This window comes from Mesorhizobium sp. CO1-1-7 (assembly GCF_020164885.1).
Classification (GTDB): Bacteria; Pseudomonadota; Alphaproteobacteria; order Rhizobiales; family Rhizobiaceae; genus Mesorhizobium; species Mesorhizobium australicum.
On record NZ_JAIUHA010000012.1, the window covers coordinates 54,940 to 166,161 of the forward strand.

116 protein-coding genes, 1 tRNA gene and 1 pseudogene (2 of these 118 cut by a window edge) are annotated in these 111,222 nt (G+C 64.2%); 71 read left to right on the forward strand and 47 right to left on the reverse strand.

The annotated features are described in order from the left end of the window. Positions 1-610: the 5' portion of a Gfo/Idh/MocA family protein gene (locus tag LB516_RS24655; protein WP_224720513.1), read on the reverse strand. The gene continues 500 nt to the left of window position 1, outside the view; only the first 610 of its 1,110 coding nucleotides appear in the window; it begins with the start codon at positions 608-610; its stop codon lies off the left edge, out of view. A gap of 152 nt (positions 611-762) precedes the next feature. Between LB516_RS24655 and LB516_RS24660 the strand changes: the two genes are divergently transcribed. The 11 genes from LB516_RS24660 to LB516_RS24710 all read left to right on the forward strand — a co-directional run bounded on the left by LB516_RS24660 (position 763) and on the right by LB516_RS24710 (position 11,617). Then, positions 763-1,608 carry a MurR/RpiR family transcriptional regulator gene (locus tag LB516_RS24660; protein WP_015314557.1) on the forward strand — a complete coding sequence of 282 codons (846 nt, stop codon included), beginning with the start codon at positions 763-765 and terminating at the stop codon, positions 1,606-1,608. Between the two features lie 158 nt (positions 1,609-1,766). Further along, entirely contained in the window at positions 1,767-3,701 is a 1,935-nt protein-coding gene (locus tag LB516_RS24665; protein WP_224720514.1) for a bifunctional 5-dehydro-2-deoxygluconokinase/5-dehydro-2-deoxyphosphogluconate aldolase, read from the forward strand. A 38-nt stretch (positions 3,702-3,739) separates the two neighbouring features. Next, positions 3,740-5,590 carry a 3D-(3,5/4)-trihydroxycyclohexane-1,2-dione acylhydrolase (decyclizing) gene (iolD, locus tag LB516_RS24670; protein WP_224720515.1) on the forward strand — a complete coding sequence of 617 codons (1,851 nt, stop codon included), beginning with the start codon at positions 3,740-3,742 and terminating at the stop codon, positions 5,588-5,590. A gap of 105 nt (positions 5,591-5,695) precedes the next feature. Then, positions 5,696-6,613 (forward strand): myo-inosose-2 dehydratase, encoded by a 918-nt coding sequence (gene iolE, locus LB516_RS24675; protein WP_224720516.1) that lies wholly within the window; start codon positions 5,696-5,698, stop codon positions 6,611-6,613. 40 nt (positions 6,614-6,653) lie between these two features. Next, the gene (locus LB516_RS24680; RefSeq protein ID WP_015314553.1) at positions 6,654-6,866 is read left to right on the forward strand and encodes a DUF3329 domain-containing protein; all 213 of its coding nucleotides are present in this window, start codon (positions 6,654-6,656) and stop codon (positions 6,864-6,866) included. 176 nt (positions 6,867-7,042) lie between these two features. Further along, a complete protein-coding gene (iolB, locus tag LB516_RS24685; RefSeq protein ID WP_140711811.1) occupies positions 7,043-7,855 on the forward strand; it encodes a 5-deoxy-glucuronate isomerase in 813 nt (270 codons plus the stop codon). A 152-nt stretch (positions 7,856-8,007) separates the two neighbouring features. Next, the gene (locus LB516_RS24690; RefSeq protein WP_224720517.1) at positions 8,008-8,715 is read left to right on the forward strand and encodes a DUF1045 domain-containing protein; all 708 of its coding nucleotides are present in this window, start codon (positions 8,008-8,010) and stop codon (positions 8,713-8,715) included. Between the two features lie 36 nt (positions 8,716-8,751). Further along, a complete protein-coding gene (locus tag LB516_RS24695) occupies positions 8,752-9,891 on the forward strand; it encodes an alpha-D-ribose 1-methylphosphonate 5-triphosphate diphosphatase (RefSeq protein WP_224720518.1) in 1,140 nt (379 codons plus the stop codon). Then, the gene (gene phnN / locus LB516_RS24700; protein ID WP_224720519.1) at positions 9,888-10,517 is read left to right on the forward strand and encodes a phosphonate metabolism protein/1,5-bisphosphokinase (PRPP-forming) PhnN; all 630 of its coding nucleotides are present in this window, start codon (positions 9,888-9,890) and stop codon (positions 10,515-10,517) included. Before LB516_RS24695 ends, phnN begins: the two co-directional genes overlap by 4 nt. Before the next feature lie 132 nt (positions 10,518-10,649). After that, complete coding sequence (locus LB516_RS24705) at positions 10,650-11,405, forward strand: COG4280 domain-containing protein (RefSeq protein WP_224720520.1); 756 nt, start codon at positions 10,650-10,652, stop codon at positions 11,403-11,405. After that, entirely contained in the window at positions 11,402-11,617 is a 216-nt protein-coding gene (locus tag LB516_RS24710) for a hypothetical protein (RefSeq protein WP_140615349.1), read from the forward strand. The genes LB516_RS24705 and LB516_RS24710 overlap by 4 nt, the downstream gene beginning before the upstream one ends. A gap of 101 nt (positions 11,618-11,718) precedes the next feature. Here LB516_RS24710 and LB516_RS24715 read toward each other — a convergent pair whose 3' ends face one another. The 3 genes from LB516_RS24715 to LB516_RS24725 all read right to left on the reverse strand — a co-directional run bounded on the left by LB516_RS24715 (position 11,719) and on the right by LB516_RS24725 (position 15,354). Then, positions 11,719-12,714: an ABC transporter permease gene (locus LB516_RS24715; RefSeq protein WP_224720521.1), complete on the reverse strand. Its 996-nt coding sequence runs from the start codon at positions 12,712-12,714 to the stop codon at positions 11,719-11,721. Between the two features lie 12 nt (positions 12,715-12,726). Continuing rightward, positions 12,727-14,271: a sugar ABC transporter ATP-binding protein gene (locus LB516_RS24720; RefSeq protein WP_015314545.1), complete on the reverse strand. Its 1,545-nt coding sequence runs from the start codon at positions 14,269-14,271 to the stop codon at positions 12,727-12,729. Between the two features lie 120 nt (positions 14,272-14,391). Continuing rightward, entirely contained in the window at positions 14,392-15,354 is a 963-nt protein-coding gene (locus tag LB516_RS24725; RefSeq protein WP_015314544.1) for a sugar-binding protein, read from the reverse strand. A 615-nt stretch (positions 15,355-15,969) separates the two neighbouring features. On the opposite strand from LB516_RS24725, the gene LB516_RS24730 reads away from it, so the two are divergent. Both LB516_RS24730 and LB516_RS24735 read left to right on the forward strand, forming a co-directional pair. Beyond that, positions 15,970-17,094, forward strand: a complete 1,125-nt coding sequence (locus LB516_RS24730) for a LacI family DNA-binding transcriptional regulator (protein ID WP_181172844.1) — start codon at positions 15,970-15,972, stop codon at positions 17,092-17,094. A 112-nt stretch (positions 17,095-17,206) separates the two neighbouring features. Further along, positions 17,207-18,007 (forward strand): class I SAM-dependent methyltransferase, encoded by an 801-nt coding sequence (locus LB516_RS24735; protein WP_015314542.1) that lies wholly within the window; start codon positions 17,207-17,209, stop codon positions 18,005-18,007. Between the two features lie 33 nt (positions 18,008-18,040). Here LB516_RS24735 and LB516_RS24740 read toward each other — a convergent pair whose 3' ends face one another. The 6 genes from LB516_RS24740 to LB516_RS24765 form a co-directional block, all read right to left on the reverse strand. Then, the gene (locus LB516_RS24740; protein WP_015314541.1) at positions 18,041-18,526 is read right to left on the reverse strand and encodes an SRPBCC family protein; all 486 of its coding nucleotides are present in this window, start codon (positions 18,524-18,526) and stop codon (positions 18,041-18,043) included. Between the two features lie 2 nt (positions 18,527-18,528). After that, on the reverse strand, positions 18,529-18,840 hold the full coding sequence (locus tag LB516_RS24745) for an ArsR/SmtB family transcription factor (RefSeq protein ID WP_015314540.1): 312 nt from the start codon (positions 18,838-18,840) through the stop codon (positions 18,529-18,531). A gap of 160 nt (positions 18,841-19,000) precedes the next feature. Then, on the reverse strand, positions 19,001-19,762 hold the full coding sequence (locus tag LB516_RS24750) for an SDR family oxidoreductase (RefSeq protein ID WP_224720522.1): 762 nt from the start codon (positions 19,760-19,762) through the stop codon (positions 19,001-19,003). A 91-nt stretch (positions 19,763-19,853) separates the two neighbouring features. Next, positions 19,854-19,930: transfer RNA gene (locus LB516_RS24755), tRNA-Arg, on the reverse strand. A gap of 229 nt (positions 19,931-20,159) precedes the next feature. Next, the gene (locus LB516_RS24760; RefSeq protein WP_224720523.1) at positions 20,160-21,083 is read right to left on the reverse strand and encodes a DUF1003 domain-containing protein; all 924 of its coding nucleotides are present in this window, start codon (positions 21,081-21,083) and stop codon (positions 20,160-20,162) included. 254 nt (positions 21,084-21,337) lie between these two features. Beyond that, entirely contained in the window at positions 21,338-22,231 is an 894-nt protein-coding gene (locus tag LB516_RS24765) for a D-alanyl-D-alanine carboxypeptidase family protein (RefSeq protein ID WP_041163258.1), read from the reverse strand. Between the two features lie 257 nt (positions 22,232-22,488). On the opposite strand from LB516_RS24765, the gene LB516_RS24770 reads away from it, so the two are divergent. The 4 genes from LB516_RS24770 (at position 22,489) to LB516_RS24785 (ending at position 26,712) form a co-directional block, all read left to right on the forward strand. Beyond that, the gene (locus LB516_RS24770) at positions 22,489-24,300 is read left to right on the forward strand and encodes a methyl-accepting chemotaxis protein (protein ID WP_224720524.1); all 1,812 of its coding nucleotides are present in this window, start codon (positions 22,489-22,491) and stop codon (positions 24,298-24,300) included. Between the two features lie 116 nt (positions 24,301-24,416). Beyond that, positions 24,417-25,514 (forward strand): hypothetical protein, encoded by a 1,098-nt coding sequence (locus LB516_RS24775; protein ID WP_224720525.1) that lies wholly within the window; start codon positions 24,417-24,419, stop codon positions 25,512-25,514. A gap of 138 nt (positions 25,515-25,652) precedes the next feature. Then, a complete protein-coding gene (locus tag LB516_RS24780; protein ID WP_015314516.1) occupies positions 25,653-26,273 on the forward strand; it encodes a nucleoside triphosphate hydrolase in 621 nt (206 codons plus the stop codon). An 85-nt stretch (positions 26,274-26,358) separates the two neighbouring features. Further along, entirely contained in the window at positions 26,359-26,712 is a 354-nt protein-coding gene (locus LB516_RS24785) for a hypothetical protein (protein ID WP_224525186.1), read from the forward strand. A gap of 26 nt (positions 26,713-26,738) precedes the next feature. Here LB516_RS24785 and LB516_RS24790 read toward each other — a convergent pair whose 3' ends face one another. The 3 genes from LB516_RS24790 to LB516_RS24800 form a co-directional block, all read right to left on the reverse strand. Further along, positions 26,739-27,443: a glutathione S-transferase family protein gene (locus LB516_RS24790; protein ID WP_140615337.1), complete on the reverse strand. Its 705-nt coding sequence runs from the start codon at positions 27,441-27,443 to the stop codon at positions 26,739-26,741. A 200-nt stretch (positions 27,444-27,643) separates the two neighbouring features. After that, complete coding sequence (locus LB516_RS24795) at positions 27,644-28,852, reverse strand: beta-ketoacyl-[acyl-carrier-protein] synthase family protein (protein ID WP_015314513.1); 1,209 nt, start codon at positions 28,850-28,852, stop codon at positions 27,644-27,646. A gap of 4 nt (positions 28,853-28,856) precedes the next feature. After that, complete coding sequence (locus LB516_RS24800; protein WP_140711797.1) at positions 28,857-29,111, reverse strand: acyl carrier protein; 255 nt, start codon at positions 29,109-29,111, stop codon at positions 28,857-28,859. 202 nt (positions 29,112-29,313) lie between these two features. Between LB516_RS24800 and LB516_RS24805 the strand changes: the two genes are divergently transcribed. The 5 genes from LB516_RS24805 to LB516_RS24825 are packed head-to-tail and all read left to right on the forward strand — an operon-like array spanning position 29,314 to position 31,677. After that, entirely contained in the window at positions 29,314-30,156 is an 843-nt protein-coding gene (locus LB516_RS24805) for an urease accessory protein UreD (RefSeq protein ID WP_140711795.1), read from the forward strand. Between the two features lie 28 nt (positions 30,157-30,184). After that, complete coding sequence (locus LB516_RS24810; protein ID WP_015314510.1) at positions 30,185-30,487, forward strand: urease subunit gamma; 303 nt, start codon at positions 30,185-30,187, stop codon at positions 30,485-30,487. Positions 30,488-30,497: 10 nt separating this feature from the next. Continuing rightward, the gene (locus LB516_RS24815; RefSeq protein WP_224525190.1) at positions 30,498-30,752 is read left to right on the forward strand and encodes a DUF1272 domain-containing protein; all 255 of its coding nucleotides are present in this window, start codon (positions 30,498-30,500) and stop codon (positions 30,750-30,752) included. A gap of 25 nt (positions 30,753-30,777) precedes the next feature. Continuing rightward, on the forward strand, positions 30,778-31,365 hold the full coding sequence (locus LB516_RS24820; RefSeq protein WP_224720526.1) for a HupE/UreJ family protein: 588 nt from the start codon (positions 30,778-30,780) through the stop codon (positions 31,363-31,365). A 6-nt stretch (positions 31,366-31,371) separates the two neighbouring features. Then, positions 31,372-31,677, forward strand: coding sequence for an urease subunit beta (locus LB516_RS24825; RefSeq protein WP_015314507.1), 306 nt, complete (start codon positions 31,372-31,374; stop codon positions 31,675-31,677). A 53-nt stretch (positions 31,678-31,730) separates the two neighbouring features. Here the strand turns inward: LB516_RS24825 and LB516_RS24830 are convergent, their stop codons facing one another. Beyond that, positions 31,731-32,237: a hypothetical protein gene (locus LB516_RS24830; protein ID WP_140660195.1), complete on the reverse strand. Its 507-nt coding sequence runs from the start codon at positions 32,235-32,237 to the stop codon at positions 31,731-31,733. 114 nt (positions 32,238-32,351) lie between these two features. Beyond that, positions 32,352-32,729 (reverse strand): hypothetical protein, encoded by a 378-nt coding sequence (locus tag LB516_RS24835; protein ID WP_140615327.1) that lies wholly within the window; start codon positions 32,727-32,729, stop codon positions 32,352-32,354. A gap of 167 nt (positions 32,730-32,896) precedes the next feature. Here LB516_RS24835 and ureC point away from each other — a divergent pair, with 167 nt between their 5' ends. From ureC to LB516_RS24880, 9 genes are all read left to right on the forward strand, one after another. After that, the gene (gene ureC / locus LB516_RS24840) at positions 32,897-34,609 is read left to right on the forward strand and encodes an urease subunit alpha (RefSeq protein ID WP_041163593.1); all 1,713 of its coding nucleotides are present in this window, start codon (positions 32,897-32,899) and stop codon (positions 34,607-34,609) included. A 159-nt stretch (positions 34,610-34,768) separates the two neighbouring features. Further along, entirely contained in the window at positions 34,769-35,257 is a 489-nt protein-coding gene (locus LB516_RS24845; RefSeq protein WP_140660193.1) for a DUF29 domain-containing protein, read from the forward strand. A gap of 55 nt (positions 35,258-35,312) precedes the next feature. Next, a complete protein-coding gene (locus tag LB516_RS24850; protein WP_140660192.1) occupies positions 35,313-35,906 on the forward strand; it encodes a hypothetical protein in 594 nt (197 codons plus the stop codon). Positions 35,907-35,951: 45 nt separating this feature from the next. Beyond that, positions 35,952-36,587: a glutathione S-transferase family protein gene (locus LB516_RS24855; RefSeq protein WP_140615321.1), complete on the forward strand. Its 636-nt coding sequence runs from the start codon at positions 35,952-35,954 to the stop codon at positions 36,585-36,587. 70 nt (positions 36,588-36,657) lie between these two features. Next, positions 36,658-37,239 carry an urease accessory protein UreE gene (ureE, locus tag LB516_RS24860; protein WP_224720527.1) on the forward strand — a complete coding sequence of 194 codons (582 nt, stop codon included), beginning with the start codon at positions 36,658-36,660 and terminating at the stop codon, positions 37,237-37,239. After that, entirely contained in the window at positions 37,232-37,903 is a 672-nt protein-coding gene (locus LB516_RS24865; protein ID WP_224720569.1) for an urease accessory protein UreF, read from the forward strand. The genes ureE and LB516_RS24865 overlap by 8 nt, the downstream gene beginning before the upstream one ends. Next, entirely contained in the window at positions 37,900-38,340 is a 441-nt protein-coding gene (locus LB516_RS24870) for a DUF3995 domain-containing protein (protein ID WP_224720528.1), read from the forward strand. Before LB516_RS24865 ends, LB516_RS24870 begins: the two co-directional genes overlap by 4 nt. Next, complete coding sequence (ureG, locus tag LB516_RS24875; RefSeq protein ID WP_224720529.1) at positions 38,337-38,978, forward strand: urease accessory protein UreG; 642 nt, start codon at positions 38,337-38,339, stop codon at positions 38,976-38,978. The genes LB516_RS24870 and ureG overlap by 4 nt, the downstream gene beginning before the upstream one ends. Before the next feature lie 80 nt (positions 38,979-39,058). Beyond that, positions 39,059-39,826 carry a class II aldolase and adducin N-terminal domain-containing protein gene (locus LB516_RS24880; protein ID WP_224720530.1) on the forward strand — a complete coding sequence of 256 codons (768 nt, stop codon included), beginning with the start codon at positions 39,059-39,061 and terminating at the stop codon, positions 39,824-39,826. 3 nt (positions 39,827-39,829) lie between these two features. Here LB516_RS24880 and LB516_RS24885 read toward each other — a convergent pair whose 3' ends face one another. After that, on the reverse strand, positions 39,830-40,462 hold the full coding sequence (locus tag LB516_RS24885) for an HAD family hydrolase (RefSeq protein ID WP_224720531.1): 633 nt from the start codon (positions 40,460-40,462) through the stop codon (positions 39,830-39,832). Between the two features lie 242 nt (positions 40,463-40,704). Here LB516_RS24885 and LB516_RS24890 point away from each other — a divergent pair, with 242 nt between their 5' ends. Further along, a complete protein-coding gene (locus LB516_RS24890) occupies positions 40,705-41,664 on the forward strand; it encodes a sugar-binding transcriptional regulator (RefSeq protein WP_140615310.1) in 960 nt (319 codons plus the stop codon). A 25-nt stretch (positions 41,665-41,689) separates the two neighbouring features. Here the strand turns inward: LB516_RS24890 and LB516_RS24895 are convergent, their stop codons facing one another. Then, on the reverse strand, positions 41,690-41,875 hold the full coding sequence (locus LB516_RS24895; RefSeq protein WP_224720570.1) for a hypothetical protein: 186 nt from the start codon (positions 41,873-41,875) through the stop codon (positions 41,690-41,692). Positions 41,876-41,985: 110 nt separating this feature from the next. Between LB516_RS24895 and gcvA (LB516_RS24900) the strand changes: the two genes are divergently transcribed. From gcvA (LB516_RS24900) to LB516_RS24940, 9 genes are all read left to right on the forward strand, one after another. Continuing rightward, positions 41,986-42,891, forward strand: coding sequence for a transcriptional regulator GcvA (gene gcvA / locus LB516_RS24900; RefSeq protein ID WP_015314492.1), 906 nt, complete (start codon positions 41,986-41,988; stop codon positions 42,889-42,891). A gap of 236 nt (positions 42,892-43,127) precedes the next feature. After that, positions 43,128-44,438 (forward strand): ABC transporter substrate-binding protein, encoded by a 1,311-nt coding sequence (locus LB516_RS24905; protein WP_015314491.1) that lies wholly within the window; start codon positions 43,128-43,130, stop codon positions 44,436-44,438. A 124-nt stretch (positions 44,439-44,562) separates the two neighbouring features. Continuing rightward, positions 44,563-45,435 (forward strand): carbohydrate ABC transporter permease, encoded by an 873-nt coding sequence (locus tag LB516_RS24910; RefSeq protein ID WP_015314490.1) that lies wholly within the window; start codon positions 44,563-44,565, stop codon positions 45,433-45,435. 11 nt (positions 45,436-45,446) lie between these two features. Further along, positions 45,447-46,271 (forward strand): carbohydrate ABC transporter permease, encoded by an 825-nt coding sequence (locus LB516_RS24915; RefSeq protein ID WP_015314489.1) that lies wholly within the window; start codon positions 45,447-45,449, stop codon positions 46,269-46,271. 50 nt (positions 46,272-46,321) lie between these two features. Continuing rightward, entirely contained in the window at positions 46,322-47,326 is a 1,005-nt protein-coding gene (locus tag LB516_RS24920; protein WP_015314488.1) for an ABC transporter ATP-binding protein, read from the forward strand. Positions 47,327-47,378: 52 nt separating this feature from the next. Further along, positions 47,379-48,149, forward strand: a complete 771-nt coding sequence (locus LB516_RS24925) for an L-iditol 2-dehydrogenase (protein ID WP_140660188.1) — start codon at positions 47,379-47,381, stop codon at positions 48,147-48,149. A 164-nt stretch (positions 48,150-48,313) separates the two neighbouring features. Continuing rightward, complete coding sequence (locus LB516_RS24930) at positions 48,314-49,792, forward strand: mannitol dehydrogenase family protein (protein ID WP_224720532.1); 1,479 nt, start codon at positions 48,314-48,316, stop codon at positions 49,790-49,792. Between the two features lie 15 nt (positions 49,793-49,807). Further along, on the forward strand, positions 49,808-50,491 hold the full coding sequence (locus LB516_RS24935) for an HAD family hydrolase (protein ID WP_141905986.1): 684 nt from the start codon (positions 49,808-49,810) through the stop codon (positions 50,489-50,491). Next, complete coding sequence (locus LB516_RS24940) at positions 50,488-52,074, forward strand: FGGY-family carbohydrate kinase (protein WP_224720533.1); 1,587 nt, start codon at positions 50,488-50,490, stop codon at positions 52,072-52,074. The genes LB516_RS24935 and LB516_RS24940 overlap by 4 nt, the downstream gene beginning before the upstream one ends. Before the next feature lie 11 nt (positions 52,075-52,085). Here LB516_RS24940 and LB516_RS24945 read toward each other — a convergent pair whose 3' ends face one another. From LB516_RS24945 to LB516_RS24970, 6 genes are all read right to left on the reverse strand, one after another. Further along, positions 52,086-53,165, reverse strand: a complete 1,080-nt coding sequence (locus LB516_RS24945) for an ABC transporter ATP-binding protein (protein WP_224720534.1) — start codon at positions 53,163-53,165, stop codon at positions 52,086-52,088. Between the two features lie 2 nt (positions 53,166-53,167). Next, positions 53,168-54,214 (reverse strand): NAD(P)-dependent alcohol dehydrogenase, encoded by a 1,047-nt coding sequence (locus tag LB516_RS24950; RefSeq protein WP_140719270.1) that lies wholly within the window; start codon positions 54,212-54,214, stop codon positions 53,168-53,170. A gap of 15 nt (positions 54,215-54,229) precedes the next feature. After that, positions 54,230-55,042 (reverse strand): carbohydrate ABC transporter permease, encoded by an 813-nt coding sequence (locus LB516_RS24955; RefSeq protein ID WP_224720535.1) that lies wholly within the window; start codon positions 55,040-55,042, stop codon positions 54,230-54,232. Continuing rightward, entirely contained in the window at positions 55,039-55,905 is an 867-nt protein-coding gene (locus tag LB516_RS24960) for a carbohydrate ABC transporter permease (protein ID WP_224720536.1), read from the reverse strand. Before LB516_RS24960 ends, LB516_RS24955 begins: the two co-directional genes overlap by 4 nt. Before the next feature lie 118 nt (positions 55,906-56,023). Beyond that, positions 56,024-57,295: an ABC transporter substrate-binding protein gene (locus LB516_RS24965; protein WP_140719264.1), complete on the reverse strand. Its 1,272-nt coding sequence runs from the start codon at positions 57,293-57,295 to the stop codon at positions 56,024-56,026. Between the two features lie 242 nt (positions 57,296-57,537). Next, the gene (locus LB516_RS24970; protein ID WP_224641939.1) at positions 57,538-58,455 is read right to left on the reverse strand and encodes an AraC family transcriptional regulator; all 918 of its coding nucleotides are present in this window, start codon (positions 58,453-58,455) and stop codon (positions 57,538-57,540) included. Between the two features lie 242 nt (positions 58,456-58,697). Between LB516_RS24970 and LB516_RS24975 the strand changes: the two genes are divergently transcribed. Together LB516_RS24975 and LB516_RS24980 are read left to right on the forward strand one after the other, a co-directional pair. After that, positions 58,698-60,101, forward strand: coding sequence for an MATE family efflux transporter (locus LB516_RS24975; protein WP_224720537.1), 1,404 nt, complete (start codon positions 58,698-58,700; stop codon positions 60,099-60,101). A gap of 174 nt (positions 60,102-60,275) precedes the next feature. Then, positions 60,276-61,193, forward strand: a complete 918-nt coding sequence (locus LB516_RS24980; protein ID WP_015314476.1) for an NADP-dependent oxidoreductase — start codon at positions 60,276-60,278, stop codon at positions 61,191-61,193. 148 nt (positions 61,194-61,341) lie between these two features. Here the strand turns inward: LB516_RS24980 and LB516_RS24985 are convergent, their stop codons facing one another. The 4 genes from LB516_RS24985 to speB form a co-directional block, all read right to left on the reverse strand. Next, positions 61,342-61,989 (reverse strand): amino acid ABC transporter permease, encoded by a 648-nt coding sequence (locus LB516_RS24985; protein ID WP_140615286.1) that lies wholly within the window; start codon positions 61,987-61,989, stop codon positions 61,342-61,344. Further along, positions 61,986-62,642, reverse strand: coding sequence for an amino acid ABC transporter permease (locus LB516_RS24990; protein ID WP_015314474.1), 657 nt, complete (start codon positions 62,640-62,642; stop codon positions 61,986-61,988). The genes LB516_RS24985 and LB516_RS24990 overlap by 4 nt, the downstream gene beginning before the upstream one ends. Before the next feature lie 6 nt (positions 62,643-62,648). After that, complete coding sequence (locus LB516_RS24995) at positions 62,649-63,446, reverse strand: transporter substrate-binding domain-containing protein (RefSeq protein ID WP_015314473.1); 798 nt, start codon at positions 63,444-63,446, stop codon at positions 62,649-62,651. 74 nt (positions 63,447-63,520) lie between these two features. Next, a complete protein-coding gene (speB, locus tag LB516_RS25000) occupies positions 63,521-64,582 on the reverse strand; it encodes an agmatinase (RefSeq protein WP_140711757.1) in 1,062 nt (353 codons plus the stop codon). Between the two features lie 210 nt (positions 64,583-64,792). Between speB and gcvA (LB516_RS25005) the strand changes: the two genes are divergently transcribed. The 8 genes from gcvA (LB516_RS25005) (at position 64,793) to LB516_RS25040 (ending at position 73,597) form a co-directional block, all read left to right on the forward strand. Beyond that, positions 64,793-65,764 (forward strand): transcriptional regulator GcvA, encoded by a 972-nt coding sequence (gene gcvA, locus LB516_RS25005; RefSeq protein WP_224720538.1) that lies wholly within the window; start codon positions 64,793-64,795, stop codon positions 65,762-65,764. Positions 65,765-65,882: 118 nt separating this feature from the next. Next, positions 65,883-67,187 (forward strand): nicotinate phosphoribosyltransferase, encoded by a 1,305-nt coding sequence (pncB, locus tag LB516_RS25010; protein ID WP_224720539.1) that lies wholly within the window; start codon positions 65,883-65,885, stop codon positions 67,185-67,187. Between the two features lie 77 nt (positions 67,188-67,264). Beyond that, entirely contained in the window at positions 67,265-68,635 is a 1,371-nt protein-coding gene (locus tag LB516_RS25015; protein ID WP_224720540.1) for a hypothetical protein, read from the forward strand. A gap of 158 nt (positions 68,636-68,793) precedes the next feature. After that, positions 68,794-70,098 carry an ABC transporter substrate-binding protein gene (locus tag LB516_RS25020; RefSeq protein ID WP_224720541.1) on the forward strand — a complete coding sequence of 435 codons (1,305 nt, stop codon included), beginning with the start codon at positions 68,794-68,796 and terminating at the stop codon, positions 70,096-70,098. Positions 70,099-70,315: 217 nt separating this feature from the next. Further along, the gene (locus LB516_RS25025) at positions 70,316-71,197 is read left to right on the forward strand and encodes a branched-chain amino acid ABC transporter permease (protein WP_224720542.1); all 882 of its coding nucleotides are present in this window, start codon (positions 70,316-70,318) and stop codon (positions 71,195-71,197) included. Next, complete coding sequence (locus tag LB516_RS25030) at positions 71,194-72,156, forward strand: branched-chain amino acid ABC transporter permease (protein WP_140711747.1); 963 nt, start codon at positions 71,194-71,196, stop codon at positions 72,154-72,156. Before LB516_RS25025 ends, LB516_RS25030 begins: the two co-directional genes overlap by 4 nt. Then, complete coding sequence (locus LB516_RS25035) at positions 72,153-72,878, forward strand: ABC transporter ATP-binding protein (protein ID WP_140711745.1); 726 nt, start codon at positions 72,153-72,155, stop codon at positions 72,876-72,878. Before LB516_RS25030 ends, LB516_RS25035 begins: the two co-directional genes overlap by 4 nt. Further along, complete coding sequence (locus LB516_RS25040; RefSeq protein ID WP_224720543.1) at positions 72,875-73,597, forward strand: ABC transporter ATP-binding protein; 723 nt, start codon at positions 72,875-72,877, stop codon at positions 73,595-73,597. The genes LB516_RS25035 and LB516_RS25040 overlap by 4 nt, the downstream gene beginning before the upstream one ends. Here the strand turns inward: LB516_RS25040 and LB516_RS25045 are convergent, their stop codons facing one another. Beyond that, the gene (locus LB516_RS25045) at positions 73,598-74,980 is read right to left on the reverse strand and encodes a sodium:proton antiporter (protein ID WP_041163592.1); all 1,383 of its coding nucleotides are present in this window, start codon (positions 74,978-74,980) and stop codon (positions 73,598-73,600) included. Between the two features lie 66 nt (positions 74,981-75,046). Next, positions 75,047-75,658 (reverse strand): bifunctional nicotinamidase/pyrazinamidase, encoded by a 612-nt coding sequence (gene pncA, locus LB516_RS25050; protein WP_224720544.1) that lies wholly within the window; start codon positions 75,656-75,658, stop codon positions 75,047-75,049. Positions 75,659-76,003: 345 nt separating this feature from the next. On the opposite strand from pncA, the gene LB516_RS25055 reads away from it, so the two are divergent. From LB516_RS25055 to LB516_RS25080, 6 genes are read left to right on the forward strand one after another with little or no spacing between them, the layout of a single operon-like run. Continuing rightward, positions 76,004-76,858, forward strand: coding sequence for an FAD binding domain-containing protein (locus LB516_RS25055; RefSeq protein ID WP_224720545.1), 855 nt, complete (start codon positions 76,004-76,006; stop codon positions 76,856-76,858). Then, positions 76,855-79,608: a molybdopterin-dependent oxidoreductase gene (locus LB516_RS25060; protein ID WP_224720546.1), complete on the forward strand. Its 2,754-nt coding sequence runs from the start codon at positions 76,855-76,857 to the stop codon at positions 79,606-79,608. The genes LB516_RS25055 and LB516_RS25060 overlap by 4 nt, the downstream gene beginning before the upstream one ends. Then, a complete protein-coding gene (locus LB516_RS25065) occupies positions 79,605-81,146 on the forward strand; it encodes a 6-hydroxynicotinate reductase (protein WP_224720547.1) in 1,542 nt (513 codons plus the stop codon). The genes LB516_RS25060 and LB516_RS25065 overlap by 4 nt, the downstream gene beginning before the upstream one ends. Beyond that, on the forward strand, positions 81,146-82,030 hold the full coding sequence (locus LB516_RS25070; RefSeq protein WP_015314458.1) for a UPF0280 family protein: 885 nt from the start codon (positions 81,146-81,148) through the stop codon (positions 82,028-82,030). Before LB516_RS25065 ends, LB516_RS25070 begins: the two co-directional genes overlap by 1 nt. Beyond that, the gene (locus LB516_RS25075; protein ID WP_224720548.1) at positions 82,023-82,607 is read left to right on the forward strand and encodes an amino acid synthesis family protein; all 585 of its coding nucleotides are present in this window, start codon (positions 82,023-82,025) and stop codon (positions 82,605-82,607) included. The genes LB516_RS25070 and LB516_RS25075 overlap by 8 nt, the downstream gene beginning before the upstream one ends. After that, positions 82,604-83,065 carry a MarR family winged helix-turn-helix transcriptional regulator gene (locus tag LB516_RS25080; RefSeq protein ID WP_140660160.1) on the forward strand — a complete coding sequence of 154 codons (462 nt, stop codon included), beginning with the start codon at positions 82,604-82,606 and terminating at the stop codon, positions 83,063-83,065. Before LB516_RS25075 ends, LB516_RS25080 begins: the two co-directional genes overlap by 4 nt. 116 nt (positions 83,066-83,181) lie before the next feature. On the opposite strand, the gene LB516_RS25085 is transcribed toward LB516_RS25080, so the two are convergent. From LB516_RS25085 to LB516_RS25095, 3 genes are read right to left on the reverse strand one after another with little or no spacing between them, the layout of a single operon-like run. Continuing rightward, positions 83,182-84,150 carry a substrate-binding domain-containing protein gene (locus LB516_RS25085; RefSeq protein WP_015314453.1) on the reverse strand — a complete coding sequence of 323 codons (969 nt, stop codon included), beginning with the start codon at positions 84,148-84,150 and terminating at the stop codon, positions 83,182-83,184. Further along, a complete protein-coding gene (locus tag LB516_RS25090; RefSeq protein ID WP_140660159.1) occupies positions 84,147-85,460 on the reverse strand; it encodes an ABC transporter permease in 1,314 nt (437 codons plus the stop codon). Before LB516_RS25090 ends, LB516_RS25085 begins: the two co-directional genes overlap by 4 nt. Beyond that, entirely contained in the window at positions 85,457-87,043 is a 1,587-nt protein-coding gene (locus LB516_RS25095) for a sugar ABC transporter ATP-binding protein (protein WP_224720549.1), read from the reverse strand. Before LB516_RS25095 ends, LB516_RS25090 begins: the two co-directional genes overlap by 4 nt. 221 nt (positions 87,044-87,264) lie before the next feature. On the opposite strand from LB516_RS25095, the gene LB516_RS25100 reads away from it, so the two are divergent. After that, positions 87,265-88,284: a LacI family DNA-binding transcriptional regulator gene (locus LB516_RS25100; protein WP_224720550.1), complete on the forward strand. Its 1,020-nt coding sequence runs from the start codon at positions 87,265-87,267 to the stop codon at positions 88,282-88,284. A gap of 47 nt (positions 88,285-88,331) precedes the next feature. Here LB516_RS25100 and LB516_RS25105 read toward each other — a convergent pair whose 3' ends face one another. The 5 genes from LB516_RS25105 to LB516_RS25130 all read right to left on the reverse strand — a co-directional run bounded on the left by LB516_RS25105 (position 88,332) and on the right by LB516_RS25130 (position 93,729). Continuing rightward, complete coding sequence (locus tag LB516_RS25105; protein ID WP_224720551.1) at positions 88,332-89,126, reverse strand: inositol monophosphatase family protein; 795 nt, start codon at positions 89,124-89,126, stop codon at positions 88,332-88,334. 76 nt (positions 89,127-89,202) lie between these two features. Next, on the reverse strand, positions 89,203-90,204 hold the full coding sequence (locus LB516_RS25110; protein ID WP_224720552.1) for an LLM class flavin-dependent oxidoreductase: 1,002 nt from the start codon (positions 90,202-90,204) through the stop codon (positions 89,203-89,205). After that, on the reverse strand, positions 90,201-91,034 hold the full coding sequence (locus tag LB516_RS25115; RefSeq protein ID WP_224720553.1) for an arylamine N-acetyltransferase family protein: 834 nt from the start codon (positions 91,032-91,034) through the stop codon (positions 90,201-90,203). Before LB516_RS25115 ends, LB516_RS25110 begins: the two co-directional genes overlap by 4 nt. A gap of 70 nt (positions 91,035-91,104) precedes the next feature. After that, entirely contained in the window at positions 91,105-92,274 is a 1,170-nt protein-coding gene (locus LB516_RS25120; protein ID WP_015314446.1) for an AI-2E family transporter, read from the reverse strand. Between the two features lie 393 nt (positions 92,275-92,667). Then, positions 92,668-93,729: an LLM class flavin-dependent oxidoreductase gene (locus LB516_RS25130; RefSeq protein WP_015314445.1), complete on the reverse strand. Its 1,062-nt coding sequence runs from the start codon at positions 93,727-93,729 to the stop codon at positions 92,668-92,670. Between the two features lie 335 nt (positions 93,730-94,064). Between LB516_RS25130 and LB516_RS25135 the strand changes: the two genes are divergently transcribed. Beyond that, positions 94,065-94,493, forward strand: a complete 429-nt coding sequence (locus tag LB516_RS25135) for a DUF6481 family protein (RefSeq protein ID WP_015314444.1) — start codon at positions 94,065-94,067, stop codon at positions 94,491-94,493. A gap of 158 nt (positions 94,494-94,651) precedes the next feature. Here the strand turns inward: LB516_RS25135 and sugE are convergent, their stop codons facing one another. Further along, positions 94,652-94,966, reverse strand: coding sequence for a quaternary ammonium compound efflux SMR transporter SugE (gene sugE, locus LB516_RS25140; RefSeq protein ID WP_015314443.1), 315 nt, complete (start codon positions 94,964-94,966; stop codon positions 94,652-94,654). A 198-nt stretch (positions 94,967-95,164) separates the two neighbouring features. Next, positions 95,165-95,290, reverse strand: coding sequence for a hypothetical protein (locus tag LB516_RS28965; RefSeq protein ID WP_015314442.1), 126 nt, complete (start codon positions 95,288-95,290; stop codon positions 95,165-95,167). 210 nt (positions 95,291-95,500) lie between these two features. On the opposite strand from LB516_RS28965, the pseudogene LB516_RS25145 reads away from it, so the two are divergent. The 3 genes and pseudogenes from LB516_RS25145 to LB516_RS25155 all read left to right on the forward strand — a co-directional run bounded on the left by LB516_RS25145 (position 95,501) and on the right by LB516_RS25155 (position 97,914). Then, positions 95,501-96,310: pseudogene (locus LB516_RS25145) on the forward strand (transglutaminase-like domain-containing protein). A 118-nt stretch (positions 96,311-96,428) separates the two neighbouring features. After that, complete coding sequence (locus LB516_RS25150) at positions 96,429-97,382, forward strand: cation diffusion facilitator family transporter (RefSeq protein WP_224584126.1); 954 nt, start codon at positions 96,429-96,431, stop codon at positions 97,380-97,382. Between the two features lie 127 nt (positions 97,383-97,509). Next, a complete protein-coding gene (locus LB516_RS25155; RefSeq protein ID WP_224720554.1) occupies positions 97,510-97,914 on the forward strand; it encodes a GFA family protein in 405 nt (134 codons plus the stop codon). A 3-nt stretch (positions 97,915-97,917) separates the two neighbouring features. On the opposite strand, the gene LB516_RS25160 is transcribed toward LB516_RS25155, so the two are convergent. After that, positions 97,918-99,174, reverse strand: a complete 1,257-nt coding sequence (locus LB516_RS25160; RefSeq protein WP_140789946.1) for a DNA recombination protein RmuC — start codon at positions 99,172-99,174, stop codon at positions 97,918-97,920. A gap of 103 nt (positions 99,175-99,277) precedes the next feature. On the opposite strand from LB516_RS25160, the gene def reads away from it, so the two are divergent. The 4 genes from def to truA are packed head-to-tail and all read left to right on the forward strand — an operon-like array spanning position 99,278 to position 102,045. Then, complete coding sequence (gene def / locus LB516_RS25165) at positions 99,278-99,808, forward strand: peptide deformylase (protein ID WP_015314437.1); 531 nt, start codon at positions 99,278-99,280, stop codon at positions 99,806-99,808. 4 nt (positions 99,809-99,812) lie between these two features. Next, positions 99,813-100,766, forward strand: coding sequence for a methionyl-tRNA formyltransferase (fmt, locus tag LB516_RS25170; RefSeq protein ID WP_224720555.1), 954 nt, complete (start codon positions 99,813-99,815; stop codon positions 100,764-100,766). Beyond that, positions 100,763-101,269 carry a GNAT family N-acetyltransferase gene (locus LB516_RS25175; protein WP_015314435.1) on the forward strand — a complete coding sequence of 169 codons (507 nt, stop codon included), beginning with the start codon at positions 100,763-100,765 and terminating at the stop codon, positions 101,267-101,269. The genes fmt and LB516_RS25175 overlap by 4 nt, the downstream gene beginning before the upstream one ends. 23 nt (positions 101,270-101,292) lie before the next feature. Further along, positions 101,293-102,045, forward strand: a complete 753-nt coding sequence (gene truA / locus LB516_RS25180) for a tRNA pseudouridine(38-40) synthase TruA (protein ID WP_224720556.1) — start codon at positions 101,293-101,295, stop codon at positions 102,043-102,045. Positions 102,046-102,077: 32 nt separating this feature from the next. On the opposite strand, the gene LB516_RS25185 is transcribed toward truA, so the two are convergent. Further along, complete coding sequence (locus tag LB516_RS25185) at positions 102,078-102,710, reverse strand: transporter (RefSeq protein ID WP_140615228.1); 633 nt, start codon at positions 102,708-102,710, stop codon at positions 102,078-102,080. Positions 102,711-102,715: 5 nt separating this feature from the next. Continuing rightward, positions 102,716-103,909: a succinyl-diaminopimelate desuccinylase gene (gene dapE / locus LB516_RS25190; protein ID WP_015314432.1), complete on the reverse strand. Its 1,194-nt coding sequence runs from the start codon at positions 103,907-103,909 to the stop codon at positions 102,716-102,718. A 125-nt stretch (positions 103,910-104,034) separates the two neighbouring features. Between dapE and LB516_RS25195 the strand changes: the two genes are divergently transcribed. Then, complete coding sequence (locus LB516_RS25195) at positions 104,035-105,078, forward strand: 2-dehydropantoate 2-reductase (protein WP_015314431.1); 1,044 nt, start codon at positions 104,035-104,037, stop codon at positions 105,076-105,078. Here the strand turns inward: LB516_RS25195 and LB516_RS25200 are convergent. The 4 genes from LB516_RS25200 to dapD all read right to left on the reverse strand — a co-directional run bounded on the left by LB516_RS25200 (position 104,978) and on the right by dapD (position 107,487). Continuing rightward, positions 104,978-105,754 (reverse strand): hypothetical protein, encoded by a 777-nt coding sequence (locus tag LB516_RS25200; RefSeq protein ID WP_140711705.1) that lies wholly within the window; start codon positions 105,752-105,754, stop codon positions 104,978-104,980. The two genes, LB516_RS25195 and LB516_RS25200, sit on opposite strands and share 101 nt — an antisense overlap. Positions 105,755-105,822: 68 nt before the next feature. Continuing rightward, positions 105,823-106,206, reverse strand: coding sequence for a DUF805 domain-containing protein (locus tag LB516_RS25205; RefSeq protein ID WP_027143826.1), 384 nt, complete (start codon positions 106,204-106,206; stop codon positions 105,823-105,825). Next, on the reverse strand, positions 106,199-106,561 hold the full coding sequence (locus tag LB516_RS25210) for a DUF805 domain-containing protein (protein WP_224720557.1): 363 nt from the start codon (positions 106,559-106,561) through the stop codon (positions 106,199-106,201). Before LB516_RS25210 ends, LB516_RS25205 begins: the two co-directional genes overlap by 8 nt. Before the next feature lie 71 nt (positions 106,562-106,632). Then, positions 106,633-107,487, reverse strand: coding sequence for a 2,3,4,5-tetrahydropyridine-2,6-dicarboxylate N-succinyltransferase (dapD, locus tag LB516_RS25215; protein ID WP_015314427.1), 855 nt, complete (start codon positions 107,485-107,487; stop codon positions 106,633-106,635). Positions 107,488-107,629: 142 nt separating this feature from the next. Here dapD and LB516_RS25220 point away from each other — a divergent pair, with 142 nt between their 5' ends. Next, positions 107,630-108,478, forward strand: coding sequence for an LOG family protein (locus LB516_RS25220; protein WP_015314426.1), 849 nt, complete (start codon positions 107,630-107,632; stop codon positions 108,476-108,478). Positions 108,479-108,586: 108 nt separating this feature from the next. On the opposite strand, the gene LB516_RS25225 is transcribed toward LB516_RS25220, so the two are convergent. Next, a complete protein-coding gene (locus LB516_RS25225; RefSeq protein WP_224720558.1) occupies positions 108,587-109,291 on the reverse strand; it encodes a pyrimidine 5'-nucleotidase in 705 nt (234 codons plus the stop codon). Positions 109,292-109,454: 163 nt separating this feature from the next. Between LB516_RS25225 and LB516_RS25230 the strand changes: the two genes are divergently transcribed. The 3 genes from LB516_RS25230 to LB516_RS25240 all read left to right on the forward strand — a co-directional run. Then, a complete protein-coding gene (locus LB516_RS25230) occupies positions 109,455-110,216 on the forward strand; it encodes a GGDEF domain-containing protein (RefSeq protein WP_015314424.1) in 762 nt (253 codons plus the stop codon). A gap of 183 nt (positions 110,217-110,399) precedes the next feature. After that, positions 110,400-110,585: a hypothetical protein gene (locus tag LB516_RS25235; RefSeq protein WP_140789929.1), complete on the forward strand. Its 186-nt coding sequence runs from the start codon at positions 110,400-110,402 to the stop codon at positions 110,583-110,585. Beyond that, positions 110,582-111,222 carry the 5' end (the start) of a GMC oxidoreductase gene (locus tag LB516_RS25240; protein ID WP_224597957.1) on the forward strand. The gene runs 799 nt beyond the window's last position, so the window shows 641 of its 1,440 coding nt (coding positions 1-641); the start codon lies at positions 110,582-110,584; the stop codon falls past the right edge of the window. The genes LB516_RS25235 and LB516_RS25240 overlap by 4 nt, the downstream gene beginning before the upstream one ends.

Here is a 111,222-nt window from a genome sequence, read left to right on the forward strand (position 1 = left end):
CGCGGCCGACGCGGCCGAACAGCGCCGAGACCAGCGACAGCGGATGCACGGCGAAATCGTCGAGCGCGCCATAGCCGGAAGTCGCCTCGTGCTTCCAGAAGAACAGCGCCTCGGGATCGGCCATGAAGTCCTCGTCCATCTCGATGCGCAGATGGTTGACCTCGCCGATGATCTTCTCGTCGAGCAGCGCGCCGATGTGGCGGATGGCCGGGCTCTGGATGTAGTTGTAGCCAAGCGCGGCGACCTTGCCTGATTTCTCCGCCGCGGCCGCCATCGCCTCGGCTTCGGCAAAGCTCGGCGCCATCGGTTTTTCGCACCACAGATGCTTGCCGGCTTCGAGGACAGCGATGGCCATTTCCGGATGGAACTGGTTCGGCGTTGTCAGCGACACGATATCGACCTCCGGGTCGTTGACGACGGCGCGCCAGTCGCTGGTGGCCTTGGCGAAGCCGAACTCGCTTGCCTTGCGCATGGCGAGATCCTCATTGACCTCGCCCAGATGGACGAGCCGTGGCTTGGCCGCATCGGGGAAGACGGCCCCGACGGCGCTCCACGCGATGGCGTGGCATTTGCCCATGAAACCCGTGCCGATAAGACCGACGCCAACCATTTTTCGTTCCTCCGCTGCCATAAAAGCTGAGTGGATGAATTAGTCCATTTTTTCCAGGAATGGAATGTCTGCCTCATTTTTTATGGCGTTCTTGCGCAGGCTCGCTATGATGGGGCAGAGAGGGTGTCCAGACAGGCTTGGGCAGAGGGACGATGGACGAACAGGTACCTCGCGACTTCGAGACGCTGCGTGCCACGATTCTGGACCGGCGCGAGAGCCTGCCCAAGCGCATCGCCCAGATCGCCGCCTACGCGCTCGACAATCCCGACGACATCGCCTTTGGCACTGCCGCCAGCATCGCCGCTTCGGCCGGCGTGCAGCCCTCGACCCTGATCCGTTTTGCCCAGCAACTCGGCTTCGACGGTTTTACCAGCCTGCAGCAGGTGTTCCGGGAACGTCTGCGCGAGCGCAACTCTTCCTATGACGAGCGGCTGCAGGCGCTGCGCGCCAAGGCCGAGGGCGGCGCCGGCCATCGGGCAATCTTCGACGGCTTCATCGCCGCCGCCAGCACCTCGCTCAACGACATTTCCCGCACGCTGGACGATGCGCATCTGGAAGACGCGATTTCGCTGCTGGCGAAGGCGCAGACCATCTATGTCTTGGCCAAGCGACGCTCCTATCCAGTGGCTTCCTACATCGCCTATGCGCTCGGCAAGCTGAAGATCCGCAACCAGTTGATCGAATCGGCCGCCGGCCTGAATGCCGAGATGGTCGGCTTCGCCACACCGGCGGACGCCGTCATCGCGATCAGCTTCTCGCCCTACGCGCCGGCCACGATCGAGGAGGCGCGCGCCATTTCCGAGCAGGGCGTGCCGATCGTCGCCATCACCGACAGCTCGTTCTCGCCGCTCGCCCAGTTCGCCAGGGTCTGGTTCGAGGTTGCCGAGGCGGATTTCGCCGGCTTCCGTTCGCTGTCGGCGACAATGGCGCTGGCCATGGCGCTGACCGTCGGCGTCGGCGAGAAGCGGCGCGACGCGAGCCGTAAGCGCAAGGCTTGATCAGGCGTCCCATCAAGGCGATTTTAGCCTAGGGAATGCTCATTCCATATTGACTATGGATTGGAATTATTATTTCATATTGGCGGCGCCACGCAGCCGCTCGCGCGTGTTACCCAAAACAATGTTGTCCATGACGACAAGACCGACGGGAGGTTCCAATGAGCGAAGCCGTGGACGCAAGACAGGCGCCGCTCGATGTCATCACCATCGGCCGCGCGTCCGTCGACCTCTATGGCCAGCAGATCGGCTCGCGGCTGGAGGACATCACCTCCTTCGCCAAGTCTGTCGGCGGCTGCCCGGCCAATATTTCGGTCGGTACGGCAAGGCTCGGGCTGCGCTCGGCTCTGCTGACGCGCGTCGGCGACGAGCAGATGGGCCGCTTCATCCGCGAGCAGCTGAAACGCGAAGGCGTCAACACCGACGGTCTGAAGACCGACAAGGAGCGGTTGACCGCTCTGGTTCTGCTTTCGGTCGAGAGCGAAGGCGTTTCGCCGATGATTTTCTACCGATCCGACTGTGCCGACATGGCGCTGGCCGAGGAGGATATCGACGAAGCGTTTATTGCCTCGGCCCGTTCGATCGTCGTCACCGGCACGCATTTTTCCCGCCCCAACAGCGATGCCGCCCAGCGCAAGGCGATCCGCATCATGAAGGCCAGGGGTGGCAAGGTCGTGTTCGATATCGACTATCGCCCGAATTTGTGGGGCCTTGCCGGCCACGCCGAAGGCTTTGAGCGCTATGTCAAATCCGACCGCGTCTCGGCCCAGTTGAAGACGGTGCTGCCCGATTGCGACCTCATCGTCGGCACCGAGGAAGAGATCATGATCGCGTCCGGCGCCGACGACTGCCTGAGCGCGCTGAAGACGATCCGCTCCCTGTCCTCGGCCACCATCGTCCTGAAGCGCGGCGCCATGGGCTGCATCGTCTATGACGGACCGATCAGCGACGATCTCGAGGACGGCGTCGTCGGCAAGGGTTTCCCGATCGAGATCTACAATGTGCTCGGCGCCGGTGACGCCTTCATGTCCGGTCTGCTGCGCGGCTGGCTCGGCGGTGAAAGCCTTGCCACGGCGGCGACCTGGGCCAATGCCTGCGGCGCCTTCGCCGTGTCGCGGCTGCTCTGCGCGCCGGAATACCCGACCTTCGAGGAGCTGCGGTTCTTCCTCGAGAACGGCAGCAAGCATCGCGCGCTGCGCAAGGACACGGCGATCAATCACATCCATTGGGCGACGACACGCCGGCGCGACATCCCCTCGCTGATGGCGCTCGCCTGCGACCACCGTGTGCAGCTCGAGGATGTGGCGGCCAAGACCGGCGCCGATCCGGCGCGCATCCGCGATTTCAAGGTGCTGGCGGTCAAGGCAGCGGCCAAGGTCGCCGCCGGCCGCGACGGCTATGGCATGCTGATTGACGAGAAACATGGCCGCGAGGCGATGTTCGAATTCGCTCGCCACCCCTTCGCCTGGCTTGGACGCCCGGTGGAACTGCCGGGCTCGCGGCCGCTGCGCTTCGAATTCTCGCAGGACATCGGCTCGCAGCTTACCGAATGGCCCGTCGATCATTGCATCAAGTGCCTGTGCTTTTATCATCCCGACGATCCGGCGGAACTGAAGGAAGAACAACAGCAGAAGCTGCGCGCGCTGTTCGAGGCCGCGCGCAAAGTTGGCCGCGAACTTCTCATCGAGATCATCGCCGGCAAGCACGGCAAGCTCGACGACACGACGATCCCGCGCGCGCTGGAGGAACTCTATGCGCTCGGCATCAAGCCGGACTGGTGGAAGCTCGAACCGCAGGCGTCGAGCGGCGCCTGGGCCAAGATCGAGGCGGTGATCCTGAAGCACGATCCCTGGTGCCGGGGCATTGTGCTGCTTGGCCTGGAGGCGCCGCAGGACGAGTTGGAGGCCGCTTTTGCCGCCACGGCCAACGCGCCCATCGTCAAGGGCTTTGCCGTCGGGCGCACCATCTTCGTCCACGCAGCCGAACAATGGCTGGCCGGCAGGATGTCGGATGACGAGGCTGTCGCCGACATGGCGTCGCGCTTCGAACAGTTGACCGAAGCGTGGCTTGCCGCGCGCGGCCGCAAGGCGGCATAACAATACGCAACGGCGTAGGGACTGCGGAGGAAAACACCATGAGCCAGACAATCCGCCTGACGATGGCGCAGGCGCTGACCCGCTTCCTGTCCCGCCAGATGACCGAGATCGACGGGAAAAAAACGCCGATCTTCGGCGGCGTCTGGGCGATCTTCGGCCACGGCAATGTCGCCGGGATCGGCGAGGCGCTCTACCAGGTGCGCGACGAATTGCCGACCTTCCGCGCCCACAACGAGCAGGCGATGGCGCATGCGGCGATCGCCTATGGCAAGGCCAATTTCCGCCGCCGCTTCATGGCCGCGACCTCTTCGATCGGTCCCGGCGCGCTGAACATGGTGACGGCGGCGGCCCTTGCCCACGTAAACAGGTTGCCCGTCCTGTTTTTGCCAGGCGACGTCTTTGCCAATCGCATTCCTGATCCCGTGCTGCAGCAGGCCGAGGATTTTTCCGACGGCACGGCGACGGTCAACGACTGCTTCCGCCCGGTGTCGCGCTATTTCGACCGCATCACCCGGCCGGAGCAGATCATCCCGGCGCTGAGCCGCGCCATGCAGGTGCTGACCGATCCGGCCGAATGCGGCCCGGTGACTTTGTCGCTTTGCCAGGACGTGCAGGCCGACGCCTATGACTATCCCGAGAGTTTCTTTGCCGAGCGGATCTGGCGCCAGCGCCGGCCGCGTCCGGACCGTGACGAACTGGCGGCGGCCGTGGCGGCGCTCAAGGGAGCCAGGAAGCCGCTGATCATCGCCGGCGGCGGCGTGCTCTACTCCCAGGCTTCCGACGAACTGGCCAAGTTCGCCCAAGCCGCCGGCATTCCGGTCTGCGAAACGCAAGGCGGCAAGTCCTCGCTGCCGGACGATCACCAGCTCAACATGGCGGCGGTCGGTGTTACCGGCACCTCTGCTGCCAACCGGCTGGCGGAAGAGGCCGACGTCGTGCTCGCCATCGGCACGCGGCTGCAGGATTTCACCACCGGCTCGTGGGCGCTGTTCAAGAATTCCGGCAAGACCATCATCGGGCTCAACGTGCAGCCCTTCGATGCCGGCAAGCACCGGGCGCTGCCGCTGGTCGCGGATGCCTGGGAAGGGCTGGCCGAGTTGGGAACCGCGCTGCAAGGCTGGAAAGCGCCTGCCGCCTGGACCGACAATGCGGCCGCCGGCAAGAAGGCCTGGCAGGCCGACGCGGCCAAGGTGACGGCATCGACCAACGCTGCTTTCCCCTCGGATGCGCAGGTGATTGGCGCCGTTCAGCGCGCCATGGGCTCAGGCGTGACGCTGCTGCATGCGGCAGGCGGCCTTCCCGGCGAACTGCACAAGCTCTGGCAGGCCGGCGCGCCCGGCTCCTACCACGCCGAATATGGCTTCTCGACCATGGGTTACGAGATCGCCGGCGGGCTCGGCACCAAGATGGCCAAGCCCGACGAGGAGGTCGTCGTCATGATCGGCGACGGCTCCTACTTGATGCTCAACTCCGAGATCGCCACCTCGGTGATGCTCGGCCTGAAGCTGACCGTGGTGCTGCTCGACAATAGGGGTTTTGGCTGCATCAACCGGCTGCAGATGGCGACCGGCGGCGCCAACTTCAACAATCTCTTGCAGGACTCGCGCCATGAAATCCTGCCTGACATCGACTTTGCCGCGCATGCGGCGAGCATGGGTGCGATATCAGAGAAAGTGCCGTCGGTTGCCGAGCTGGAAAACGCGCTGCAAAAAGCCAAGAAGAACGACCGCACCACCGTGCTGGTCATCGACACCGATCCGCTGGTTTCGACCGATGCCGGTGGCCATTGGTGGGACGTGGCGGTGCCCGAGGTTTCGGCGCGGCCTCAGGTGAACGCCGCGCGCAAGGCCTATGACGAGAAGCGGCGGATGCAGAGCGTCGGCGATTGACGCCAGCTCCCTTCTCCCCGTCACGATACGGGGAGAAGGTGCCGGCAGGCGGATGAGGGGCGGCGCTAGCGCCAAAAATTGAACTGTCTAATCCGGAGTGACGACTTGAAAGCCAAATTGGGCATGTCCCCCATCGCGTGGTGGAACGACGATCTTGCCGAACTGAGCGATGACGTGTCGCTGGAGGAATGTCTGCGCCAGTCGCGCTCTGCCGGCTTCACCGGCATGGAGATGGGCCGGCGCTTTCCCAACGACCCCGCCATCATGCTGCCGATCCTGAAGGCCGCCGACGTGACGCTGTGCGGCGGCTGGTTTTCCGGCACGCTGGTCGATGAGGAGATGGCTGCCAACAAGGACCGCATCCAGCCGATGATCGACCTGTTCAAGGCAGTCGACGCGCCCTGCATCGTCTATGGCGAGGTCGGCCGCTCGATCCAGGGCGACCGTTCCAAGCCGCTCGCCACCAAGCCGAAGCTCACTGGCGACGAGATGAAGGCCTACGCGCGGCGCCTGACCGAATTCGGCGAATGGTGCGCCGAGCAAGGCATGCCGCTGTCCTATCACCATCACATGGCGGCTGTGGTCGAGACCGAGCCGGAGCTCGATGCCTTCATGCGCCATTCCGGCGAAGGCATCCCACTGCTGCTCGATGCCGGACACCTCACCTTTGCCGGCGGCGACGTGCTGCGCGCCATCGACAACCACCACAAGCGCATCAGCCACGTCCATGTGAAGGACGTGCGCATGGGCGTGATCGAGAAGCTCGACCGTACGAAGCAGTCCTTCCTCGATGCCGTGGCGCTCGGCGCCTTCACCGTGCCGGGCGACGGTTCGCTCGATTTCGGCGCCATCGTGCAGCGCTTCGCCGACCACGGCTATGAAGGCTGGTTCGTGGTCGAGGCCGAGCAGGACCCGAAGAAGAACCCGCCGCTGAAGATGGCGCAGGTTGGCCACAAGGAGCTGATGCGGGTGATGACATCAGCCGGTTACACGGTGGAGACGCAAGGGTTTCCGAATGCCTGATCGGGTTCTCGCCAAGCCGGGCTTGCTGTAGGCTGGCCAGATGAAAGATTCCGAGCACCCCTTCTTCCGGCCATTGTGGCGGCGTGTCGCCGTCGTCGCGGTCTGCCTCATCTGGTCGGTCATCGAGTTCGCCACCGGCACGCCGTTCTGGGGCGTCATCGCGCTCGGCTTTGCCGGCTACGGCGCCTGGCAATTTTTTTATCTTTATAAGCCGGCCGACGAGACGAAGCCTCCGGCCGATCCGAAGGAATAGGCGGTCCATGGCGCGAGCAGTTTTGTGGATTGGATACTGCGAGCGTAACGGATCGCACACGTCGGCGATTGGCCGAAACGCCCCTCGCTTCGTCATCCTAGGGTCTTCGCGACGGAGCTTCGCTCCTGCTCCGCCCCAGGATGACGAAGTTGGAAGGCTAGGATAGGAGAGACAAAATGTCGAAACTGCTCGTCAAGGCCGACAAGGGCCATGGCCGCGTCGCCCATGTGACGCCGAAAAGCGCCGGCTGGACCTATGTCGGTTTCGACCTGCATCGGCTGAAGCCGGGCGAAAGCGCCTCGGGAAAGACGGACGACCGCGAAGTCTGCCTGGTGTTCGTGACCGGCAAGGGTACCGCGAAAGCCGGCGGCAAGGATCTCGGCCTGCTCGGCGAGCGCATGTCGCCCTTCGATGGCAAGCCGTGGTCGGTCTACGTGCCGCAGGGATCGGACTGGTCGGTAACGGCCGATACCGAGCTGGAACTTGGCGTCTGCTCGGCGCCTGGTCTTGGCGGTGGCCTGCCGGTCCGGGTGATCGGACCGGACGATCTCGGCCAGGAGGTGCGCGGCAAGGGCACCAATACGCGCTACGTCACCAACATCCTGCCGGAAGGCCAGCCGGCCGACTCGTTGCTGGTCGTCGAGGTCATCACGCCCGGCGGTCACACGTCGAGCTACCCGCCGCACAAGCATGACCAGGACAATCTGCCTGCCGAATCCTATCTGGAGGAAACCTACTACCATCGCCTCAACCCGCCGCAGGGCTTTGCCTTCCAGCGCGTCTACACCGATGCCGACAAAAGCGGACATCGTGCGCTGGACGAAGCCATGGCGATCGAGGACGGCGATGTGGTGCTGGTGCCCAAGGGCTATCACCCCTGTGCCGCCTGCCACGGCTATGACCTCTATTATCTCAATGTGATGGCCGGACCGAAGCGGACCTGGAAATTCCACAATGCGCCCGAGCACGAATGGTTGATGAAGGCCTGACCGTCTCGCGTTTCCGGCCGAACTTATTGGTCCAGCTGGGAAAAATCGTCGGCTAAGGACCCTAGGGGTCGATTTGCCTTCTAAAACCCGTCAAAGCTTCGTCAATCCGTCATGGAAATCACCTATGGCAACGGTTCTGACGAGGACTTCCCATGCGTTATGCCATTTATTTCACTCCCCGGCAGGACGAGCCGCTGGCGCGCATCGCCGCCGACTGGCTGGGCCGCGATCCGTTCGGTGCCGCGACCAGGCCGGTTGAGGCCGTTGCCGATCTGTCGGCGGCGGAAGTGGCCTTCCACACCGCCTCGGCACGCCGCTACGGCTTTCACGCGACGCTGAAGGCGCCCTTCCACCTGGCTGCCACGGAGACCGAGACCTCGCTGCGCGCGGCGCTGGATCATTTTGCCGAGGTTACGCCTGTCGTCACGATCCCGCGCCTGGTCGTCAGCCAGATCGACAGCTTCTTCGCGCTGGTGCCGGAAGGGCCGCTGCCGCCGCTCAACCGCTTCGCCGACAATGTGGTACGCGATTTCGACCGGTTTCGCGCACCGCTGTCAGAGGCCGAGATCGAGCGGCGCAGCCCGGATTCGCTGAAGCCGGCCGAGTTTCGCAATCTCTGCCAATGGGGCTATCCCTATGTCTTCGAGACCTTCCGCTTCCACATGACCCTGTCCGGCCGGGCCGGCCCACAGGAAAGCCCTCGCCTGCGCGCGGCGATCGACAGCCTGTTCGCCGATGTGTTGCGCCAGCCCGTGCTCGTGGATGCGCTGACATTGTTCGTCGAACCCGAACCCGGTGCGCCGTTCATGGTGCTTTCCCGGCACGCGCTCGGACGCCGCCCGGCCCGAAGAATCGCCTGAACGAAACCCGACTGCAAGAACCAAGGACTACCCGCAATGACCGCCGAAACTGTTCTTTCCAACGCCCGCATCGTTCTTGCCGACGAGATCGTCGAAGGCTCACTGGTGCTGCGCGATGGCTTGATCGCCGGCATCGATGGCGATGCTGCCCGGACCGGCGAGGACATGGGCGGCGACTTTATCATTCCAGGGCTGGTCGAACTCCACACCGACCATCTCGAGGGCCATTATGCGCCGCGGCCGAAAGTGCGCTGGAACCCGATCGCCGCGGTGCTCGCCCATGACGCGCAGGTGGCGACCGCCGGCATCACGACCGTGCTCGATGCCTTGCGCGTCGGCATGGACGAGGACGCCGACCTGACATTGGACGACATTCGCAAGCTGGCCGATGCGATCGAGGACAGCGTCGCGCGGGATCGTCTGCGGGCCGATCACTTCCTGCATCTTCGCTGCGAGGTTTCAGCGCCGGATTGCCTCGACGCATTCGCCAATTTCGACGGTGATGAACGGGTCAAGCTGGCGTCGCTGATGGACCACGCGCCGGGCCAGCGCCAGTTCGTCAACCTTGAAACCTATGCCTACTACTACCAGCGCAAGCTGAAACTCTCGGATCGCGATTTCCAGAAATTCTGCGAGAAGCGGATGGACGAATCGGCACGCAACTCCGGGCCGAACCGCGTCTTCATCGCCGCCGCCTGCCAGGAGCGCGGCATCGTGCTCGCGAGCCATGACGATGCGACGTCCGCTCATGTCGACGAGGCCATCGAGCAGGGCGTGCGGGTCGCCGAGTTCCCGACCACCGAGGAAGCGGCGCGGGCCTCGAAGGCCGCCGGGCTCGGCGTGCTGATGGGCGCGCCCAATGTCATGCGCGGCGCCTCGCATTCGGGCAATGTCTCGGCACGCACCTTGGCCAGCGATGGCCTGCTCGACATCCTGTCGTCCGACTACATTCCCTTCAGCCTGATCCAGTCGGCCTTCTTCCTGGGCGACATGGTGGAAGGCATTTCGCTGCCGCAGGCCGTCGCCATGGTTTCCAAGAACCCGGCGCAGGCAGTCGGCCTCGACGACCGCGGCGTCATCGAGCAGGGTCGTCGCGCCGATCTGGTGCGCGTGCGCGTCGACGATCATGTTCCGGTCGTGCGCACCGTCTGGCGGCAGGGGCGCCGGGTGGCATGATGGTGTCGGCCTCGATCGAGCGCGAACTGTCCGCCGAAACCTTTCCGATCCGTCACGGCGTCTTTGTCGCTGTCGTGGGCCCCAGCGGTGCCGGCAAGGACACGGTGATCGGCTATGCCAAGGCGCTCTTTGCCGACGAGACGCAGTTGGAGTTCGTGCGCCGCGTCATCACCAGGCCGAGCGATGCGGCGAGCGAAGACCACGATACGCTGGCCGACGCCGCCTTCGCCGAGGCCGATGCCGACGGCGCTTTCGCCGTCTCCTGGGAAGCGCATGGCCTGCGCTATGGCCTGCCTGCCGATGTCGACTGGTCTGTTGCCAATGGACATGTCGCCGTCGCCAACGTGTCGCGCGCGATCATCCCCACCTTGCGCGAGCGCTATGCCAATCTGGCGATCGTCGAGATCACCGCTTCGCCCGAGGTGCTGGCCGAGCGGCTGGCCATGCGCGGTCGCGAGTCGCGCGGCGAGGTGCTGGCGCGGCTGGCGCGCAGCGCCAATATGAGCTTGTCCGGCCCTGGTGTCACGTCGATCGACAACAGCGGTCCGCGCGAAGTGGCCGGCGAGCGTTTCGCCGAAGTGCTGCGCAAGGCCATGGCGTTTTCCGACATGTCGGGCCTGATCTGATCCGGACTTGTTTCACCCGCCTGCTTGCGCTGTCGCTGGAAATGCTCCGGGCTGCTGGCCGCATAGGGTGATTCTGGATTACGCTCCGGGAATTCGCCCCAGGAATCAGGGGCGAGCCAGACAGGAAGCTTCATGCAGACACTGACACCCATTCTCTCGACAGTCACGGCGGCATTTCTCGCCTCCCTGGTCGAGGTCGTCGAAGCTTTCACCATCGTGCTCGCGGTGGGGGTGACACGCAGCTGGCGCCCGGCATTGACCGGCGCCGCGCTGGCGCTGGCGATGCTGGCGGCCCTGGTGCTGGCCTTCGGCCCGCTGCTGGCGCTGGTCCCGATCACCACCCTGCAGTTCGTCGTCGGGGTGCTGCTCATCCTGTTCGGCATGCGCTGGCTGCGAAAAGCCATCCTGCGCAGCGTCGGCGTCATTGCCCTGCATGACGAGGGAGCGGCCTTCGCCAAGGAAACCGCGGCCCTGCACCGGCAGGCCGCCGACCGGCGCGCCGACTACCTCGCCGGGCTGGCCTCGTTCAAGGCGGTGCTGCTCGAGGGTGTCGAGGTGGTGTTCATCGTCATTGCCGTCGGCGCCGCGCATGGGCAGACATTTTACGCCAGCATGGGTGCGCTGGCGGCTTTTATCCTGGTGATGCTTGTCGGCCTGGCCGTCCACCGGCCGCTGGCGCGCGTGCCCGAGAATGCGCTCAAATTCGTGGTCGGGCTGATGCTGACCAGCTTTGGCATCTTCTGGACCGGCGAAGGCATCGGCGCCCATTGGCCGGGCGCCGATCTTGCCTTGCTCGCCATCTTCGCCATCGTCGCGCTGGCGTCCTTCGCCATGGTGCGCTGGCTGCGCGGCATCCTTCCAACGGCAGCCGGAGGGCTCGCCCGATGAACGTCCTTCGTCTCGTTGCCAGGGAGGTCTTCGGCATGTTCGTCGATGACGGCAATCTGGCGCTGCTGTCGCTGGTCCTGGTGGCCGCCGTTACCGCGGCGGTGAAGTTGCTCGCGCTGCCGCCGCTGCTTGGCGGTGGGCTGTTGCTGGTCGGCTGCCTTGCCATCCTGTTGCAAAGCGTTCGCCGCGCCGCACGCCAGAGCGGCAGGTAATTTCAGCCAAGGCCGCACGGCGGATCACCAGAGGGTGGCCGCGAAAGGCACGCCACCCCGTCAGCGCCCAGCACCGGTAAGCTATTTCTGCCGGGACTGACCTATTCCGCAGCGGCGCCGACCGCGCCCTTGCGGGCGGCATCGACCATCCGCCGGCGCGCCCGGAACACACCCCATTGCTGGTCGACCAGCACGCCGATGAGGATGACGCCACCCATCACCGCGAAGTTGAGGGAGGAGGGAATGCCGAGCAGGTTGACGAGGTTCTGCAGTTCCTGCAGCAGCACCGTGCCGAGGATGACGCCGATCAGCGAGCCCTCGCCGCCGCGCAGAGAGAAGCCGCCAAGCACCGCGGCCGCAATGGCGTAGAGCTCGTAGAACTGGCCGTGGCTGGCCGGCGAGATCGAGCGCGTGTACATGGCGAAATAGATCGCCGACAGGGCGGTGAGCACGCCGCAGATGACGTAAGCCGCCATGACGACGCGGCCGGTGCGAATGCCGGAATATTTTGCCGCTTCCTCGTTCTTGCCGATGGCGTAGAGATAGCGCCCGAACACCGAGCGGTGCAGCACCACCCACATGACGATGGCGATGACGATCAGCGCGAAGAAGGAGTTCGGCACGCCCCAGGAGCGGCCGGCGGTCAGGAATTCGAGATCGGGAAAATTCTGCCCGAAGGCGAAACCGGCGGTGCCGTCGGCGGTGTAGAAGCGCGCGACGCCGCGATAGATCAAAAGCCCGCACAAGGTCACGACGAAGGGCTGCAACTTGAGCCGCGTGATCAGCCAGCCATGCGCCAGGCCGATGATGGCGCCGAGCACCAGGATGAGCACGAAGGCAACAGGCCATCCCATGCCGCGCACGGCGATGAAGTCGATGAACAGCGTGCCCAGCAACGCGACAACGGAGCCGACGGACAGTTCGATGCCGCCGGTGATGATGACGAACGCCTGGCCGATGGAGAGGATGCCGAACAGGCCGATCAGGTTCGAGGTGTTGGCGAGGTTGATCGGCAAGAGGAAGCGCGGATTGATGATGGCGACGATCGTCCCGACCACCAGGATCAGGATCAGCAGGCCGAGATCTTTCTTTGTCATCGTCGTCTCCGCTTACGGCCTGTTCGCCGGTTTGCCCACCGCGAGCAAAAGCACGTTTTCCTGGCTGAACTGATCCTTGTCGAGAATGCCCGAGATCTGGCCCTCATGCATGACGGCGATGCGATCGGAGACGCCGATCACCTCTTCCATGTCGGAAGAGATCATCAGCACGGCGACGCCGGCGTCGGCCAATGCCCGCATCAGCCCGTAGATCTCGGCCTTGGCGCCGATATCGATGCCGCGCGTCGGCTCGTCGAGGATCATCACCTTCGGGTTCATGGCCAGCCATTTGCCGAGCACGACCTTCTGCTGGTTGCCGCCCGACAGCGTGCCGGTGCGCGTCTGCACCGAGGGCGCCTTGATGCCGAGGTTTTTCTTCTGCTTCTCGGCGGTGGCGGTCTCGGCGCTTGCGGAGACCAGCGAGCGCCTGGCATGCGCCGGCAGATTGGGGAGTGAAATATTCTGCGCGATCGACAGGTCGAGCAGGATGCCGGTCAGCTTGCGGTCTTCCGGCACAAGGAAGATGCCTTGCGCGACTGCGTCCGCCGCGCTGGCCAGCGTTAACGGCTTGCCGTTGAGCTCCAGCGTGCCGCCAAGGCTGGCTTCGATGCCGAAGAACACCCGCGCCAGTTCGGTTCGGCCGGAGCCGACAAGGCCGGCAAGGCCGAGGATTTCGCCGCGCCTGACGTCGAGATCGACCGGCCGGCTGGGGTAGGTGGGGGTGCGGACGGCCTTGGCCGCAAGCGCCACGGCGCCGGGGGCACGCGCCGCCTCGGAGGCCTTCTCGCGCTCCTTCAGCATGCGGCCGATCATCAGCTTGACCATCTGGTCGTGATTGATGTCGCGCTTGCCGAGCGTCCCGGCCAGCATGCCGTCGCGCAGCACCACAACGCGGTCGGCGACGCGCTCGATCTCATGCAGGCGGTGCGAGATGAAGATGACGCTGATGCCGTCGGCCTTCAGTGCCTTGATGACGTCGAGCAGCTTGTCGGTCTCGGCCAGCGGCAGGCTCGATGTCGGCTCGTCGAGGATCACCAGCCTCGCCTTGATCGACAGCGCCTTGGCGATCTCGACCATCTGCTGCTGCGCCAGCGACAGATCCGCGACCTGCGTGTCGGCGGAGAAGTTGGCGCCGACGCGCTTCAGCAGCGGCGCCACCATGTCGCGCAGTTTCGCGCGGTCGACCAGTCTCAGCGGTCCGGCGCGCAGCGGCTCGCGGCCGAAGAAGATGTTGGCGGCGACGTCGAGGTTTTCGAAGAGGTTGAGTTCCTGGTGGACGAAGGCGATGCCCGAACCCAGGCTCCCCTCCACGCTCAGGCCTTTGTGGGCGGCGCCGTCGACCGTGATGGCGCCGCTATCGGGCGTGGTAACGCCGCCGAGGATCTTCATCAGCGTCGATTTGCCGGCGCCATTCTCGCCGACCAGGCCGATGACCTCGCCCGGCCTGACCTCCATGGAAAACCCGTCGAGCGCCACGACGCCCGGATAGGTCTTGCGCACGTTCTCGAGGCTGAGAAACGGGGTGGTCGCCGCGATGGATGTGTCGGAATAATTCATCATGCCTGACAGCAGCCGGTGGGCCGAAATGCCCATTCTGCAGACTGACGACCCCGGCAGGGTTCGTCAATGCGAACAGCCGGCTCAAGCGAAGTTGAGCCGGCTGAACTGCTTCTGGTCTTAGTTTCCAGCCATCGCCTTGAGATTGGCGGCGTAAGCGTCGACGTCATCCTTGCCGATGATCTTGGTCGGGATGATGATCAAATTGCCGGCCGGGATGCCCGACTTGTCACCCTTGAGATAGGCGGCCATCAGCTTCATGCCCTGATAGGCCCATTCGAAGGGCTGCTGCACGACGGTGGCGGCAATGGTGCCTTCCTTGACGCCGCCCAGCGTGATCGGATCGTCGTCGAAGCCGACGACGGTGATCGAGCCAAGCTTGCCGGCATCGCGCAGCGCTTCATAGATGCGTGGCGTGTTGTAGGAGTAGAAGCCGACCATGCAGGTGACGTCGGGGCTGGCGACCAGCGCGTCCTCGACATTCTTCTTGGCACGAGCCTGGTCAATGTCGTCGCCGCGTACGTCGACGAGTTCGATCTTGGTGCCGGCGAGGCCGTCCTTCATGCCCTGGATGCGCTCCTTGGCATTGTCGGCGCCGAGCAGGCCGACGAAGCCCAGGCACTTGCCGCCGTCCGGCATCGCCTTCTTGGCGATTTCGGCCGCCTGCTTGCCGGCGTCGACATTGGACGAGCCGATATAGGCGACACGCTTGGTCTGCGGGGCGTCGCTATCGGTGGTGAACAGCGCCGTTTGCGAAGCGATCTTGTTCAGGCCATCCGTCGAGGTCTTGGGATCGACGGCCGAGACCATGATGCCCTTGACGCCGGCGGTCACCAGGTCGTCCATCAGCCGCTGCTGGATGGCGACCGAGGATTGTTCGGGATATTTGAGTTCGAGCGTGTAGTCGGGCAGTTCGCCCTGCGCCTTCTTGACGCCGGCTTCGGCCGCTTTCCAGAAGTCGGAAGCGCCGTTGACGACGAAGGCCAGCGTCGGCTTGTCGTCGGCGCGCGCGATTGCCGTCGCCGTCAGGCCGACAGCTAGGGCCGCGGCGGCCACGGATGCATTGCGTATCAAGGATTTCATGTTCAACCTCCCGTTTTGGTCAGTCGTAGGGCTGACCGGACTTGCTCACTGGATTGTCTTGCACACTAAATTTGTCTTGCTCACCTGAATTGCCGTCTGCGGCGTGGACGCCCTCCTCCTCAAGGGGTTCCCGGCAGTGAAAGAATGGCGTCGTTACCAGCCACGGCCACGGACTTTAGAGACTCATTCCTCGTTCGTAAATAGTCCGATTTGTCTGACATATCACATATCTGAGACATGGTTTGCGGAAGTCATATCCGCCCCCCATCGGGCCATTCACAGACACTTCCATCGCAGCCGGACCAATGGGGGCCGGAGGCGATGGATTGACGGTATAGCGCATCATTGTATTAGTAAACACTATTAGCAAACGACCGTTCCGGTGGCGCTCTGGTGTCACGGCCGAATCGGTTTGCCGACGCGGGGATGGCTGATCCCACGCAGCGGGGGCTTTGCGACCTCTGGTTTTGCGAGGGCTCGAGCCTGTATGGCGGGAGTGGGCCTAAGGATGGTAATAGTTATTAGTTCGGTCGATGCGCATGTGAATCGGAAGCGTCGCCTCATCTTGTCGGCCCGGCGGGCTACAGCTAGACAGGCTGGGAATTTGGGGGCGGCATGAGCGAGACGACGGACCAGGCCATCAGGAAGCGCCGCAAGGCGGCGGCAAAGCCCAAGGGCCGCGTCACCATGACCGACATCGCACGCGCCGCCGGCTGCTCGCAGGCGACGGTTTCCTTCGTGCTCAACAATTCACCTGGCATTCGCCTGTCCCGGCAGACTCGGGAGCGGGTGATCGAGGCGGCGCGCGCGCTTGGCTACAGCGCCCCCGCCTTCTCCGCGCTGAAGCCCGTTGCGGCTTTCGAGGGGGCTTTTGATGGCCCCGCCTTCGACGGACTCGACGGCGTGATCGGCTTCGCCGTCGACCAGCTCGCCACCAGCCCGGAAGCGGTGGTCGCCATCGAAGGCGCGCGCCAGGCCTCGTGGAATGCCGGCAACGTGCTTCTGGTGGCGCAGACCATGGGCGACGCCGTGATGGAGCCGCGCGCCATCTCGGCGCTGACCAGGCGCGGCATTTCGGCATTGATCTACATGACCATCTTCACCCGCGAAATCACGGCGCCCGATTTCCTCTACGGCCTCGACATCCCGGTCATCCTGCTCAACTGCTACACGGCGGACTATGCATTCCCCGCCGTGGTGCCCTCCGAAATCGCCGGCGGCCAGAGCTCGACGCGACACCTGATCAGCCACGGCCACCGCCGCATCGCCACCATCACGGGCGAACCCTGGATGCAGGCAGCACAGGACCGGCTGAAAGGCTACCGCCGCGCGCTCGCCACCGCCGACATCCCCTTCGACCCCGAACTGGTGGTCGAGGGCGACTGGTCGGCCAGCGCCGGCTACGCCGCGACAGTGAAGCTCTTGGCCCTGAAGGACCGCCCGACCGCCATCTTCTGCCAGAACGACCGCACCGCGATCGGCTGCTACGAAGCCCTGAAGGAAGCCGGCCTGCACATTCCCGCCGACATCTCGGTCGTTGGCTATGACGACGAGGAAATCGCCCGGCATTTGTTCCCGCCGCTGACGACGTCGATCCTTCCGCACATGGCCATGGGCCAATGGGCGATCGAGCAGCTGGAAGCGCCTGCGATAGTGGGGCGGGGGCGATATCCAATCACCAAGCTGGAATGCCCGCTGGTGGAGCGCGAGAGCGTGGCGGCATTCAAGGGTGTCGCATAAAGAGCCGGACTTTTCCTCCCGCACTCGGAGGCAGGCGTCCGCCGTGCGCTCCCCTGCCTTGGCTTCATCCTGATAGAGGTCTAGCCTGCGCCCGCAGCCAAGGGAGGCGCATATGACGTCGAGTTTCACCGTTCATGACGCGTCCGGCTATGAGCAACTCATGGGCCGCTGGAGCCGAAAGCTCGCGCCCAGCTTCATCGGTTTCGCCGGGTTCGCCCCTGGCGAAAAGATCCTCGACGTCGGCTGCGGCACCGGCAGCCTGACGTTCGAACTGGCGAAATCCGCCGACCTCGCGGCGATCGCGGCCATCGACTTTTCGCCTGTTTTCGTCGAGGCCGCAAAGCGACGCAACACCGATCCGCGCATCGAGATATCGCAGGCCGACGCCACCGCCTTGCCGTTCGCCGACCATGCGTTCGACCGCGCGCTGGCGCTGCTGGTGCTTCACTTCGTGCCGGAAGCCGGCAAGGCGGTTGCCGAAATGCGCCGGGTGACGCGGCCGGGCGGCGTGGTCGCGGCCGTGGTGTGGGACCATCTCGGCGGCATGGCGGGCATGCGCATGATGATCGACACGGTCGCCGCGCTCAGCGAGAGCGGGCGCCAGCTGCGCGGCCGCTATTGCTTCCAGCCGATGATGCAGCCCGGCGAAATGAAGCGGACCTTCATCGAGCAGGGGCTGGCCGACGTGACCGAAACCGAGCTGATGATCCGCATGGATTACCAGGACTTCGCCGATTACTGGACGCCGATTTCAGCCGGCGAGGGCTCGCTCGGCAAATACGTGACCACGCTGGAGGCAGCCGAGCGCGAGCGCACCGAGGCTGCCGTCCGCGATGCCTATCAGGCCGGGCGACCGGACGGCCCGAGGTCGTTCGCCAATGTCGCCTGGGCGTGCAGGGGCGTGGCGCCCTGACCACCCAGGCGGCGAAGCGCCTTTGAACCGCGATCAGGCCTGCCGAGCAACCAGATCGGCATAGCGCTGCAGGTAAAGCGGCCAGCCCTGATCGCCGGCGACGCTGTCGCGCACACCTTCCCAGCCCTGGCCATGGCGCTCCAGGTTGCGGTGCTCGATCTCGACGCGGGTACGCCCAGCCGTTTCGGCGGTGAACCGCACTTCCCACTCGCTGGTCTTGGCCGGATCGGTCTCGATGCGCCATTGCGGGCTGATGTCCCAGCTCAGGAGCACGCGGTTGGGGGGCTCATAGGCCAGCACGCGCGCCCAGCGGCACTCGCTGCCGTCGACGCCGCGGTCATAGACGTGGCCGCCGACGCGAGGCTCGAACACCGTCTCGGCGATCTGGGCTGCAAGCAGGTTATGCTCGGGCGGTTTGAAACTGCCGAAATCCTCGGTGAAGACCTTGAAGGCGCGCTCGATCGGCGCCTCGACGACGACGGATTGTTTCACGGAGGCGATGGGGATCTGGGTGTTCATGGTCACTCCTCTGGTGGGGTCTCGACGGCCAGCTTGTAGGCCGCGAGCGTCTTGCTCCAGAACCGGTCGAGCCAGGCGCGCATCTGGCCCAGCCCGTGCGGATCGATGTGGTAGACGTTGCTGGCGCCCTTCGGCTCCGCGCGCACCAGCCGCGAGTCGCGAAGCACCTTGAGATGCTGCGACACCGCGGACTGCGACACGCTGACCTGCCGCGTGACCTCCGCCACCGAGCGCGGACGCTCCGCGATCAGCTCGAAAATCTGCCTTCGGGTCGGATCGCCCAGGGCGGCAAGCTGTGCGCTATCAACAGTCATGACTTATGATTAGTGCAGGCTGATGGTTGAGTCAAGTGACGGTGCCAGCGGCCAGGTGGCGGCGGGGAAATTTCTAACGAGATAGAGGTTACACTTCATTACGGTGGAAGGAGTTGCGCCAAGGTGGAAATCCGCCAAGGCATGAGACTGGCCGCGCCGTCTATCCCTTGCGTTCTTCAAGGCTGTTGCCGCCATCGACCACCAGCAAGGCGCCGTTGATATAGCTGGCGCTCTCGGAAGCCAGGAACACGACCGCCGCCGCGACCTCGTCGGGCCGGCCGGCGCGGCCCGGCGGCGCATGCAGGGCCGCCATCCGCTCCGCCTCGCTCGACGCGCCGGTTTCGATCCAGCCGGGCGCGACGGCATTGGCGGTGACCCCGTGGCGCGCCGCTTCCAGCGCCAATGTCCGGGTCAGGCCGACCATGCCGGCCTTCGCCGCGGAATAGGCGGCGGTGCCCTGGTAGGAGACCAGCGGCCCGGTCACCGACGCGACGTTGACGATGCGCCCATACCCCGTTTCGACCATCGCCGGCAGAAACGCCCTGGTGACGAGAAACGCGGTCTTCAGGCTGGTCTCGATGCCCCGGTCCCACTCGGCCTCGCTCATCGCCAGGAACGTCTTGTCCACGGACGGCGACGCCAGCGATCCCATGCCGGCATTGTTGACCAGGATATCGACAGCGCCGACCTCGGCCCGCAGCCGCTCCACCTCCGTCGCGATGGTAAGATCGGCGACTGCAGCCGTGGCATCGACGCCATCGCCGCGAAGCTCGCCAGCGCGCTCCAGCACCCGCGCGCTGGCGCCGGTCAGGAAAACCGCATGCCCGGCCCGGCCAAACTGCCGCGCAATGGCAAAGCCGATGCCGTCGGCAGCGCCTGCGCCGGTGATCAGGACACGCCTGGTGGTGGTTGTCTTGGCCAAGTCAGACTCCAAAACCCGTTCGGGTCAGAAGTGTTACCCATGTCTCCGGTATAAACCGTAACCTATGTGTCCGGAACGGACCTTGGAAGCATGGCGCACCCGACAGGATTCGAACCTGTGACCTCTGCCTTCGGAGGGCAGCGCTCTATCCAGCTGAGCTACGGGTGCTTTCAGGGCGAAGAGCCCGGAAAACGAACCAGCCGGCGAACCGGCAAGTCACGGCTTCTTAGCGGAAGCGGGCGCGGGCTTCAACGGGCAATTGGCGGCGTTGCGAACTTGGCTTGATGCGTCTGGGCCTCGCGTACGGCATCCTGCCCTTCGCAGGCTCAGGGCGTTCGAAGCTCGAAAGGCCAAGCAGTTGGCTTTTCGTCCGCTACACGGACCACTCCTCACCCCTTCACTGCTCTACCGGGCTCTTCACCGGCCGCCGCCCGCGCACCGCCCGCTTTGCCTTCTTGGCGCTCGCCAGCTCATGCATGGCGTCGAGCTGCATCTGCTGCATCTCGGCCAGCCGTGTCCATTGCCGCGAGATGAGGTAGTCGAGCTTTTCGTGCAGGTGGCGGACTTCCAGTTCGGCCTTGAGGTTGACGCGGTAGTCGTTGAAGGAGCGCAGCCGATCCTTGGCCTCCGTCCGTCTCTGGCTCATCATGATGATCGGCGCCTGGACGGCGGCGATGCAGGAGAGCAGCAGGTTGAGCAGGATGAAGGGGTAGGGGTCGAAGGCGCCCGCCATGCCCGCGATCAGGTTGATGCCGATCCACACCAGGAGCACACTGGCGAACGAGATCAGGAACCACCAGCTGCCGCCGAATGCGGCCATGTTGTCGGAAACGCGGTCGGCGAAGGAGCGGTGCTCCTCGAATTCTTCTTCACTGTTCTCCGAGATCGTGTCCTGCCGGGCGATCGATTCCACCACCTGGCGGTCGAGCTCGGAGAATTCGCCGTGCTCCTGCTGTAAGAGCTCCTCCATGTAGCGCATGCGGTAGCGGCCGAGCTCCTCGCGGCTGATGCGCGCGCCCTTGGGCAGGTCGGGGTGGTCCGAATGAATGCGGTCGGCGAGGCTCGGGCGCAGCGTGTCGATGCGCACAAGGTCGCGCTTGCGGAATTTGCGGCCCGAGATCGCCGATGGCTTTTTCTTCGGCTTCAGCCGTGATGCGCCGGGGCCTGACGGTTCGGAGTCCGGCACTTCGGGCGTGTCGAAATGCTCGTCGGAAACCTCGTGCAAATCCTCTTGCGTGGTCGGCGCCTCGAAATACTCGCCGCCGCTGTCGTTCTCATTGTCGGCCGACGTCTGCTCGGATGCCTTGGGAACGGTGCTCATGATGGGCTCCTGCGCTGTAAGTTAGGATACGCTGAGGCGACGGCGCTTATCCACTGTCGGATTTCGCAGCCTATGCCACGTCTTCCGCACGATTGCGTGACAGTCGCAAGATGGTAGCCGGCTGTGAGGTTTTTACAGTGACCAAGGCACGACTTGGGTCGGCGTCCGCCCAAGGCCGGACCGTGTCTTCACCGTTCATCGTTCAAAAAGCCAGGCAAGTGGCTTTTTGTCCGCTGCGCGGATCACGCCTCACTTCACTGCTGTTCGGCGAACATCAGCCTGGTCTTGGTGTCGGCCATGGTGGGCGACAGGCTGCGCTGGATCAGCGCTTCGACATGGTCGTTGCGCTGGCGGGCACTGTCGGCGCCCATCACCACCACGATCAGCTGGCGGCCGTCGGCATCGTAGGAGGTGACGATGTTGAAGCCGGAAGCCCTGATATAGCCTGTCTTGATGCCGTTCACGCCGCGCACGCGGCCGAGCATGTCATTATGGCCGCGCACCAGCCGGCCGCGAAACATGAAGTCGCTTTCGGAGAAATAATGGAAGTGCTGCGGGAAGCGCCGCTGCAGCGACATGCCGAGCACCGCCATGTCGTGGGCGGTCGTCATCTGGCCGTCGTCGGGCAGGCCCGATGCGTTGCGGAAGGTGGTGCTGCTCATGCCGAGCTGGCGCGCCTTGGATGTCATCATGGCGGCGAACTGGTCTTCAGAGCCGCCGAGATATTCGCCCACCGCCACCGCCACGTCATTGGCCGATTTGACGACGATGGCGCGGATGGCGGAATCGACATCGATCGTCTCCCCGCGCCGGAAACGCATCTTGGTTGGCGGCTGCGAGGCGGCGTGGTCGGAAACCGGGATCTGCGTTTCCTTGGTGACGCGGCCGGTCTCCATCGCCTCGAACAGCAGATAGAGCGTCATCATCTTGGTCAGCGAGGCCGGATAACGCTGCGCCGTCGAATTGACCTCGAACAGCTGCTTGCCGCTCTTTCCGTCGACCACGATGGCCGCGTATTTCTGCGGCGGCGCCGGCACGGCCAGAACGCTGTCGGGCGGGGCCGTGGTCGAGCAGCCGGCCGTCAGGGCCGCCAGGGCCAGGACAGCCAGGATTTTCTGGAAGAGCGGAAAGAGACGCGGCAAGGACAAGGGCTGGACTGTTCTGGCGATGCTGTTGCTGAGATAAGGCGAAGCTAACGTAACGCGGCGGGTGCGTCCATTTGGTTAATGCCGGTTAGCCCCGGGAATGTCGAGTGCCGGCGCGACCTGTTTCCCCACCCGCCAAAGCGGGGAAGAGGAACCAGGCCTTGCCACCGCCCCGAAATCGCCCGTTTCCTGTCTTTCCTTGCCAAAGCAGCGTTTCCCGTGGGAAGGAGCGTGGCATCTGGCGGCAGGGGGGCTCGCAAATGGCTGACATTGGGGCTGGCGCCGCGCCGTCATTGATCAGGGCGTCGCTCAGCCGCACCGGCAAATGGGCCGGCAGCATCGCCTTCATCGGCGGCGCCGTTTCCGACATCCTCAACCCGCTGGCGCCGTTCGCCGCCTATATCGCGCTGGCTGCCTCGATCGCGGCCGTCATCATCGCCATTGCCATCGTGCTCAGGCTCGTGCTGGCGGCCAAGGCGCTGCCGGCGCTGGTGTTCGCCACCAGTGCGGCGGCGGTTGCCGGCGGCGTCTACGCCGTGCAGAAAGAGACCAATTCGCAGAGCGGCATCATCGCCAGCCTGGTGCCGGCGATCGCGCAACTGCAGCAGTCGATGGGCATCGTCGCCGAAAAGGTGGCCAGGATCGAGCAGACGGTCACGCAAACCCAGAAGACCGTCGAAGAGGTCAAGAAATCGACCGACACGGTTGCCCAGAAAACCGATCAGATCGCCTCCGCCCAGCAGCAGCAAGCGGCCCAAGGCGCCGCGACGCAAAGGACCGTCGAAGCGGTCAAGCAAACCACCGAGACACTCGTGGGCGGCCAGCAGCAGCAAGTGGCCCAGGCCGAAAAGCTTCAGGCGACGACTGAGCAGATCGCCGCCTCGATCGACACGATAGCCAAGGGGTTTGCCACCTTGGCCGCGCAAGGCGGCGCCATCGCCGAGCCGAAGCGGCCGGACGAGTTCTACCACAATGCCCGCGTCTACGAGCTCTCGGGCGACATGCTCAACGCGCGGCGCTCCTACCTCGCCTTTGCCGGCTTCGATGTCGACGCCATCGACCCCTATACGCGCTTTGCCACACTTCTGCGGGTCCAGGATGGCAAGGCCGGCGCCCGCGAGGTGTTCGGCCAGCTCGCGGAGAAAGCCAAGGCGCCATCGATCAAGCTCGTCCACCTGCTGCAGTTCGACGATACCCAGCGGCTCGACAAGCTCAACGCCTTCATCGCGGCCAATCCGGACTATGCGCCGGCCTATTTCCTGTTGGCGCAGGAGTTCTCGGAGGATCGGCTCGGCAGCCAGACGCTGGCCGATAAGCGCAGCGAAGCCCAGGCGCTGACCAAGTTCGTCTCTTACGAGAAGGATGGCGGGCTGCTGGGATATTTCGTCGACCAGACCCAGCTTGCCGACTGGCTGGACCGCGGCCGCAGCCGGCTGGCGGCCCTTGGCGACGTGCTCGACCCCGCCCGCTTCGCGCCGTCGCTGACGCCGATGCGTTCCAACCAGGGCTGGTCGATGACCATTTCGCTGCCCGAGCCGGCGACCGCGATATCCTGGCGTCTTGGCGGCACCGGCCCCTTCACCGACACCGGCTTGCTGGCGCTCAACGACCAGCGAACCGGCAAGCCGGTGCCCAATCCGAGCTTCGAATTGCCCGACAGCACGGCGCAGACCACGATCGCGATCAAATATCTCGACATCAGGGGGCGCGAGACTGGCCCGTTCGACATAGGCTTCGACCCGGATGCCGCCCTGCAACAGGGCAACAAGCAGATCCTCGACCAGTTCTGGACCTCATGGATCGCCTTTGACGCCAGCGGCAATCATGGACTGGTCTATTTCACGCAGATGCTGTCCTACCGCTGCGCCATCAAGGAAGTGCATTACAGCCTGAATGGTGCCGCGCTCGACAAGACCCTTCCCATGCCGCCCTGCAATGCCAGGGACCCCTACGCCATCCCCGATGATTTCCAGCCCTATTTCAAGGTCGCCGAAAGCGTGACCTCGATGTCGGTGCAGGTGACCTATACCGATGGGACGAAATCGCCGGTGCGGGGCTACAAGCGGCAATAGGGCTGGCATTTTCCGACGAAGCGAGCGCAAAACCGATGCAAAATACGCGCCCGCGCGCTTGCGCGGTGCGCCGAACGGGTTCTTCTTGGCATCCGTCGGATTCGGGTGAGAGATCCATGGATACAGTCACGATCAACGCCAAGGGCATTTCGGTTTCGCTCGACCTCACGGTTGGCCACATCGCCGACATGGTCATCGAGAGCGGCGCGCGCCGGTTGAAGCCGCTGCACCGTGCACCCTGGGTCGACGCGGGCGAGACGCTGCCTCCAGACCTGCCGCGAGGCACCGTCAGGCTCTCCGGCGACTTTCTGTGCGCGCCGTTTTCGCGCAGCGATGTCGAGGAGGCGCCGCTGCATGGCTGGCCGGCCAACAGCGCCTGGGATGTGGTCGACAGCGGCGCCACGGATGGCGGCTGGCGCGCGGTCTTCCGGCTGCGCCATAAGGTGATGGGCGCCAGCGTCGACAAGATTTTCACGCTGCGCGACGGCCATCCTTTCCTCTACCAGGAACATGTGTTTTCCGGCGGGTCCGGCGCGATCTCGGTCGCCCATCACCCGATGACGGCAATGAAAGGCGGCGGCAGGCTGGCTTTCTCGCCGAAGCGGTTTGCCGCCACGCCAGCCGACCCGCTGGAGCCGGACCCCGTGCGCGGCCGCTTCATGCTGGCCTACCCCGGTCGGTCGTCGGACCTCGGGCATTTCCCTGCTGCCGGCGGCGGCACGCTCGATCTGGCGGATTACCGCATGGATGACCGGCGCGAGGATTTCCTCACCCTGGTCGAGGCCGACCATGGCGGGCCGGGCTGGACCGCGCTGGCGCGCCAGGCCGAGGACGATTTGGTGCTGGTGCTGAAGAACCCGGCCGAACTGCCTGTTACCATGCTCTGGTTCAGCAATGGCGGGCGCGATTACGCGCCGTGGAGCGGCCGCCATCTCGGCGTGCTCGGCATCGAGGATGGGCGCACCGCGGTCGGCCACGCCGCCTCGCTGGGCGACAACTGGCTGAAGCGCGAGGGCGTGGCGACCGCGTTCGCGCTCGGCCAGGATCGCGGCGTCTCGTTCCGCCATGTCATCGGTGCGTTGCCCCTGTCGGGTGGCGAGCCTCCGCGCGCGATCACCACGGCGGGTGGCCACCTGCGGTTGGCTGGCGCCGCGGCATCGGAGGTCCCGTTCGATAGCGAATTTCTGCGTATCGGCCAGCCAGCGGCGCGCTGAAGACAAAGCCGTAACGGACTAATCGCAGTCGCCACTGCTGACTCCACAACCGGTCGCTCTAAATCGTGCAAATCGCGGTTTGAAATTTCAAGCGACCGCCGACAAGATGCGTCCAAAATCTGCGGAAGGAGCCGAAAAATGTCCGAAATCGCCCACCTCGCCGCCACCATCTTCAAGCGTGCCGGCAAGGCAAATCGCTTCATCGTCGCCATTGCCGGGCCGCCGGGCGCCGGCAAGTCGACACTGTCGGCAAGCCTGCATGACCTTTTGCCGGAAGGCGCGGTGGAGGTCGTGCCCATGGACGGCTTCCACTATGACGACATCGTGCTCGAGCGGCGCGGTCTGCGGGCGCGAAAGGGCGCGCCCGACACGTTCGACTTTGGCGGCTTCGAGACGCTTTTGAAGCGCATCCGCGCCGGCGAGGCCGAGATTGCCATTCCGGTGTTCGACCGCGGCATGGAATTGTCGCGCGCCGCCGCGGCGATTGTCGGCGCCGAGACCAAGTTCATCCTGGTGGAAGGCAATTACCTGCTGCTCGACGAGGAGCCGTGGTTGCGCCTGGCGCCGCTGTTCGATTTCTCGATCTTCGTCGACGTGCCGCGCAACGAGCTCGAACGCCGCCTGATGGAACGTTGGCACGAGCATGGACGTTCCGAGGCGGATGCGCGCGCCTGGATCGCCTCCAACGACATGCCCAACATCGAACGCGTGCTTGCGCGGCGCCGGGCGGCCGACCTGGTCTTTGGTCAACCCGGTTAATTTTCAGTATTTTTCGGCGGGAACCTTAAGACTTACAACGCGTTATCCCAATCAGGCAATCATGCCAGAAGAGGGATTCCGTCCGATGGCAACAAACGCAAAAAAGCCCGCCAGGGGCAAGTCGGCACAACCGAGGGCGCAGTCGACGGCCGGGGCTGGCCCGGCGATCGCCCAGCGCTCCAAGGATGCGAAGGCCTTCGGCAAGGCGGCGCCGAAAAAAGTCGTGCCAGGGTCGAAAGCGACCGTGCCGAAAGCGGCCGCCAAGCCCGCCCAGGCGAAGAAGCCGGCCCCAGCCGGCGGCTCGAAAGCAGGCGGCGGCTCGAAGGTTCGCACCGCGGCCAATGTCGCCGCTGGCGCGGTCGTGGCCACGGCGCGTGGCGTGGCATCCCTTGCCGCCTCCGTGGTCGGCAGGGGCGGACCCAAGGCGAAAGCAAAGTAGGCCGCTCTTCCCGTGGGCTGACGGGTTCAGCCTCGCGCCGGAATGGTCAGGCCTTTCTGCACCGCCGGCCGCGCCAGGCCGCGCTCCAGCCAGGCTGCCAGATTGGCGAAATCGTCGAAGCCGACCAGATCGCGGGCTTCGTAGAAGCCGATCAGGTTGCGCACCCAGCCGAGCAGCGAGATGTCGGCGATGGTGTAGTCATTGTCCATGATCCACTTGCGGCCCTTCAGCCTGACGTCGAGAACGCCGAGCAGGCGGCGCGATTCGTCGCGGTAGCGCTCCAGCGGCCGCTTGTCGGCGATCTCGCGGCCGGCGAATTTGTGGAAGAACCCGACCTGGCCGAACATCGGCCCAATCGCCGCCATCTGGAAGAAGACCCACTGGATCGTCTCGTAGCGCCGCGCCGCGTCGACAGGCATGAGCAGGCCGGTCTTTTCCGCCAGGTAGAGGAGGATCGCACCGGATTCGAACAGGCCGATCGGCGCACCGTCCGGTCCGTCGGGATCGATGATCGCCGGGATCTTGCCGTTGGGATTGAGCGACAGGAATTCCGGGGTCCAGCTCTCGTTCTTGCCGATGTTGATCAGGTGCGGCTCATAGGGCAGGCCGATTTCCTCCAGCGCGATCGAGATCTTCACGCCGTTCGGCGTCGTTGCCGAATAGAGCTGGATCTGGTCCGGATGCTTGGCCGGCCAGCGGCTTGCGATCGGAAAGGCGGACAGGTCGGCCATCGGGAACTCCTGAGCGGGGGGATGCGCACCAAGCGGTGCGATATTGGCGGATCGGCCAAGAATTAGGGCTGCGGCGAGGCCGGATCAATATGGCGGCGCCGCTTTCACCACGCACGGACAGTCACCCAATTCGGACCGCGCGAACGGTGGTGACCGCGCGGCCAGGTGGTGACCGCCCGGCCGGTGGTAACCGCCCGGGGTCAGATTGCCTTGAAGGCCAGCACGGCATTGGTGCCGCCAAAGGCAAAGCCATTGCTGATGGCGGCGCGCACCTTGCGCTCGCGCGCGACATTCGGCGTCACGTCGAGATCGCAGTCGGGATCGGCCTCGCGGTAATTCGCCGTTGGCGGCACAACGCCTTCGCGGATCGCCATGACGCAGGCGATCATCTCCAGCCCGCCCGAGGCGCCGAGGCAATGCGCGTGCATCGACTTGGTCGAGGAGACGGATAGCGCGCGCGCATGGTCGCCGAAGACGCGCTTGATCGCGAGGGTTTCGATCTGGTCGTTGGCCTTGGTGCCGGTGCCGTGCGCGTTAAGGTAGTCGATGTCTTCGGGATTGAGCCCGGCATCCGCCAGGCAGAAGCGCATCGCCGCTTCCGGCCCCTCGACGGTCGGCGCGACGATATCGGAGGCATCGGCCGAAAGGCCGGCGCCGGCGATTTCAGCCAAAATGGTGGCGCCGCGTGCCATCGCATGGTCGTAGCTTTCCAGAACCGCCATGCCGGCGCCTTCGCCCAGCACCAGCCCCTGGCGGTCGGCCGAGAACGGCCTGCATGTGTCGGGCGAAAGCACACGCAGCGCCTCCCAGCCCTTCAGCACGCCCCACACCAGCGGCGCATCGGTGCCCCCGGCCACCATCACGTCGGCGCGCCCGAGCCTGATCTGGTCGACCGCCGATGCGATGGCATGATTGGCCGACGAACAGGCCGAAGTGACGCCGAACACCGGTCCGCGCAAACCCAGATGCATGCTGACCTGACCGGCGGCGGCGCCCGGCATCACTCTTGGAACGGTGAAGATACCGGCGCGATTCTTGCCCTCGAGCAGGATGGCGCGATAATTCTCCTCGACGGTCTCGAAGCCGCAGACGCCAACACCGACAATGGTTCCCATCCGATAGGTGTTGTCCGCATGCGGGACCAATCCGGACTGCCGCATGGCTTCTTTCGCCGCGAGCACCGCCAGCAGGCTGAAGCGATCCATCGACACCAGTTGCTTGCGCTCGATGCCGTGATCCGGCAGGGCTTTGATCTCGCAGCCGGTCTTGACCTTCAGGTCGTGCAGGAAGGGGTTGTCGATCGGGCCAATCGCCGACCGGCCGGCCCGCATCTCGGCCCAGATTGCCTGCGCATCGGTGCCCAATCCGCACAGTCCACCGATGCCGGTAATGACGACGCGCTTCAGCATTCGGTCAGGCTTTTTTCGCGATCAGCGCGCGAACGGCCTCGACCATGTCGCCGACGTTCTTCAGGTTGCTCCAGGCGTCGACCGTGTTCATCTCGATCTCGATGCCATATTGCTCCTCGAGGTCGAAGATGATCTCGGTCAGCTCCAGCGAATGGATGCCGAGCGCCGTCAATTCGGTTGTGGTGGTGATGTCCTCGCCGCCCGGCTCGGCATGGGCCTTGATCTTCTCGATGATGTCCGCTGCCAGCTGGTCAGCCATTCGGTTTCTTCCCCACTGTGTCGTTTCCCGACGCCAACTGAACGGCGCCTTCTTGTCCTCGATATCAGGCCGCGATCTTCGCCTTATCCCTCCGCCAAGCGTCGCCTGATCGTACCAAGGTGGTTCCCTCTATAGAAACGGAAACGCCATCAAGCAACAAGCTATATGTCGACAAAAGCGCCACAGTGCTTAACCTGACGGCGTGGATACGATCGAAAATACCAAGTTTTCAGGTCAGCTGGCCCAGCGCGCGGCGGGCAAGGCGCGGCTAGGTTGCGCCAGCATTGACGGCCGCACGCGGCTGCGGCGCCTCTATCAGGACGGCTCCGCCAAGATAAGGCTGCCGTATGTTTCGGCCGGCCCGCTGGAGGCCGTCCTGATCAACACCGCCGGCGGGCTGACCGGCGGCGACCGCCTCGGCTGGGATGTCGATGTCGGCCCGCATGCCAGCGCGGGGATAACGACCCAGGCCTGCGAAAAAGTCTATCGCGCCGCATCGGACCATGCCGAAGTCCGGGTCAGGCTGACCGTCGGAGAGAACGGCAGCATCGCCTGGCTGCCGCAGGAAACCATCGTCTTCGATCGCGCCGCGTTTGTCCGTACGTTGGACGTCGAGCTTGCCGCGGGGGCCGAGGCGCTGGTGCTGGAAGCGGCCGTCTTCGGCCGCCTGGCCATGGGCGAACGTGCCACACAGGGCACTTTTCGCGACCGCTGGCGTATCCGCAGGGAAGGAACCCTCATCCACGCCGAGGATTTCCGCATCGGACCTGATATCGCCGACATCATGGCCCGTCCGGCGATAGCAAATGGCGCGATCGCCGTGGCTACGCTGCTGCTGGTGTCGCCGCGCGCGGAAGCCCTGCTCGATCAGGCCAGGGAGATCATTGGCGACCGGGGCGGCGCCAGCGTCTGGACCGTGAAGACATCTGGCAAGCTTCTTGCGAGGCTTTACGCCGGGGACGGCTACCAGCTGCGCCAGCGGCTGGTCCCGCTCGTCGGATTGCTCAACGGAAAAGCGGGGCTGCCCAAATTATGGTCACTGTGACTGTGTCCGCATCACTTCAGGAAGACGCATGAACCTGACGCCAAGGGAAAAGGACAAGCTGCTGATCGCCATGGCGGCGATCGTGGCGCGTAAGCGGCTGGAGCGCGGCGTCAAGCTCAATCATCCGGAAGCGATCGCGCTGATCACCGATTTCGTCGTCGAGGGCGCCCGCGATGGTCGCCCGGTGGCCGAGTTGATGGAGGCCGGCGCCCATGTCGTCAGCCGCGCTCAGGTGATGGAAGGCATCGCCGAGATGATCCATGACGTACAGGTGGAAGCGACCTTTCCCGACGGCACCAAGCTGGTGACCGTGCACGAACCGATCCGGTGAGGAGACAGACATGCTTGAACTGCGCCCGAACTGTGAATGCTGTGACAAGGATCTGCCGCCGGAAGCGACGGATGCGCGGATCTGCACCTTCGAGTGCACCTTTTGCGCCGGCTGCGTCGAAAGCGTGCTTGGCGGCGTCTGCCCAAATTGCGGCGGCAATTTTACGGCCCGGCCGATCCGCCCCGCCGCGATGCAGAAGAAACATCCGGCTTCGACCAAACGCGTGCTCAAGGCCGAGGGCTGTGGCCCCCGCAAGGCCGCGTGACACCGCAAAACGAAAGGCAAGTAAAATGATCCCTGTCAAACGCCTGTGCCTCTCGGCGATCCTGCTCGTGGCGGCGGCCATGCCTGCCTACGCCCATGTCGGCACCGGCACGACCTCCTCCGCCATGGCCGGCTTCACGCATCCGCTGTCGGGCCTCGACCACATGACGGTGATGCTCGCCGTCGGTCTGTGGGCAGCCCTCAAGGGCGGCAAGGCGATCTGGGTCTGGCCGGCGGCGTTCGTCGGCGTCATGCTGGGTGGCGCGGCCCTGGGCATGGCCCATGTGCCGCTGCCCTTCGTCGAGCCGGGTATACTGGCCTCCGTCGTGGCGCTCGGCCTGCTGGTGGCGCTGGCGGTCGATCTGCCTGTTTCGGCCGGTGTCGCCATCATCGGCCTGTTCGCGCTGTTGCACGGCCATGCCCATGGCACGGACGTGCCGGAAAATGCCGGCGGCCTCGAATATATGGCCGGTTTTGCCGTCGCCACCGTGCTGCTCCATGCGATCGGCATCGCCGTCGGGCTTGGCCTCGGCATGAGGTCCCGCGGCGTGGCCCGCGTCATGGGCGCCGCCTGCGCGGCGATCGGCATCGGCCTCGCCTTCGGCGTCGTGTGAGGACCCATGATCCCAGGCGAAATCATCCCCGTTCAAGGCGACATCGAGCTCAACAAGGGTCTGCCGACCGTCATCCTGAAAGTGGCCAACAGTGGGGACCGACCGGTCCAGGTCGGCAGCCACTATCATTTCTACGAAACCAATGAGGCGCTGAAATTCGATCGTGAACGGGCGCGCGGCATGCGCCTCGACATCGCCGCCGGCACCGCAACGCGCTTCGAGCCGGGGCAGGAACGGGACGTCACGCTGGTGCCGCTTGGCGGCAAGCGTGAAATCCATGGCTTCCAGCAGAAGGTGATGGGCAAGCTGTGAGGGCTTCTTATGCGTGGCCGGCAAGGCCAGCGCGCGCAAGCGCTGCGTGGGGCTCAGCCCGAGGGCTTGGCGGCCGCATAGATGACGATCTTTCCCGGATCGTCGAACTCCACGGCGAGAACGTCCTGTGCAAGGACGCGCCGCGAATCGAGGGCATTGAAAAGCAGGGCGTTGGCCTCGATCTCCTTGCGCAGCTCAGTGACATCGTCCTGATGCTGCCGAACCTTGTTCTCGATGGCTGGCGGCGGGCCGCCTTCGCTGCGCGCCGCGTCGGTGAGGAACACGATATCGACCTTGTCGAGCTTGGACGTCTTGCGCACCGTGCTGATGTTTTCGCGCGTGCGGTCGATCGCCGAACTGACTTTTCCGATTTCAGCGGTCGTCTTGGCCTCTTCCTGGTTAACTTGCGATCCGACGATGCGGTCGACGGTCTCGGGACTTTCCAGGCCCTGCGCGTTGAGCGCCGCCCGCGGGACACTCGCCGCCAGAAACGCAGCCGCGGCAATGACATGCAACCATCGCGCATGGCATCGGGGATCGGGCAGGGTGGTGAGGGTCATCGTTCGCTTTCGCAGTTTGCTTCAAGGCCTTTGAAACGAAACGTCCCCAGCCCTGTCACGGTTCCCTCTCCGGTTCGGTGGGCGGACCGGATACCGGCCCGCCGCGCCGGTTCGTCAGCTGGCTTTCTTGGTGATCAGGGTCAGCGCGCCGTTCGGCTCCATGCTGGCCGCGACCACCTGGGCCGACGTCATGCCCTTGGCCTGGAGGGCGGATTTCACCTTGGGGGTGGCATCGATCGAACTGCGCAATTTCTGCAGGCCGGCATCGCCACGCTGGGCAATGACCTGGTTGACCTGCGTCTGGGTGTCCTTCGGCAACTCGCTGATGTCGATCACGTTGACGCTCTGGATCGCCGGCGCGGCCTGCTGACCGCCGGGCGCGGCTGGAGCCGGCGTAGTCGGGGCGGGCTGTTGCGCGGGCTGCTGCTGGGCGCTGGCGGCACCCGCCAGCATCAGGCTGGCGGCGGCTGCAAGAATTATCGCTTTGCGCATGGATTTTCCTTCCATCGATTTGGCAAACGGTCGTTTTGGGGTGACCCTTCCACCTCAACCGCCAAATGGGTCCGGAAGGTGTCGCCCAGCGGGTCATTGCGTGACCATTGGAGGGCGGCAATGTGCAGCCCGGCTTTACCAACACCGCATTTCGGGAGCAACCGCTGATGGCCAGACTAACGCGTGCCGCCTACGCCCAGATGTATGGCCCGACGGTCGGCGACAAGGTGCGGCTTGCCGACACCGAACTCTTCATCGAGGTCGAGAAGGATTTCACCATCCATGGCGAGGAGGTGAAATTCGGCGGCGGCAAGGTCATTCGCGACGGCATGGGTCAGAGCCAGGTTTCCCGTGCCCAAGGTGCGGTCGACACCGTCATCACCAATGCGCTGGTGATCGATGCCAGCGCCGGCATTTTCAAGGCCGATATAGGTTTAAGGGATGGCCGCATCGCGGCCATCGGCAAGGCCGGCAATCCGGACACGCAGGACGGCGTCACCATCATCATCGGCCCCGGCACGGAAATCATCGCCGGCGAGGGCAAGATCCTGACCCCGGGCGGCTTCGACGCGCATATCCACTTCATCTGCCCGCAGCAGATCGAGGAAGCGCTTATGTCGGGCATCACCACCATGCTCGGCGGCGGGACCGGTCCGGCGCATGGCACGCTGGCAACGACCTGCACACCGGGGCCGTGGCACATGGCACGCATGATCCAGTCCTTCGACGCCTTCCCGATGAATATCGGCCTGTCGGGCAAGGGCAATGCCTCGCTGCCGGCCGCGCTCGAGGAGATGGTGCTGGGCGGCGCCTGCTCGCTCAAGCTGCACGAGGACTGGGGCACGACGCCGGCGGCGATCGACTGCTGCCTGTCGGTGGCCGACGATTACGATGTCCAGGTGATGATCCACACCGACACGCTCAACGAGAGCGGCTTTGTCGAGAACACGGTGGCGGCGATCAAGGGCCGCACCATCCATGCCTTCCACACCGAGGGCGCCGGTGGCGGCCATGCGCCCGATATCATCAAGGTCTGCGGCCTGCCCAACGTCATCCCGTCCTCGACAAACCCGACGCGGCCTTACACAGTCAACACGCTCGCCGAGCATCTCGACATGCTGATGGTCTGCCACCACCTGTCGCCGTCGATCCCCGAGGACATCGCCTTTGCCGAAAGCCGCATCCGCAAGGAGACCATCGCGGCCGAGGACATCCTGCACGACATCGGCGCCTTCTCGATCATCTCGTCGGACAGCCAGGCCATGGGCCGGGTCGGCGAGGTGGCGATCCGCACCTGGCAGACGGCCGACAAGATGAAGCGTCAGCGCGGGTCATTGCCTCAGGAGACGGGCGACAACGACAATTTCCGCGTCCGCCGCTACATCGCCAAATACACCATCAATCCGGCCATCGCGCACGGCCTGTCGAAGGACATCGGCTCGATCGCGGTCGGCAAACGCGCCGATCTGGTGCTGTGGAACCCGGCCTTCTTCGGCGTCAAGCCGGACATGGTGCTGATCGGCGGCATGATCGCGGCCGCCCCGATGGGCGACCCCAACGCCTCGATCCCGACGCCGCAGCCGATGCACTACCGGCCGATGTTCGGCGCCTATGGCAAAGCCCGGACCAATTCGTCGGTGACCTTCGTTTCGAAGGCCGCGCTCGAGTCCGGTTTGCACGGCCGGCTCGGCGTCGACAAGCAGTTCGTCGCCGTCGAAAACACGCGCGGCGGCATCGGCAAGCACTCGATGGTGCTCAACGACGCCACGCCGCATATCGAGGTCGATCCGGAAACCTACGAAGTTCGCGCCGATGGCGAACTCTTGACCTGCGAGCCAGCGACCGTGCTGCCGATGGCGCAAAGGTACTTTCTGTTTTGAGACGTTCCGCTGAAATTCATGAATGGGCAATGAACTGCCATGAAAGCGCATGCGCTTCGTCAACTGCGGCAGCGGAATGTTGCGCCGAAGGGTTCGGATAAGGGTCTACCTTTTCCGTCTGGCTTGGAAATTACGTGCTTTGAGAGCAATATCACTTAAATGAACAAGATTTTTCGAAAACAGCAATTGACGCCCTATGAGGCCGATTATGCTCAGTGGTGCGCCGAGCAAGGCGCGCTGTTGCGCGAAGGTCGCCTCTCAGACCTCGATCGCGATAACCTGGCGGAGGAGATCGAGAGCTTGGGGCGGAGCGACAAAAGAGAAATTGCGAGTAGACTTGGCACCTTGCTCCTGCATTTGCTCAAATGGGAATTTCAGGCCGAAAGGCGCAAAGCTGGATGGTTGCTGACCATCCGCGAGCAGCGATTTCAGATCGAAGATCTGCTCGATGAAAGCCCTAGCTTGAAAGCCTATCCGGGACGGCGGCTCGGACGAGAATTCAAAATAGCGAGATTGAAGGCGGCGGACGAGACCGGCCTGAGGGAGGGCAATTTCCCCGCGGACTGTCCGTATTCGATCAGGGAAATTCTCGACCATGACTATTTTCCCGGCACGCCCTGGTCATCGGATCAGCTTATTCGCGAATAGCACCACGTGGTCCGCTAGAGCTTTTTCATAGCATCGAGAGCATTATTAGCTATCTATGGACCAGCAAATAGCCTCCGCCCACGACATTTTCCCGCATATTCGCATCGTCATGGGCATGGTGATCGGGCTTGGCGTCGCGCGCCTGCTGTCGGGGGTGGCGCGCATTGTCCAGCATCCCGGCCAATACCGGCTCTACACGGTGCATCTGGCCTGGGTCGCCTCGGTGCTGTTGATGCTGGTGCATTTCTGGTGGTGGGAGTTCGGCCTCTACACCATCGAAACATGGACCTTCGGCAAGTACCTGTTCATCATTTTCTACGCGATCACCCTGTTCCTGCTCTGCGCGCTGCTGTTTCCGGATTCGATGCTGGACTACACCAGCTACGAGGATTTCTTCTATTCGCGCCGCGCCTGGTTCTTCGGCCTGCTGGCGGCGACCTACCTGCTCGACGTGGTCGACACTTTGCTGAAGGGGCCTGAGCATTTCGCCCGCTTCGGCAGCGAGTATCTGTTCCGCACGCCGGTCTTCGTCGTGCTGTGCGTCGTCGCGATCCTGGTGCGCGACCGCCGGTTCCACATCGCCTTCGTCGCGGCGGCGCTGATCTACCAGATATCGTTCATCCTGCGGCTCTTCGACACGATCGTATGACGGCCGCGGATGCACTAGGCTGCTCGGGAAAGGCAGGGTTCAACGATGTACAAGGCCGTCGGATCGCGCGGATCCCGGGTCAGTCGCGTCCTCTGGATGCTGGAGGAACTCGGCCAGCCCTATGAGTTCGTCGAGGTCAAGCTGCGCTCGCCCGAAGCCTATGCGCTCAATCCGTCGGGCAAGGTGCCGATCCTCATAGACGGTGAATTGACGGTGACGGATTCGGCGGCGATCTGCGTCTATCTCGCCGACAAGCACGCCGATAAAGGTATGGGCGCCAATCCCGGTCTCGCTGGCCGCGCCGAAATGGATTCCTGGATGCATTTTGCCCAGAGCGAGTTCGAGGCGCCGCTGTGGAACAAATTGCGCCACCGTTTCCTCCTGCCCAGGGAGGTGCGGGTCGATGTCGGTCCTGCCGCGGCCTTTGACTTCGCCACGGAGGTCAAGGCGCTGGAGCGCCGGCTCGGCGACAAGCCGTTCGCGCTCGGCGACCGGTTTTCCGCCGTCGACGTGCTGCTCGGCGACATGGGCGGCTGGGCGCGTGCCGGCCGTTTCCCGATCGACTCCGAGCGCGTCAATAGCTATTTCGATCGCCTTCTGGCGCGGCCGGCCCGGACCCGGGCGCAAGCCAATGCATCGGCCCGAAAATCGGAATCGATTTTCGGAAAGCACGATGCATAGGTTCAAACGTGTTAGAGCGTCCTTTGCACGTCTAAGGGGACGCGCGGCGCTCTGATGGAGGTTCCATGAAATGAAGCTCAACCTCAACACCGACTTCACCAAATTCCCGCGCGCCGTCTCCGTATTGCCCGCCGGCACGGCCGCAACCACCGCGCCGTCCGGCCGTGCCGTTCTCGCCCATGACGAGCGGCATCTGCGCCGCCGCGCCATCGAACTTGCCGACGGCAGCAAGGTGCTGGTCGACCTGCCCGAGCCTGTCGCTCTGAACGATGGCGACCGGCTGGTGCTGGAGGATGGCGGCCATATCGAGATCATCGCGGCGCCCGAAGAGGTCTATGACATCCGCGCCCGCGACGCCGTGCATCTCGCCGAACTCGCCTGGCATATCGGCAACCGCCATCTCGCCGCCGGCATCGAGGCGCACCGTATCCTCATCCTGCGCGACCACGTCATCAAGGCGATGCTGGAGGGGCTAGGCGCCACGGTGCGCGACGTCTCCCAGCCGTTCAAGCCGGTGCGCGGCGCCTATTCCGGCGGGCATGATCACGGCCATGCGCATGCCCATGCCGAAGCGCACAGCCATAGCCATGGCGAAGCGCATTCACACAGCCATGCGCATTCGCACGACCATCACCATCACGATCATGATTGACCAGCCTTCGAACATCGCCCTGCTGCGGCTGATGGCTTGGCTGTCGCCGGCCTTTCCGGTCGGCGGCTTTGCCTACAGCCATGGCCTCGAGCGCGCGGTGCATGATGGGCTGGTGACCAATGCCGCCGGCCTTGCCGGCTGGCTGGAGACGCTGGTCGAGATGGGTTCGGGCTGGAACGATGCGGTGCTGTTCGCCGAGAGCTGGCGCCACGCCCGCGACGCAGGCGATCTCGACGACGTCGCTGCATTGGCCGAGGCGCTTGCCGGTTCGCGTGAACGCCATACCGAGTCCCTGCTGCAAGGCGCCGCCTTCCTCAAGGCGGCGGCCGCCTGGCCCAATCCGGCGCTGGAGCGCTTGCCGGCCGATTGCGCCTATTGCGTGGTCGTCGGAGCCGTGGCCGGCGGCAACGGCATCGCGCTTGAGGACGCGCTGTGCGCCTTCGCGCAGGCCTTTTTCTCCAACCTCGTCCAGGCGGCGATCAGGCTCGGTGTCGTCGGCCAGAAAGAGGCCACCACGCTGCTGGCGGGATTTGAGCCGCTGGCGCTCTCGACCGCTGCCCGCGCGTCCCGCTCGACACTGGACGATCTCGGCGGCTGCGCCTTCGTCTCCGACGTCATGGCCATGAAACACGAAGCCCAGTATTCGCGGCTGTTCCGTTCATGATCCTCCTCGCCTTCGTTCTCTCCTTCATCCTGCTGCTGATCACCGCCCTGCATGTCTACTGGGGCATTGGCGGCATCTGGCCGGGCAAGGATGCCGCGTCCTGCGCTCATGCCGTCGTCGGGTTTCGCGGCGTCGATGACATGCCGACGCCGTTCGCCAGCTTCGCCGTTGCGGCGTGCCTTTGCCTGGCGACGCTGTGGCCGCTGGCGCTCATCGGCTTCTTTGCCTCGCCCTTCCCGAGGGAAGGCCTCGCTGCCACGTCGATGTTGATCGGGCTGGTGTTCCTTGGGCGCGGCATCGCCGGCTTCACGCCCTGGTGGCGGCGGCTGGCGCCGCAACAGCCTTTCGCGCGGCTCGATGTCCGCTACTATTCGCCGCTCTGCCTGTTGATCGGGCTGGGCTTCGCGGTCCTTGCCATCACGGAGTTTCCGACATGACACAGCCCAACGGTCCCCTTCGCATCGGCATTGGCGGCCCCGTCGGCTCGGGCAAGACGACGCTCACCGAAAAGCTCTGCAAGGCGCTGCGCGACGAGTTCTCCATCGCCGTCGTCACCAACGACATCTACACAAGGGAAGATGCCATGATGCTGGCCCGGCTGCAGGCGCTGCCGGAGGAGCGCATCGTCGGCGTCGAGACCGGCGGCTGCCCGCACACCGCCATCCGTGAGGATGCTTCGATCAATCTGCAGGCGATCGCCGAGCTCAACCGCAAGTTTCCCGACCTCGACGTCATCTTCATCGAATCCGGTGGCGACAACCTTGCCGCCACCTTCTCGCCGGACCTTGCGGATCTCACGCTGTACGTCATCTCGGTCTGCCAGGGCGAAGAAATCCCGCGCAAAGGCGGCCCGGCGATCACGCGGTCCGATTTCCTGGTCATCAACAAAAGCGATCTTGCGCCCTATGTGAACGTCAATCTCGACGTCATGGAGAGCGACGCCGGCCGCATGCGCGGCAAGCGGCCGTTCGGCTTCACCGATCTTTCGCGCGGCAAGGGCCTGCGGGAGGTAATCGATTTCATCATCGAGCACGGCGGACTGCGAACCGTTGGCGCCGCAAGCACCGCGGCATAACTGGCCTTCTGCACCAAGCGAAAGCGGTTGCGGGCACCAGCGGCGCGCGGCATTCTGGGCCAAACCGGAGGATATTTTCGATGAGCATCGCCCGCCTGCAGAAGGAAACGCTCACCAACCTGCCCTTCTACGAAGAGCGCGTCGATCTCGCCTGCGCCTTCCGCTGGACGGCGCGGCTCAACATGCATGAGGCGGTGGCCAACCATTTCTCGCTGGCGGTCAACGACGACGGCACCAGGTTCCTGATGAACCCGAACCAGGTGCATTTCTCGCGCATCAAGGCGAGCGACCTGATCGAGATCGACGCCAACGACCCCGAGACGCTTTCCGGGCCGAATGCACCCGACCCCACCGCATGGGGCCTGCACGGCGCCGTCCATCGCAACGTGCCGCACGCGCGCTGCGTCATGCACGTCCATTCGATCCACGCCACCGTGCTGGCCTCGCTTGCCGACTCGACGCTGCCGCCGATCGACCAGAATTCGGCGATGTTCTTCAACCGTCACGTCGTCGACGCGCACTATGGCGGGCTGGCCTTCGAGGAAGAGGGCGAGCGCTGCTCGCAGCTTCTCGCCGACCCCAAGGTCAAGGTGATGGTGATGGGCAACCATGGCGTGCTGGTCATCGGCGACACCGTCGCCGACGCCTTCAACCGCATGTTCTATTTCGAGCGCGCCGCCGAGACTTACATCAAGGCGCTGTGGACCGGCCGGCCGCTGCGCACCCTGTCCGACGCGATCGCCGAGAAGGCGGCGAGCGAGATGGACGACTATCCCGGCCAGGCCGAACGTCATCTCGCCGAGTTGAAGGCGATCCTCGACGAGCAGGAGCCGGTGTACCGGAACTGAACGCTACAGTCCGAGCTGAGCCCGCAATTCCCCGGCGCTGTTGATGACAATGGCGCCGGGCGGTCCTTCCATCGGCTTTTCGGGCCAGAAGATCGTCTTCATTCCCGCTGCCAGGCCCGCCATGGCGCCCGGCCAGCTGTCGTCGACCGCGACGGCGTGCGCGGGATCGACGTCGGCCAGATAGGCGGCGCGAAGGAAAGGCTCTGGGTGCGGCTTGCCTTCCCGCACATCGTTGCGGCTGATCGTCTTCATGCCGGGGTAGGTCAGCCCGACCATATGCAGATTGGCGTCGACGATCATCCGATCCGAGTTTGAGACCACCGCCTGCTGCACCCCGAGCGCGCGCAACTCCTTGAAGACCTCGATGGCGCCTGGGCGCGGCTTCAGCCCCTCGACCAGCGGCAGGTAATGCTCATATTTGTGAACGATCCATTCGTCGAAGGGCAGTTGCAGCCCGAACTCGTCGCGCATCATTTCGTAGACCGGCCAGGCGGCGACGCCGAGCACGCGCTCATGCAGATCGGCCGGCGGCGTGAGGCCGGCATTGCGCATCGCTGCGATGAGGGCTGCCTCATGCAGCGGTTCGCTGTCGACCAGCGTCCCGTCCATGTCCCAGAAAACCGCCTTCGGTGTCATGCAGCGCTCCTTTTTTCGATCCCTTAAAGGGTTTGCGCCGCGAGATAAACCTTTGGCGGCCATTGAACATGCCTTCAGATGGAGAAACGGACCCGCGGCGCTTTCCCCGATAGGATGTCGGTGGAGAAATCACCGCTGGTTCGGCGCAAGCATTTGCTCTTTAGATTGACAATTGCGCAGGCGGTCATTCCCTGCGAAACTGATACGACCGCCTGATGATCGGCGGTTTCGGGAGGCAGGACGTGAATACCCGGCAGGATGGCGGCAGCAACAGGCTGGACGACGCGGCGCGCGCCGGCTGGCTCTATTATGTTGCCGGCAACACACAGGACCAGATCGCCGCTACGCTCGGCATATCGAGGCAGACGGCGCAGCGTCTGGTGTCGCTGGCGGTGTCGGAAGGCCTGATCAAGGTCCGCGTCGATCATCCGATCGCCAACTGCCTTGATCTCGCTGCACGGCTGAAATCGCGCTTCGCGCTCGACCTGGTCGAGGTGGTGCCGAGCGACCCCAATTCATCCTCCACGACCATCGGCATCGCCGAAGCGGCGGCCGCCGAGATCGAGCGGCGGCTGCGGTCGCCGACGCCGATCGTCATGGGCATCGGCACCGGACGGACGCTGAAGGCGGCGATCGAACAATTGCCGCCGATGGAATGCCCGCAGCACAAGGTGGTGTCCTTGACCGGCAACATCTCGCCGGACGGGTCCGCTGCCTTCTACAACGTCATCTTCACCATGGCGGACAGGGTCAAGGCGCGGTCTTTCCCGATGCCGCTGCCGGTCATCGCCTCTTCGCCGCAGGAGCGCGAGATGCTGCTCAACCAGCCGATGATCCAGCCGACACTGGTGCTTGCGGCGGAGGCCGACGTCACCTTCATCGGTATCGGCGACCTCGGCCCGAAGGCGCCGCTCTACGAGGATGGCTTCATTTCCGAAAGCGAACTGAAAGCCTTGCAGAAGGCCGGCGGCGTCGCTGAAATCGTCGGCTGGGTGTTCGACCGCGAGGGCCGCATGATCGACGGCATCACCAACGACCGGGTGTCGTCGGCGGCGCTGCCGTCGCGCGAGAAGTCGCTGGTGATCGCGCTCGCCATGGGCGAGCGCAAGCTGCCTGGCATTCTGGCCGCGGTCAACCGACGGCTGGTCAACGGGCTCATCACCGACGAGCGGACGGCGGCCGCCCTGCTGGCCAGTATCTGACGGCTTCGCGATAAAGCCAGCAAGGCTATTGATGCCGGCCGAAAGGGTCGTTGCCATCGAGGAAACCGAGGTCGCGCTGCAGATGCGGCGACAGGTCCCTGACGTCGAGATGCGCCCTTTTTCGGGTCGCGAACCAGCCGAACCCGTCCGCAAGCCACGAAATCCAGCGAGGATCGGGGGCGGGAGTGCATTTTTGCTGCGCCATGGTCATGATCGTCAACCTTCGTTATCCTAAACCCGAATGACGGGTTGAGGATGAATGTCGGCCTTGCCGGCCGCTTTTGCCAATCGAACGTCGATAACGATCCATAAGGAGGCTTTATGCCTGATCTCAGCGCGCCGCAGGTTTCGCAGCTGCCGCCGTTACAGGCGATCCGGGTGTTCGAGGCGGTGGCGCGGCATCTTTCCTTCACCAAGGCCGCCGGCGAACTCGCCATGACGCAAGCGGCGGTCAGCTATCAGATCAAGGTGCTGGAGGAGCGCGTCGGCGCTCCGCTGTTCCTGCGCCGGCCGCGGCAGATCGAACTGACCGAAGCCGGCCAGCGCCTGGCGCCGGCGGTCAGCGAGGCCTTTGCCATTCTTAGCCAAGCCTATGCCGCCGCGCGTGGCGGGGCGGACGGGTTGTTGTGCGTCACCACGGTGCTGACCTTTGCCTCGAACTGGCTGGCGCACCATCTGGGCGCATTCCAGATCGCGCATCCCTCCCTTGCCGTGCGGCTCGATACGTCGAGCCGGCTGACGGATTTCGCGCGCGAGGATGTCGACCTCGCCATCCGTTCGGGCGGCGGCAAATGGCCGGGGCTGGAAGCCCATAAGCTGCTCGACGCCGATTTTACGCCGATGCTGAGCCCGAAGCTCGCTGCGAGCATCGGCGGCATAAACGAACCGGCCGACCTGCTCAAGCTGCCGATCCTGGATCCCAGCGATATCTGGTGGACGCAATGGTTCGAGGCCGCCGGCGTGCACAGCCATGACCTTGCCAGGCGGCCCGGCAGCAGCATGGGCGCCCAGGCCTATGAAGCCAACGCGGCCATATCGGGCCACGGCGTGGCGATCCTGACCCGGGCGCTGTTCAAGGCCGAACTCGCCGACGGCCGGCTGATCCAGCCATTCGACCTGGTCGGCGACGACGGGCACGCCTACTGGCTGGTCTACCCCGAGGCGCGCCGCAACGTGCCCAAGATCCGCGCCTTCCGCGACTGGCTGCTGGCCGAGATCGCCTGCTGACCGGCACATAAGCTGACGTCGGACCGGGGCAACAAACGACATCCCGTTCGAGAGGCTTTGGCCCCGCCGCCTGGACTCCAGACGGCGGCAATCCGAGCCCTGTCGCCGAACCTCCGTCCCATTCGCCGGTCGTGTGCTGCGCTGCAGCATCGAATCCGGCTTGACATAATTAAGACTAAGTGAGTAATTGCTCACAGCCAAGGCAAATGCTCAACTTGGTTTATGGGAGGAATTTAATGAAACTTCGCACGCTCACCCTGGGCTTGTTGTCGGCCAGCACGCTTGCGTTCGCCGCACACGCCGAATCCATCACCATCGCCACCGTCAACAATGGCGATATGGTCCGCATGCAGAAGCTGACCGACGACTTCACCAAGGCTAACCCGGACATCCAGCTCAACTGGGTCACGCTCGAAGAGAACGTGCTGCGCGAGCGCGTCACCACCGACATCGCCACCAAGGGTGGCCAGTATGACGTGATGACCATCGGCACCTACGAGGTTCCGATCTGGGCCAAGCAGAGCTGGCTCCTGCCGCTCGACAAGCTCGGCGACGACTATGACGCCAAGGACATCATCCCGGCAATTGCCGGCGGCCTTTCGGTCGATGGCAAGCTCTATGCCGCGCCCTTCTACGGCGAGAGCTCCTTCGTCATGTACCGCAAGGACCTGATGGAGAAGGCTGGGCTGAAAATGCCCGACGCCCCGACCTGGGATTTCATCAAGCAGGCGGCCGACAAGATGACCGACCGCGCCAATGGCGTGAACGGCGTCTGCCTGCGCGGCAAGGCCGGCTGGGGCGAGAACATGGCCTTCCTGACCGCCATGTCGAACTCCTTCGGCGCCCGCTGGTTCGACGAGAACTGGAAGCCGCAGTTCGACCAGCCGGAATGGAAGAAGACGCTGCAGTTCTATGTCGACCTGATGAAGGCCGACGGTCCCGAGGGCGCCTCGTCCAACGGCTTCAACGAGAACCTGGCGCTCTTCCAGCAGGGCAAGTGCGGCATGTGGATCGACGCCACTGTCGCCGCCTCCTTCGTCTCCGACCCGAAGAACTCCACCGTCGCCGACAAGGTCGGCTATGCCCTGGCGCCGGATAATGGCTTGGGCAAGCGGGGCAACTGGCTGTGGGCGTGGTCGCTGGCGATCCCGGCCGGCACGCAGAAGGCCGACGCCGCCGAGAAGTTCGTGTCCTGGGCGACCAGCAAGCACTATGCCGAGCTCGTCGCGTCGAAGGAAGGCTGGGCAAACGTGCCTCCGGGCACGCGTTCCTCGCTCTACGCCAATCCCGAGTACCAGAAGGCGGCTCCGTTCGCCAAGATGACCCTGGACTCCATCAATGCCGCCGACCCGACGCATCCGACCGTCAAGCCGGTGCCTTATGTCGGCGTGCAGTTTGTCGCCATCCCTGAATTCCAGGGCCTTGGCACCACCGTCGGCCAGCTCTTCTCGGCGGCTCTTGCCGGCCAGTCGAGCGTCGACGATGCGCTGAAGCAGGCCCAGGACGCCTCCACCGCGGCGATGACCGAGGGCGGCTACATCAAGTAAGGCTCCTCCCGGTGCCGAACGCCGGTCACCTCCTCGACCGGCACCGGCCGCCCGAAACCCAGTTCGGGCGGCCGCCTTTCCAGAGCCTGTGAAAATTCAGCCTGATCCTTGAAGGGTGACCGTCATGGCTACTCAGCAGACCCGTTCGCTTGCCCGATTCATGATGGCGCCTTCCGTGGTGCTGCTGTTCGTCTGGATGATCGTGCCGCTGGTCATCACGATCTGGTTCTCCTTCCAGCAGTACAATCCGCTCAACCCGATGCGCGACGGGTTCGTCGGCTTATCCAATTACGCGCTGTTCTATTCCAATCCGGCCTTCCTGCAGTCGATCCTCAACACGCTTGTCCTGGTGGTCAGCGTGCTGCTGATCACGGTGATCGGCGGCATCCTGCTGGCGCTGCTCATCGATCAGCCGATGTGGGGACAAGGGATCGTGCGCATCCTCGTCATTTCGCCGTTCTTCGTCATGCCGCCGGTGGCCGCATTGGTGTGGAAGAACATGATCATGCACCCGCAATATGGCGTGTTCGCCGACATAGCGCGCTTCTTCGGGGCACAGCCGATCGACTGGTTCGGCCAGCATCCGATGACGGCGATTATCATCATCGTCGCCTGGCAATGGCTGCCATTCGCGACATTGATCCTCCTGACCGCGCTGCAGTCGCTCGACGGCGAGCAGAAGGAAGCCGCCGAGATGGACGGGGCCGGCTTCATCAGCCGCTTCATCTATCTGACGCTGCCGCACATGTCGCGGGCGATTACCGTGGTCATCCTGATCCAGACGATCTTCCTGCTCTCGGTCTATGCCGAGATCCTGGTCACCACCAATGGCGGCCCTGGATACGCCTCCACCAACCTGCCCTTCCTCGTCTACCAGAAGGCGTTGCTGGAATTCAAAATCGGCCAGGCATCCGCGGGCGGTGTGATCGCCGTCATTCTCGCCAACATCGTCGCCTTCTTCGCCATGCGCGCCGTCGGCAAGAACCTGGACAAGTAAGGGAGGATACGATGGCACGCTCAGTCACCACCCAGCACAAGACAATCGCGACAATTGCCGCCTGGACCGTCGCGCTGCTGATCTTCTTTCCGATCCTCTATACGATCATCACCTCGTTCAAGTCGGAACAGGAGGCAATCCAGGGCTTCAACCTGATCCCGTCCGGGACTTTCGAGAGCTATGCCGAGGTCCAGGCGCAGAGCGGTTACTTCAAGTTCTTCCTGAACTCGGTGCTGCTTTCTGTCGGCTCGACCATCCTGGCGCTGTTGGTCGCCATTCCGGCGGCATGGTCGATGGCGTTTTCGCCGACCAAGCGGACCAAGGACATATTGATGTGGATGCTGTCCACCAAGATGATGCCGGCAGTCGCCGTGCTGTTCCCGATCTACCTGATCTTCCGCAATCTCGGCCTGCTCGACTCGCGCATCGGCCTGATGATCATGCTGATGCTGATCAACCTGCCGATCGTGGTGTGGATGCTCTACACCTACTTCCGCGAAATCCCGGGCGAAATCCTGGAAGCCTCGCGTATGGACGGCGCATCCTTGTGGGGTGAAATCTGGTACGTGCTGACGCCGATGGCGGTGCCGGGCATTGCTTCGACCATGCTGCTCAACATCATCCTGGCCTGGAACGAGGCGTTCTGGACGATCCGGCTGACCACCACGGAAGCCGCCCCACTCACCGCCTTCATCAGCTCCTTCTCCAGCCCGCAAGGCCTGTTCTGGGCCAAGCTTTCGGCCGCCTCGACCCTCGCCATCGCGCCGATCCTGATCATGGGCTGGTTCAGCCAGAAGCAGCTGGTGCGCGGCCTGACATTTGGCGCGGTGAAGTGACGGAAATTGCCTGAAGCAATCGGCGAAAAACAGCCCTCGGGGAGGAAACCATGGGAAACATCACGCTCAAGAACGTCTCCAAGTCCTTTGGTTCGACGTCCATCATCCCCGGCCTCGACCTGGTGATCGAAAACGGCGAGTTCGTCGTCTTCGTCGGCCCGTCGGGTTGCGGCAAGTCCACGCTGCTCAGGCTGATCGCTGGCCTTGAGGACACCAGCGGCGGCACCATCAACATCGATGGCCGCGACGTCACCGGCGAGGCGCCGGCCAAGCGCAAGCTTGCCATGGTGTTCCAGTCCTACGCGCTCTACCCGCATATGACGGTGGCCAAGAACATCGCTTTCCCGCTGAAGATGGCGGGCGAGGACCAGGCGACCATCGACAGGAAGGTGAAGGACGCGGCGCGCGTGCTCAACCTTACCAACTACCTCGAACGCCGCCCCGGCCAGCTCTCCGGCGGCCAGCGCCAGCGCGTCGCCATCGGCCGCGCCATTGTGCGCCAGCCCTCGGCCTTCCTGTTCGACGAACCGCTGTCCAACCTCGACGCGGCACTGCGCGGCACCATGCGGCTGGAGATCAGCGAACTGCACCATCAGCTGAAAACCACGATGATCTACGTCACCCACGATCAGGTCGAGGCGATGACCATGGCTGACAAGATCGTCGTGCTCAACGCCGGCAATATCGAGCAGGTTGGCTCGCCGATGGAACTCTACAAGACGCCGAAGAACCTGTTCGTCGCCGGCTTCATCGGCTCGCCCAAGATGAACCTGATCGAAGGCGCGCCGGCTGGCAAATACACCGCCAAGACCATCGGCATCCGGCCCGAACATATGCAGATATCGACCACGGCGGGCGACTGGAAGGCGACGGTCGGCGTGGCCGAGCATCTGGGCTCCGACACGTTCCTGCACGTTCAAGCCGACGGCGTCGGGCCGCTGACGGTGCGCGCCGACGGCGAACTGGCGGTCCGCCATGGCGACACGATCTATCTCACCCCTGACAAGGCCAAGCTGCATCGCTTCGGCGCTGACGGCAAGGCGATGGCCCAGTGAGGGTGGGCCAGTGAGGGTGGGCCAGTGAGGATGGGCCGGTGAGGATGGGACAGTGAGGCTGCAAGGCAAATCGGCGCTGGTCACGGGATCGGCGCGAGGCATCGGCAGGGCTTTCGCCGAAGCCTATGTGCGCGAGGGCGCCACTGTCGCGATCGCCGATATCAACCTTGAAGCAGCGCAGAAGACGGCCGCCGCGATCGGCGACAACGCCTATGCCGTGAAACTCGACGTCACCGACCAGGCATCCATCGATGCGGCGGTGAAGGCGGTGGAGGACAAGGCGGGCGGTCTCGACATCCTGATCAACAACGCCGCTTTGTTCGACCTGGCCCCGATCGTGGAGATATCTCGGGCGAGCTATGAAAAGCTTTTCTCCGTCAATGTCGCGGGCACGCTGTTCATGCTGCAGGCAGCCGCCCGGTCGATGATCGCGCGGGGCAAGGGCGGCAGGATCATCAACATGGCAAGCCAGGCCGGGCGTCGCGGCGAGCCGCTGGTCGCGGTCTATTGCGCCACCAAGGCCGCGGTCATCTCGCTGACCCAGTCGGCCGGGCTCGATCTGATCAAGCACCGCATCAACGTCAACGGCATCGCGCCCGGCGTCGTCGACAGCGACATGTGGGACGAGGTCGATGCCTTGTTCGCCAAATACGAGAACCGGCCGAAGGGCGAGAAAAAGCGGCTGGTCGGCGAAGGCGTGCCTTACGGCCGCATGGGCAAGCCGGAAGACCTCGCCGGCATGGCCGTGTTCCTCGCCAGTGACGAGGCCGAATACATCGTCGCCCAGACCTACAATGTCGATGGCGGCCAATGGATGAGTTGAAAAGAACGATTTGAGGGGGACGGCGCCTCTTTCTTTCCTCCGGAGAAGGTGCCGCGGGGGCGGGTGAGGGGCCGCATGCTGGAACACCAGGTGCGGCCCCTCATCCTCGCCCTCCCGAAGGAGGCGAAACAGTCGGGCGGCAAATCGGCCAAAGGGTAAAGCAGATGACCGTGAAACTTTCTTCCTCGAGCCTCGTCAGGCTTCCGCCCAAGGTCGCAGGTCCGAACTATGACCGCTCGGCGCTGAAAGCCGGCATCGTGCATTTTGGTGTCGGCAATTTTCACCGCTCGCACCAGGCCGTCTATCTCGACGACCTGTTCGGTCAGGGCATCGGTCATGATTGGGCGCTTGTCGGCGCCGGCGTGTTCGATGGCGAGAAGATCGGCCGCGGCAAGCTTGAAGAGCAGGATTGGCTGACCACAGTGGTCGAGCAGGACGAGGGCCATATGAGCGCCCGCGTCACCGGTGCGATGATCGATTTCCTGATGCCGGGCGATGCCGCCGCCATCATCGATCGGCTGGCCGATCCGGCGATCAGGATCGTTTCGCTGACCATCACCGAAGGCGGCTATTTCATCGACCCGGCCTCCGGCGTCTTCAACCCGACCCATCCCGACATCGTCGCCGACGCGCAGCCGGGCGCCACACCGAAGACTGTGTTCGGCATTATCCTGGCCGGGCTGGTGCGACGCCGCGAGGATGGTATCGTGCCGTTCACCGTGATGTCCTGCGACAACATTCCCCACAACGGCCATGTCACGTCGGATGGTGTTATCGGCCTTGCCCGCCTGATCGACGAGGATCTGGCGAGCTGGGTCAGCGAGACGGTCGCCTTCCCGAACGCCATGGTCGACCGCATCACGCCGGCCACCAGCGACCGCGAGCGCAAGATCCTCGCCGACGATTTTGGCATCGAGGACAACTGGCCGGTGTTCTGCGAGCCGTTCCGGCAATGGGTGCTGGAAGACCATTTCACCGATGGCCGCCCGGCGCTGGAAAAGGTCGGCGTGCAGTTCGTCAAGGACGTCGCCCCTTATGAACTGATGAAGATCCGCATCCTCAATGGCGGCCACGCCACCATCGCCTATCCGGCCGGGCTGATGGACATCCACTTCGTGCATGAAGCGATGCAGGAGCCGCTGGTGCGCGGATTCCTCGACAAGCTCGAGCACGACGAGATCATCCCGACGGTGCCGCCGGTGCCGGACACGGTGCTGGAAGACTATTACCAGCTCATCGAGAAGCGCTTCTCCAATCCCAAGATCGGCGACACGGTGCGCCGGCTCTGCCTCGACGGGTCCAATCGCCAGCCGAAATTCATCATCCCGACCATCGCCGACCGGCTGAAGGCCGGCAAAGGCGTTGCCGGACTGGCGCTGGAATCGGCCCTTTGGTGCCGCTACTGCTTCGGCACGACGGACAGCGGCGCCGTCATCGAGCCCAACGACCCGAGCTGGGACCGGCTGAAGGCAACGGCAAAGGCGGCAAAGGACGCGCCCGCCGCGTGGCTTGCGATGGACGATATCTATGGCGACGTCGGCCGCGCCGCCGCCTTCGTCGAGGCCTTCGCCCACGCGCTCAACGTGCTCTGGGCCAATGGCACGCGCGCCACGCTGACGCGCTACCTCGCCGGCAAGCTCTGAGAGCCAGCCGGCATCATGACGCCTGAACTGGTCATCTTCGACTGCGACGGCGTGCTGGTCGATAGCGAGGCGCTCTCCGTCTCGGCGCTGCTCGGCATGATCGAACTTGCCGGCGGCAGTCTTGGCGAGGACGCTGCCTACGAGCATTTCCTCGGCAAGAGCATGAAAAGCGTGCGCGAGATCCTCAGCCGCGACTTCGGCCTGGAGATCACCGACCAGCATCTCACCGCCATGCGCGTCGACCTCATGCGAAAGTTCCGCGAGGAGCTGATGCCGATCCCCGGCGTCAAGGAGATGCTGCCGAAGCTCGGCCTGCCGTACTGCGTCGCCTCTTCCGGCACGCTAGAACGCATTCGTTACGCGCTCGACATCACCGGTCTGCTGACGCTGATGGAGCCGCATCTGTTCAGCGCGGCCATGGTTGCCAAGGGAAAGCCGGCGCCCGACCTTTTCCTCCACGCCGCCGCCACCATGCGAGCCCATCCGCGCAGATGTCTCGTCATCGAGGACAGCCCGGCCGGTGTCGCCGCCGCACGCGCGGCAGGCATGCGCGTGCTTGCCTTTACCGGTGGCGCGCACGCTGGCAATCCGGCATTGAAAGCGCGGCTTGCGTCGACCGAACCGGACTTTATATTCGCTGACATGCTGCAATTGCCCGATCTGATTGCAGGCCTGGGAGCGAGAGTTAGAGCATCTTGACGAAACAGTTTGTCTGCGCGGTCGATGTCGGCACCGGGAGCGCTCGCGCGGGCATTCTCGACGCCAGTGGCACCTTGCTCGGCCGCGCCGAGCGGCCGATCGCCATGAACCAGCCGAAGCCGGATCATGCCGAGCATGATTCGCGCGATATCTGGTCCGCCGTCTGCACCGCCGTGCGTGCCGCGCGGGAAAAGGCCGGCGTCGCCGCCGGGGATATCGCCGGCATCTCCTTCGATGCCACCTGTTCTCTGGTCGTGCGGGACAGGCAAGGCGGCCAGCTCAGTGTGTCGACGACCGGCGACAAGCGCTGGGACACCATTGTCTGGCTCGATCACCGCGCCATCGCCGAAGCCGACGAATGCACGGCGAGCGGCCACGAGGTGCTGAATTATATAGGCGGCGTCATGTCGCCCGAGATGGCGACGCCGAAGCTGATGTGGCTGAAGCGAAATCTACCGAAGACATGGAATGAAGCCGGCTACCTGTTCGACTTGGCCGATTTCCTGACATGGCAGGCAACGGGCTCGCTGGCCCGCTCGCAATGCACGCTGACAGCGAAGTGGACTTATCTGGCGCACCAGGACAGCGCATGGCAGCGCGATTTCTTTGAACTTGTCGGCCTCGACGATCTTTTTGACCATGGCAATCTGCCCGAAAAGGCAAGCCCGGTCGGCGCCGATATCGGTCCGTTGACGGCGCAGGCAGCGGCGGAACTCGGCTTGACCGAAAACTGCCGCGTCGGCGCGGGCGTCATCGATGCCTATGCCGGGGCGCTTGGCGTGCTCGGCGGTTTTGCCGGCGACGACCAGAATATCGGCCGCCATCTGGCGCTGATCGCCGGCACGTCCTCCTGCGTCATGGCGATGTCGCCCGACCCGCAGCCTTTCGCCGGCGTCTGGGGCCCTTACTACGGCGCCGCGCTGCCGAAGCTGTGGCTGTCGGAAGGCGGCCAGTCGGCGACCGGGGCGCTGCTCGACCACATCATCCGCTGGCACGGCGCCGGCGGCGAGCCGAACGCGGGCATGCATGCCAGGATCGCCGGGCGCGTCGCCGAGCTGCGCGCCGCCGAGGGCGAGAACCTTGCCCCCCGATTACACGTGCTGCCGGATTTCCACGGCAACCGCTCGCCGCTGGCCGACCCGCACGCCGTCGGCGTCGTCAGCGGGCTGACGCTGGATTCCTCTTTCGACAGCCTGTGCAAGCTCTACTGGCGCACCGCCGTCGGCATCGCGCTCGGCGTGCGCCATGTGCTGGAGGCGCTGAACGAGAACGGCTACCTGATCGACACGCTGCACGTCACCGGCGGCCACACCAAGAACCCGCTTCTGATGGAGCTCTATGCCGACGCCACCGGCTGCACGGTGGTCGAGCCGCTGGCCGACGAGGCGGTGCTGCTCGGCACCGGCATGGTGGCGGCGACCGCCGCCGGGCTGTTCCCCGACCTCAACGCCGCCTGCCTTGCCATGCAGCAGGGCGGCAAGACACGCGCCGCCAACCCGGCGGCCGGCCCCCGCTTCGATCGCGACTACCGCATTTTCCTGGAGATGCACCGGCAGCGGCAGGTGCTCGACGCCATCCGGTAGGTCTCAGCGCTCTACTGCTTGCGCAGGGACGCGCCCGATGTCGCGTCGAACAGGTGGATCGCTTCCTCCTCGAACGTATAGCGGACGGGCGCATGCAGCACCGGGCATTCGCGTGCCGGAACCAGTGCGCTGATCTCCTTGCCGCCGGAGCCGAAGGTCACCAGCGCGTCATTGCCATGGAATTCAATGAGATCGGCAGTGCCTTGCAATATGCCGCCGGCGCTGGCCGTCTTCAGGTCCGGCGGGCGGATGCCCAGCACGGCGCGATCGCCCGGCTGGAGATGAAAACCCGCCCCGTCTATCGAAAGCACCGTTCCGGCGCCGGTCAGCGTCAAGCCGTTCCCCGCCCGGCCAACCGTCACCTCGATGAAATTCATGTTCGGCGTGCCGATGAAGCCGGCCACGAAAATATTGCCCGGCTGCCGGTAGATTTCCGCCGGCGAGCCGATCTGCTCGATGACGCCGTCCTTGAGCAGCACGATGCGGTCGGCAAGCGTCATCGCCTCCAGCTGGTCGTGGGTGACATAGACGGTGGTGGTCTTCAGCGACTGGTGCAGCCGCGCGATCTCGACGCGCATATGGTTGCGCAATTTGGCGTCGAGATTGGACAACGGCTCGTCGAACAGGAACACCTTGGGCGTCTTGATCATGGCCCGGGCGATCGCCACGCGCTGCTGCTGGCCGCCGGAAAGTTCGGCTGGCTTGCGGCCGAGATAGGGGTCGAGCCCCAGCGTCCCCGACACCGCTTCGACCCGCTTGCGGATCTCGGCCGCCGGCACCTTCTGGCGCCGCAGCCCGAAGGCGATGTTGTCGAAGATCGTCATGTGCGGATAGAGCGCGTAGTTCTGGAACACCATGGCGATGCCGCGATCCCCCGGATCGAGGTCGTTGACCACCTTGCCGCCGATCGAGACCTCGCCGCCGCTGATGTCCTCCAGACCCGCCAGCATCCTGAGCAAGGTCGACTTGCCGCAGCCGGACGGGCCTAGGAAGACGACGAATTCGTGCTCTTCGATGCTGAGGTTGAGATCGCGGATGACCGTGGTGGCGCCATAGGCCTTGTCGACATGGGAGCAGACAATCGCGGACATGGTCAGCCCTTTTCGCCTGTAAGCAGGATCTGCAGCTTGACGTCCTGCGGGTTGCCTTCGGCGGCTCGTTCGAACGCCTTGATGCTGTCGGCGAAATCATAGGTGCCGGTGATCAGCGGCTTGAGGTCGACCTTGCCGGAGGCGATGAGCTGCAGGGCGCGGTCGAAAATGTTGGCATAGCGGAACACCGTCTCGATGCGCACTTCCTTCGAGATCGCCGCCGGTACGTTGAGGGCCACCGGCTCCACCGGCAGCCCGACCAGCACCACCGCGCCACCTGGCCGCACGACATCGAACAGGTCGGCGAAGGCCTTGGGGCTCCCGCTCGCCTCGAAGACGATGTCGGCGCCCCAATTGTCGGTCGCCGCCGCGACGGCGTCGACAAGCGACTGCTCGCCGATATTGACCGGCACGATGCCGGCATATTGCGCTGCGATCGTCAGCTTGGGCGCGGAAAAGTCGGAAATCAGCACTTTCGAACAGCCGCCGGCAAGGGCGGCAAGCGCGATCATGATGCCGATCGGGCCGCAGCCGACGACGACGGCGACATCGCCCGGAATGATGCGGGCACGGCTTGCCGCCTGCATGCCGATGGCGAAGGGCTCGACCATGGCGCCCTCGGCGAAGGAGACATTGTCGGGCAGCCTGTAGGTGAAAGCCGCCGGGTGCACGGCATAGGGAGCAAGGATGCCATGCACCGGCGGGGTCGCCCAGAAAGTGACGTCCGGGTCGACATTGTAGATGCCGAGTTTTGTCGCGCGCGACGACAGGTTCGGCACGCCGGGCTCCATGCAGACGCGGTCGCCGACTTTCAAACTCCTGACATTAGCGCCGACCTCGACGATTGTGCCGGCGGCCTCGTGGCCGAGCACCATCGGCGCCCGCACGACATAGCTGCCGATGGCGCCATGGGTGTAATAGTGCACGTCGCTGCCGCAGACGCCGACCGTGTGGATGGCGATCCTGACGTCGTCGGGTCCGACATCGAGCGGCAACGCGATCTCGCGCAGCGACAGTTCGCCTTTTTTTTCAAGTACCAAAGCCCGCATCGGGTCGTCCTCACTTCAAGTCTTTTTTTGCCGGAAAACGGAATTCAGGAAACCGCTGAGCACGCCGAGGAAAAGCAGCGGCGGCAGCGACAGGAGCACGACCGAGGCGTTCAAAATCCCCCACGGCACATTCATGCCTTGCTGGGAGAGTTCGGAGGCGACGATCGGCAAGGTCTTGGCATTGGAACTCGACAGCATCAGCGCGATCAGGAACTCGTTCCAGACCAGCACGAAGCTGAAGGCAATCGCGCCGATCAGCGAACGGGCAGCCACGGGCAGCGCGATCCGCCAGAACACCGCGTAAGCGCCGTACCCGTCAACGAAGGCGGCTTCCTCGATTTCCTTCGGCACGGCCTGGAAGGCTGGAATGGCCAGCCACATGATCACCGAGATGGTCAGCAGGGAGTAGGTGACGATCAAAGCCGGCAAAGTGTCGTAGAGGCCGAGTTGCAACCAGATCACCATCAGCGGGATCGCCACCGCCACCGGCGGCAGGAAACGCAGCGACAGCACGAAGAACTGGATGTCGCCGGCCCAGCGGTTGGGATAGCGCGCCACCGCGTAGGCCGCGGGCAGGCCAAGCACGACGCCGATCAGCACGGCCGTGCCGCAGGCGACGACCGAATTGTAGAGGCCCGTGATGACGCTGTCGCGGCCAAGGATATAGCTGATATTGGATAGCGTCGGCGTGAACACGAGGCGCGGAACGCGGGTGATGATGTCGACGCTGTTCTTCAGCGAATTGAGCGCCGTCCACAGCAGCGGGAACACGGCCAGAAATCCGGCGAAGGCCAGGACGGCCTTGGCGATCATGCGGCCGGGCCTCATGCCTGCACCCGCTTCCACAGCATGGTGAAGGTGATGACGGTGGCGATCATCATCAGCACGGCCATCGCCGAGGCGTAGGAGACCTTGCCGGACTCGATGAAGCCTTGCGAGAAGGCGTACATGTCGAGCGTTTCGGTTGCCACGCCGGGGCCGCCGCGGGTCATCACGTAGATCAGGTCGAAGGAGCGCAGCGACTCGATCATCTTGACGAACATCAGGCTGATCAGCGGCGCCTTCAGCATCGGCAAGGTGACGTAGGCGTGGATCTGCCAGCGCCGGGCATGGTCGAGCCGGGCCGCCTCGATCGGCTGCGGCGGCAAGGTCTCCAACAGCTTCAGCACGATGACGGCGAAGAACAGGCCCCATTGCCAGACGTCGACCGAAGCCACCGCGAACAGCGCCGTCGCGGGCTTGGACAGCGGGTCGAAGATCAAGCCGCCGGTAATGAGCCGGTAGGGGTAGGTGGCGATGCCGTAGAGGGGATGGTAGGCGAACTTCCAGACGAAGGCGGCCGAGACGCGCGGCAGCAGCACCGGGATGATGAACAGCAGGCAGTAGAGATTGCGCAGGCGCGGCGAGGCGGCCTCGAACATCAGCACGCCGAGCCCGATCGCCACCACCATCGTTGCCACGACGGTGACCACCTCCCACTTCACCGACACCCAGACGGCGTTGAGGAAGCGGCGGTCGGAGAATAGATCAAAGAAGTTCGAGAACCAGACCCAGGAATAGGCCGTCGAGCTCAGCTCGCGGTTCTGCAGGGCGATGATGATCGCGTAGAGCGTCGGCACCATCGACAGGATCAGCAGAATGACCAGCGTCGGCATGACAAAGGTGACCGGCAGGGATGAACGTCGAGGCATTGGTCTCAGGCCTTGCTGTGTCTCTGATATCTGGACATGACGGGCAGGCCCTCCTGCGACGCACAGGTTCCGGCGGTCCCGAGACTGCCGCGAACCGCGCGCCGCAAGAGGGAGGGACCTACTTCTTCACCAGCTCATTGGCATAGGCCTCGAGCTCGTTGAGGCTGCCCTTGACGTCGGTGCGCGTGCCGGCGATCAATTCCTCGAGGATGATGCCCCAGCGGTCGCCGAGATCCGGCCAGCGTGGATCCTGCCAGAAGTTCACCGCCGTCACCTTGCCTGTTTCGGCAAGCGCCTGGCCGAGATCGGCGCCGTAGATATCGGCGAACTCCTTGCTGGACAGGATGCTGGTGCGGTTCAGCTCACCGAACTGGTGGGCGTCGAGCCGGCGCTTCTCGTTTTCCTTCGACGTCGCCCAGGCGATGAACAGGCCGGCGCATTTCTTCGAAGCGTCGTCGGCATTGGCCTTCGCCGCGATGGCGAGGCCATGGCCGTAACCGCCGCCGGGAAGTGGCGAGGGCGGCGGCAGGAAGCCGATCTTGCCGACCACTTGCGAGGTTTTCGGATCGACCGCCATGCCCGAAAGCGGCGTCGATTCGACGAGGATCGCGACCTGGCCCGACAGGAAGGCGCCGGTCGATTCGTCCCAGCTGCCGGTCTGCGTGCCGGGAGCCGAATCCTTGAACAGCTTCAGATAGGTCTCGGTCGCCTTGACCGCGGCCTCGGAATTGAAGGCCGGCTTGTCGCCGTCGAACCACTTGCCGCCATAGGCCTTGAAGAACGGCATCCAGCGCCAGACATTTGCGCCCGACCCGCGTGCGCCGCGCAGCGCGATGCCATACATGCCCTTGTCCGCATTGGTCAGCTTCGGCACGTCGGCGATCAGCTCGTCCAGCGTCTTGGGCGGCTGGATGCCGGCGGCCTCCAGCACGTCCTTGCGGTAGACCATCAGGTCGCCCCCGCCGGTCAGCGGCGCGAACCAGACCTTGCCGTCATAGGTGGCGACCTTCTGGCGGCCTGGGTCGAAGTCGGCATAGTCGTAGTCAGCCGGATAAAAATCGGTCAGCGGCACGATCCACTTCGACGAGGCGAAAAGCGCCACATTTGCTTCATCGACATAGTAGACGTTGTAGTTGCCGACTGTGGACGCGTCCGCGCGCGACTTGGCGCGGCGATCGTTCTCGTTGAGATAATCGATCTTGAAGCTCGCGCCGGAGAGCTTCTCGAACTCGGCCTTTGAGTCCTCCAGAAGCGTCAGGCCGTCGCGTGGCTGCGCCAGCACCTTGACCGGTGCCGAGCAGACCGGCGCCTGCGCCAGGGCTAGGGTTGAAACGGTAGCGGAAAGCACGAAAGCTGCGCCAAGGCTGGCAGCGAGCCGAACTGGTTTCATGATCTTTTTCTCCTCCAGGAATACGTCGCAGGAAACGCAGGTCATCGGGTTGCGCGATCCTCACCATCGCCCGGACGACATGCCACCCGTCGCCAAAATGCGCAGTTGCGATGGGCCAAGCTAGAAGCCCCGTTGCAGCCGACCTGTACTTTTATGCATTGTGCAGCGCAAAAAACGGCACCCACATAGGGGACGCGTCACACGAGTATCGATCTGGTCCAAAAGGGCGATTCAGGATGCGCTTATGCGCGCATCGCCAGACGCTGCCGCGACAGCTTGCGATAGGATGACGGCGTCATCTTGTGCTTGCGCAGGAAGGCGCGGTTGAAGTTGGAGATATTCATGTAGCCGACCTGGAAACAGATGTCGGTGATCGGGACATCGGTGTCAGCCAGCAGCTTGCACGCCTGCCACAGCCTGAGCTTGGCAAGATGGTCGCTGAAGGAATTGCCGGTGTTCTTCTGGAAGAACCGCGAGAAGGTGCTTTCGCTCATGCCGGCCAGCTCGGCCACGTCAGGCAGCTTCAGATCCTCGGCGAAATGCTGGAACAGATAGGTCAGCGTGCGCTGGATGATGTCGAGCGAGGCGGCGTCGAGAACCGGCTGGAAGTTCGGTGATGACAACAGCTCATACTCATCGGTCCGGGCCAGCAGGCCGACCAGTTCGAGGAACAGGCAGAACCGGGCCAGCCCATGCACCGTACCCATCCGCTCCATCAGCGCGGCGCCTTCAAGCGCGGTCCCGCCGTGGAAGACCATGCCGCGCAGCGACCGTTCCAGGAACGGCTCCAGTTCGCGCAATTCCGGCAGCATGTCAGCCGATCCTCGCAGCCGCTCGGCATCGAATTGCAGCACGATGTCGCGACCCTCGATCAACTCGCCTGGCTGCACCGCGGTGACCCAGTCATGCGGCAGGCCACCACCGACGATGGTGAGGTAGCCCGGCCCGAACTCGCCAATATGATCGCCGACCAGGACCACGCCGGAGGATTTTCGCAGCAGGTGGATCTCGTATTCCGGGTGGAAGTTCCAGACATTGCGCTCCCAGGGATAGTCGTCCAGCCGCCACAGGAAACTGTCGCTCGCCTCGGTGACGATATGCTCGAAGGAAGGCGCCGTGCGCGGGATCGCGGCCGTGTTCTTTCTGCGTCTGAACGCCATCCTGCCTCCCGTAATTCGCCCGCTGCCGATGTTTTAATCCGTAGCAGCCCGGGCCGGCAAGGGAACGAGGCGACGCCTCCCGGCAATGGCGCTGGCTCAATCTGTTCTCGCGCCCCTCCCTTGCCTTCATGTCGCATTTCGTTCAAGAGACGGCGCAAACGCCGCGAAACCGAAGGTTTTGCCGTTTGCAATGCGGCTTCCGGCTCTTTGCCGACGCGCCGCAACCTTGAAAGAGCAGGACAATGTCCGCGATCGAAGCCGGCGCTCGCGCGCCGGAAAATCTTTGGCGTCAGGAAATCAGGGCGACGCTGGCGCTGGCCTGGCCGATGGTGCTGACCAATCTCGGCCAGACGGCGATGACCGCCACCGACGTCATGATGATGGGCCGCCTCGGCGCGGACACGCTGGCCAGCGGCGCGCTCGGCGCCAACCTGTATTTCATGCCGCTGATCTTCGGCCTCGGCCTGATGCTGGCGACCTCGCCGATGATCGCGACCGAGCTTGGCCGCCGCCGCTATTCCGTACGTGACCTGCGCCGCACCGTGCGCCAGGGCCTGTGGTTGGCGATCCTGATCTCGGTCCCGATCTGGCTCGTGCTGTGGCACGGCGAGGCCATCCTGCTGGCCATGGGCCAAGAGCCGGCGCTGGCGCGCCAGGCCGGCATTTACCTGCGCTGGCTGGAGTGGGCGGTGCTGCCCTTCTACGGCTACATCGTGCTGCGCTCGTTCATCTCGGCGCTGGAGCGGCCGGGCTGGGCGCTGCTCATCGTCTTCGTCGCCGTGGCCTTCAACGTGTTCGCCAACTGGGTGTTCATGTTCGGCAATCTCGGTGTTCCGGCCATGGGCATCGCCGGCTCGGGCCTTGCGACCTCGCTGTCCTCAACGCTGATGTTCGCCGGCATGGCTGTCGTGGTGATGTGGGAGAAAAAATTCCGGCGCTATCACCTGTTCGGCCGCTTCTGGCGATCCGACTGGCCGCGCTTCAAGGGCCTGCTGCGGCTCGGCCTGCCGATCGCCGGCATCCTTGCCTTCGAGGTGACGATCTTCAATGCCGCCGCCCTGCTGATGGGCCTGATCGACGCGGATTCGCTGGCCGCGCACGCCATCGCCATCCAGATCGCCTCGATTTCCTTCATGGTGCCGCTCGGCCTCAACCAAGCGGTGACGGTGCGGGTCGGGCTCGCCCACGGCGCCGGCAATCCCGAAGGTGTGTCGCGTGCCGGCTGGACCGCCTTCGTCATCGGCGTTTCTTTCATGGCGCTGATGGGGCTGGTGATGGTGCTTTGGCCGCATCTCCTGATCAGCGCCTTCATCGACCTTGGCAATCCCGCCAATGCCAGGGTGATCGCGCTAGCCGGTTCGTTCCTGGTTTTCGCCGCCCTGTTCCAGGTCTTCGACGGCGCGCAGGCGGTTGCCGCCGGCATGCTGCGCGGCCTGCACGACACCAAGGTCCCGATGATCTATGCCGCGATCGGCTATTGGGGCGTCGGCCTGCCGCTCGGCGTGCTGCTCGCCTTCCATTTCGGCTTCCACGGCGTCGGCATCTGGATCGGCCTGTCTTCGGGGCTGGCCGTGGTGGCAGCGCTGCTTCTTGCCCGCTGGCTGCGCCGCGACCGCATCGTGCCGTCAGGCGCGTTCGGACATTGAACCCGGTGGCCGGTTGCCAGCCTTCCGGCATGTCCTAACATTGCCGCCCATTAAAACGACGCCTTCAGACCGGACCACGGACGCCCGCTAAGAGAAGGCCCTGGCATAAGATATTGGACGGTTCCCAAGCGGCAAACGTTTCCACCAAGAGACAAATGACCGAGGAGAATTATCATGAAGGCAATTGTGGTGACGGACCAGGCTGCGGGAACGGCCGGGATGAAGCTGGTGGAGCGGCCTGAGCCGCAGCCAGCGATAAACGATGTCGTCGTTCAGGTTCATGCTTCGGGATTCGTCCCGACCGAGCTGGCATGGCCCTCGACCTGGACCGACCGCCGCGGCCTTGACCGAACACCGTCGATCCTTGGGCACGAGCTGGCCGGAGTTGTCATCGCACTCGGGTACGGCACAACGGGACTGTCGGTAGGTCAGAGAGTATTCGGCCTCGCCGACTGGCATCGCGACGGCACGCTCGCGGAGTATGTAGCCATGGAAGCACGCAACCTCGCGCCGCTGCCGGGCGACGTCGACTTCACGGTGGGCGCAAGCCTGCCGATCTCGGGTCTCACCGCGTGGCAGGGACTCTTCCAGCATGGCCGCCTTCAGGCGGGGCAGAGCGTCCTCGCGCACGGTGCGGCCGGCGCGGTCGGGTCGATGGTGACGCAACTTGCACGAGAGGCGGGCGCCTACGTCATCGGCACCGGACGCGCCGCCGACCGTCAGACGGTGCTCGACTTTGGCGCGAATGAGTTCGTCGACCTCGAGAACGACGCCCTCGAAGACGTGGGCGAAGTCGCTCTCGTGTTCGATGTGATCGGCGGGGAAATCGGGAAGCGGTCCGCCGGCCTGATTCGAGCCGGAGGAACACTGGTGTCCGTCGTCGGATCGACAGAGGCGCGGCCTGCCGACGGCCTGGCGGTTGACTTCGTTGTCGAGTCCGATCGTGCCCAGCTGAGCGAGATCGTCCAGCGGGTGCGGGACGGACGACTGCGGACGAACATCGGCAACGTTTCGACCCTCAACGATGCCGTCGCCGCCTTCAACCCTACCGGGCGACGCACTGGGAAGACGATCATCCGCGTTCGTCCGTGAGGATTTGGAAACGGCGAGGGGCAAGGGTCCTCTTCGGTCGAAAGCTGAGCATCCAACAGATCAAATGACCTTCAAGAGGCATTCGAACGCTAGGCACCGGGAGTTTCCGGCCGCCGTCGATGTTGGACAGCGCAACACGCCGTCGGACTCAGCGCACCGCAGCCCGCTTCTCGAGCCGTCGCGCATACTGCGTCAGCGGGAAGCACAGGGCGAAGAAGATCAGCGCCACCAGCCCATAGACCTTGAACGGTTCGAAGGTGGCGTTGTTGATGGCGTTTGAGGTTCGCACCAGCTCCTCGAAGCCGATGATCGAGGTCAGCGCGGTCGACTTGATCAGCTGCACCAGGAAACCGACCGTCGGCGCGCGGGTGATCGCGAACGCCTGCGGCAGGATGATCAGCCTGAGCTCCTGCAGATAGTGCAGGCCGAGGCTGGCGCCGGCATCCCATTGGCCCAATGGCAGCGCATCGACGCCAGAGCGCCAGATTTCGGCCAGATAGGCGCTGGCGAAGAAGGTGAGGCCGAGCACCGCCGCCGTCCACGGCTCGATGCGCAGGCCAAGCATCGGCAGGCCGAAGAACATCAGGAACAGCTGCATCAAGACCGGCGTCCCCTGAAACAAGGCGATGTAGCCGGAGGCAACGCGTCGGCTCCATTTATTCTTGGCGATCCTCAGGAACAGCACCGCCATTCCGACCACCGCGCCGCCGACGAAGGCGGCCAGTGACAAAAGCACCGTCCAGCGCGCGGCAAGCAGAAGGTTGCGCACAATGTCCCACAACGTGAACTCGATCATGACACGCCAGCTCCGAGCGCGCGGCGGCCGCCTGCAACCAGCAGCCGCCGCAAGGCCATCGACATCAAGAGATAGACCAGCGTGACGACGAAATACGTCTCGAAAGAACGGAAAGTGCGCGCCTGCAGCATGTCGGCCTCATAGGTCAGCTCGCGCACCGCGATCTGCGACACCACGGCTGATTCCAGCATCATGATGACGATCTGGCTGGTCAGCGCGGGATAGATGATCTTGAGCGCCTGCGGCAGCACGATCTTGATGAACACCTGGCGCGGCCTCAGCCCGAGCGCCAGGGCCGCTTCCGTCTGCCCGTGCGGCACCGCGTCAAGGCCGGCGCCGACGATCTCGATCGTGTAGGCGGCCATGTTGAGCGTCATCGCCAGCATGGCGGCCAGGATCGGATCGAGCCTGATGCCGAGGCTCGGCAGGCCGAAGAAGATGAAGAAGAGCTGCACCAGGAACGGCGTGTTGCGCATCACCTCGACATACCAGCCGATGGCCCGGCGCAGCAACGCGGGGCCGCTTCGCCGCCCGGCGGCACCGAGGATGCTGAGCAGCGTGCCCGCAAGCGTGGTGACGGCGATCAAAAGGATCGTCGTCGCCGCGCCGTGCGCGATGTCGGCCACGGCACCTGGAAGCCAGCCGAAGGCCACGGCAACTCAATCCTTGAGGTTGTCGGGATTGAGCGGCGTCTTCAGCCAGGCCTTCGAGCTTTCGTCAAGCTTGCCGTCGGCCAGCATCTTGGCAATGGCGTCGTTGACCGCCTTCTTGAGGGCATCCTCATGCTTGTTGAGGCCGATATGCGAAGGCGAGGTCAGAAGCTGAAACTTCTGCTCCGGCTTCAGCGCATCCTGCTTGGCCAGCACCTGCGCGCCGACATCGTTGCCGACGACCATCAATTGGGTCTGGCCTGAGATGAAGGCCTGGATCACTGAATTGTAGTTGTCGAAACGCTTGATGTCCGCCGAGGCCGGTGCTGCTTCGGTGAGCGAGGTGTCTTCCAGCGTGCCGCGATTGACGGCGATCGACTTGCCGCCGAGATCTTCCTTGCCTTTGACGGGCATTGCCGCCGGACCGATCACCGCGATGTAATAGGGCGCGTAAGCAGCGGCGAAGTCGATGACCTGCTCGCGCTCTTTCGAGTAGCCGACGCTCATCAGGATGTCGACGCGATGGTCGTTCAAATAGGGGATGCGGTTCTGGCCGGTGACGGCAACGGTGTTGAGCTTCACCTTGAGCGTGTCGGCGATGTACTGCGCCACATCCATGTCATAGCCCTTGAGGCTCATGTCGGCACTGGCCGAGGAGAAGGGCGGGAAGTCGGCGAAGACGCCGACATTAATGGTGCCGGCCTTGGTGATGTCGGCCAGCGCGTCGGCATTGGCGGCTTGCGTGGCGAAGCCGGCTAACCCCACGAGCAGAACGGCGGCGATGGATGATTTGCGGTGGATTGTCATTGTCATTCCCCTTCTGGAAGCTTTTGATTGTTTGGGTCGGCCGCCGGCTCCAGTGCGGCGGCCGCCTTTCTCTGTCAGGCCCCCTTGCCTGATACTGCCGGGCTGAACACCATCAGGCTCAGGATCTCGAACAGCACCTGCGCGCCGGCGTGCGCCGTGTTGGTGGTGGCGTCATATTGCGGCGCCACCTCGACGACATCGCCACCGACAATGTTGAGACCCTTGAGGCCGCGCAGCAGTTCGAGCACTTCGCGCGTCGTCAGCCCGCCGACTTCCGGCGTGCCGGTGCCCGGTGCGAAGGCGGGATCGACGCTGTCGATGTCGAAGGACACATAGGTCGGGCCGTCACCGACTATTCTGCGCGCCTTCTCGATGATGGCGGGAATGCCGAGACCGGTCACTTCCTCGGCATGGACCACGGTCATCCCGGACTCGTAGGTGAATTCCCACAGATATTCGGCCGAGCCGCGGATGCCGATCTGGATGGTGCGCGTCGGATCGAGCACGCCGTCCAGCACCGCGTTGCGGAACGGACCCCCATGGTGGAATTTGGTCAGGTCGAACAGGCCGCTGGTGTCGCAATGGGCGTCGATGTGAATCAGGCCGACCGGCGCCTTCTTGCCGACCGCCTTCAGGATCGGGTGGGTGATCGAATGGTCGCCGCCGACCGACAACGGGATGACCCCGGCGTCGACGATCTGGTTGATGCGCCGCTCGATATCCTCATGGCTGGTCTCCAGCCGGTAGCGGCTCTGGAACGGAACGTCGCCGATGTCGGCGACCCTGAGTTCATGCGTCGGCGCGCATTCCAGCACATGATTGTAGGGGCCGATGCGCTCGATCGCCCGCAAGGCGCGCGGCCCGAAGCGCGAGCCCGGCCGGTTGGTGACGCCGAGATCCATCGGCACGCCTGTTATCGCCACCTGCAGGTCGCCGAAGTCCGGATTGTCCGCTGCGATTTCGCGGTAGGGCGCGGCAAGGAAGGTCGGGATGCCGGAATAGGGCGCCAGCCGCGTGCCGCTCTTGGAAAAGATCTTGTCGGCGACCTTGCGAAATTTCGGGTCGAACATCTCGCCGCCATGGCTCTCGCCATATTTGCGACGCAGCGCATCGAGCTTGCCGCGATCGTATCCCATATCCGCTCCTCCTCGGCTGATGCAGTGGTGCCGGCGGTGACCTCGGGCGAACCGACCGTCATCCGGCCGGGCCGTTGTCCGGCTGGCAGTCTGCAGATTTCACGTCTTGATGTTGTTCCGGATCAAAGTGTCCGGCAGCCGCTTTGAAAAAGCAATTGATATTGTTAGGGTGTTTCCTGTGAGAAAATCTCACAATGAAGCCGAGCATCCATGGCCAAGCGCCTGCCACCTCTCAACCCGCTGCGCGCCTTCGAGGCCACGGCCCGCCATGCCTCGCTGACCAAGGCGGCGAGCGAACTGAATGTCACGCACGGCGCCATCAGCCATCAGATCAAGGCGCTGGAGCAATCGCTTGGCGTCAAGCTGTTCGAGCGCGTCGGCCAGCGGGTCAAGCTGACCCCGCACGGCGCCGAACTTTTGCCGGCGGTATCGGTCGCCTTCGACGGTATCGCCGCCGCCACCCAACGGCTGACGCGGCCGGCAAGCAGCGGCGCGCTGTCGGTGTCCTGCGTGCCTGCGTTGCTACTCTTGTGGATGACGCCGAGGCTGGGCAGCTTCACCGCGCAATATCCCGACATCCAGCTGAAGCTCATTCCCTCCAACGATCCCAGGGATATCCGGGCGCCGCATATCGATGTCTGCGTGCACTATGGCGATGGCAGCTGGACCGACTGCTGGATGCGCAAATGGTCTGGCCTGGAGCTGTTCCCGGTGGTCAGCCCGACGCTGATCAACAACCGGCCGATCCGCAATGTTCGCGACCTCGCCGAACATGTCTTGCTGCATGGCGACGATGGCCGCGAGTGGCACACCTGGCTGGCCGCCGCCGACGCGCTGGACCTGGAGCGCGGCCGGCGTCATCATCTCGGCGATGCACGCATGACGGCGGAAGCCGCCGTCCATGGCCACGGCGTGGCGCTGGGCGACTCGGTGACGGCAAGCGCCCTGCTGGCCAGGGGCATGCTGGTCGCGCCGTTCAGCCTGTCGGTGCCGGCGGTCGACGATTTCTATGTCGTTTGCCGCAACGAAATGCGGGGGACGCCGATCGTGCAGGTGTTCATCGACTGGCTGTTTGCCGAGAAGGCCGGGGATGACGGCCGCGCCGACGCCCCGGTTGCGGGCCGCCTCGTCACCCGCCGCAAACGTCCCGCGCTCAAGGTGATGGGCGGCAAACCCACATAGCCGCATGCAGGGCTTTCTTTTTGTCGGGCCAGCCTGAAAGCGGGCAGCGTTTTTGCCAATTCGATGCTATGAGGCCTGTCGCGATTGTGGGTGGCAGGCAGCGAAGGCGGCAGCAAGCATGGCAAAGACCGATATTGCGCGGCGTGTCTATAACCACACCTGGAAGCTCGACCCGATCGTGCGCAGCTTGCTCGACACCGATTTCTACAAGCTTTTGATGCTGCAGATGATCTGGGGCATGTACCCCAAGGTCGAAACCACCTTCTCGCTGATCAATCGGACGACTTCGGTCCGCCTCGCCGACGAGATCGATGAAGGCGAGCTGCGCGAACAGCTCGACCATGCCCGCACCTTGCGCTTCTCCAAGAAGGAAATGATCTGGCTGGCCGGCAACAATTTCTACGGCCGCAAGCAGATTTTCGAGCCGGAATTCCTCGCCTGGCTGGAAGGCTTCCGGCTGCCCGACTATGAGCTTTCCAAGCGTGACGGCCAGTACGAGCTCTCTTTCTCCGGCCCCTGGATGTACACCACGCTTTGGGAGATCCCCGCGCTCGCCATCATCAATGAATTGCGTTCGCGTGCCGCTCTGCGATCGTTCGGGCCTTTTACGCTCGACGTGCTCTATGCCCGCGCCAAGGCCAAGATGTGGGCCAAGACCGAACGGCTGAAGGCGCTGCCCGGCATCCGCATCTCGGATTTCGGTACCCGCCGGCGCCATTCCTTCCTGTGGCAGCGCTGGTGCGTCGAGGCGCTCAAGGAAGGCATCGGCGAAGCTTTCACCGGCACCTCCAACGTGCTGCTGGCCATGGACAATGATCTCGAAGCGTTGGGCACCAACGCGCATGAACTGCCGATGGTGTTCGCGGCTCTTGCCAATTCGGAAAAAGAGCTGAAGCAGTCGCCCTACAAGGTGTTGCAGGACTGGCAGCGCTACTATGGCGGCAACCTCTTGATCGTGCTGCCCGATGCTTTCGGCACCGCCTCGTTCCTGCGCGACGCGCCGGACTGGGTCGCCGACTGGACCGGCTTCCGCCCCGACAGCGCGCCGCCGATCGAAGGTGGCGAAAAAATCATCGACTGGTGGCGCGAGAAGGGCAAGGACCCCAGGCAGAAGCTGCTGATCTTCTCCGACGGGCTCGAGGTCGAGACCATCGAGGAGACCTACCGCCACTTCAAGGGCAAGGTGCGCATGTCCTTCGGCTGGGGCACCAACCTGACCAACGACTTCGAAGGCTGCGCGCCGACCGAGACCAACAGCCTCGACGCCATATCGTTGGTCTGCAAGGTCACCGAGGCCAATGGCCGGCCGGCGGTCAAGCTCTCCGACAACCCGGCCAAGGCGACCGGCGATCTCAAGGAGATCGAGCGGTATTTGAGGATTTTTGGGCAAAAGGATCGCGTGGAGCAACTGGTCAAGGTTTGAGGGTGGGCGGACCCTTGGGCAGTTCGAGTTTCGTCGTAGAACGCCTCCGTCTGCCGTTCGCCTTATGGTGCTCGGCCTTGTGGCTCGTCTCCCCCACTCTCGCCTTCGCCCACGCCTCCGACCGCGGCCACGTCCTGCTCCTTCCTACCGGCTATTATCTCGCCGGCGGCGCTTTCGCCGTGGCCGCCAGTTTCCTTGTCTTGGCATTGCTGCCGTCCGACACCCTCGACCGTTTCTGGCGCCGACGCCTGCCGCTATTCGCCTTCGGCGACAGCGTCCGCGCCGCCATCAGTTTGATCTCCTTTGCCGGTTTTGCAATTCTCCTCGCCGCCGGCTTCATAGGCAGCCGCGACCCGCTCTCCAACCCGCTGCCACTGGTGGTGTGGACGCTGCTATGGGCCGGCCTGACACTGCTGCAAGGCGTGTTCGGCGATCTCTGGTCGTGGCTCAACCCCTGGTACGGCCCGTGGCGGCTGCTGTCGCGGCTGACCGGCGGAAGCGATGACGGCGTCAGGCAACTTCCGCAATGGCTCGGCTGCTGGCCGGCTGTCATGCTGTTTTTTGCCTTCGCCTGGTTCGAACTCGTCTATCCCGCTCCCGACGATCCGGCGCGGCTGGCCTTCGCCGCCGGCCTCTACTGGCTGTTCACCTTGGTGGCGATGCTGGTGCTCGGCTACGACAGATGGGGTCGAAGCGGTGAATTCCTCGGCATCTTCTTTTCGGTGGTGGCGCGCTTCGCGCCGATCGAGCGCGGCGACAAAGGCCGACTTGCGCTGTGCTGGCCGGGCGCCAAACTGCTCCGGGCCCAGCCGCTGCCCGCCAGCGGCATCGCCTTCCTGCTGCTCGCTTTGTCCTCGGTCTCCTTCGACGGCCTGTCGAAGACCTTCTCCTGGCTCGGCCTGTTCGGCATCAATCCGCTCGAATTTCCGGGCCGCACGGCCGTGATCGGCAGCGGCACGCTTGGGCTCGTTATGACATTCGTGCTGCTCGCGGCGGTGTTCCTGCTTGCCGTCGTCCTCGGCCAGCGTCTTGCCCGCGGCGGCCAGCCTTTCGCCCAGGCAGCGGGCATGCTGGTGTGGTCGATCGTGCCGATCGCGCTCGCCTACCATGTCGCGCATTATCTGACGGCGCTGCTCGTCGACGGCCAATATGCGGTGGCCTCCCTGTCCGATCCCTTCGCGCTGGGCTGGAACCTGTTCGGCACCGCCGACATGCAGGTCGAGGCCGGCATCGTCGCCGGCGCGGCGTCGGCATGGTGGCTGTGGAATGTCCAGGCGGGCGCCATCATCCTTGGCCATGTGCTCGCTGTCCTCGTCGCGCACGGCTTTGCCTGGCGCCTGCATCCCCAGCCTGCCCGCGCCGCGCTCAGTCAGTTTCCGCTCACCGTGTTGATGATCGCCTACACCATTTTCGGTCTCTGGCTGCTTGCCACGCCGACAGTCGGATGAGACAAGCCATCTCCTGTGAGCCATGCCCCGACGGAAAGCTTGCTTGCCAGGCCAAGCCTTTGGTGATTTAGTTTGTACACATGCAATTTTGCATCCTCTTGCCGAGGATGTTCGAGCCGCCTTATCGTTGGTCAAAACACAAAAACAGGGGAACGAACGTGACTGACAAGAACGGATTTTTCGATCTCTCCAAAACCGCACTCACCCGCCGTACCACGCTGAAGGGCCTCGCCGCCGGCGCTGGCCTCGCCATGGCGCCCGGCTTCGTCCGCTACTCCCAGGCACAGAGTTCGGCGCCGATCAAGATCGGCTTCCAGTCGCACCGCACCGGCATTGGCGCCGCCTATGGCCGCTGGTACGAGAAGACGACCGCCGCCGCGATCAAGGCGATCAATGCCGCCGGCGGCATCAATGGCCGCCAGGTCGAGGTGATCATCGAGGATGACGGCACCGATCCCGGCCGCGGCGCCGAAGTGGTCGGCAAGTTCGCCACCCAGCACAAGACCGACATCGTCTTCGGTACGCTGTTCTCGCATGTCGTGATCGGCTCGGCGCCTGCCGCCGGCGAAAACAAGATGCCCTACTTCGTCGTCAGCGAAGGTCACCACGTCGCCTCGACCAAGCTCAACCGCTACGTCTTCCAGCCCGGCATCACCGACGTGAAGAGCCAGATCCAGTCGATGGCGCCATGGATCGCGGCCAATGCCGGCAAGAAGGTGACGCAGATATTCCCCGATTTCGCCTTCGGCTACGACCATCGCGACTACCTGCCGCCGGCGCTGAAGGCGCAAGGCGCCGAGGTGATCGCGCAGATCGCCATTCCACCGACGGAATCGTCCTTCACCAAGTACTTCCCGCAGATCCCGGCCGAGACCGAGGTGATCTACCACGTCATGGTCGGCCCGGCGGTGCTCACCTTCGTCAAGGAACTCGGCGAGTTCTACGGTTCTAACCGGCCGCAACTCTTCGGCTTCATCGATTCGCTGGAAGCCGTGGACATCAACAGTCCCGGCCTCGAATTCCTCGACGGCAGCCATTTCTGGGAAGGCTCGCCGCGCTACGCCCAGCCCGACGACACCGAAGCGCAGAAGGCCTATCGGGCCGCTGTCGGCATCGACGACAATGGCGCCGCCGTCGGCGACGCCAAGGATGTCTCCACCGCCGCGCACATGTTCGGCTGCTGGGAAACGCTCTACGTCGTCAAGAAGGCGATGGAAGACGCCGGCTACAAAGGGCCGGAAGACCGCGCCAAGCTGGTCGAGGCGACCGAGGCGCTGAAGGAATTCGCCGAAGGCCCGGAGCATCCGCAGGGGCCAAAAACCTTCAATGGCAAGATCCACCAGTGCTTTGGCATCCAGAACATCTCCAAGGTCGAGGGCGGCAAGCTGAAGGTCGTACACAAGACCAAGATCGAGGACGGGCTTTACGAGGCCGAAGGGGATTACACGACGCAGGCGCTGTGAGCTCATTCCAGCAGCCAACGTGAGCGCCAAGGCACCCCCCTCTGTCCTGCCGGACATCTCCCCCGCAAGGGGGGAGATCGGCAGTTCGTATGGCAGCGCCCATCTGCCCGCGTTGATGATTGGCGAAACCAGCGAGGACATCCAATCTCCCCCCTTGCGGGGGAGATGCCCGGCAGGGCAGAGGGGGGTGCCTCGCGCATCCGTTGGTGCATAACAAATGCACTTCGGACCCCACCTTCTCCTCGCAACCCTTGAAGGCCTCGTCACCTCGGCCGTGCTGGCGTTGACGGCGCTGGGTCTGTCGCTGGTGTTCGGCGTCATGCGTGTCGTCAACGTCGCCCATGGCGAGTTCTTCATGCTGGGCGCCGTGCTTGCCTGGGCGATCACATCGGCAATTGGCGGCCATCCGGCTCTTGGCTTCCTGGCGGCGCTGGTGATCGCGCCGCTGATCGTCGGCGCCATCGCGCTGGTCGCCGAACGGCTGGTGCTGCGCCGGCTCAACTACAACCCGGAAGCCACCATTGTCGCCACCATCGGCATGCTCTACATCATCCAGCAGCTGGCGCTGACCTTCTATGGCCCCGAAGCGCGGCCCGTGGAGCCGCCGTTCAGCTATCGCATCCTTCTGCCGTGGTTCGGCTATTCCGGCTACAAGCTGTCGATCATCGCCGCATCCGCTCTTCTGCTGATCGCGACATGGCTGGTGCTGACGCGCACCAGGATCGGCCTCGTCATGCGTGCCACGCAGTATGACAGCGAGACGGCGCAGGCCTTCGGCATCCCGGTCGGCCGCGTCTATGGCGGCGTTTTCGCGCTCGGCGCCATGCTGGCGGCGATCGCCGCGGTGCTGATCGTGCCGATCAGCCAGGCGCACTATCTGATGGGGCAGGATCCGCTGCTCTTGTCCTTCATCGTCGTCATCATCGGCGGCCTCGGCTCGTTGCGCGGCACGGTCGTCGCCGCCGTGCTGATCGGCCTCTCCGACGGCATCATTTCGATGTTCTTCTCGCCGACGCTGGCCAAGATCATCGCCACGCTGCTGGTCGCCATGGTGCTGGTGTTCCGGCCGCAAGGCCTGTTCGGGACGGCATCGCGATGAGCGAAGCTTCGCCGGCAAAGGCCTATGCGCTGCATCTCGGCGTGATTGCCCTGCTCTTCATGCTGAGCTTCCTCTTGCCGGACTATTACCACGGCCTGCTCGCCCGCATCATGGTGCTGGCAGTCTTCGCCATGGGCTACAACATGCTGTTCGGCTATGTCGGCCTGCTCAGCCTTGGCCATGCGATGTTCTTCGGCGCCGGGCTTTACGGCGCCGGCCTTGCCGTCATCCAGCTCGGCTGGAGCGTGCCTCTGGCGTTCCTCGCCGGCATTGCCTGCGGCGCGGCGTTGGCGCTGGTGATCGGCCTCCTGGCGCTGCGCACCACGGGCGTGGCCTTCATGATCGTCACCATGATGTTCGCGCAGGTGTTTTATCTGGCCATCCTCTATTTCGCGGCCTGGACCGGCGGCGATCAGGGTCAGGTCGTGCCGCAGCCGGCGCGTGTCCTCAATCTCGGCGCCACCTCGCTCGATCTCACCAACCCGACCGTACGCTACATGACGGCGCTCGGCTTGTTTTCGCTCGTGCTGCTGATCACGCTTGCCGTCGTCCGGTCCAGATACGGTCGCGTGCTGATCGCGATCCGGGAGAATGAGGAACGCACGAAGATGCTGGGCTACGACACCTTCTCCAACAAGCTTGCCGCCATTATCGTCTCCGGCACGATCTGCGCGGCGTCCGGCGCCGCCTACGCGCTGCTGTTCGGCTATGTCGGGTCGAGTTTCGCCTCGGTACAGTATTCGATCCTGCCGCTGCTGTGGGTGCTGCTCGGCGGTGCGGCCACAACGCTTGGACCACTGATCGGCACGCTGTTCATGTACTATGTCATCGACGTCACCAGCGGCTACACGTCGGCCTACCTGCTGATCGTCGGCATGGCACTCATTCTGCTGGTGCTGTTTTTCCCGAAAGGCATTCTCGGCACCATCCGCCGGCGCTGGCTTGGATGGCTGCCATGACGCCGCTGCTGACCACCAAGGGCCTGTCGCGCAGCTTCGGCGGCCTGCGTGCGGTCGACAATGTCGACTTCACCCTGATGCCGGGCGAGATCCGCGCCGTCATCGGTCCGAACGGCGCCGGCAAGACAACCTTCGTCAGTCTGATCAGCGGCCGCATCCAGCCATCTTCGGGAGCGATCGTCTTCGACGGTGCCGACATCACCGGCCTGCCGACCTATGCCAGGGTCCGCAGGGGCATCGCCTACACCTTCCAGATCACCAGCGTCTTTGCCAATCTCAGCGTCTATGACAATGTCGCGCTGCCGGTGCAGCTCACGCTCGGCGATCGCCGCTCGAAGGCTGAGCTGCGTGCCGGCGTCATCTCGGCGCTTGAACGTACAGGGCTGGCCGACCGCATCGATATGCCGGCTGGGCAGTTGTCCTACGGCCATCAACGATTGCTCGAAGTGGCGATGGGCCTGGCGCTGAAACCGCGCCTGCTGATCCTCGACGAGCCGACGCAAGGTCTGGCCGACAGCGAGATCGACAACTTCATCGAACTCGTGCGCGACATCGCCAAGAGCGCCACCGTGCTGCTGATCGAGCACAACATGCCGGTCGTGATGCAGCTTGCCGATCGCATCACCGTCTTCAACGCCGGCAGGATCCTGGCCGAGGGCACGCCCGAGGCGATCCGCGAGAACGCTGCGGTTCAGGAAGCCTATCTGGGAACGGCGCCATGACGGAGGCGAGCACGGTCGAAGCGCTGACGATTTCCGGGCTCGATTGCTTCTATGGCGAGGTCCAGGTGCTCTATGGGCTCGACCTGGTGCTGAACAAGGGCGAGGTGCTGTGCCTGTTCGGCCGCAACGGCGCCGGCAAGACGACGACGCTGAAGGCGATCATGGGCCTGGTTCCCGCGCGTGCCGGCTCGATCAGGCTCGCAGGGCAGGAATTGACCGGCCTGCCGGCCCATGAAGTGCCGAAGGCCGGTGTCGCCTACGTGCCGCAGGGCAGGCGCCTGTTCGCCGAGATGACGGTGGCCGAAAACATCGAGATCGGACTGATGGCGCGCGGCAAGGGCAAGGCGACGCGCGAGAACGTTCTCGACCTCTTCCCGCTGCTGCGCCAGCGGCTACGGCAGCGCTCGGGCACCTTGTCCGGCGGCGAGCAGCAGATGCTGGCCATGGCGCGCGCGCTTTGCCTCGAGCCGCAGGTGCTGTTGCTCGACGAGCCGACCGAAGGGTTGATGCCGTCGATGATCGCCAGGATTCGCGAGACGGTGTCGAAGCTGCGCGAGATGGATGTCTCCACCATCCTGGTCGAGCAGCGGGTCGATGCCGTGCTGTCGGTCGCCGATCGTGTTTGCTTCATCGAAAACGGCCGCAACCGCGAGACGGTCGGTGTCGAGGCCCTGCGCGTCGACCCCTCGGCGGTCCGGCGCTATGTCGGCGTGGGTTGATCAACCGAAAAACAGAAAACCCGCGACCAAGAAGGTCGGGACCAGCACCAGCCCGGACCACAGCATGTACCCAAAGAAGCCCGGCATCTTGACGCCGCGATGCCTGGCAATGGCATAGACCATGAAGTTGGGTGCGTTGCCGATATAGGTGTTGGCGCCCATGAACACGGCGCCGGCCGAGATCGCGGCAAGCGTCGAGGCGAACTCCGTCATCAGGTGGCGAGGATCGCCGCCCGCCAGCTCGAAAAACACCAGATAGGTCGGTGCATTGTCGAGGAAGGACGACAATGCACCGGTCAGCCAGAAATAGGCGAGGTCGTTGGGCGTGCCTTGCGCCGAGGTGACGAGCGCGACCAGCGGCGCCAGCGCACCGTTGTGGCCGGCCCTCAAAATGGCGACGACCGGGACGATGCAGATGAAGATGCCGGCGAACAGTTTGGCCACTTCCGCGATCGGACCCCAGTTGAAGCCGTTCGCCTCGCGGTGGCTCTTGTAGGAGAGCGGAAGCGATAGCAGGGCCAGCGCGAGGATGATCGCGTCGCGGACCAGGTTCTGCAGTTCGAGACCGACGCCGAACACGGAAAAACTCACGCCCGGCTTCCACGCCGCCGACAGCAGGATGGCCCCGATCACGCCGGCCAGCAGCGGGAGGTTGGCCAGGCCGCGCAGGCGCACCGTCGTATCGGGTGTCGGATCCTTGATCTTCGGTGCGCCGGCCTCGCGCCGGTGCAGGATGAGGTCGATCGCCAGGAACGCCGCCAGCACGACGACGCCAACGAACAGCGTCTCCCGGTAGAGGTTGGTGGTCGTCCAGAAGAAATCGACGCCGCGCAGGAAGCCAACGAACAGCGGGGGGTCGCCGAGCGGCGTCAGCGAACCGCCAATGTTGGACACCAGGAAAATGAAGAAGATGACGACATGGGCATTGAAAGGCCTGTTGTCGTTGGCGCGCAGGATCGGCCTGATCAGGATCATCGAGGCGCCCGTCGTTCCGATCACCGAGGCCAGCAGCGCCCCGACGATCAGCAGCCCGGCATTGACCAGCGGCGTGCCGTGGATGTTGCCGGCAAGCAGGATGCCGCCTGAAATCGTGTAGAGCGCAAACAGCAGGACAATGAACGACATGTATTCGGTGAGCAGCGCGTGCAGCACCGCCTCGGTTGCCGCGGGAGTACCGAAGGCAATCGCGAGCGGCACGATCACCAGCGCCGCCCACAAGGCCGCGATCTTGCCGTAGTGGTGTTCCCAGACATGGTGGAACAGCAGCGGACCGGTCGCGATCGACAACAGCAGCCCGGCAAAAGGCAGCGCCCACCACAGCGACATCGCGCCGCCAGGCAGGCCGTGCTCTTCGGCCGCGAAGGCCTGGGCTGGCAACAGCATCGCGACGATGAGCGCGCCGCCCGCCCCGGTCGCTATCGGCAAGTATCCCCTTCTACCCCCCACGAGTCAGCCCGAAGTGCGATCTTCGAGCGTCACGCCGGCATCGCGCATCTTCGCCAGCATTGTCTCGAGCGATCCGTTGAGATCGATGCCACGGCAGGCATCGAGCCTGACCGTGGTTCTAAACCCTTGTTTGACCGCGTCCAGCGCCGAGAAGGCGACGCAGAAATCGGTCGCCAGGCCGACCAGGGTCAGTGTGTCGATGCCGCGCTCCCGCAGATAGCCGGCGAGCCCCGTGGGCGTCGCATGATCATTCTCGAAGAAGGCGGAATAGCTGTCGATGGCCGGGCGAAAGCCTTTGCGGATGACGAGTTCGGCCTTGGTCCAGGCAAGTCCGGAATGGAAATCCGAGCCGAGACTGCCCTGGATGCAATGGTCCGGCCAAAGCGTCTGCTGACCATAGGGCATCTCGATCGTCGAATAGGGCTGCGACCCAGGATGGCTGGAGGCGAAGCTGGAATGGCCGGCGGGGTGCCAGTCCTGTGTCAGCACGACATGGTCTGTTCGCCGGACCATGTCATTGACCAGCGGCACGATCTCGTCCCCGCCGGCAACGGCCAGCGCGCCGCCCGGGCAAAAGTCGTTCTGCAGGTCGATGACAACGAGCGCTTCGGCCATGGGCTTCCTTCCTGTCAGGCTGGGGTCGGGCTCCGAACGAGGCACCCGGCGAAAGAAAAAGCCGCTGGCGCGACTGGAGGAGAAACTTGACCAGATGGCGGTCCGCGTCAACCTCCAGCGGCATAACAAATGCGTGGCGATGCCAGCCGGACGGATGCCGGCGCAAACTCTGGCTTTGACAATTTCCGCCGTCTTGATATCATTTGCATACGAATGAATTTGCCGGTCAAAGCCGGTAAAGACTTTCCCTAGGCAAGTGCCTCGGGAGGGCCAGTTTCGGGCAAAGCCCATTTTATCGGGAAGCCCCACCTTATTGGGAAGGCCCACCTTATTGGGAAGGAAAGCGTGATCCGTTACGCGAAACCCACCACGGTCGACGAGGCGCTCGCGCTGCTTGGCGGGGGCGCTTGGCGTATCCTTGCCGGCGGTACGGATTTCTATCCGGCGCAGGGCAGCAAACCGTTTCGTGACAATGTCCTCGACATCAACGGCCTGACAGCGCTGCGCGGTATCGCCGAGACCGGCAGCCACTGGATCATCGGCGCGCGCACGACATGGACCGACATCATCCGCCATCCGTTGCCGCCGGCCTTTGATGCGCTGAAACAGGCCGCGCGGGAAGTGGGTTCACCACAAATCCAGAACGTCGCCTCGGTCGCCGGCAATCTCTGCAACGCCTCGCCGGCCGCCGACGGTGTGCCGGGGCTGCTGGTCCTTGATGCCGAGGTCGAGCTGCGCTCGGCGACGGCGACGCGCCATCTGCCCTTGTCGGCGTTCATCCTCGGCAACCGCCGTACGGCCTTGCGGCCTGGCGAGATGCTGACGGCCATCCACGTGCCGAAGCCCGCCGGCACATCGGCCTTCGTCAAGCTCGGGGCGCGGCGCTATCTCGTTATTTCCATTGCCATGGTGGCGGTGCGTCTGGTTGCCGAGAATGGCACCGTCGCGCAGGCGGCCGTCGCCGTCGGCTCGTGTTCCGCCGTGGCGAGGCGGCTTGCCGGTGTCGAGGCGGCGCTGCGCGGGCTTCCCCTGGACGCCGGGCTTGTTGCCGCGGTCAGGTCTGCGCCGATGGCTGAGCTGCAGCCGATCGCCGACGTGCGCGGCAGCGCCGAATACAGGCTCGACGCGGTGCGCGAAATCGTTGCGCGCGCCGCCCTTGAGGCCGCGGGCAAGCCTACGGACGACAAGGTGGCCGCATGAGCATGGAACGCGCCGATATCGCCTTCGCGGTCAATGGCGCCGCCGTCTCGGTCAACGTGCCGCCGCTGCGCCGGCTGTCCTCGGTGCTACGTGACGAATTGCGGCTGACCGGAACAAAGGTCGGCTGCGACGCCGGCGACTGCGGCGCCTGCACGGTGCTGGTCGACGGCGCTCCCGTCTGCGCCTGCCTGATGTCGGCGGCCTCTGCTTCCGGCACTATGGTGACGACGGTCGAGGGCCTCGCCAATGGGCGCCTGTCGGCGCTGCAAGCCTCGTTCCTGGCGCATGGCGCCGCGCAATGCGGCATCTGCACGCCGGCGCTGCTGGTCGCGGCGTCAGCGCTGCTGGACACGAAACCCAGGCCGACCGAGACCGAGGTGCAGGATGCGTTGGGCGGCATCCTCTGCCGCTGCACCGGCTACCGCAAGATCATCACCGCGGTGATGGAGGCTTCCCTCCAGACCGCGAGCCTGGACTTCCGTCTGCCTCGGTCCGGCCACGCCATCGGCGCGTCGCCGGTCAGGCTCGACGGTGTGCCAAAGGTGACCGGTGCCGAGAAATTCGGCGGCGATTCCTTTCCGGCCGAAGCGCTTGCGGTGCTGGTAATCCGCTCGCCGCATCATCATGCCGGCTTCGCCTTCGGCGACATCGATGGCTGGGCAAGCAGCCATTCCGGTATCACGGGCGTTTTCACGGCAGCCGATATCCCGGGAAAAAACTGTTTCGGCGTTATCGGCCCGTTCGCCGACCAGCCGGCGTTGGCCGAGGGCTTTGCCCGGCTTCGCGGCGAGGCTGTCGCGCTGGTCGCCGGCGAGCGCGAGGCGATCCTAGATCTCGATCTGTCGGATTTCCCTGTCCGCTGGATCGAACTGCCGCATGTTCTCCAGCCCGGCGATGCGCAGGCCGAAGGTGCGGCGCTGATCCATGAAAACCGCCCGGCCAATTTGCTGACCAAGGGCTTCGTCGAACGCGGCGATCCCGAGTCGGCACTTGCCGATGCGGCGTTCACCGCGAGCGATGCGATCGACACCTCCTATGTCGAGCACGCCTATATCGAGCCGGAAGCCGGCTATGCATATCTCGACGGCGACACGCTCGTCGTCGTCGCCTGTACGCAGGCGCCTTACATGGATCGTGACGACACGGCGAAAGTGCTCGGCCTTGCCGTCGACAAGGTGCGCATCGTGCCGACCGCGACCGGCGGTGGCTTTGGCTCCAAGCTCGACGTTTCCCTGCAGCCGCTGATCGGCCTTGTCGCGCTGAAGACCGGGCGGCCAGCGGCCCTCGCCTACACCCGCAACGAATCCATGATGTCGACCACCAAGCGCCATCCGGCGCGGATGAAGGCCTCCGTCGGCGCGGATGCCGAGGGCCATGTCACCGGTATGATCTTCGAAGGCGATTTCAACACCGGCGCCTATGCGAGCTGGGGGCCGACGGTCGCCAACCGCGTGCCGGTGCATGCCTCCGGTCCTTATTTCACGCCGAATTACCGCGCCGAGGGCCGCGCCATCCACACAAATGGGCCGATTGCCGGCGCCTTCCGTGGCTTCGGTGTGCCTCAGGCGACGATCATGCAAGAGACGCTCTATGACGAGCTCGCCGGCAAACTCGGTATCGATCGGCTCGATTTCCGGCTGAAGAACTGCCTTCGGAACGGATCCGAAACGGTTACCGGGCAGGTCCTGGAGTCCGGAGTCGGCATCGCCGAATGCCTCGAAGCGTTGCGACCGCATTGGGCGCGGGCGACAGCCGATGCCGACGCTTTTAACAGCGCCAACCTGGACAGGAAACGCGGCGTCGGCATCGCTTCGTGCTGGTATGGCTGCGGCAACACCTCGCTACCCAATCCGTCGACCATCCGGGTCGGCATCGCGGCTGACGGCGCGGTCATCCTGCATCAGGGCGCGGTCGATATCGGCCAAGGGTCCAACACCGTCATCACGCAGATCTGCGCCGACGCGCTCGGCCTGCCGCTGGAAAAATTCCGGCTGAAGAGCGCCGATACGGCGATCAGTCCCGACGCAGGGAAGACCTCGGCCTCGCGCCAGACCTTCGTCACCGGCAAGGCGGCCGAGAAGGCGGGACGCGCCCTGCGCGAGAAGATCCTGCGCTTTGCCAATGTCTCGGACAAGGCTTCGCTTGAACTGGATGGCCCGGCGATCGTCATCCGCGAAGGCGAGGCGACACGAAGCATCGATCTTGCCGCGCTCGGCGTGGATACGGACGGCTTGGTCTTCCGTGCCGAGGAGACCTACGACCCGCCGACGCTGCCGCTCGATGCCAAGGGCCAGGGCAAACCCTATGCGGTCTATGGCTATGGCGCGCAGATCGCCGAACTTGAGGTCGACCTCAGGCTCGGCACGGTCAGGCTGGTCAGGATCATCGCCGCGCATGACGTCGGCAAGGCGATCAACCCGCTGCTGGTCGAGGGCCAGATCGAGGGCGGTATCGCGCAAGGCATCGGCATGGCACTGATGGAAGAATACATCCCCGGCCGCACCGAGAATTTGCATGACTATCTCATCCCGACCATCGGCGACGTGCCGCCGATCGAGACCATCCTTGTCGAGGTGCCCGATCCCGAAGGGCCGTTCGGCGCCAAGGGCCTGGGCGAGCACGTGCTGATCCCGACGGCGCCGGCGATCCTCAATGCCATTCGCCACGCCACCGGCGTGCTGGTCACCAAAGTGCCGGCAACGCCAAGCCGCATCCTGGCAGCCATCCGCGAGAAGGAGGCACGCGCATGAGCGAGCTTGCCGAGCGTTTCGAAACCCATGATCCCGGCGAAAAGCTGGTGGCGGAAAAGATCCGCTGCGACGCCTGTCCCGTCATGTGCTACATCGCTGACGGACGCACCGGCGCCTGCGACCGCTATGGCAATATCGCGGGCCGCATCGTGCGCATGGACCCGCTGACCATCCTCGACCATGCGGCCGAGACCGGGGCCGCCATTGTCCCCTTTGTCGCCGAGGGCGAGCAGTGGAATGGCGAACTCATCAACACCGGCCGCCGCTTCGTCACCGCAATCGGCGCCGGCACAACCTATCCCGACTACAAGCCCGCTCCCTTCATCGTCAGCCAGGAAGTGGAAGGCGTCGATCTCGTCACCGTGGTGACCGAAGGCATCTTCTCCTATTGCGGCGTCAAGGTGAAGATCGATACCGACCGTCATATCGGACCCGAAACAGCTGTTGTGCGGGCTGAGGGCGAAGCCATCGGCCATGTCACGACGGGAGAATATGGCTCGCAGATGCTGTCGCTGGGCGGCGTGCATCATCTGACCGGCGGCTCCAAGGCGGAAGGCCGCGCCACCTGCGATGCGCTGCTCAACCTGTGCAACCGCAAACCGGTGGAACTCACCATCGACGGCGGCGCCACGGTCATTGTCGAAGCCGGCAAACCACCCGTCATCGACGGCAAGCAGGAACATCGCATGCGCGTCGGCTGCGGCTCGGCCACCATCGGCATGTTCGCCACGCAATGGCGCGGGCTGGTCGACGAGGTGGTGGTGGTCGACGACCACATTACCGGCGTCGTTTCCGAACACCAGGCCGGCAAGGTGCTGGGCTGGCAGGATACCGGGATCAAGATCGTCGGCCGCCGCTCGACACCGGGCCGCTATTTCAAGGTCTCCGAGCCCGGCCTCGGCTGGGGAGGCACCAGCATTTCAGATCCGCTGTCGATCCTCGGCGAATGGAACGCCAAGAAGGGCGCGCGGCCGGGCCTGTCGCTGCTGATGGTTTCGACCACCGGCGAGCAGTTCGCCTATTACGAGCTCGACGACGACTTGAAACCGGTCGAAAAACCGTTTCCGGAGCGGCTGCGAAAATCGGTCCACCTGATCGAGGACAATTGCGAGCCGGCTTTGTGCACCGTGCTGTTCATCGGCGGCGCCGGCGGCTCACTGCGTGCCGGCGTCACCGAAAACCCGGTCAATCTCACCCGTTCCGTGCAAGGCCTGAAAACCTACGTCACCGTCGGCGGCGCGCCGGTCTATGTCTGGCCGGGTGGCGGCATCACGCTGATGGTCGATGTCACCAGGGTTCCGCCAGGCGCCTTCGGCTATGTGCCGACGCCGGCGCTCGTGGCGCCGATCGAGTTCACGCTGCGCCGCGACGACTATGTCAGGCTTGGCGGCTACGAGGCCGAAATCCGCAGCGTCGCGGATATTGTCGCCAAGGGCGGGGAGTACCTCAATCCCCGGCGCGGCACGGGTGCCCTGGCCAGCAATCCATGGCCGCCGCTGGCGCAGTTGCGCCGCGCGGGCTCGGATGGGGCCGGCTGATGGAGGGCCCGCAAGCGCATTGGCTGCAGGATGGCAAGCGGCTGCATCTCAACCATGGGCCGATCGACCTGATCGTCGAGGCCTTTGGCGAGGCTGACGAGTGTCGCGCCGCCTATGCCCAAGCCGTCGCGCGCTTCCAGACGATCCTGATCGAGTTGGTCGAGGAGCTTCCCGAACTGCGCCTCCCGGCATTTTTCTTGGCGCCGCGAACCTTCACCGGCCCGACGGCGCGCCGCATGGAAGCAGCCGTCATGCCCCTGGCGGAATGCTTCATCACGCCGATGGCCGCCGTCGCCGGATCGGTAGCCGACGAAATGCTTGCCGCGTTGCTTGCCGGCCGCAAGCTCGACCGCGCCTATGTCAACAATGGCGGCGACAGTGCCCTTCATCTCGACAAGGCCACGTCGATTGGCTTGGCGGTCGCCGGGACCGGCAACGGCATGGCCGACCGGATCACGATCCGCGCGCAAGATGGGGTGCGTGGTGTCGCAACCAGCGGCTGGCGTGGCCGCTCCTTCTCGCTTGGCATTGCCGATGCCGTCACCGTGCTCGCGCGCACCGGCGCCGAGGCAGATGCGGCGGCGACGCTTATCGCCAACGCCGTCGACCTGCCCGGCAATCCCGCCATCAGGCGCACTCCCGCAAGCGACCTGTCGCCCGACAGCGATCTTGGCGCACGGCTGGTGACACAAGGCGTCGGCACGCTTGCCTCTGGCGAGGTGGCGCGGGCGCTGGACAATGGCCTCGCCGTCGCCGAAGATTTTCGGCGGCGCGGCCTGATTGCCGCATCGGCGCTGTTTCTTGGTGGGGAGGCCCGTATCAGCGGCTCCGTTGCACTCGGCCCGCCCAACAAGCATGAACCGGAGGAAGTTGCCCATGCCTGAGTTTCCGATCCGCAAGATCGCGGTGCTGAGCGAAGAGATTTTTCACGACGGCGGACCGGTCGCGGCGGTGCCGCGCCGGCGTGCCGCCGCCATGGCGGTGGTCAAGAACCCTTTCGCCGGGCGCTATGTCGAGGAGCTGCAGAGCGCCATGGACGATCTGAAGCCGCTCGGCCTGCTGCTTGCCGACCGGCTGATCGCGGCGCTCGGCGGCGACGTGAAACAGATCGACGGCTACGGCAAGGGCGCCATTGTCGGCAGCTCCGGCGAGCTGGAACACGGCGCGCTATGGCATGTACCCGGCGGTTACGCGATGCGCGAGCGGCTGGGCGATGCCAAGGCGATCGTGCCCTCGGCCAAGAAGGTCGGCGCTTTCGGATCAAAGCTCGACGTACCGCTCGGCCACATCAACGCCGCCTATGTGCGCAGCCATTTCGACGCCATGGAGGTCGGCATCAGCGACGGCCCGCGTCCTGACGAGATCCTGTTCTGCCTCGCCATGACCTGCGGCCCGCGCGTCCACAACCGCATGGGTGGCCTCGCTGCGGATGACATAAAAGCCTGGGACGGGCTGCGGTGAGCGGCGAGGACAACCTGCTCAAGCTGGTCGAGACCGAAGAGGCCGACGATCACGACTACCTCCTGCAGGAACAGGTCGGCTTCATCCTGCGCAAGGCGCACCAGCGCCATGTCTCGATCTTCGCCGCCCGTATCGCCGATCTGACGCCGCCGCAATTCGCCGCACTGGCCAAGCTGCGCGATGTCGGCGAGACCTCGCAGAACCAGCTTGGCACGTTGATCGCCATGGATGCCGCGACGGTGAAGGGCGTCATCGACCGGCTGAAGGCGCGTGGCCTGGTCGAGCTGTCCCGGCATGAGGTCGACAAAAGGCGGCTGCTGGTCAATCTGACGGCCGAGGGTCGCGACGCGATCGAGCGGCTGATCCCGCTTGCCCGGGAAATCACACAGGAAACGCTGGCGCCGCTCACGAACAAGGAAATCGCCACCTTCATGAAGCTGCTGGCGAAGCTGGCGTAGAGCGGCGGCGGCGAAGTCCTTTCCTCTCCCCCGATCGACGGGGGAGAGGAAGGTGCCAAGCTGTCCCTCGGACGAAGAACCTGGACCTTGGGCCGGCGCTTATCTCCTGCGAAAACTCACAGGCCGTTGTCCTTCAGCACTTGGGCGGCGTTTTCCTTGGTGATCTTCTGCGTCGGCAAGGTGATGGTCTTTTCCACCTTCTCGCCGTTGAGGAACTTGATCGCCTGGCGCAAGCCTTCCGCGCCTGGGGTGACATAGGTGAAGGTCGCCGTCAGCTCGCCCTTGTTCACCATCTGCACGCCTTCGTTGGGCAGGCCGTCGATGCCGATGAACTTGATGTCCTTCTCGCGGCCGACATCCTTGGCGGCCAGATAGGCGCCGTAGGCCATCGGGTCGTTGTGGCCGTAGACGAGATCGATCTTCTCGTTGGTCTTCAGCGCGTTGGCCATCAGATTGTAGGCCTGGTCCTGCTTCCAGTCACCCGACTGCTGGTCGAGCAAATATTTGATGCCCGGCTCCTTGTCGGTGAATTCATGGAAGCCGTCATGGCGGTCATGCGCCGGCTGGGTGCCCATGCCGCCCCAGATCTCGACGACATTGCCCGCTGCCTTGCCCTTGCCGCCGAGCAGTTCGACGGCGTATTCGCCGGCCGCGCGGCCGATCAGCTTGTTGTCGCCGCCGACGAACTGCGTGTAGTCCTTGGTGTCGACATTGCGGTCGAGCACGAAGACCGGGATCTTGGCGTCGATCGCCTGCTGCACGACGCCGGTCAGGCCGGCGGATTCTTTCGGCGAGACCAGCAGCGCGTCGACTTCCTGGCGGATCAGGTTCTCGACGTCGGCGACCTGTTTCTCCGTCTTGTCCTCGCCGTCGGTGATGATCAGCTCGACCTCCGGATGCTTGGCGGCCTCGGCAATGATGTCCTTGTTGAACTGGGCGCGCCAGGGCTCGATGGTGGTCACCTGCGAAAAGCCGATCTTCCACTTCTTGTCCTGGGCGAAGGCATGGCCGGTGGAGAGCAGTGCCGTGGTGGTCAGCAGTGCCGCGCCGAGTGCGGCAAGCTTCAGCATGTCACGTCGTTTCATTTCTTGTTTCCTCCGAGATTGAGAGACGGTGTCTCTTGCGACGGCCGTTTTGCGGCGGCCGTTTCCTTGTGCGCCGCCCCGGGCAGGCGCAGATAGGCCATGAGATCGCCGGCATTGCGCTCCTGCACGAGCACGGTGCCGATGATGATCATCCCCTTCAGCACCAGCTGAAGGTTCGAATTGATGTTGTGGAGCTGCAATATGTTGGACAGCAGCCCGAAGATCAGCACGCCGCAGAAGGTGCCTGTCAGGCTGCCGCGCCCGCCCATCAGGCTGGTGCCGCCGATGACCACGGCCGCGATGGCGTCGAGTTCCAGCCCGGCGCCGGCATCCGGCTTGCCTTGCCGGTACTGCGCCACGTAGAGCACCGCGGCGATTCCGGCGAGCAGGCCTGATATGGCATAGGTGGCGATCTTGACGCGGCCGGCGGCGATGCCGGAGAGCCTGGCCGCCTCCTCGTTGCCGCCGATCGCATAGACATAGCGGCCGAAGGGCGTGAAGCGCAGCACCGCGCCATAGATGACAATGGCGCCGAGGAAGAACAGGCCGGGCATCGGGATGACGCCGAACACCAGCGAGCGCAGCAGCTCGAAATCGGCGGTTGCGTTGGAACCGGTATAGACCGGCAGCACGGCATTGTTCTGGCCGGCGGTGAGCCGGGCGATGCCGAGCGCCGTCACCATCATTGCCAGCGTGACGATGAACGGCTGCAGCCGCCCGCCAACGATGATGAAACCGTTGATGGCGCCGAACAGCAGGCCGACGCAGGGCGCCACCAGCAGCACGCCGAGAACGCCGAATTTGGGCTCGATCTGCGGCAACAGGTACCACAGCGAAAGACAGCACAGGACGACGCCGACGGTTGCCGGCGTGACCAGCCCGCGAACGGTGTCCAGCCTGACATCGCGAACGGCGGCATCCGCGCCGGCGCGGGACTTCTCCACATTGAGGAAGATGAAGCGCGTGACGACGAAGCCGAGGCACAGCGCGACCAGCGCGACGGTCGGCACGCCGAGCACGACACCGGGCGTCACGCCCGGAACCGTCAGCAGCATGGCGCACACCACCGAGCAGATGGCCATCAGCGAACCGACGGAAAGGTCGATGCCGCCGGTGATGATCACCGCGGTCATGCCGGTGGCGATCAGCCCGGTGGTTGATACCTGTCGGAGCACGTCGAGCAGATTGCCGTAGGAGAGGAAGATGTTGTTGCCCTTGGAACTCACCGGCGAGCCCAGCACGCCGATCAGGAAGATGGCGATCAGGCCCCAGTAGAGCTTGGTGCGGGACAGGAGTTTCAGTGCGGTCATGCAGCGGGTCTCGATAGGGTCCGGCGCGGTGCAGCGAGGCGCATGATCGCCTCCTCGCTCGCCGCGTCGCGCGAAAGGATGCCTGTCTGGCGGCCGTCGGCCATCACCAGGATGCGATCGGAAAGATGCAGCAATTCCGGCAGCTCGGAGCTGATGACGGCGATGGCCAGGCCATCGCGCGCCAGCCGGAAGATGAGGTCGTAGATTTCGCGCTTGGCGCCGACATCGATGCCGCGTGTCGGCTCGTCGAGCAACAGCACCCTGGGCCTGGTCGCCAGCCACTTGCCGATGACGACCTTCTGCTGGTTGCCGCCCGACAGCGTGCCGGCGGGCTGGTCGATGTCGCGGCAGCGTATGCCGAGCGCCTTGACCGCCTGCCGCGCCAGCCCCTGCTCGCCGGCGAGCGAGCGGATGCCGAAGCGCGCCAGCGCGCCGACCAGCGGCAGCGCCACATTGTCCGATATCGAGGCCTGCAGGTGCAGGCCTTGCGTCTTGCGGTCCTCGGTCACCAGCGCGATGCCGAGGCGTCTTGCATCGCGCGGCGAGCGGATATCCACCGGCTGGCCGTCGAGCCGGATCTCACCGCCGACACGGCCGTCGCTCGAGCCGAAGATCGCTTCCATGATCTCGGTGCGGCCTGAGCCCAGCAGCCCGCCAATACCGAGGATTTCTCCGGCGGTCAGATCGAAGCTGACGCCGCTGACCACCTGCCGCCAGCCCTGGCGGTCGGGCTTCGACAGCGACAGGTCGCTGACCGAAAGCACGGTCCTGCCGCCGGGATCCCGCTCACCTTGGGAGGATGCGAGCAGGTCCCGTCCGACCATCGCCGAAATGATGGCGTTTTCGTCGAGTTCGGCCATCGGCCGCGTCAGCACATGGCGTCCGTCACGGAAGACGGTGACGCGATCGGCCAGATGCATCACCTCGTCGATGCGGTGCGAAATGTAGACGATGGCGACGCCGCTATCGGCAAGCTGGCCGATGATGCGGAACAACCGCTGGCATTCGGCCGGCGACAGGGCCGAGGTCGGCTCGTCCATGATCAGGATGCGCGCCGACATCGACAGCGCCTTGGCGATCTCGACCAACTGCTGTTCGCCGACGCGCAAGGCGCCGACGCGAGCGTCCGGATCGAGTTCGATGCCGAGCCGCTGCAGCAGGGCGCTTGCCGCGCGGCTGCTCGCCTTGCGGTCGACGATCAGCCCGGCGATCAGCTTTTCACGGCCGAGAAAGATGTTGTCGGCGACGCTGAGCTCCGGCACCAGGTTGAGTTCCTGGTGGATGATGGCGATGCCGGCATCCTCGGCGTCGCGCACGCCGGCGAAGCCGACCGGCCGGCCATCGACGCTGACCGTGCCTTCATAGCCGGTATAGACGCCGGAGAGGATCTTCATCAGCGTCGATTTGCCAGCGCCGTTCTCGCCCATCAGGGCATGGACCTCGCCGCGTCGCAGTTCGAAGCCGACATCGACGAGCGCGGCGATGCCGCCAAAGCTCTTGGAAATGTGCTCGGCGCTCAGAACGATGTCCGGCCGATCCGATGCCGCATTGCGCGTCGAAGAAGGGGAACTGCTCTCTTGCATGACAATGGCGGCCTCCCTTCCGTCGTCGTCAACTCCAGGCAAACGCTAATCTAAACGTTTCGATAGTGTCAAGCCGATATCAGGTGCCAGAAGTTTGATGCATTTCGATTCTTGCTTAAAAAGACAGGATTCCGTAGGTATTGGCGGCAGAGGGGGGACGAAACGTTTCGAAAATGACAGCGTCAGGGCGAAAAAAACAGCGCAAATCCACCGCGCCCACCATGCTTCACGTGGCGGAGGCCGCGCGTGTCTCGGTCGCCACCGTGTCGGCGCTGATCAACGGCACGGCGACCGTCAGCCCGGAACTCAGCCAGCGTATCGAACAGGCAATCCGCGATATCGGCTACAAGCGCAACGCCATCGCCCGCAGCCTGAAGATGGGCACGACCCGCACCATCGGGCTGACCGTCCCGCACATCACCAACCCATTCTTCACCGCCGTCGTTTCGGTGATCCAGCAGGCCTTCGACCGCGCCGGCTATGCCGTCATGCTGTGCTGCACCGACGAGGATTTGAACACCCAGGACGACCAGATCAGGCTGCTGCTCGACCGCATGGTCGACGGGCTGATCGTGGCGCGCGTCGGTGGCGGCGCGATCCTCGAGCGGATCGTCGTCGACGCCAATGTGCCGGTCGTGTTGCTGGACCGTCTGTGCGAGGGCGTGGACACCGACGCCGTGGTTCTCGACAACGAGCGCGCGGTGTTCGACGCCATCAGCTATCTGATCAATCTCGGCCATCGGCGGATCGGCTACATTACCGGCACCTCGGATATTTCACCCATGCATGACCGGATGACCGGATATTGCGAGGCGCTCCAGGCCGCCGGCTTGCCGGTGGCCGAGGAACTGGTTCGTTCCGGCAATTTCCACGAGATCGACGGCTACAACGCAACCATGCAGCTGCTGTCGCTGCATGACCGGCCAAGCGCCATCTTCTCGGCCAACAACCCGATGGTGATCGGCACGATGAAGGCGATCCGCGACATCGGCCTGTCCTGTCCGGAGGACATTTCGGTAGCATGCTTCGACGATTTTCCCTGGTCCGACGTGTTCCAGCCGCAACTGACGACGGTGGCGCAGCCGGTGCAGGCGATCGGCGAACAGGCGGCCAATCTGCTGCTCGACCGTCTCGCCGGCAACAGGGACGCGCCGCCGCGCAAGCTCGTCCTCAAGGGCCGTTTGATGATCCGCAATTCATGCCGCCCGCTGGGGACAGTGGTGCAGAGCGTGAGCGCCTGAGCATGCCGAAAGTGTGAAGCGGTTTTCGGGCAATTCCCGGGATTTGATCAGGGCGTGAAGACACCGGAACACAGTTCCTGCAGCTTCGAAAAGACGCCTTTGCCGCCGGTGATAATCTGTGTCCCTCTCTGCAGCACTGTCTTCGGATCCGCCTTCAGCACAGTGCCGCCGGCCTCCTCGATCAGCAGCATGCCGGCGAGGCAGTCCCAAGGGTTCATGTGTTCCTCCACATAGCCAAGCAGCCGGCCCGAGGCGACATAGGCAAGCATTAGCGCGCCTGACGCGTTGCGGAAGAAGACGCCGCCCTCGGCCAGGATCTTCTTGATCAGCACGGCGATGTTCTCGGCTTCGGCCCGGTTTGAGAAGCCGGTGCCCACCGAGCCTTCTTGCAAGCTGGTGGCCGCACTCGTTTTGATCGGCCTGCCGTTGACGAAGGCACCGCCGCCCAGCCTGCCATGGAAGGTCTCGCCGGTCGACGGCTCGTGGATGACGCCGACGATCGTCTCGCCATCCCTTGCGCAGGCGATCACCACGCACCAGGCCGGAATGCCGCGTACGAAATTGGCGGTGCCGTCGATGGGGTCTATGACCCAGGCATGGCCGGTCGAGCCGGCGACCGAGGCGTGCTCCTCGCCGATGATGCCGTCTTGCGGATAGTCGGCGGCGATTGCCGCGCGGATGAACAGCTCGACCTCGCGGTCGGCCTGCGAGACCAGGTCCTGATGGCCTTTGCTCTCGATGGTCAGGCTGTCGAGATCGCGGAAATATTTCAGGCCGAGTTCGCCGGCGCGCCGCGCCAGGTTGATGGCAAACTGCTCGCGTCTATCGAGATCATGGGGCAAGGCAAGGCTCGCTGTGGCGAAGGATACCCGCACTTAGCAGAGCATCGACGTCGGCAAAAGCTCCAGGCCGCCTGTTTCAGGCCGCTTGCGACAACGATCTATGCGCCTCGGCCAAAATCTCGAAGGAACGCACGCGAGCGGCGTGGTCTGATATCTGCGCCGTGACCATCAACTCGTCGGCGCCGGTGCGTCGCACGAACGCATCGATGCCTTGCCGGACTGTTTCCGGTGAGCCGACGACGGCGCAGGACAGCGCCTGGCTGAGCATGGACTTGGCCATCGGGTCGAGATCCCGGTCATAGTTCTCGACCGGGGGCGGCAATTTTCCGGGCCTGCCGGTGCGCAGATTGACGAAGGCCTGCTGCAGCGAGGTAAACAGCAGCCGCGCCTCTGCGTCGGTGGGTGCCGCGAAGACGTTGAGGCCGAGCATGACATGCGGCTTTTCGAGCTGCTCCGACGGCTGGAAGCGCGAGCGGTAGATGTCCAGCGCATGATCGAGTTCCGCCGGCGCGAAATGCGAGGCGAAGGCGTAGGGCAGGCCGAGCATGGCGGCGAGCTGCGCGCCGTAGAGGCTCGACCCGAGAATCCAGATCGGCACCGTCTGGCCCTCGCCGGGCACGGCGCGCACACGCTGGCCTTCCTCGGCCGGCAGGAAATAGCCCATCAGCTCTACGACATCCTGCGGGAAATTGTCGGCGCCAGCCTCGAGATTGCGGCGCAGCGCGCGCGCCGTGTTCATGTCGGTGCCGGGAGCGCGACCGAGGCCAAGGTCGATGCGGCCGGGAAACAGGGCGGCGAGCGTGCCGAATTGCTCGGCGATCACCAGCGGCGCATGGTTGGGCAGCATGATGCCGCCGGCGCCGACACGAATGGTTTTGGTGCCGCCGGCGACATGGGCGATGACGACCGATGTGGCCGCGCTGGCGATCCCCGGCATATTGTGATGTTCGGCCAGCCAGTAGCGCTTGTAGCCAAGCCGCTCGGCGTGGCGGGCGAGATCGAGCGAATTGGCGAGCGATTGCGAGGCATCGCTGCCTTCGACGATCGGCGACAGGTCGAGAACGGAAAGTTCGGTCATATACTGGTCTCCACGATCTTCTTCTCGCGCACCTGGGCCTCGAAGGCCTTGCGGTCGGGAATGGTGATGCCGAGCTGGCCTTCCAGCGTGTCGGCAAGTTCGGCGGCGGTGGCGATCTGCTTCTGCTCGGTGCGGCCATCGACGTGATGGATCGATAGGCGATCGCCGCGCAGCGCATAGCGCCGGTCGGGCGCGGCGCGGGCCGCTATGACGGAGGTGAGGAAATGCGATGCCGGGTTGGTCGACAGGAAGTAATTGGCGACGGAATAGTCCACCTCATAGTGCGGCTGCAGGTCGAAGCGATATAGCGAGCGCCAGTCGCCGCCGATCAAGGCCTGCAGGCGGAAATGATCGCCGGCCTCGACGATGCGGAACGTCTCGTGCGGCGTTTTTTGTTCCCGGCCGGGCTTCAGCAGCAGCGGCGCCGTAAGCGTCAGGCCGCCGAATCCGACGTCGGCGATATAGGTGTGGCCGTCAAGCTCGACGCGCAAAAGCATGTGGCTACGCGCCGTGATGGCGTCCTCGCTCTGACCCCAAAGCACACGCGCGGCAAGGCCGCCGACCTTGAAGCCGAGCGCCTTCAGCGCGTGCATGAAGACGAGATTGTGCTCGAAGCAATAGCCGCCACGCCCACCAAGGACGATCTTGCCCTGCAGCGAGGCGACATCCAATCGGACCGGGCGTCCCAGAAACGGATCCATATTCTCGAACGGGATCGCCTGCGGATGCAGGAAATGGAGCGTCTTCAGCGTGTCGAGCGAAGCGTGCCCGGAACCGGCATGGCCGATCCGGGCGAAATAGGCGTCGAGGTCGAAGGGAACGTCGTTCATCGGGAAGGGCACCGGGCACTGATCGGCCGGATATAGGCATTCGATCCCGCCGTCGCAAACCGTGCGCCGGTTATCCGGCTGCCGCGGCGTCCTGCTCGTCGGCTTCGTCCTCAACGACCGCGGTGTGTTGGGCGGCGAGAAAATTGCCGACATGGCTGAGGCTCTCGAAATGATCGCAGAACACCTTGACGACGACCAGCAGCGGCACCGCCATCAGCGCGCCGACGAAGCCCCACAGCCATGACCAGAATGCGATGGCGATGAAGATCGCCACGGCGTTGATCTCGAGCCGCCGCCCGACCACCATCGGCGTCACGAACTGGCCTTCGATGATGTCGCACAAAACCAGGAAAGCAGGCGCCAACAGCGCATAGGCGATCGTGTCGAAGGTGATGAGCGCGATGACGGTGACCAGGACAAGCGTGATCATGGCCCCGACATAGGGCAGGAAATTGAGCAGGGCGGCCGCCGCGCCCCAGACCAACGGATTGGGCATGCCGAGCGCCCACAGGCCGAGGCCGATGACCGTGCCGAGGCCGGTGTTGATGATGGTGACGGTGAGCAGATAGTGCGAGATTTCCCGCTCGACGTCGTAGACGACGCGCAGCGCCCGCTTCTTTTCGGTGAGGCTGGCGAAGGACTGGATGATCTTCTCGTAGAACATTGTGCCCGAGGCGAGCAGGAACAGCGACAGCACGAAGATGATGGTCAGGCTTGTTCCAGCCGACAGGATGTTGCTCGCCGCCGACGAGAAGAAGCCGGACTGCGCTACCGCGACCTTTTGCACACCCGGTTCCTGCGATGTCTCGGTCAGCCCCTCGATCTGGTGCGCGATGTCCATGATCCTCTCGAGCGGCCGTCGCAACTGCGCCAATCGCTCGGTCAGCTGCTGGCCGATGGACGATGTGTTGTTGATGAGATCGATGACAGGCCCACTGAGCACATAGCCGGCGCTTGCGAAGACGAAGATGGACACAAGCACCAGAAGCGTCGCCGAAACCACTTCGGGAATGCCGCGCTTGCGCAGTAGCCGCACGATCGGGGTCAGCGTCAGCGCCAGCAGGAAGGCCAAGATGACCGGCATGAAAAAAGCGCGCGCGAAATAGAGCGCATAGACGGTCATGAACAGGAAGATACCGATGAGCAACGAGCGCATGAGACGCGTATCTGCACGCGCCGCCACTCGCGATTCTTCGGCTTCGGCAACGCCTGCGCCCAAAGCGGTGGGTTCGGCCTTCATCGCGATCCCCTCGGCGGGCACATCACAACTGATGCAATCCGCAGACGGAAACGCCAGCGCGGCTTCAAGGTTCCGTTAGCCGGCACTGACGGCGTGGCCGCCGCCGAGCGGGCGCCGTCAATATAGCTCAGACCGACGGCTCGGCTGCGAGCGTTCCACGATTACATGCCGTGTAATTGAGTCCGGGCAGCTGGCGGGCCTGGCACGGGAGCAGGCCAGTCGGCACGCCCCAAACCGTCGCCGCCCAGGAACTGCGCATCGAGTGCCTGTTCCCAGCCGACGAGGCGACCGAAATCCATCATGCCGCGATGATGAATGCGGCCCTACACCGGGCAACGCGATAAGCATCCTCATCCAGGGCTCATGGAATGAGGCTCGCGGGCCTCCTTAAGTTCACGCGACAGGCGCCGCCACGGTCGGCGCGGATTTCGCGGTTTCCTTGCGTACGATCGGCGCCACCTTGGTGCCGTAGAGCTCGATCGCCTTCATGATCTTGGCGTGCGGCATGGTGCCGATCGCCATCTGCAGCAGGAAGCGGTCATTACCGAACACCCTGTGCTGGGTCACGATCTTTTCCGCCACCTGCTCCGGATTGCCGACGAACAGCGCGCCGTCGGGACCACGCGACTGGTCGAAATGCGCGCGCGATGTCGGACCCCAGCCGCGCTCACGGCCGATGCGGTTCATCACCTCGGCCTGGGGGCCGTAGAAGTCGTCCGCCGCCTGCTCGGTCGTATCGGCGATGAAGCCATGCACGTTGATGCTGGTCGCCAACCCCGTCGGATCGCCGCCAGCGCGCTTGGCGGCCTCACGGTAGAGGTCGAACAGCGGCGCGAAGCGCGCCGGTTCGCCGCCGATGATGGCAAGCGCCAGCGGCAGGCCGAGCGCGCCCGCCCGAGCGGCCGATTGCGGCGTTCCGCCAATGGCGATCCAGACCGGCAGCCTGTCCTGGAAGGGCCTGGGATAGACGCCGCGATCGTTGATCGGCGCGCGCAGCCTACCCGACCAGGTAACCTTCACCTGATCGCGGATGGCCAGCAGCAGGTCGAGCTTTTCGGCGAACAGCTCGTCATAGTCTTCGAGGTTGTAGCCGAATAGCGGGAAGGATTCGATGAACGAACCTCGCCCAGCCATGATCTCGGCGCGGCCGCCCGACAGAAGGTCGAGCGTGGAAAACTGCTGGAAAACGCGCACCGGATCGTCGGAGGACAATACCGTCACCGCACTGGTCAGCTTGATGCGCTTCGAACGCTCCGCCGCCGCGGCCAAAGCCACGACCGGTGCCGAGGCGGCATAGTCCGGCCGGTGGTGTTCGCCGAGGCCGAAGACGTCGAGCCCGACCTGGTCGGCAAGTTCGATCTCCTCGATCAGGTTGCGCAGCCGCTCATGCGGACCGATGGCGCCGGGACCCGGCACAGGGCTCACATCGGCAAAAGTGTAGAGACCGAGTTCCATTTGGATGTCCAGTGTGTTGATTGTTGCGCTAGGGTCGGATGATTTTAGCTCTGTTCGACCTGAAATCTGAATCCGACCCTAAATCGAAGAGATAGATAGAGCATGATATCGTCCGAAAACCGCTTCCCCCTTTTCGGCATCGTGCTCCAGAGGTAGCGACGCGTCCGTCGCGCCGCCAGAGGCTGGCTGGTGAACAGTGCATGTCGATTTCGGCGGAAAATGCGTCTCCCGGGTGCAACATCCCGGAATTTCATGGCTGGCATGCCGTTTTGGCGCTTGAACTCCCGGTTTTCGCGCGTATGTAAGCGTCGCGAATAGACTTCAAGGAAGTGGACTTGGCTATCTACAGGGAAAAAGACATTTTCGAGCGGCGCAATGCCGCGACCGAGGCAAAGAAGGCGCTTCTGGAGCGCTTCAAGTCAAAGCCGGCAGCAGACGATCCCGCGGTGCTGGCACGACAGGCAGAACGCAAGGCGATCCTTGCGGCTCGTGAGATCCGCGAGGCCGAGAAGGCCAAGCTGAAGCAGGAAAAGCTGGCACGCGAGGCGATTGAGAAAGCCGAGCGTGAGGCAGCAGCCGAAGCTGCGCGCATCGCCGCCGAAGAGGCAGCGCAAGCGGATGCCAAGCTTCGGGAAGCTGAAGAGAACGAGCGTATTGCTCGTTTGCTTGCCGATGAAGCCGAGCGCAAGGCAAAGCGCGACGCACGCTATGCGGCACGCAAGCAGCGCACCGGCAGGACACCGCCCGGCTTTACGGGTCGCTAACAGCGCACTCGCCTCGATGGATGATGAATGAGGGACGCGCCAAGGCGCGGCCCTTTTTCGCGTTTGTCGGTGTTGCCCACGGGAAGCCTCCCTGCATCCAGGGATGTCGATTCATGGATGTCAGCTCGATCGATAGCGTCAGCCGGTGGACAGGCCGTTCAGGCCGCGAATTTCAGCCCCATGATGCCGCAGACGATCAACGCGATGCAGCCGAGCCTGATCGCCGTCGCGGGCTCGCCCAGCAGCCAGACGCCGAGCAGCGCCGTGCCGACGGTGCCGATACCGGTCCACACCGCATAGGCTGTGCCGACAGGCAGGGTCTTTAGCGCCAGGCCAAGCAAGGTCAAACTGACGATCATCGACGCGACCGTGAGCACGGTCGGAACAAGCCTGGTGAAGCCGTCGGTGTATTTGAGCCCGATCGCCCAGCCGATTTCGAACAGGCCGGCGAAGAACAGAAGAATCCATGGCATCGGAACGCTCCATCCAGAACATCCGGCCGAAAGGTCTTCGGATGCTCAATCAAACAATGGGCGGGCCGTCCCAACCGGATTTCGGGAAATGCGAGGTCGTCCCCGCACCGTCGATATAGGGTGTCTGAACGCCCAATCAACAATTCGCCGGCGGCATGTCGGACGCCGCCGGTGAAATCCATGCACGCTTGGCGATATCTACTTTTCCTTGATCCTCGTCGCCTTGACCGGCGGCGCCTTCAGGGCCGGAGCGGCTACAGGCTTCTTGGCGTCTTTCTTTGGTTTGCGGGCTTCCTTGCCTGCCTTCATCGCACCTTTAGCCATGATTCGTTCCTCCAGTTGCGGGAAACGGAGTGAAACAAGACAAACGCCAGACTGCAAGAGGCGAGTGCCTGCTGTCAGCGCCGGCAGGCCGCTTTCAACCGGTTTCTAATTGGTCGTAAACCCCGGCAGTCCATGCCATGCTTGTCTTCGCGCTGCAGCATCGACCCGTGCACCGCCGGGTGATCGTCAGGCAGGCCGGTCAGGACGACAATGCGGATCCATATCGGCTGCGAGATGAGCTTCGACTTTCCGCAGGAAACACCGCTCATCGCAATGCTCAGTGTCCACTATTCCCGCGCCTCTGATCTTGAGCGCCCGGATTTCCTGACCTCCAACCCGCCAGTGCCGATTGAGAGTTATCGCGACAGTTTCGGCAACTGGTGCAACCGGCTCGTCGCCCCGCCCGGGCGTTTCACTTTCGGTACGGATGCGGTGATCCGCGACTCCGGCACATTCGAGATGGGCGAGTTGATGGCATGGCAGCATGAGGTGCGCGACCTGCCGGCTGAAACGCTGCTGTTCCTGCTGCCCAGCCGGTTTTGCGAAAGCGACCTCTTGGCAAGCGAGGCTTGGCGGCTGTTCGGCCATATGCCATTAGGCATCCCTCGCGTGCAGGCGGTGTGCGATTTCGTCCACAACCACATCGTCTTCGACTACGGCAACGCACGGGTGACGCGCACCGCCGCGGAAGCCTAGCGCGAACGGAGCGGCGTGTGCCGCGATTTCGCGCATCTTGCCGTCACGTTCTGCCGGGCACTCAATATCCCGACGCGCTACTGCACAGGCTACATCAGCGACATCGGCATGCCGAAGCCTTGGGCGAGCATGGATTTCTGCGCCTGGATGGAGGTTTATCTCGGCGGCCGCTGGCACGCTTTCGATCCGCGCAACAACGCGCCACGCATCGGCCGCATCCTGATCGCCTCCGGCCGCGACGCGGCGGATGTGCCGCTAACCCATATCTTCGGGCCAGGGTTGCTTGCGGGCTTCAAAGTGTGGACCGACGAGATCCAGGAATAGCTGGCCTTCCCGCCAGCAGGTTTCGAACACATTGAACGACCCGACGATTGGCGCGTTGTGATGGCTGTGCAACTCCGCGGCAGAGCCGCTACACTGCCTCGAAGAGGATAGAACCTGCATGGCTGGACACGGCGGCTCCAGAACGGTCATCTACGCGGCGCTCGCCGGCAATCTCGCCATAGCGTTGACCAAATTCGCCGCCGCCTTTTTCACCGGCAGTTCGGCCATGCTGTCGGAAGGCGTGCATTCGCTGGTCGATACAGGCAATGGCGGCCTGCTGCTCTACGGCATGCACCGGGCGGCACGCCCCGCGGACAGCTCGCACCCGCTCGGCCATGGCCGTGAACTCTATTTCTGGAGCTTCATCGTCGCCCTTCTGGTCTTCGCGCTGGGCGCCGGCGTGTCGTTCTACGAGGGCATCATCCACATCATGGCGCCGGAGCCGGTCGCCAACGCTAGGGTGAACTACATCGTTCTCGGCCTGTCCTTCCTGTTCGAAGGCAGCTCCTGGCTGGTGGCGCTGAAGGAATTCCGCAAGCAGAAGGGCAAGCAGGGCTGGCTGCAAGCCGTGCAGTCGAGCAAGGACCCGAGCGTCTACACGGTGCTGTTCGAAGACAGTGCAGCCCTTCTCGGCCTGGCCGTCGCCTTTGCCGGCATATTGGCTGCGGAGATTTTCAAGATGCCCGAACTCGACGGCGCCGCCTCGATCGGCATCTCACTCATCCTCGGCACGACGGCGATCTTCCTGGCGCGTGAAAGCAAGGGCCTGCTCATCGGCGAGCCGGCCTCACCCGAGGTGCAGAGGAAGGTGCTGGCGATCGTCCAGCAGGATCCGGCGGTGCAGCGGGCGAACGGTGTGCTGACGGTGCATATGGGCCCGGAAGAAATCGTTGCCGGCCTGAGCATCGAATTCGAGGACCATTTGTCGGCGCCGGAGATCGAGGCCTGTGTCGAGCGCATCGAGGCGCGGTTGAAGAAGGAGATGCCTGAGATCACGCGGCTGTTCGTCAAGCCGCAGACGTCAGGCACCTGGGAAAAGCGGCGCAAGCTGATCGAATCCGCGTCCGGATAGATTCGAGTACGAACTTTTGCGACACCGCGGTCCACTTTTCGGGATTCTGGCCTCTGGACCAGCGCCCCGCCGTTGCCTCGGGTCTTCGTGCCGCTAAAATCAGCCGATCGATGTTGGAGGAATGACGATGAAGATCGACGGCGGCTGCCATTGTGGCGCCATCACCTATGAGGCGGAGGTCGACCCGGAAAAGACCTCGATCTGCCATTGTACCGATTGCCAGCAACTGACCGGTACGGCATTTCGCGTTACCGTTCCTGCGACGGAGGATCACTACCGGATCACCAGCGGCGAACCGAAGATCTACATCAAGACCGTGGCGAGCGGCGCCAAGCGAACGCAGGCTTTTTGTGCCGACTGCGGCTCGCATCTCTATGCGACATCGGTCGGCGACGGTCCGAAGGTCTATGGGATCAGGGTCGGGACCTCGCGGCAGCGCCAGAACCTGGTCCCGAGACACCAGAAATGGCACCGGTCGGCGCTGCACTGGCTTCCGGAATTCGAGGGTATGACGACGATCGAAGAGCAGTAGCGTTCAGTCGTCGCCTTCGACGACCCTCAATCTCAGCTGCCCGGTCTTTGAATCGGCAGCGCGCGGTGCGGCCTCCACCTTGGCAGGGGCGCCGCCGCGCGGGGCGTCGGGCTCGCCTTCTCCGAATTCCAGCGCCTCGATCTTCTGGCCACGCTTGGTCACTTTCGAGGTCGAGACGAGTATGTCTTCGATGTCCTTGGCCGACTGGCCGAAATGGCCCTGCAATTTGCGCACCCGCTCGTCGACACGCTGGACGTCTTCCATCAGCCTGATGACTTCGCCCTGGATCAGATGCGCCTGCTCGCGCATGCGCGCATCCTTGAGGATCGCCTGGATGACCTGGATCGACAGCATCAAGAGCGAAGGCGAGACGATGATGACGCGGGCACGGTGCGCCTTCTGGACAACCGCTTCGAAATTCTCGTGGATTTCGGCGAACACCGATTCCGACGGCACGAACATGAAGGCGGTGTCCTGCGTTTCGCCCTGCAGCAGGTATTTTTCCGAAATGTCGCGGACATGGACCTCGATATCGCGGCGGAAGGCCTGGGCCGCGACCTTCTGCAGGTCGGCGTTATCGGCGGCCCGGATGGCATTCCACGCTTCCAGGGGAAATTTGGCATCGATGGCAAGCGACGGCGCGCCGTTCGGCATTTTCACCAGGCAGTCCGGCCGGCTGCCGTTCGACAGCGTCGCCTGGAATTCGTAGGCGCCGTGCGGCAGGCCGTCGGCGACGATCGCCTCCATGCGCGACTGGCCGAAGGCGCCGCGCGTCTGCTTGTTGGAGAGGATCGCCTGCAGCTGCACGACCTGGCCGGCCAGCGACTGGATGTTGCCTTGCGCGGTGTCGATGACCGCCAGCCGCTCCTGCAGTTTCGCCAGGCTCTCATGCGTGGACTTGGTCTGCTCGGTCATGGTCTGGCCGATGCGGCCGGTCATGGCGTCGAGCCGCTGGCCGATCGACTGCGTCAATTCGGCTTGGCGGGCGCCGAACACTTCGGCGATGGCGCCCATGCGGCCCTGCATCTCGGCCTGGGATTGCAGAATGCCGGCCATCCGCGCCTCGGCGTCGCGGGCATGGTCGGCGGCTTCCGCTGCGGCGACCGCGCGCGCCTTGGCCGAGCGCCACAGCGCGATGACGAGCGCCACGAACAAGCCGAGAAACAGCAATGTGGCGACGGCCAAGACGTGGCCGAGCGTGATAGTCGAGGCGCCGAGCCGTGCGGCGGGCTCCGAAAGGATGGTGCTCAGATCATTCATGTGGACAGCATAGCCGATTCGGCGGTCTGGCACAGATCAAAACGTGAACGAGGCGCAGGCGCACCGGTTGACGCCTTTCTATTGAGGTCTTAGGTGAAACGCCATGCCGATCAAGCCGCTTATCATTCTTCCCGATCCCATCCTGCGCCAGGTCTCCAAGCCGGTGGAGCGCGTCGACGCGCCGGTACGCAAACTGGCCGACGATATGCTGGCAACTATGTATGACGCACCCGGCATCGGGTTGGCGGCAATCCAGGTCGGCGAGCCTCTGCGCATGCTGGTGATCGATCTCGCCAAGGAAGACGAAACCCCGGCGCCACACGTCTTCATCAACCCGGAAATTCTCGAAAGCGCCGACGCGCGGTCCGTCTACGAGGAAGGCTGTCTGTCGATCCCTGATTACTATGCCGAGGTCGAGCGCCCGGCTTCGGTGAGGGTCAAATATCTGGACCGTGACGGCAAGCTGCAGGAGATCGAGGCCGAGGGGCTGATGGCAACCTGCCTGCAGCACGAAATCGACCACCTCAACGGCGTGCTGTTCATCGACCACATCTCGAAGCTGAAGCGCGACATGGTGGTGAAGAAGTTCAAGAAGCTCGCCAGGGACAAGGCGCCAGGCAAGCTGGTGGGATAGGGCAATGCCCCTTCGCGTCATCTTCATGGGCACGCCGGAGTTTTCGGTGCCGACGCTGCGCGCCATCGCCGAGGCTGGCCACGAGATTTCAGCCGTCTACACGCAGCCACCGCGCGCCGCCGGCCGGCGCGGGTTGGAACTGACGCCGTCACCTGTGCAGCGCGAGGCCGGGCGGCTTGGCATCGAGGCGCGAACGCCGGCATCGTTGAAAAGCGAGGCCGAGCAGGCCGCTTTTGCCGACCTCGGCGGCGATATCGCCGTGGTCGTCGCCTATGGATTGCTGTTGCCCAAGGCAATTCTTGACGCACCCCGGCTTGGCTGCGTCAACGGCCACGCATCGCTTTTGCCGCGCTGGCGTGGCGCCGCGCCGATCCAGCGCGCCATCATGGCTGGAGATACCGAGACCGGCATGATGGTGATGCGCATGGAGGCGGGGCTGGATACCGGCCCGGTGGGACTGGTTGAAAAATGCGCCATCGGCCCCGATATGACAGCCGGCGATCTGCATGATCGGTTGATGAGTGTCGGCGCTGCCCTGATGGTGGAAGCGTTGGCGCGGCTGGAACAGAACACCCTGGCATTTACCGCGCAGGCGGCCGAAGGGGTGACTTACGCCAAGAAAATCGATAAATCTGAGACGCGCGTGGAGTGGACACGGCCCGCGGCCGAGGTTCACAATCACATTCGTGGCCTGTCGCCGTTTCCCGGCGCCTGGTCCGAGATTGAAATTGGCGGCCGTATGGAACGGCTGAAACTGCTTCGCTCGACGCTATCCGAAGGCGTGTCGCCTTCGGAAGATTTGGGCGAGTCGGGAGGAATTCTCGATGACCGGCTGACAGTCGCCTGCGGAAAAGGCGCGGTCAGGCTGGTCGAAGTTCAACGTGCGGGCGGAAAGCCCGCCGCCGCGTCGGAATTCCTGCGCGGAGCCAAGATCGAAAAAGGACTGAAATTCTCATGAGCATGATGTCGATACGCGCGGCGACGCCGCGGGACCGCGAGGCCATCCGCCTCGTCGAGGAACACGCTTTCGGCCAGCAGACGGAGGCCGGACTGGTCGACGCGTTGGTGACCGGCGGTGACGCCGTCGTCGAACTGGTGGCGGAAGAGGACGGCCAGGCCGTCGGCCATATCCTGTTTTCGCGGCTGTTCGTTCAGAGCGGCGGTAAGAGTTTTGCCGCCGTGGCGCTTGCGCCGCTGGCGGTGGAGCCTTCCTTCCATGGCAGCGGCATCGGCGGAGCGTTGATCCGCGAGGCCCATATTCGGCTCAAGGACGCCGGCGAGACACTGGCCGTCGTGCTGGGCGATCCGGCCTATTACGGCCGTTTCGGCTATAGCCACGCCCGCGCAGAAAAGTTCGAAAGCGAATACCAGGGCGAGGCGCTGCAGGCGCTGGCCTGGGGCGAAGCTCCCGAATCCGGCAGGCTGGTCTACGCCTCCGCCTTCACCGCTCTCGCCGCCTAGGCGGGGGCGTATAGCCGACCGGCATGCCGCGTTTTCGCCTCGATATCGAATATGACGGCAGCCTGTTTGCCGGCTGGCAGCATCAGGCCGACCAGCCTTCGGTGCAGCAGGCGATCGAGCAGGCGATCGAGAAATTCTGCGGCGAGGCGATCCGGCTGCGGGCCGCCGGCCGCACCGATGCCGGCGTGCACGCGACCGCGCAGGTGGCGCATGTCGACCTTGCCAAGGCGTGGCCCGACGACAAGGTGCGCGATGCCGTCAATGCACACCTGCAGGCGGCCGGCGCGCGCATAGTCATCCTGAAGGCCACGATCGTCCCGGACGATTTCGATGCCCGTTTCTCCGCCATCGGCCGGCACTATCTCTACCGCATCCTCAACCGGCGGGCGCCCTCGGCGCTGGACAAGGGTAAGGTGTGGTGGGTGCCGAAGCGGCTCGACGCCGCCGCCATGCACGAGGCGGCGAAGCTCCTGCTCGGCCGGCACGACTTCACCACCTTCCGCTCGACGCAGTGCCAGGCCAACAGCCCGATCAGGACATTGGAGCGGCTCGATGTGAGCCGGGCGGGCGATGATCTGATCGAGGTGAGGGCATCGGCACGATCCTTCCTGCACAACCAGGTGCGCTCGATGGTCGGCTCGCTGAAGCGGGTCGGCGACGGCGGCTGGACATCGGGCGATCTCAAGGCGGCGCTCGAGGCGCGAGACCGCGCCGCCTGCGGCCAGGTAGCGCCGCCCGACGGGCTTTTTCTCATTGGCGTCGATTATCCCGGGTAGAACCCTGGTTCTCCCGGGTAGAACCCCTGGTTCTATCCGGGATAAAGCCCGGAAAGGCTCTGGCCCCCGACATCGTCCGGCACGGAGATGCCAAGCAGCATCTGCAGTCCGAACAGCACCAGCAGCGAAGCGACGAACATGCCGACGAAAACGGCGGTGCCGAAGGCAGCGCCCCTGCCGATCGTCGCGTTGGTCATGCGCCAGGTCAGCACCATCGACAGGGAAAATAACAGCAGCGACACAAGGCTCGAGACCTGGCTTGCCGAGGACAGGAAAAGCCTGATCAGCGCCGAAGGCAGCATCAGCCAGGCGGTGATCGCCGAGGCCCAGTTGCTGGCCACGACATAGTGGACGAAGCGCCCGCCGATGCCGGCGCGCCGCGCCACCAAGGCGAGCGCCACCAGCGGCAGTACCCAGGAGCCGATATCGACTGTCGCCAGTCGCACCAGCATGCTGAAGCGGCCGGCGAAGGCATCGGGATCGCCGATCTCGTTGGCGATGCCGACCCAGCCGACGATCAGCGCCGGTGCCGCGACGATGATGGCGAAGAACGAATTCCAGAAGCCGTCGGCCGTGAGGTCGAGCAGGCGCAGGCCGTCGGCCTTGCCGAGCATCAGCCGCCAGGCGCCGGTCAGCGAAGCTTGGGTTTCGTCCGCCGAAAGCATGCTGATCAGCCCTGTCCGAACCAGTCGTCGATGAAGCGCTGGTAGATCCGCGTCAGCGTTTCCAGATCGGCGATGGCCACGCGCTCGTCGACCATGTGCATGGTCTTGCCGACCAGGCCGAATTCGACCACCGGGCAATAATCCTTGATGAAGCGCGCATCCGATGTGCCGCCGGAGGTGGATAGCGCCGGCTTTTTGCCGACCACCGCCTTGACCGAGCCGCTCAGCGTCTCGACCAGCCTGTCGTCGCGGGTCAGGAAGACGTGGCTCGGCCGGTCGCGCCAGACCAGCTCATAGTCGACTGGCGTCTTCTTGCCCGGCCGGTATTTCTTGCGCCCAGCCGCCTGATCGAGGCGGTTGTGGATTTCCGCCTGGACCGTCTCGGCCGTCCAGCTGTCGTTGAAGCGGATGTTGAAGGTGGCGGTTGCCTTGGCGGGAATGACGTTGGTGGCCGGGTTGCCGACATCGATGGAGGTCACCTCGAGGTTGGTCGGCTGGAAATCCTTGGTTCCCTTGTCGAAGACGGGATGCAGCAAGGCGTCCACCAGGCTCATCAGGCCGCGCACCGGGTTGTCGGCAAGCTGCGGATAAGCGGCATGGCCCTGGCGGCCATTGACGGTGATGCTCCCCGACATCGAGCCGCGCCTGCCGATCTTGATCATGTCGCCGAGCGTGTCCGGATTGGTCGGCTCGCCGACGATCGAGGCGTCCCATTTCTCGCCTTTGGACGCGGCCCATTCGAGCAGCTTGACCGTGCCGTTGATGGCAGGCCCTTCCTCGTCGCCGGTGATCAGCAGCGAGACCGAGCCCTTCGGGCCACCATTCGCCTCGACGTGGCGCGCCACCGCGGCGATGAAGCAGGCAATGCCGCCCTTCATGTCGACCGCGCCGCGGCCATACATTTCGCCGTTGGCGATGTCGGCGGCGAAAGGCGGATGCGTCCAGGCGGCTTCGTCGCCGACCGGCACCACGTCGGTATGACCCGCGAACATCAGATGCGGGCCATTGCCGGAGCGCCGTGCATAGAGGTTTTCGATGTCGGGCGTGCCGTCTTCGGAGAACACCGGCCGATCGACCAGGAAGCCGAGCGGCTTCAGCATCGCCTCCAGCGCGCTCAGCGCGCCGCCTTCGGCTGGTGTCACCGAGGCACAGCGGATGAGAGAGGCAAGGTTTGCGGCGGGGTCAGTCGGCAGCGTCATGGCAAAAGCGATAGTCGAAAGCGAATGGCCTGTCACGGCCAGACATAGGGCCAAGCCAATGGCCGACGATACCGCCGACATTATGGTTTTCATGTCGTATAGTTCTGGCTGATGCGGAGTAAGAGATGGCAAACGGCGAAAAGAGGATCGTCATCGCCGGCGCCGGCAGCATTGGCTGTTATGCCGGCGGCTGCCTGGCGCTCGCCGGGCGGCGGGTTGTCCTGCTTGCCAGGCCGCGCATCGAGGCAGCGCTCCGGCAGGGCGGATTGCGCGTCAGCGACCTCGAGGGCCGCGATCGCCTGATCAAGCCGGCAGAGCTTGTCGTCACCGCCGATCCGGCCGCGTCCTTGCCGGGGGCCGATGTGATCCTGGTCACCGTCAAGAGCGGCGCGACGCGGGAAATGGCGGCACTCATCAAGGCCCATGCCCGTCCCGATGCCGTGGTGGTGAGCCTGCAGAACGGCGTCGACAACGCCGACAGGCTGCGCGCGGTGCTTGGCCCGCGAACGGTGCTGGCTGGCATGGTGCCGTTCAATGTCGTGCAATCAGCCGATGGAGAGCTGCCGTTGCGCGTCCACCGCGCCAGCGACGGCAAGGTTATGGTCGAAGAAGGCAATGCCGGCCTTGCCGATCTTCTCGACACCGAAGGCCTGGCTGTCGAAACGCGTGGCGATATGAAGGCCGTGCTGTGGGGGAAGCTTCTGATGAACCTGAACAATGCGCTGGTGGCGCTGTCAGGCCTGCCGCTGGTAGCCGAACTTGCCGACCGGCGCTGGCGGCTGATCCTGGCCAGCCAGATCGACGAGGCCTTGCTGGCGATGAAGGCCTCCGGCATCGAGCCGGCGCGGATCGCCGGCCTGCGCCCGACGCTGCTGCCGAAGGTGCTCAGGTTGCCCGACTGGCTGTTCAAGCTCCTGGCCCGGCGCATGCTGGCGATCGATCTCGAGGCGCGCTCGTCGATGTGGGACGATCTGCAGCGTGGCCGGTCGACCGAGATCGACGACTTGCAGGGCGCTGTTTTGCGGCTCGCTGAAAAAGCCGGTACGCCGGCGCCGACGGTCCAGCTTATCAGCGCGCTGGTGCGCGCGGCGGAAGCCGAGCGGCTTGGCTCGCCAAGCCTGGTGCCGGAGAAGGTTGTGGCGCCGCCGTCCGGCCGTCGATCAACGTGATCTTCTGCCAGATCTTGCGCGACAGGTTGGACGCCAGGTTCTCGATGTCGTTGACGCCGTCGATGACGACGGCGTCATTGACGGATTGCGCGAACAGCGCCGCGATCTTGCCGGTGATCGACAGCATTTCGGAGCAATAGTCGAGATAGCGCGCGAGATCCGCGGCATTGGTGAGACGGGCCGGCGAATGCGCCGTCGGCTTGAAGCTGGCCGACAGCGCCGCCGGATCCTTGGTCAACTGGTGCATGTCGATGACATGGATCAGCGATCTGAGGCCGTGCAACTGGCGAAACACCTGCTTGCGCTTGATGCGCTCCTCGGTGCGGATCAGGGCCAGGAAGCCGAGCACGGCGAGGATGATCATGTTAATCGTGGCTTCGATGCCTTGCACCGACTGGACCGCGTCGTCGGCCTGGGAGATGTGAATGAGCGGCAGGATGGTGCCGACGAACAGGAAGATCAGCGCGCCCGCGATGACGGAGGCGACGATGATGCCACGCAGCCACCATATAGGCGCTTCCAGGGCCTTGGCGGCCTTGGCCAGATCGCGCGACAGCGACACAAGTTCGGCGGCAACGCCGCGCAACCCGGCCTCCGGAAAACGGTCGGCCACACGCCCTTCCAGCCGCTCGGCGGTTTCGATGATCAGTTTCGGATCAAGCGTGCGGTAGCGCATGGCGATCCGATCAGCCCTTAGAGCATGATGCCGAAAAGTGTGAAGCGGTTTTCCGACGACGTCATGCTCTATTTCTTTGATTCTGCCGGCTCGTTGGTGCGCCGGCCATAACGGTTGGGTCCAGGCTGCCCTGGAAACAGGCACAACACAAGGAAGGCGACGATCGAGACGACCGGCACGAACAGGATCAGCGCGGCGATACCCGGCTTGTCGAGGTCGTGCAGCCGCTTCACCGCCAGCGCGATGTTCGACCACAGCGAGGCGATGAAGGCGATGAAGAAGATGAACGACCACATGTTGCTCTCGGCCGAACCCTCCGGCACCAGCGTGAAGCGGTACAGCGGAAACGCCTGGATGATGGCGACGAGCAACCCGCCGAGAAAATAGGCCGCGCGGCTGACGCGGCCCGAGGTCTTGAAGAAAAGCCAGTTGAGATCCGATCTTTCAGGCAAGCGGGTCCGATCCATATTGATTGGCACCCCTGGTGCCTTCGAGAATGCCGAGTTCGACCAGCAGCCAGATGCCGCCGATGACGGGTACGAAGCCGATCAGCGTCCACCAGCCCGACTTGTTGCGGTCGTGCCAGCGTTTGGCATAGAGGGCAATCGCGAAATAGATCGATGCCAGCGCGAAGAGGATGCCGATGATGCCGATCTGGGCACCGCTGGCCGTGGTGACACGCGTGCCGAGGATCGCATCGAGAATGAAAGCAATAATGCCGATAACGATGAATACGCCGATGCCAGCCCAGAACTTGCCCCGGTTGATACGGCCATCAAAGCTTGTGAGCAGATATTTCCAGTCCATGTCACCCCTCCAGTTGAACCAGCGCGGCCGATTGTCGCGCCGGCGGAAGGTGCGCCTGCCCGGCGGAAAGATCAATCGCGCAGCAATTCGTTGATCGAGGTCTTGGACCGGGTCTTGGCGTCGACCCGCTTGACGATGACGGCGCAGTAGAGACCTGGGCCCGGCTCGTTGTTTGGAAATGCCTTGCCCGGTAGCGAGCCGGCGACGACCACGGAATTCGGCGGCACCTCGCCATAGAAGATCTCGCCGGTGGCGCGGTCGACGATCTTGGTCGACTGGCCGATGAAGACGCCCATGCCCAGAACCGAGCCTTCGCGCACGATGCAGCCCTCGACCACTTCGGAACGCGCCCCGATGAAGCAATTGTCCTCGATGATGGTGGGGCCGGCCTGCATCGGCTCCAGCACGCCGCCGATGCCGACGCCGCCCGAAAGGTGGACGTTCTTGCCGATCTGGGCGCAGGAGCCGACCGAGGCCCAGGTATCGACCATGGTGCCGCTATCGACATAGGCGCCGACATTGACGAAGGACGGCATCAAAACCGCGCCCGGCGCGACATAGGCCGAACGGCGCACGATCGACGACGGCACGGCGCGGAAGCCCGCCTTCTCGAAATCGACGGCGCCCCAGCCGTCGAACTTGGACGCCACCTTGTCCCACCACACGGCCTCGCCGGGGCCGCCCTTGATGATCTCCATCGGATTGAGCCGGAAGGAGAGCAGCACCGCCTTCTTCAGCCACTGGTTGACATGCCACTTGCCGTCGGCCTGCCGCTCGGCGACGCGGGCGGTGCCGCGGTCGAGCAGGTCGAGTGCCGACTGGATGGCGTCGCGCACCTCGCCGCGGGTCGCGGTCGAAATGGCGTCGCGTTCCTCGAAGGCCCTGTCGATGGTCTTTTCGAGGCTCGCCAGATCGGGCTTCGACATGAATTTGCTCCATTACCAAGCTGTTAAGGGCTGCGCCTTAACCTGTTTAAAAGTCGCGCGGACCCTATGTTAAGGTGGAATGGGGGTCAATCGCGCCAGCGTCATGGGACGGCGCAAGTAAAGGAATGGACGGGTGGATTCGATGACTCCCATGGAAAAGGCGGGATGGACGCCGCTGCCGCACTCGGATGAGGATCTGGAGCGGTCGAAAAGCGTGCCGGACACGCCGCAAACGCGGGCCGAGACCTACCGCCTGGCCTGGAACGATCCCGACTTCATGACCCGGCGCGAGCTGCGCGCCGTCAGGCTGCAACTGGAACTGCTGAAGCCGGAAATGATCCTCGCCGAGCGCGGCATTCGTTCGACCGTGATCCTGTTCGGCGGCGCGCGCCTGCCGGAGCCCGGCGGCGAGGCCTGGGCGGCCAAGAACGAGATGCAGAAGAAGAACCTTGAGGAAAACAGCAAATATTACGAGGAGGCGCGCAAATTCGCCCGCCTCTGCTCGCAGCAGTCGGCCACGTCATATTATCGCGAATATGTGGTGGTGACCGGTGGCGGTCCGGGCGTCATGGAAGCGGGAAACCGCGGCGCCGATGATGTCGGCGCGCCGTCGATCGGGCTCAACATCGTGCTGCCGCACGAGCAGGCGCCGAACCCCTATGTGACGCCGGAGCTCTGTTTCAACTTCCACTATTTCGCCATCCGCAAGATGCACTTCGTCATGCGCGCCAAGGCCGTGGCGGTGTTTCCCGGCGGCTTCGGCACGATGGACGAGTTCTTCGAGACGCTGACGCTGATCCAGACCGGACGCATGGAGCGCGTGCCGGTGATCCTGTTCGGCAAGTCCTTCTGGAAGCGGGCAATCGACCTCGACTTCCTCGCCGAGCAGGGCACGATCAGCCCGGGCGACCAGGACATCATCGATTTCGTCGACACAGCCGACGAAGCGTGGGGCATCATCAGCCGCTTCTACAAGCTAGGGAGTGAGTGAGTAGGCAGTAGGAATTAGTGAGTAGGGACTAGTCAGTAGTGAGCGAGCGAAAGGTGTGCTCCTCCACTACTCACTACTCACTACTCACTACTCACTACTCACTACTCACTACTCACTACTCACTACTCCCGTCAAAAATTCCGCGAGATCGTCGGTGACGTAGTCGACGTCGTCTTCCTGCGCCGGGTCGCGTTCCCAGATTTCCGAGAAGGTCGGCTCGAAATTGCGCGGCACCACGAGAACCGTGGTCATGCCCAGCGACTTCGGCACGGCCAGGTTGCGGGCGAGGTCCTCGAACATCACCGCATTGTGGCCGGTGACGGCGTGCAGTTCGGCGAACTTCTCGTAGGTCTGGCGCGCCGGCTTGGGATTGAGGCCGGCAGCGACGATATCGAAAATGTCGTCGAAATGGTCGAGGATGCCAAGTTGGCGCGCGGTGCGCTCGGCATGCCTGCGGTCGCCATTGGTGAAAATGAATTTGCGGCCGGGAAGCTGGCGGATGGCGGTGCCGAGAACAGGATCGGGCACCAGCCACGAATAGTCGATGTCATGGACCTTCTCCAGAAAGTCGTCGGGATCGATGCCGTGGCGCGTCATCAGCCCGTTCAGCGTCGTGCCGTATTCGCGATAGAGCTCCTTCTGCAGCTTGCGCGCCTCCTCGCGCGGCAGCGCCAGCAGTTCCCCGACATAGGCGGTCATCTTGACGTCGATCTGGGAGAACAAATTCGAGTGATGCGGGTAGAGCGTGTTGTCGAGGTCGAACACCCAGTCGGTGACATGGGCGAAGCGGGCGGGATCGGGAAGCGTGGTCATGCGCTCCTTATGGCATGAAACAGGGATTCTGAAAGGGACTTTATCCACAACTTATGCGCGTCGAGAGTGGCGGAAATGGCCTCACGATTCAAATTTTAGCCATCCCGGAAAGGTGGCCTTCAGGGCTTGCTGGCACAGAGACAAGTCCTGTGGGGAGCCCGCGATGAATAGCATTATTCTCAAATCCGCCGCCATCGCCTTGGCCTCCGTCGCTGCCTCGCTCCTGCTGACATTGATCATAGTCCCAGCGATGGGATTCCCGGTCACGCGCACGATCTGGCTGACGTCGACGGTCTGTCCGCTGGTCCTTGCCTGGACGGCATGCGCCGGCACGTTCTGGCAGAGCGACAGGTTGAAAAATGCCCATCGCGAATTGGCCCGTGCCCATGCCCAACTCGCCGCGGCGCACCGCCGCCTGGCGGAAAAGGCGAGCCGCGACGACATGACCGGCATGCTCAACCGGGAAAGCTTCTTTGCCGCGTTGGACGGCTCCCGGCGCAAGTCCGACCGCGGCGCGCTGCTGATCATCGACGCCGATCATTTCAAGAAGATCAATGACAATTTCGGTCACCTGACCGGGGACGACGCGCTGCTGTTGATCGCCAGCGCCATCGAGCGCGGCGTGCGCAGCGGCGACGTGCTCGGCCGGATCGGCGGCGAGGAGTTCGGCGCGTTTCTGACCGGAGCCACGGAACAGGAGGCCAAGCGCGTTGCCGAACGGATCCGTCGCGAGGTCGAGCTGATCCGCTTCCGACCCGTCGATGAGCGAACCATTCCGTTGACCGTTAGCATCGGCGGCACCGTGTGCGGCGAGGATGTCAACGTATCGGACCTGATGCGCGCTGCGGACCGGCGCCTCTACCAGGCCAAGCATGCGGGCCGCAACCTGACGATCCTCGATACCGACATTTCCGAAGCCGCATGAGCGGGTTGGCCAGCACACCCGGCCGGTTAAGAAATCTCTAACCCTGTTTGCATCCGGTTGTCCGCTTGTCAGGCTTTTTACCGCCGTGAGGCCATGCTTGGCACGATACTGGCTTCCGTGACGATGCGTGTGCCGTTCGGGGAATGTCATGCGCGCATCGAAGCCCCAGCCGAGAGGCCTGTCATGAGTTTCTTGATCAAAAAAATGTCGCGCCGCACGCTCGTGCAGGCGCTGATCGCCCTGCCTGCGCTGTCCTTGTTCCGCAAGCTGCCTGATACGGCCGCCACCCATGCCGGTTCATCCCGGGCCAATCCCGACGAGATCGTCGAGGTCAATGGCTGGATCCTGAAGCGGAGCGACCTGGCATGATCTTCGACAGCTACGACGCGTATCGCGCCGCCAATTTCGCGCCAAAGGTCTGTGTACTTGGTTCCGGCCCCGCCGGCACCACGATCGCCAGGAAACTTGGCGCGGCCGGTATCCCGGTCGTGGTGCTGGAAGCCGGCTCGCGGGAATTCAGCGACGAGTCGCAGGATTTCTACCGCGGCACCACGGTCGGCGATTCCTACTTCGATCTCGATATCACGCGGTTGCGGTTCATGGGCGGCAGTTCCAATCACTGGGCCGGTTGGTGTCGCGTGCTCGACAAACAGGATTTCGAGCCGAAAGCCTGGGCACCGGACACCGGCTGGCCTATCCGGCGCGCCGACATCGAACCCTATCTTGCGGAAGTGCGCGATATCCTCGACCTTCCAGATTTCCGGCCAGATGTGCCGATCTCGGACGACATTCGCTGGGTGCAGCTGATCAAGAGCCCGGCGGTCCGGTTTGCAGAAAAGTTCGGCGACCAACTCGACCAGAGCAAAAACATCGCCGTCGTGCTCAACACCTACGCCACCGAGCTTGCCGGAGATGGCAAACGCGTGACCGGCGCCAGATTATGGTCCAACGGGCAGGACGCCGGCTCGTTCAGCGCCGACTATTTCATCGTCTGCACCGGCGGACT

What these genes read in the sequence shown, in the direction of transcription:
- LB516_RS24660 (WP_015314557.1), top strand. Translation starts at nt 763, where the DNA reads ATGGACGAACAGGTACCTCGCGACTTCGAGACGCTGCGTGCCACGATT.
- LB516_RS24665 (WP_224720514.1), top strand. Translation starts at nt 1,767, where the DNA reads ATGAGCGAAGCCGTGGACGCAAGACAGGCGCCGCTCGATGTCATCACC.
- iolD (WP_224720515.1), top strand. Translation starts at nt 3,740, where the DNA reads ATGAGCCAGACAATCCGCCTGACGATGGCGCAGGCGCTGACCCGCTTC.
- LB516_RS24680 (WP_015314553.1), top strand. Translation starts at nt 6,654, where the DNA reads ATGAAAGATTCCGAGCACCCCTTCTTCCGGCCATTGTGGCGGCGTGTC.
- iolB (WP_140711811.1), top strand. Translation starts at nt 7,043, where the DNA reads ATGTCGAAACTGCTCGTCAAGGCCGACAAGGGCCATGGCCGCGTCGCC.
- LB516_RS24690 (WP_224720517.1), top strand. Translation starts at nt 8,008, where the DNA reads ATGCGTTATGCCATTTATTTCACTCCCCGGCAGGACGAGCCGCTGGCG.
- LB516_RS24695 (WP_224720518.1), top strand. Translation starts at nt 8,752, where the DNA reads ATGACCGCCGAAACTGTTCTTTCCAACGCCCGCATCGTTCTTGCCGAC.
- phnN (WP_224720519.1), top strand. Translation starts at nt 9,888, where the DNA reads ATGATGGTGTCGGCCTCGATCGAGCGCGAACTGTCCGCCGAAACCTTT.
- LB516_RS24705 (WP_224720520.1), top strand. Translation starts at nt 10,650, where the DNA reads ATGCAGACACTGACACCCATTCTCTCGACAGTCACGGCGGCATTTCTC.
- LB516_RS24710 (WP_140615349.1), top strand. Translation starts at nt 11,402, where the DNA reads ATGAACGTCCTTCGTCTCGTTGCCAGGGAGGTCTTCGGCATGTTCGTC.
- LB516_RS24715 (WP_224720521.1), bottom strand. Translation starts at nt 12,714, where the DNA reads ATGACAAAGAAAGATCTCGGCCTGCTGATCCTGATCCTGGTGGTCGGG.
- LB516_RS24720 (WP_015314545.1), bottom strand. Translation starts at nt 14,271, where the DNA reads ATGAATTATTCCGACACATCCATCGCGGCGACCACCCCGTTTCTCAGC.
- LB516_RS24725 (WP_015314544.1), bottom strand. Translation starts at nt 15,354, where the DNA reads ATGAAATCCTTGATACGCAATGCATCCGTGGCCGCCGCGGCCCTAGCT.
- LB516_RS24730 (WP_181172844.1), top strand. Translation starts at nt 15,970, where the DNA reads ATGAGCGAGACGACGGACCAGGCCATCAGGAAGCGCCGCAAGGCGGCG.
- LB516_RS24735 (WP_015314542.1), top strand. Translation starts at nt 17,207, where the DNA reads ATGACGTCGAGTTTCACCGTTCATGACGCGTCCGGCTATGAGCAACTC.
- LB516_RS24740 (WP_015314541.1), bottom strand. Translation starts at nt 18,526, where the DNA reads ATGAACACCCAGATCCCCATCGCCTCCGTGAAACAATCCGTCGTCGTC.
- LB516_RS24745 (WP_015314540.1), bottom strand. Translation starts at nt 18,840, where the DNA reads ATGACTGTTGATAGCGCACAGCTTGCCGCCCTGGGCGATCCGACCCGA.
- LB516_RS24760 (WP_224720523.1), bottom strand. Translation starts at nt 21,083, where the DNA reads ATGAGCACCGTTCCCAAGGCATCCGAGCAGACGTCGGCCGACAATGAG.
- LB516_RS24770 (WP_224720524.1), top strand. Translation starts at nt 22,489, where the DNA reads ATGGCTGACATTGGGGCTGGCGCCGCGCCGTCATTGATCAGGGCGTCG.
- LB516_RS24775 (WP_224720525.1), top strand. Translation starts at nt 24,417, where the DNA reads ATGGATACAGTCACGATCAACGCCAAGGGCATTTCGGTTTCGCTCGAC.
- LB516_RS24780 (WP_015314516.1), top strand. Translation starts at nt 25,653, where the DNA reads ATGTCCGAAATCGCCCACCTCGCCGCCACCATCTTCAAGCGTGCCGGC.
- LB516_RS24785 (WP_224525186.1), top strand. Translation starts at nt 26,359, where the DNA reads ATGGCAACAAACGCAAAAAAGCCCGCCAGGGGCAAGTCGGCACAACCG.
- LB516_RS24790 (WP_140615337.1), bottom strand. Translation starts at nt 27,443, where the DNA reads ATGGCCGACCTGTCCGCCTTTCCGATCGCAAGCCGCTGGCCGGCCAAG.
- LB516_RS24795 (WP_015314513.1), bottom strand. Translation starts at nt 28,852, where the DNA reads ATGCTGAAGCGCGTCGTCATTACCGGCATCGGTGGACTGTGCGGATTG.
- LB516_RS24800 (WP_140711797.1), bottom strand. Translation starts at nt 29,111, where the DNA reads ATGGCTGACCAGCTGGCAGCGGACATCATCGAGAAGATCAAGGCCCAT.
- LB516_RS24810 (WP_015314510.1), top strand. Translation starts at nt 30,185, where the DNA reads ATGAACCTGACGCCAAGGGAAAAGGACAAGCTGCTGATCGCCATGGCG.
- LB516_RS24815 (WP_224525190.1), top strand. Translation starts at nt 30,498, where the DNA reads ATGCTTGAACTGCGCCCGAACTGTGAATGCTGTGACAAGGATCTGCCG.
- LB516_RS24820 (WP_224720526.1), top strand. Translation starts at nt 30,778, where the DNA reads ATGATCCCTGTCAAACGCCTGTGCCTCTCGGCGATCCTGCTCGTGGCG.
- LB516_RS24825 (WP_015314507.1), top strand. Translation starts at nt 31,372, where the DNA reads ATGATCCCAGGCGAAATCATCCCCGTTCAAGGCGACATCGAGCTCAAC.
- LB516_RS24830 (WP_140660195.1), bottom strand. Translation starts at nt 32,237, where the DNA reads ATGACCCTCACCACCCTGCCCGATCCCCGATGCCATGCGCGATGGTTG.
- LB516_RS24835 (WP_140615327.1), bottom strand. Translation starts at nt 32,729, where the DNA reads ATGCGCAAAGCGATAATTCTTGCAGCCGCCGCCAGCCTGATGCTGGCG.
- ureC (WP_041163593.1), top strand. Translation starts at nt 32,897, where the DNA reads ATGGCCAGACTAACGCGTGCCGCCTACGCCCAGATGTATGGCCCGACG.
- LB516_RS24845 (WP_140660193.1), top strand. Translation starts at nt 34,769, where the DNA reads ATGAACAAGATTTTTCGAAAACAGCAATTGACGCCCTATGAGGCCGAT.
- LB516_RS24850 (WP_140660192.1), top strand. Translation starts at nt 35,313, where the DNA reads ATGGACCAGCAAATAGCCTCCGCCCACGACATTTTCCCGCATATTCGC.
- LB516_RS24855 (WP_140615321.1), top strand. Translation starts at nt 35,952, where the DNA reads ATGTACAAGGCCGTCGGATCGCGCGGATCCCGGGTCAGTCGCGTCCTC.
- ureE (WP_224720527.1), top strand. Translation starts at nt 36,658, where the DNA reads ATGAAGCTCAACCTCAACACCGACTTCACCAAATTCCCGCGCGCCGTC.
- LB516_RS24865 (WP_224720569.1), top strand. Translation starts at nt 37,232, where the DNA reads ATGATTGACCAGCCTTCGAACATCGCCCTGCTGCGGCTGATGGCTTGG.
- LB516_RS24870 (WP_224720528.1), top strand. Translation starts at nt 37,900, where the DNA reads ATGATCCTCCTCGCCTTCGTTCTCTCCTTCATCCTGCTGCTGATCACC.
- ureG (WP_224720529.1), top strand. Translation starts at nt 38,337, where the DNA reads ATGACACAGCCCAACGGTCCCCTTCGCATCGGCATTGGCGGCCCCGTC.
- LB516_RS24880 (WP_224720530.1), top strand. Translation starts at nt 39,059, where the DNA reads ATGAGCATCGCCCGCCTGCAGAAGGAAACGCTCACCAACCTGCCCTTC.
- LB516_RS24885 (WP_224720531.1), bottom strand. Translation starts at nt 40,462, where the DNA reads ATGACACCGAAGGCGGTTTTCTGGGACATGGACGGGACGCTGGTCGAC.
- LB516_RS24895 (WP_224720570.1), bottom strand. Translation starts at nt 41,875, where the DNA reads ATGACCATGGCGCAGCAAAAATGCACTCCCGCCCCCGATCCTCGCTGG.
- gcvA (WP_015314492.1), top strand. Translation starts at nt 41,986, where the DNA reads ATGCCTGATCTCAGCGCGCCGCAGGTTTCGCAGCTGCCGCCGTTACAG.
- LB516_RS24905 (WP_015314491.1), top strand. Translation starts at nt 43,128, where the DNA reads ATGAAACTTCGCACGCTCACCCTGGGCTTGTTGTCGGCCAGCACGCTT.
- LB516_RS24910 (WP_015314490.1), top strand. Translation starts at nt 44,563, where the DNA reads ATGGCTACTCAGCAGACCCGTTCGCTTGCCCGATTCATGATGGCGCCT.
- LB516_RS24915 (WP_015314489.1), top strand. Translation starts at nt 45,447, where the DNA reads ATGGCACGCTCAGTCACCACCCAGCACAAGACAATCGCGACAATTGCC.
- LB516_RS24920 (WP_015314488.1), top strand. Translation starts at nt 46,322, where the DNA reads ATGGGAAACATCACGCTCAAGAACGTCTCCAAGTCCTTTGGTTCGACG.
- LB516_RS24930 (WP_224720532.1), top strand. Translation starts at nt 48,314, where the DNA reads ATGACCGTGAAACTTTCTTCCTCGAGCCTCGTCAGGCTTCCGCCCAAG.
- LB516_RS24935 (WP_141905986.1), top strand. Translation starts at nt 49,808, where the DNA reads ATGACGCCTGAACTGGTCATCTTCGACTGCGACGGCGTGCTGGTCGAT.
- LB516_RS24945 (WP_224720534.1), bottom strand. Translation starts at nt 53,165, where the DNA reads ATGTCCGCGATTGTCTGCTCCCATGTCGACAAGGCCTATGGCGCCACC.
- LB516_RS24950 (WP_140719270.1), bottom strand. Translation starts at nt 54,214, where the DNA reads ATGCGGGCTTTGGTACTTGAAAAAAAAGGCGAACTGTCGCTGCGCGAG.
- LB516_RS24955 (WP_224720535.1), bottom strand. Translation starts at nt 55,042, where the DNA reads ATGAGGCCCGGCCGCATGATCGCCAAGGCCGTCCTGGCCTTCGCCGGA.
- LB516_RS24960 (WP_224720536.1), bottom strand. Translation starts at nt 55,905, where the DNA reads ATGCCTCGACGTTCATCCCTGCCGGTCACCTTTGTCATGCCGACGCTG.
- LB516_RS24965 (WP_140719264.1), bottom strand. Translation starts at nt 57,295, where the DNA reads ATGAAACCAGTTCGGCTCGCTGCCAGCCTTGGCGCAGCTTTCGTGCTT.
- LB516_RS24970 (WP_224641939.1), bottom strand. Translation starts at nt 58,455, where the DNA reads ATGGCGTTCAGACGCAGAAAGAACACGGCCGCGATCCCGCGCACGGCG.
- LB516_RS24975 (WP_224720537.1), top strand. Translation starts at nt 58,698, where the DNA reads ATGTCCGCGATCGAAGCCGGCGCTCGCGCGCCGGAAAATCTTTGGCGT.
- LB516_RS24980 (WP_015314476.1), top strand. Translation starts at nt 60,276, where the DNA reads ATGAAGGCAATTGTGGTGACGGACCAGGCTGCGGGAACGGCCGGGATG.
- LB516_RS24985 (WP_140615286.1), bottom strand. Translation starts at nt 61,989, where the DNA reads ATGATCGAGTTCACGTTGTGGGACATTGTGCGCAACCTTCTGCTTGCC.
- LB516_RS24995 (WP_015314473.1), bottom strand. Translation starts at nt 63,446, where the DNA reads ATGACAATCCACCGCAAATCATCCATCGCCGCCGTTCTGCTCGTGGGG.
- speB (WP_140711757.1), bottom strand. Translation starts at nt 64,582, where the DNA reads ATGGGATACGATCGCGGCAAGCTCGATGCGCTGCGTCGCAAATATGGC.
- gcvA (WP_224720538.1), top strand. Translation starts at nt 64,793, where the DNA reads ATGGCCAAGCGCCTGCCACCTCTCAACCCGCTGCGCGCCTTCGAGGCC.
- pncB (WP_224720539.1), top strand. Translation starts at nt 65,883, where the DNA reads ATGGCAAAGACCGATATTGCGCGGCGTGTCTATAACCACACCTGGAAG.
- LB516_RS25025 (WP_224720542.1), top strand. Translation starts at nt 70,316, where the DNA reads ATGCACTTCGGACCCCACCTTCTCCTCGCAACCCTTGAAGGCCTCGTC.
- LB516_RS25030 (WP_140711747.1), top strand. Translation starts at nt 71,194, where the DNA reads ATGAGCGAAGCTTCGCCGGCAAAGGCCTATGCGCTGCATCTCGGCGTG.
- LB516_RS25035 (WP_140711745.1), top strand. Translation starts at nt 72,153, where the DNA reads ATGACGCCGCTGCTGACCACCAAGGGCCTGTCGCGCAGCTTCGGCGGC.
- LB516_RS25040 (WP_224720543.1), top strand. Translation starts at nt 72,875, where the DNA reads ATGACGGAGGCGAGCACGGTCGAAGCGCTGACGATTTCCGGGCTCGAT.
- LB516_RS25045 (WP_041163592.1), bottom strand. Translation starts at nt 74,980, where the DNA reads ATGCTGTTGCCAGCCCAGGCCTTCGCGGCCGAAGAGCACGGCCTGCCT.
- pncA (WP_224720544.1), bottom strand. Translation starts at nt 75,658, where the DNA reads ATGGCCGAAGCGCTCGTTGTCATCGACCTGCAGAACGACTTTTGCCCG.
- LB516_RS25060 (WP_224720546.1), top strand. Translation starts at nt 76,855, where the DNA reads ATGAGCATGGAACGCGCCGATATCGCCTTCGCGGTCAATGGCGCCGCC.
- LB516_RS25065 (WP_224720547.1), top strand. Translation starts at nt 79,605, where the DNA reads ATGAGCGAGCTTGCCGAGCGTTTCGAAACCCATGATCCCGGCGAAAAG.
- LB516_RS25070 (WP_015314458.1), top strand. Translation starts at nt 81,146, where the DNA reads ATGGAGGGCCCGCAAGCGCATTGGCTGCAGGATGGCAAGCGGCTGCAT.
- LB516_RS25075 (WP_224720548.1), top strand. Translation starts at nt 82,023, where the DNA reads ATGCCTGAGTTTCCGATCCGCAAGATCGCGGTGCTGAGCGAAGAGATT.
- LB516_RS25085 (WP_015314453.1), bottom strand. Translation starts at nt 84,150, where the DNA reads ATGAAACGACGTGACATGCTGAAGCTTGCCGCACTCGGCGCGGCACTG.
- LB516_RS25090 (WP_140660159.1), bottom strand. Translation starts at nt 85,460, where the DNA reads ATGACCGCACTGAAACTCCTGTCCCGCACCAAGCTCTACTGGGGCCTG.
- LB516_RS25095 (WP_224720549.1), bottom strand. Translation starts at nt 87,043, where the DNA reads ATGCAAGAGAGCAGTTCCCCTTCTTCGACGCGCAATGCGGCATCGGAT.
- LB516_RS25100 (WP_224720550.1), top strand. Translation starts at nt 87,265, where the DNA reads ATGCTTCACGTGGCGGAGGCCGCGCGTGTCTCGGTCGCCACCGTGTCG.
- LB516_RS25110 (WP_224720552.1), bottom strand. Translation starts at nt 90,204, where the DNA reads ATGACCGAACTTTCCGTTCTCGACCTGTCGCCGATCGTCGAAGGCAGC.
- LB516_RS25115 (WP_224720553.1), bottom strand. Translation starts at nt 91,034, where the DNA reads ATGAACGACGTTCCCTTCGACCTCGACGCCTATTTCGCCCGGATCGGC.
- LB516_RS25120 (WP_015314446.1), bottom strand. Translation starts at nt 92,274, where the DNA reads ATGAAGGCCGAACCCACCGCTTTGGGCGCAGGCGTTGCCGAAGCCGAA.
- LB516_RS25130 (WP_015314445.1), bottom strand. Translation starts at nt 93,729, where the DNA reads ATGGAACTCGGTCTCTACACTTTTGCCGATGTGAGCCCTGTGCCGGGT.
- sugE (WP_015314443.1), bottom strand. Translation starts at nt 94,966, where the DNA reads ATGCCATGGATTCTTCTGTTCTTCGCCGGCCTGTTCGAAATCGGCTGG.
- LB516_RS28965 (WP_015314442.1), bottom strand. Translation starts at nt 95,290, where the DNA reads ATGGCTAAAGGTGCGATGAAGGCAGGCAAGGAAGCCCGCAAACCAAAG.
- LB516_RS25150 (WP_224584126.1), top strand. Translation starts at nt 96,429, where the DNA reads ATGGCTGGACACGGCGGCTCCAGAACGGTCATCTACGCGGCGCTCGCC.
- LB516_RS25155 (WP_224720554.1), top strand. Translation starts at nt 97,510, where the DNA reads ATGAAGATCGACGGCGGCTGCCATTGTGGCGCCATCACCTATGAGGCG.
- LB516_RS25160 (WP_140789946.1), bottom strand. Translation starts at nt 99,174, where the DNA reads ATGAATGATCTGAGCACCATCCTTTCGGAGCCCGCCGCACGGCTCGGC.
- def (WP_015314437.1), top strand. Translation starts at nt 99,278, where the DNA reads ATGCCGATCAAGCCGCTTATCATTCTTCCCGATCCCATCCTGCGCCAG.
- fmt (WP_224720555.1), top strand. Translation starts at nt 99,813, where the DNA reads ATGCCCCTTCGCGTCATCTTCATGGGCACGCCGGAGTTTTCGGTGCCG.
- LB516_RS25175 (WP_015314435.1), top strand. Translation starts at nt 100,763, where the DNA reads ATGAGCATGATGTCGATACGCGCGGCGACGCCGCGGGACCGCGAGGCC.
- truA (WP_224720556.1), top strand. Translation starts at nt 101,293, where the DNA reads ATGCCGCGTTTTCGCCTCGATATCGAATATGACGGCAGCCTGTTTGCC.
- LB516_RS25185 (WP_140615228.1), bottom strand. Translation starts at nt 102,710, where the DNA reads ATGCTTTCGGCGGACGAAACCCAAGCTTCGCTGACCGGCGCCTGGCGG.
- dapE (WP_015314432.1), bottom strand. Translation starts at nt 103,909, where the DNA reads ATGACGCTGCCGACTGACCCCGCCGCAAACCTTGCCTCTCTCATCCGC.
- LB516_RS25195 (WP_015314431.1), top strand. Translation starts at nt 104,035, where the DNA reads ATGGCAAACGGCGAAAAGAGGATCGTCATCGCCGGCGCCGGCAGCATT.
- LB516_RS25200 (WP_140711705.1), bottom strand. Translation starts at nt 105,754, where the DNA reads ATGCGCTACCGCACGCTTGATCCGAAACTGATCATCGAAACCGCCGAG.
- LB516_RS25210 (WP_224720557.1), bottom strand. Translation starts at nt 106,561, where the DNA reads ATGGACTGGAAATATCTGCTCACAAGCTTTGATGGCCGTATCAACCGG.
- dapD (WP_015314427.1), bottom strand. Translation starts at nt 107,487, where the DNA reads ATGTCGAAGCCCGATCTGGCGAGCCTCGAAAAGACCATCGACAGGGCC.
- LB516_RS25220 (WP_015314426.1), top strand. Translation starts at nt 107,630, where the DNA reads ATGACTCCCATGGAAAAGGCGGGATGGACGCCGCTGCCGCACTCGGAT.
- LB516_RS25225 (WP_224720558.1), bottom strand. Translation starts at nt 109,291, where the DNA reads ATGACCACGCTTCCCGATCCCGCCCGCTTCGCCCATGTCACCGACTGG.
- LB516_RS25230 (WP_015314424.1), top strand. Translation starts at nt 109,455, where the DNA reads ATGAATAGCATTATTCTCAAATCCGCCGCCATCGCCTTGGCCTCCGTC.
- LB516_RS25235 (WP_140789929.1), top strand. Translation starts at nt 110,400, where the DNA reads ATGAGTTTCTTGATCAAAAAAATGTCGCGCCGCACGCTCGTGCAGGCG.